This window comes from Bacillus yunxiaonensis, assembly GCF_037104695.1.
GTDB classification, from domain to species: Bacteria; Bacillota; Bacilli; order Bacillales; family Bacillaceae_G; genus Bacillus_A; species Bacillus_A yunxiaonensis.
The window spans coordinates 461,373-576,715 of record NZ_JBAWSV010000001.1 but is presented as its reverse complement, the minus strand read 5'-3'; the positions used below and the strand labels follow the sequence as shown (position 1 = coordinate 576,715).

The window sequence follows — 115,343 nt, the reverse complement described above, 5'->3', positions numbered from 1 at the left end:
TCCTTTACGAATACTTTGGCAATGAAAGGTTTGTCCTTCTTTTTGAAAAGAAATTTGTGCGGAGTAATAAGGTAAACGAAACCATTTCTTCGCTATTGTATATGAAGCCCAATCCTCCACATCAAGGGATATGAAATAAACGCCAGGTTTACCCTCGTATTGAACATATGTCCGTACATTTATTTCTGAAAATTTAGAAACTAGTGATACAGATGGCAATCCGCGGGGATATATTCCATCCATAACGAATACAACTACCCCTAACCAAGCGTATCCATCAAAGGTGTCAATTTTTAAGGAAGGAGGAATATGTGGTCGTAGTGCTTCAATAGGAATAGGCCAATGAACAAACAATAAATTATTCCAGGTTTGCCGCATAATCCATTTTTTTGAATGTAATGGCCAAGGGCGGTGATTAATTTTATTCATTAAATTCATAAAATGATCTCCTTTATTTTTTATATGTATCTAGTTTAAGTTGAAAGAATGAAACAGGTCACTTTTTTACCGTGCATTAACGAGCAGTAAGACTACAATTCAAGATTCTAAAAAAATTAAGAAGATAGATGGGATAACTCCCGGCATGCAATCGATTAGTTGAATTTTATCCAGCAATAACGGGCAGAAAAACCTCCACTGATGGAAGTTTCACTCTATCTGTGTGGCTAGTTTTAGATTTTGACGAATATGATTTTGTACATGCCTAAAGCGAGTTTTACAATTTTCATTTCTTCCACCATCAATAAAAATAAGAGCAGCTTTAGCTTTTATACCAATTTCAATATCTTCTTCTAATTTATTCTCCAGTGAAGATTTTAATACAAATGGATACTCCAAATATTAGCCATTTTTAAACGCTCAACTCAGTTAATTAAATTAGCAAATCTATCAATCTCCAAAAAAGCACAGACATTTCTTCTATTTTGAACTTGATTTCACTATTGCAATAGCTTTTATCCGATGAAGAATCGATTTTATACAATAACATAAATTTCTTTTTACAGGAAATAATGATAGTTATGAACTATTTAATTTACTAGTGGAGAAATAAATATGTCGAACCTTTTATATTATTTAGCTTTTTCAATGATTACGATGCTATTTTTCCTTTGTTTATTCATGCTTGTTGGTTGGCGTTGGTTAATGAAACGGATGGTGAAACAAATGGGGAAAATCATTTTAACCGACAGCTATCAAGAAAATCTTATCGAGATGATACCGGGCTTTCGGCATATGGGCATTCAAAATGTACTTGAAAATAGCTTGCGCGCAGAAACAGGCGATGTTCTTCATCGTCCACTCGGCTCTTCAAAAAGCTGGCCGCATTTTGATCCGATTACATTTATTCCTGCACAGACAACACCGTTTCCAGTTGATGGTGAAGAAGACGTAGATGTTAACGTAAGAATTGGACCAAAAGCAAAAAAACCAATGGAAATTAAAATTCCGCTTATGATTAGCGGGATGGCCTACGGGATAGCACTCAATGAAGGAGTGAGGATTGCTTTGGCGGAAGCCGCTAAAAACACAGGAACAGCAATTAATTCCGGTGAAGGTGGAATCTTACCTGAAGAATTAGATATGGCAGGAAAGTATATTTTACAATTTTCAAAAACATCATGGTCAAAGGAAAAAGACGTTATTAAGCGTGCTAACATGATTGAAATTAAGTTTGGACAAGGTGCATTAATGGGGATGGGGGCGAAAATTTCACCAAATAATTTAACAGGGCGCGCTCGTGAAGTGATGGGACTTAAAGAAAATGAGGATGCAGTGATTTTTGAACATTTTTTTGAAAATCAAACTCTAGAGGATATTAAAGGACTTATTGAGGAACTTAGGGACATGTCAGGCGGTGTTCCAATTGGTGTGAAAATTGGCGCAGCTGGAAAAATTGAAGAAGACATCGATCGTTTAATTGACATAGGTGTTGATTTTATTACAATTGACGGCGGACAAGCAGCCACATTCGGTGCACCGCCCATTTTATCCGATGACTTTGGAATACCAACATTGCATGCGGTTGTCCGAGCTGCAAATCATTTAGAAAAAAGAAATATGAAAGGAGAAGTTAGTTTAATTGCATCAGGAGGACTTTTTACACCTGGCCACTTTTTAAAAGTGCTTGCACTTGGTGCCGATGCGGTTTATTTGGGGTCTGTCATGTTATTTACTGTCGCACATAGCCAAGTATTGCAATCACTTCCATTTGAACCGCCTACACAAGTTGTTTGGAATAAAGGGAAATTCAGAGATCAATTTAAGATCGAAGAAGGGGTAAAAACAGCGGAGAAATTCTTAATATCAAGTACAGAAGAAATGAAAATGGGATTAAGGGCGATGGGGAAACGCTCTTTAAAAGAGTTGTCAAAAAAAGATTTAGTATCCTATGATTACTTGACTGCGCAAATGATTGGAATTCCTTTTTCATTTAAGTCTTGGGAAGAAAAACAAAAAGAGAAATAGGCGAATATTTATGTGAGAAGCTTTTAGTTAATTTATGAAAAGCAGGGGAAGAATCACATATACCATGAAATATTGGAAATAATAAAGTGAAATTGGGTACTCTTCATCTCCCATCTATCTTCTTCGCTTTTCTCTGAATCTTAAGGTGGGGGATCTTACCGCCCACGAATAGCGGGATAAACTGAAAAATAGTAATTCTTTATGGATGAATATCCTCTCAACACTGAAAACGTTCACTATTCACTATAATGTTTGTTTTTACGTTAGGGAATGATGTTAGATTGTTGTGAAACTAAGCAAGATGCTTTGATTCCTTCTGAAATTAGTACCGTACTAGATTGCAGTTTAATTAGAATGTACACTAAGCTTTTTAAGAGAAAGAGTGATGAGAATGAGAGAGCAGAAATCAAAGATTGGGCAAATAAAAAAAACAACCAATACATATGAAGATAAGCAGGAAGTTAGGTCTTTTCAAGACTCAACAGAACCTTTTACAGGCGATTTCACTTTGGATTTAGAACTTGTAAAGAAAGAAATTAGTTATAACTCAGATGTGCACTTTCGGGAGTTTAACATTGGGCGTACAGGTATTCAGGCGGCAATCTTTTTTGTGGAAGGGCTGTCGGATAAAGAGCTTATCGACACACATATTCTGAAATCATTGATGCTTGATTTTAATGCAGAATACAAACGTGATTCATCTTATATGGAAGGTACAGTTTCAAAAGAGTTTATTAAAAATCAAATTCTTTCCATTAGTGAAGTAAAAGAAGTTCATCATATAAAAGATTTGATGTCAAAAGTGTTGACGGGTTCAACAGCACTTTTGATTGATGGATCATCAGATGTGTTAATTCTTGATACAACGAAAGGGAGAGCGCGGAATGTCGAAGAGCCGGTATCAGAGGTATCGGTCAGAGGTCCACGGGTAGGTTTCACAGAAGTTTTAAGCGATAATACCGCTCTTTTACGACGCCATGGTGAAAATGAAGGCTTATCATTAATAAAATTTCAAGTAGGAAAGCGGGCAAAAAAAGAACTAGCTGTTGCTTATATGAAAGAAATTGCTAACTCGGAATTAGTAGAAGAAGTTAAGAAGAAAATTCAGAAAATTGATATTGATAATGTACTGGAATCAGGCTATGTAGAGCAGCTCATCGAAGATAATTATTTCAGTCCTTTTGCACAAGCACAGAGTACGGAGCGCCCTGATCGCGTCATCGCCGCACTAATGGAAGGTCGGGTTGCAATTTTATTAGACGGGACACCTTTTGTTTTAATCGTTCCAGTTACATTTAGTATGATGATGCAATCGCCTGAAGATTATTATGAACGTTGGATTCCCGGCACGCTCATCCGCCTATTACGTTTTGGAGCAGCTATCATTTGTCTTTTTACACCAGCCTTGTATATTTCTTTTATCTCGTTTCACCCTGGGTTGATTCCGACCAAGCTAGCCGTTTCCATTATAGGAGGACGAGAAGGTGTTCCGTTTCCTGCAATTATAGAAGCACTGCTTATGGAAGTAGCTATCGAAATTTTACGGGAAGCTGGACTGCGTTTGCCAAAACCAATCGGCTCGGCGATGGGGATTGTTGGCGGATTAATCATTGGACAGGCTGCGGTAGAAGCAGGGATTGTTAGTCCAATGATGGTAATCGTAGTAGCTGCAACTGCCATTTCCTCATTTGCTCTCACACCTTATAGTACAGCGGTTCCACTGCGCATTCTTCGTTTTGTAGGCATGTTTTGTGCTGCCGTGTTTGGATTGTACGGGGTCATTCTGTTTTTCCTCTTCTTATGCAGTCATTTGGTGAAACTAAAGAGTTTTGGCGTACCTTATGTCAGTCCGGCTGTTCCTTATCGATTAAGTGATTGGAAAGACTTTTTGGTTCGCATGCCATTTCAAATGATGAAACGTCGTCCGAAGATGCTAAATCCGAAAGACTCCATACGAAAAGGATAGCTTACTTTGAAAAGGAAGTGACCAGTGATGATTACTAAACCTAAAGATCGAATTAAGACGTCGCAAGCAGCTGTTATTCTTATTAATTATGTACTTGCAGCAGGTATTCTCACCTTGCCTAGAACAGCTGGGGACAAAGTGAAGACACCAGATGTTTGGATAACTGTTATTTTAGGCGGAGTGATTGCGATGGTTGCAGGATTGATTATGGTTAAATTAAGCCAACAGTTTCCCGAAAAAACATTTTATCAATACAGCCAAGATATTGTAGGAAAATGGGTCGGCGGGTTATTGAGTCTATTTATAATAGGTTACTTTTTTACACTTTCCTCATTTGAAGTTAGAGTGCTAGAAGAAGTAACGAGTTTTTTTTTACTGGAAGGCACCCCTGGCTGGGTTATTATCATGACATTTATGTGGGTCAGTCTTTATTTGATGTTAGGTGGCATAAACCCGATGGCTCGTCTGTTTGAAATTATATTCCCCATTACGGTCTTTCTTTTTTTGCTGACTGCCTTCATGAGTATTGGGATATTTGAGATAGATAATCTTCGTCCGGTATTAGGATTAGGGATTATGCCAGTGCTAAAAGGGATAAAGACAACAAGTCTCGCATATTCAGGATTTGAAATTATGTTGCTCCTTTTGGCGTTCATGCAAGAGCCAAATAAGGCCGCAAAGGTTGTTCTAGTCGGGACTCTCGTTCCCATGATTTTTTATGTCATTACAGTTGTGATGGTTATCGGGGCGTTTTCCGTCGATGGAGTGATAACGAGAACATGGCCAACGTTTGATCTTATGCGAAGTTTTGAAATTCCTGGCTTAATATTTGAACGTTTTGAATCTTTATTACTTGTAATATGGATTATGCAAATTTTTTCAACCTATACAATCTGCTACTATGCTGCTGCTTTAGGGCTGGCGCAACTCTTTAAAAAGAACATTCATTCGTTTATGTATGGGTTACTTCCGTTTGTTTACATCATTTCCATAACTCCCAAAAATACCAATGATGTATTTAAATTGGGGGATATGATTGGTAATACTGCTTTGTTATTATTCGGTATATTGCCATTACTTCTTCTCATAATCTTCAGATGGAGGAAGAGAAAGAATGAAACAAAGTCTTAATTATGTACGGTTCCTCTTGATTTTACCCCTAATTTTTTTACTTTTGTCTCTTACAGGATGCTGGAGCAGCCATGAAATTGAAGGGTTGGGTTTCGAGGTAGGGTTGGCATTTGATAAAGGAAAGGAGTCAACTGTTGAGAAAAAATTCCAAAAACAAGGCGGAGGGTATGCGAAGAAGAATATTATAACATCGACCTATCAATTTGTTGAACCGCAATCATCAAGTGGAGGAGGGAAGGGCGGAGGATCACAACAAAAAGCTTACAAGAATGTTTCTGAAACCGGAGATTCTCTCCACCAAATGATTCGTGAAGTTTCATTAAGAAGAGATCGTCCTATCATTTTTCACCACACGAAAGTAATAGTTATTAGCGCTGATCTCGCGCGCACGTTTAGTTTGAAAAAGTTACTTGATGTTTATCTTCGTGATAATGAGATTCGACCAAGCTGCCTCATGTTAATTAGCAAGGGGCGAGCTAGCAAGACGCTAGAAACAGATGAACCAGGAGAAATTCCGGCGTTTCGTTTATTTGGAATCGCAGATAATCAATATAGAACATCAAGGATTTTACCTCCTGTGCCTCTCGCTAAATTACCAGGCAAGATGCAATCAGACTCCAGTTTTCTCTTGCAAAATGTGCTTTCGTCAGATGGGGAAGTAAAATTTTCGGGAGCTGCTGTAATTAAAGGAAAGACAAAAAAGTTGCGCGGCTTTTTGAGTGAAAAGGAATTGGAAGGCTTAACATGGATATCTGGGAAGGGGAAAGGCGGTTTGGTGAAAGGCGTTGATAAAAAGACAGGACAGCTTATCATGTATGAGGTCGCGTCTATGAAAAGTAAGATTACCCCTCACGTTAAAGGAAACAAAATCTCTTTTGATGTAAAGATGGAATCAGAGGGACGAATATCCGAAAAATGGGTCGTTTCGGGGAATCCTTTAAAAAATGAGTTTCTAAAAAGAGCAGAGAAAGCCGCTGAGCAAGAAGTAGATCGATTAGTGAAGCATACATTAGAAAAAATTCAAAAGGAATATCAGGTCGACGTTGCTGGATTCGGAAACAGATTAAGAATTGAGTATCCTAAAACATGGGAAAAAGTCAAAAAGGATTGGGATAAAACATTTAGTGAGGTTCCAATCAAATACAGCGTAAAATTAACTATTACGGGTTATGGCGCGAAAGGGTCTTAAGAGTGAGATTACTTGCTCAATAGTTTTTTATCTATTCATGTTAAATGGAGCAAACCTTTGCAAAAAATCAATTTAAATCAGCATTAGTAAACATTAGGATTCACAACCTTTTTTGAAGATTATTTTACATTAAAAAAAGAAAAGAACAGTGAGTTTAAACATCACTGTTCTAACTTTTTATAAATCTGGCTTTAGCGTTAGTGTTACACAGACTCTTTATACACTAACAATTTATCAACGTTGACAATTGTCTTCCCATTTACAGCGGCATGTCCTTTTCCAAGAACGAATCCACGTTTATTTCGAATAACTTCATAATATAGGTCTAATCGATCACCGGGCCCAGCGGATCCCAAAAATGCTACTCCTTCTAGTGATGAGAGAAATCCTAACCCAGCAGTATTTTCCACGCTGACAAATGCTCCGAGTTGTGCAATTGCTTCAACAATTAACATGTTTGGCATTGTCGTTTGTGATTCTGTAATAAACCATTCATTGTAACTTACATTTTTATATCCTTTTACCGACTTGCCGGATTCCATTTCAATGATATGATCAACCATTAAAAAAGGATATCGGTGCGGCAGTACACTTTTAATGTTAACTTTGTTCATGCGTTACCTCCTGATTATATTATTCAAATTAAGAGAGGAGAACTGTAACAGCTATGGTATGTATTTTTTTATTCCTTTTATGAAAAATACCCCCCTGCTTCGAAAAAAAGAGCAGGAGAAAGGTAATTAATTTCTTACTAAATCGGCTGCACTCTCACTAGAAAAAATACCACTATTTTTAATGTTGTTAACTACTTGTTTTAACTTCTCTTCATTTTGAACAAGGGCAATGCGAACAAAGCCTTCGCCATGCGGGCCAAACGCATGACCAGGTGTGACAACGACATTGGCACGATCAATTAATGCGTATGCAAATTCTAAAGAAGTCCATCCTTTTGGAATTTCTGCCCATATGAACATACTTCCAGCTGGTTTTTCAACATGCCAGCCTGCTTCAGCTAGTCCATCAATGAATGTATCTCTTCGTTTTTGATATATCGCCCGGTTTGCTGCGCAATATGAAGCACCTTTTCGCAAAGCAACAGTTGCGGCTTTTTGAATAGGAAGAAAGACACCGTAATCTATGTTTGATTTAAATTGTTTAAGCGTTTCTACAATCTCTTTATTTCCAATCATATAGCCAATACGACTACCAGCTAAGCTATAACTTTTAGATAGAGAGTTGATTTCGACACCAACATCTTTTGAACCCGGAACGGATAGGAAGCTAATAGGCTTTTGTCCGTCATAATAAAATTCAGAGTAAGCAAAGTCATGAACAACGATAATATTATATTCTTTTGCAAAAGCAATTACATCAGTAAAAAATGATTCTGTCGCCATTGCCGGTACAGGATTACCTGGAAAGTTTAATATCATCATTTTTGCTTTTTCGGCAACTTCTTTTGGAATCGCATGTAAATCAGGAAGAAAAGCATTTTCTTTTTTTAATGGCATAAAATATGGAGTTGCACCTGCCATTGCAAGTCCTGTTGCATATGCCGTATAACCTGGGTCTGGAACAAGGATAATATCATCTGGATTAGCAAAGGCCATCGGTAAATGAACAAGTCCATCTTGTGATCCCATTAATAATAATACTTCGTTATCAGCATTTAAAGTGACATGGTGATTAATCTCATAATATTCTGTCACAGCATTGTGAAATTCTTGTGTACCTGTCAATGTATATCCATAATTCTTTTTTTCGTTTGTTGCACTCATTAGTGTTTCTCTCACAATATCAGCTGGAGGCATATCTGGATTTCCAATACTTAAATCAATAATTTCATGACCTTCTGCAATTTTCTCTTTTTTATAGACTGCTAATTCACTAAAAATTGAAGATTGAAATGCTTTCATTCTTGTTGCTAGCGTGTACTTCATGAAGAACCCCTCCTAAAAATACTACTGTTGTCATTAAATTTTGTTCTTAGTATTCATATTCTTTTATTTTTCTGAAAACACACATATTTATATTTTAACATTTTTTTACGAAAACACAAAACTAGCAATGAAAACGAAATTTCATTTACTGTATTATGTTTATAAATATTAATAAAAAATAATATAAACCCTCTAAAATTTACACTAGAATATAGATTCCTTATTCATATAAATACTTCAAAAAGGCAGCTCACTTCAAAGAATTCATTACATACATCTATTACAATTTTCTTCACAACATTTATGACTCCCAATAACTAATTTTCATAAATCAGGTAACAATAGAAAATAGATATTGATAAAAGGAGAAATAAAGATGAAGCAAATTCCTATTGGTGTATCAAATCGCCATATTCATGTGACGAAGGAAGCGTTAGAAAAGCTTTTTGGAGAAGGGCATGAGTTAACAGTAGCAAAAGAACTTTCTCAGCCAGGAGAATTCGCTGCAGCAGAAACCGTTACAATTAAGACCGAGAAATCAGAAATTGCGAAAGTACGAATTCTTGGGCCAGTTCGCAAATTTACACAAGTTGAGATTTCAAAGACAGATGCACGCAAACTTGGAATTGATGCACCCATTCGTTCATCGGGAAACATTGATGGAACACCTGGTATTACAGTAATCGGTCCGAACGGTGAAATTCAAATTGATAAAGGGGTAATTGTTGCTGAGCGCCATATTCATATGACATCAAAAGATGCAGAACATTTTCAAGTAAGAGATGGTCAATATGTGAATATTAAAGTAGGTGGTGACCGAGCGCTAATTTTTCATCAAGTATTAATTCGTGTGAAAGATTCATTTGCATTAGATATGCATATTGATACGGATGAAGCAAACAGTGGAAATATCAAAACGGGTGACTTTGGTGAACTGCTTTCATAATAATGAAAGCCATCTCTAATTTGAGATGGCTTCTACATATTTGTTGTCTGAGAAGTACTTTTACTCGGTTGTTTTTGCTGTGATAATGAAACAAAAATAATAAGTAGCGAAATGACACCAAAAATAAGTACCATATATTGCAATCCGATTGTATCTAAGAAGAAACCCGTTCCGAGTAAGACAATTTGGAACATTACACGCTCAAACATATTACGGAATGAGAATATACGCCCATGGTAGCTTTTATCAATTTTTGTTTGGAAAATCGTTGACATAACAGGAAAGAAGCAGCCAACACTAAATCCAAACATACCGAAAGATACAAGTGTCATCCATTTTATATTACTAAAAAAGAGAGATAAGTGAGAGAAAGCAATACAAAATGAAAAGATATACAGTAACTTATACGATGAAACGTGTTCTGATAAACGTTTAATTACAAATGCACCGAGCATAAACGATAAACCTTCAATTGTATAAATAAAACCTTTAATTGTTGTATCATGCTGCATTTCACTAAGATTAATAACCATTAAGTTAAAGCCGCCGATAAATAAAAGTGGGATAATGCTTAAAATTAAAGCACGAAATGCAATAGGGACTTCTTTTAAAATGTGAAACACTTCCATAAAACTTGTATTTTGTGATTTCTTTTTATTCGTTATATTTGTTTTCGTATCTTCAAAGTTTAATAATAAAGTAGAAAAGAATAATAGTGCGTATGCAGCCATTGAAAAAGCATACATATATTTTAAACTCATTACAACAAGAAGGACTCCGCCCAGCGAGGTACCAACAATACGAGCGATTGTTCCAATGTTCATATGAATTCCATTCATTTGTAATAATTCATGTTCTTGAACAATAAGCGGGATAACAGATTGTAGTGCAGGGAAATAAAAAGCTGCAGAAATTTGAATAGCGATCATAAATAAAATCATAAATAAAATACTCTCGTAATGAATAGCAAAAAACATAAAAATAACACTTAATACACGGCCAAAACCTGCATAGAGAAGTACTTTTTTCTTAGAATATTGGTCAATAAATCTTCCTGCCATCGGACCAACAAGGACTCCGGCTAATAATCCAATAAACATAATAACTGATTTCATAAAATCAGATGGAACATGCTTTTGCATGAATTCTAGGTTACCTAAAATTCCAAGCCATAAACCTACTCCGGCAATGAATTCACCAGTGAGAACAATCCATACGTTTTTATTGCGCCACATAGAATAACCTCGCAGTCTTTAATTGTAGTAAAAATCTTATATAAAGCCTCCTTTTTATTTCATTTACAGTCTTATTTTTTGAGTCAGAGTATATATTAAGGGTTTAAAAGAAGAATTTCAATTTTTTTGATTTAAAAGTTATTTTCATTGCTAATAGAAAGATTGAAATAGGTTAATTAACCATTAATATATATAATTAACAGGAAAATCAGGACATGAAATCGTATATCGATTATGACGAATGTATATATAGGAGGACTAGATATGATAAATAAATTACGTATAATGACGACAGCTTATTTATTTAACGAAGATGAAATATTGCTTATGCAGCGATCGATGGATAAAAAACTTGCTCCAGGTATGTGGTCTGGTATTGGCGGACATGTTGAAGCGAACGAACATGAAAATATAAAAACATCTTGTTTAAGGGAAATACAAGAAGAAACAGGGTTAACAGCAGAACATATTTTATCATTCAAGTTAAGATATATCATTTTACGACAGAAAGACAATGAGTTGCGTCAACAGTATATTTATTTTGGACAAACGACTACAAAACATGTAGGTGAAACGAGGGAAGGAAAGTTACATTGGATCCCGAGGCAATGTATATTTAATCGTGAAATGACAGAAAGTAATCGTTTTACATTGCAACACTATTTAGAAAATCATTCTACTCAACATGTTTGGGTGGGGGTTATGGGTGAACGTGATTCAAAAGCGATAATCAGCTGGATGCAGATGCGTGATTGGGAAGAGCCTGTCCTTGCCCAGTAACAATTAAATGAATGATGCTTCGTTTATTCAATTATGATTTCAAATAGTTGATTTTATATTTTTCCGCTATAAAAATTAGTTTCAGTAGAACTTTAATAGCTGTTCATATAACTTGATGAAGGAAAAGGCGATTTAAGGGGCTGATATAGATGAATAATGAAAAGTTAGTTGTGAACCACTTTGGTCAAAATGCTGCGAAATATGTAACGAGTCAAATTCATGCAAAGGGAAAAGATTTACAATTTCTCATTGGAAACATTCGAAACAATAAAAATGATCGCCTTCTTGATATTGCGACCGGTGGAGGACACGTTGTAAATGCATTAGCTTCTTTATTTCAAGATGTCGTTGCATTTGATTTGACGGAGAACATGTTAGAAAAAGCGGAACAATTTATTCGTTCAAATGGACATACAAATGTTTCATTTGTACAAGGGAACGCAGAGAAATTACCATTTCCAAATGAATCATTTGATACAATTACATGCCGCATCGCTGCGCATCATTTTTCGAATGTTAATCAGTTTGTTACAGAAGTACATCGAACGCTAGAAAAAGATGGTCTATTTCTTCTTATTGATAATGTCGCTCCGGAAATTGAAGAGTACGATGCTTTTTATAACTTTTTAGAGAAGAAGCGTGATCCAAGTCACCATCGTGCTTATAAAAAAACAGAATGGATATCGTTATTAGAAAGAAATGGTTTACAGGTGCAATCATATACCACTTTTGATAAAGAATTTAAGTTTGAGTGGTGGTGTGATATGATGAGTGTTCCTAAAAATGAAAGGGCTGAATTAACACAATATATGATAAATGCTCCTAAAGACATACAAGAATGGTTTCATATCACGATAGAAAAAAATGAAGTACAGTCTTTTTATACTGAAATGACTTTGTTTGTTGCTAAAAAATCATCTACTCTAAAACGATAATTCATACTTGCGATATTTATAGTAGTCGATATACTTGGTAGAGTGGAATATATAAGCAAGGAGCAAAAACAATGATTCGTGTACGTATTGAAGGAACAGAAGCTGAGGTTATGCAATTTTTAAAAGATATGCCGGAGGTACCGGGATATGAAAAAACGCATTCTCGTGAACCAAGGAAAGGAAATAACCCAAAATATACAAATAGTAAAAGTGTTTTAGCATATTTAACATATAAGCAAAAAGAACAAACAAAATAATAAATTACAAAATAACCAAGCCTATGTAGGGTTGGTTATTTTATTTTGCAAAAGAAAGAAAAACGATACTTATAACTTATTAACTTGATGAATAGCCGATGAGAACCTAAATGCAACATGATCATGTGTAGATATGACGAACACAGAATGGATAAAAGACATATATTATTTTGAAAAGAAAACAACTTCTATTTGGAATAGGTAAAGGATGTTTATCATGCCTGAAATGAGTTACCAAGGGTTAACAGGTGAAGTAATTACAAGATATGATCGAGAATATGAAGAAGCTAGACAAGAGTGGAATCAAGCAAATCAAAAATTCCCTTTAGTTATTGTATATTGTTATACAAAATGGGATGTGAGTAATGCGATTATTTGGGCAAGAAAAAATTGCATAGAAATCCGGATTCGATCAGGTGGACATCATTATGAAGGATATTCTATTGGGAATCGTGTTCTTGTTATTGATATAAGTAGATTGAATCGCATGCAATTGAATGAGAATAAGCATACGTTAAAAGTGCAAGGCGGAGTAAAGAATAAGCAAGTCTATGATTTTATTTCTGCGAAAGGGTATCCATTTCCTGGGGGGACTTGTCCGACTGTAGGGGTAAGTGGGTACACATTAGGAGGCGGATGGGGATATTCGAGCAGATACCTTGGACTTGGATGTGATAGTTTACTAGAATTGGAATTAATAGATTATACAGGGAGATTGATTATTGCAAACGAAAAGTCTCATAAAGATTTATTTTGGGCATGCTGCGGAGCTGGTGGCGGGAACTTTGGTGTTGTTGTATCCATGACATTTAAACTCCCAGCAAAAGTAGATAAAGTGACTTTAGTTGAAATATATTGGCCAGATGCTTTATTAGAAACACACAGAGAATTTCTGAATAAATGGCAAGAGTGGACAATTAATTTAGATAACAGAATGACGCTTGGTGCCAGTATATATAATTCAGAAACTGAGGAAAGAGCGATTTATGGTGGAGGAATATTTTATGGTAAGCCAGAAGAAGCAGAAGAAATTTTACAAATGTTAATCAACATAGATGGCGTAAGAATGAGTTTAGAATATATAACATTTTTTGAAGCTATTACAAAGGCACAATCATCTTATCCAGAATCAGAGATGTTTAAATCTACAGGAAGATTTGTGTATCAGGAGTATGATGAACAAGAAATCAATGCTATTGTTGACCTCATTCAAGAGAGAGCAGCAGGAAGTATTTTTGCAGCAGTAAGTCTATATGCATTTGGTGGAAAAGTAAAAGAGGTGCCTAAAGAAGCAACAGCATTTTATTATCGAGATGCCGAGTATATAATGGGGATTCAAACTATATGGGAGGATGCAAAATTTGCAAAAGATAATACTAAATGGATGGAACAGAGTTTTAAATATATAGAATCAATAACAGAAGGATCATTTGTGAATTTCCCTTATAGTGGTTTGGAAAATTATGAAGAAGCTTACTATGGCAAAAATGCAAAGAAATTACGAAAAGTGAAAGAGAAATATGATCCGCTAAATGTATTCTCGTTTCCGCAAGGAGTAATGTAAAGAATGTACACAAATCAATATCTTAATTTTATAAACCCATGAATAAGTCGCCATTTCCATTTAAAAGAAATAGCGACTTTTGCTTTGAATAAATTAGATAAGATGTATGTAATCTAAAATATTTTTTCCAATTAAAAAAAGAGTAACAATAATAAATAATATTCTTATGATATTTCTTTTTTGCCTCCAGTTGCTAAGTTAAGAGTTTTACATATCCAGAAAATGAAAAAATTTACAGTAATCGTGAGAGAAAATCTTTTTTTATACGTTATATAAAGTGTAAAAGCTTTTATAAAAACATAAGGAGAGTTGTTGCATGAAGTCTAATGATACGAATTTTATTCGGCGATTACAGCGACAAAAAGAAGACGCACTCGAATTTATAGTCGATACGTATTTGCCATTAATAAAAGGGATCACTTATAAAATCCTTGCCCCGCTTGAAAATAAAGGTGTCATAGAAGAATGTGTAAATGATATTTTTCTGTCCATATGGAACAATTCAAAAAAGTTCCATGGAGATCAAGCGGATTTTAAGAAATGGATTTGTGCCATCGCTAAGTTTAAAGCAATTGATTATTATAGAAAAAGTGTTACAAATGTAGAACTTCCTCAAAATTACATGGATTTGAATGCAGAAAAATCAGTAGAAGATGAATTAATTTTAATAGAAAATCGAAATGAACTTATAAAGTTAATTAATCAGTTGGAGCCTGTTGATCGAGAGATTTTTATTATGAAGTTTCTTCTAGGTTTGAAGACGGAAGATATAGCAGAAAAATTTGGTTTAACTAGAGCGGCTATAGATAATCGGATTTATCGAGGTAAAAAGAAGCTACATAGAAATGCTACAAATCTTAACTTTGGAGGTAGTGTAGTATGAAGGATATTTATGAGTTATTAAATGATATAAATATAGATGAAACAGAATTTGAGGAAATGGAAGTAAATGAATTTGAAAAGGCGAAAGTGAAACGTGCTTTAAAACAATCCATACATGAGAAGGAAAATACAAAAAGTTGGAAAATGAAAATCGCTGCAGCTACAGTTATTGTTGGTTTATCAGCTACAACTTTCGGATTAGCGTTTCCTACTTATGCAGGGAGTTTACCTATAATAGGTGATGTTTTTCGATTTTTAGATAATGGGAGAACAGGTCTATATGATCGTTATAAAGAGTTTTCTACTGAAATGAATATGACAAAAGAAAATAAAGGCATTAAAGTTACTATCAATGATGCGATTTTTGATGGGAAAACAGTATCATTAACATATTCTATAGAAAGTGAGAAAGATTTAGGTGATGATCCTATTTTATTGGATAGTTTAGACATAATGGGGACAGATGGGATGACAGGCAGCGCTCGAATTTCAAAAGTTGCTGAAAAGAAGTATGTAGGCTTGGTAACAGCTACTCATCATAATGAAAGCAAAAAAGATTCTATAAATGTAAGATGGAATGTAGAAAGTATAACAATTCCAAATCAGAAGAAAGAGATAAAAGGAAACTGGAATTTTGCTTTTACTTTAAAAGCAATAAATAGTAAGGAAAAATCGATTATTGGTAGTGTAGAAAAAGATGGTGTACAAGTAAATATGGAGAAATTAGCAATAACACCGATGTCATTCATTGTTTACTACAACCAAGAGGTTTCTAAGGACGTTAGAAAAAAATGGGATGATGTGGATGTGGAGTTAGAAATTAAAGATAACTTAGGAAATCGATATTCGGGTGAAGGAAACGGGGGAAAAGGTACAGATCCATTTAATATAAGCTGGAGTAAAACTTTCCAAAAGCTTGATAAAAGTGCAACAAAACTAATCATAACTCCTCATGTTAACTTACGAATCCATACTCCTAATAATCACGGCGGAGTAGAAATGACAGGAGGAAAAGAAAAGAAAATTCAAGTACCAGAAAAATCTGGAGGAGAGAAGAATTTTGTTTTAGAAGATATTGTTATTGATTTAACGGAATGAAAATTTTATATACATATTTTCATGCATAGTTCCATAATAATGTAGTAAAACTAATGAATGATAAGTAATTTCGTATTTGTATCATATATAACTATGTTTAGTTATAAGGAGGAAATAACGTTATGTCATTCATATGGTCATTAATTGTTGGCGGCATTTTAGGGTGGTTTGCTGGCTTACTTATTGGAAAAGATATTCCTGGTGGTATTATTGGTAATATAATCGCCGGCATCATCGGCTCTTGGATTGGTACAGCTATATTTGGAAAATTCGGGCCAGTTATTGGTGGCTTTTACATTGTACCAGCTTTAATTGGTGCTCTTATACTTATCTTTATCGCTAGCTTTTTGCTCCGCTTGATGAAAAAATAAAACAAAAGGATTGTCTACTTTCGTAGGCAGTCCTTTTTTGTTAATCCCGCATTAGCCCCATCTCAAGATTCAGAGAAAAGCGAAGAAGATAGCGAGATAATTGCTGGCATGCGCCCGATTGGTTCAACTAACCATAAGTAGGAAAACCGTCTACTTATGGAAGTTTCACTTTATTTTGTGTTATGTTAATAAATCTGTTATGCTAGGAACATACCATTTGGAGGTGTCAACATGAAAAAATTTACAGTTAATTTTCATCAAGAAGACAATGCAAAAACAACGACTGTTTATAAGTTAAATGAAGATGACTTTAATAAAGCAACAGAAGGCGGAACTCGTCATCTGTTTGATTTAGATACAAATGTTGGCTTTTTTGTATTCTTTGATGCAGAAGATACAGAAGGTAATGAGCAGTATTTAATGCTTCAATATGAAGGTGATCAAGAGGAACCTATCGCTTGCTACGGTTTCGATTTAAAGCTATTTTATCAATTTGTAGCACTATATTTAAATGATCTTGAATTCCAAGGTGAAACAGATGAAGAAGAGGAAGAATATGGTCCAATTCATCACTTAGCTCACTTGCTGTACCATATTGTTGAAGATGGAAAAGAGATTGAAGCTTAATTACATAAGAAAGGCTGTTCCTTATGCGGACAGCCTTTTTGTTTTGTCTTGTTTAAGAATATAATTTATAAAGAAATATTGGCTGATGCCCCCAATAATAAGAAATACGGCGCAAATATTAAATAAGAAACTCCCGCTAAAATGTTGTAATAATAACGCTCCAGCCGCCGGACCAAGCATTCGTGAAACATCCCAATGCGTACCGTAAATAGAGAAATAAATTCCTCGCATATGTTCCGGTGCTAATTCTGAAACAAAACGCAACAGATGATTTAACGCTATACTTTCTCCAATTGTTAAAATTAGTAATGTGAAAAATAGTAACCATAATGTATTGGAGTAGCCATAACCAATCGCTGCAATCGTATAGCAAATATAAGAAATAACAATAATTTTTTGCATAGAAAATTTCTCCGCCCATTTTACGACTCCTACTTGCAAAACGATTTCCATAATTCCTTTACATGTAGCCATAAAGGTAAAAACAAACATAAAATTAGTAAATAATTCCTTTTCAGCATAAAGACGATAGTTCGTTTCCATTTGTGCGTAGAAAAAACTAATAGGCAGCATAAAAACCATAAGTCCAAACACGCAATAATGTTGTGAGAGAAAATGCTTCCATTTCGTAGGTGTAGTTTTTTGTTCATCATGTTGTAGAAGTGGAGCAGTCTCTGGGAGCTGTGTCCATACAAGAACAGAATAGAGAAATAAAGCAGCGGCTTCTAAAATAAAAAGAATGGTCGGATCATCTTTGTAGAATAGATAACCAATCGCTGGACCAATGATCGCTCCGACGGCTCCAACTGTTTGAATGAGAGCAAATACTTCAGCTTGCTTTTCTTTCTCTGTTACATCAGCAATTTGTGCTCGTTGCGCAGGAATATAAAGAGAACGTCCAAGACCATTCATAATGTAGAAGAGAGCGAATGGTATAACAGATTCCGCGAAAATAAAACCAGTCATAGCACATGCCTGTAAGAGTAATCCAATTAAAATAATTACTTTTCTGCCAAAGCGATCTGTAATACTACCACCAAAAAGTGTAAATAGAATTTCACTAAGCGGTTGTAATCCAAAAAGCAACATGGTAAACAAGGCGTTTCCGTTTAAGGCTTTGTTCACATATATGATAAAAATAAGTGCGAGCATTGCTCCTGTTATACTCGTTAGCAGTTCTCCAACTAACCGAATCCATATAGGTTTGCTATAACGTTTTGTCAATATCATCATTTCATTCTCTCCTTTCTATATGGAAATTTTATAATGGAAAGGAAAGAGGAAAAAGAGTAGAATGAAGCAAAGAAATTTTTCATCTTTTAGGGGGATATGTATGGTAATTTTGGATCATTACATACAGCTTTGGCTTCAGTATGCAAAGGGGAAAGAACTTGGTGAAAAGATAGAAATATCGCTGCAAGACATCTCGAAAACATTATATTGTACTGATCGAAATAGCAAATTCACAATAAAAAAACTAGAAGAAATACAATGGATTAGTTGGTTACCAGGACGGGGAAGAGGAAATCGATCTAAAATCGCTTTTTTACAAGATCCCGCATTGCTTATTTATGAAAAAGGAAAAGAACTTGTAAAACAAGGTGAAATTAAAAGCGGAAAAACCTTTATTCAAACATATGAAGAGTATTTCCCGTGCATATTAGAACAATTTCAAACATGGATTGACACACTTTTTGGATATCATATTGAACAGTCACCTAAAGGAAGAATCGATGTTTTACGATTAAACATGCGCATAAGCCCAATTATATGTCTTGATCCTATGTATGTTACGCTTCGATCTGAATGTCATATTGTTAAGCATGTCTGTGATACACTCGTTCATTACAATGAAATGACAAATGAAATAGAACCACGTCTCGCTTTTTATTGGGAATACAATCATACACATAAAATATGGACATTTTATCTTCGAAAAGGCGTTTATTTTCATAATCAAAAACCGTTTACTGCAAATGATGTCAAGTATACGTTCAAACGTTTTTTAAGTACAAAAGACAATCCTTATCGCTGGATGCTACAAGATATTGAAAAAATACATATTGTAGATGAATATACAATTGAAATACATTTACAAACAGAAAATGAATTATTTTTACATATTTTAGGCGGGGAACATTGTTCTATTATTCCTGAATCACAGGAGAAGGAGAATGAGCAATACATATTAAATGGAACAGGTCCATTCAAACTTGTTAAAAATGATGATGCATTACTTATTTTAGAAGTAAATCCATTGTATTTTCGCGAGCGCCCATTTCTTGATCGTATTGAACTTTGGTATTCCCAAGATATAAGTAGTTATAGCGGTTATGAAGTATTATTAGGTTCTTTACACCATGATAGAAAGGGCGTTCAAAAAGAAACGTCTCAATTAGAAGCGAACGTAACATACATTACACTCAATACAAAAAAGCAAGGTCCAATGCAAAATGTAACCTTTCGGCAAGCTTTAAAACAAATCATCAACGGCATGCAAATATTAAACGATTTAAAAGGTGAACGTGGAGAAGTAGCAACGAATCTGTTATTAGGAAAAACAATTGAAATAAAGAAAGAAAGTTCAATTAAAGAGCTATTAGAAATAAGTGGGTATAGAGGAGAAACATTATATTTATATACCTTCCAAGATCAAGATCATGTTGAGGATTCACATTGGGTTCAAAGGGAATGTGCCAAGTATGGAATTAAGATAGAACTATCTTTTTTAGATGTACATGAACTTCTTACACTTCGAACAATACAAGAAGCTGATCTGATTCATGATAGTGCTACAATAAGTGAACACGCTGAATTAAGTTATCTATATTTACTGCTAACGACAAATAGTTTTCTCCATCAGCATAGCTCTTTCAATTTAAATGAGAAGTTGAAACATGTATTTAAGGAACAAAATCGGAGTGTGCGTATGCAATTGTTAGGGGAAACGGAAGAAGAGCTGCTAGAGTGTATTCATATAATTCCTTTGTATCGAAATTATATGACGATACATACACATGAGGGCATACAAAATGTAGCAATTAACTCCCAGGGCTGGATTAATTTTTATCATATATGGTTTAAATATTTACATAACGTAACAAGGTAGTGAAACAAAGTGCTCATAACCCATCATTTCTTCGAGCGTCATACGATGAAATGATGGGTTTTTAGATAGATTAGATAAAACTGTACTAAGCATAGCGCTGATTTTTATTCTATTTTTCATAAAGATGGAATAATGCGCCTTTACAGCGTAACAATGTTATGTTACATTGAATAAAAAGAAGGGAGAGCAAAACTTTGAATCAGGACTTAATTTCGAAAAAAGATTTGTTAGATCTTACGGGAATCTCTTATGGTCAGCTTTATAGGTGGAAAAGAAAAAATTTAATACCAGAAGATTGGTTTGTGCGAAAATCAACATTTACTGGCCAAGAGACATTTTTTCCTAAAGAAAAAATTTTAGATAGAATCGAAAAAATTCAGACGATGAAAGAGAATTTGTCTCTTGATGATTTAGCAAACATGTTTTCACCCAATGTGACTGAGATTAGTTTAAGTAAGGAAGGGATTATACAACGCGGGATTGCTTCAGAGCCAGTTGTACGTTTTTTTATAGAGCAACATCAAGAAATAGCTGAATTTCGTTTTTCAAAAATTCTTTTCGTTTATATTTTAGAAAAAATTCTTCAGTCTGGAGAGGTTAGCCTTGAAGAAGGAAAAATGGTGTTACATGTGTTAAATGAACACTATGAAACGATGAAAAATAAAAATGGCGAACTTATTTTTATTCGAAAATTAGGTGTTTCAACATGTTTCTTATTTTCGAGCGTAGAGGATATTTATTTTGATCAGGGTACTAAAATTGTGATTCGTTTATCTTTAATGAATTGTACAGAAGAATTAAAAACGAAGTTGTTATGATGGAGGGATAGTAGTGAAAACAAATGATTTATTAATTAATGGCTATGGAACAGCGAACGGAGGGCAGTTTCGTAACGTCCAATTAAACGGAAGAGGAATTGTAAATGGGGATTTAGAATGCATTGATTTTGAATGTAATGGCGCTGGTCATATAAATGGAGATTTGAAGGCTGAAAAAATAAAAATAAGTGGTTCAGGAAAGATAAATGGAAAAATAGATGCTCAACATATGAGTATTGAAGGAAGCGGTAGTATATATGAGGACGCAACTGTAAAGAAAATGAAAATTTCAGGTAAAGGGACAGTTGCTGGAAATATATCAGGCGAGGATATAAACATTCGTGGTAAAGCTATTATTGATGGTAATTGTGAGGTAGATACATTCACATCAGAAGGACAATTCATCGTGGGTGGATTATTGAGTGCAGATGAAATTCAAATTGATATTCATGGAGAATGTAAGGCAAAAGAAATAGGCGGTCAAACGATTAACATAAGATATAAGAAATCAGGCTTAAATTGGCTTTTCAAAACAATGTTTTCTCCTCGCTTGGAAGCAGAGCTTATAGAGGGCGATAACATCAACATTGAACATACAAACACTCATACCATTCGAGGTAACAATGTTACGATTGGACCAGATTGTGAAATAAATCTTGTTGAATACACTGGAGTTTGTAATATCGATAAAAATGCCAAAGTAAATGAAAGCAGAAAAATTTAAATTTTTAATAGGAAGAGGATGATTACATGAAAGAACAATATAATCTCAGTTTAAATGGCTCAGGTAATTCGTCAGGTGGTGTCTACAATAACGTCAAGATTCGCGGAGAAGGAACAATTTTAGATGATATTGATTGTGATGTTTTTAAAACGTATGGAACGAGTGAGATTCAAGGGAATATAAAGACACGCCAAGTAACTGTGTTTGGTGAAACAAAAGTTCGTAAAGATTTGCATTCAGAAAATGTAAAAGTTTACGGTACTCTTGAAGTTGGCGGTATGGCAGCTGTTACACGCACAAAAGTGAGAGGAACGTTTGATATTGGTGAGAATTTTACAGGTGAAGAAATTGATGTAGCCGGTGGAATGAATGTGAAAGGAAACTTAGAGGCAGAGAATTTTAATCTAAATGGGGCCTGTACGATTATAGGGATGCTAAATGCTGGAAAAATTAATATTGTTCTAAGATACGAGCACAGCAATGTAGAAGAAATAGGAGGCGAGAAGATTACAGTTCGAAAAAAATCATCTTTCTTTCCTTTCTCAAAACATGGAGGATTTCTTAAAACTCGTGTAATTGAAGGTGATGAAATTTATCTTGAATACACAAAAGCTGATGTTGTTCGAGGTAACAATGTTACGATTGGTCCAGGATGTGAAATTAGTGTAGTAGAATATCATGAAAGTTATAAAAATGCAGCTCAATCACTTGTGAAAGAATATAAACAAATATAATCATATAGAGGAAGGACTATAATATGGTCGCTAAAGGTAGTAAGCTTGGTTTTGTCGTTGCTGGTTTGTTATTTAGTATATTAATGGCTTCGATGGATAATACAATCGTTGTAACAGCGATGGGAACAATTGTTGGTGATCTGGGCGGACTTGAAAATTTCGTTTGGGTCGTCTCTGCTTACATGGTAGCAGAGATGGCAGGTATGCCAATATTCGGTAAATTATCTGATATGTATGGACGGAAACGTTTTTTTATTTTTGGTTTAATAGTATTTATGGTAGGGTCGGCATTGTGTGGTACAGCTGACAGCATTGTACAATTAGGAATTTATCGTGCGATTCAAGGGATTGGCGGTGGAGCTCTCGTACCGATCGCCTTTACAATTATTTTTGACATTTTCCCTCCAGAAAAACGTGGGAAAATGGGTGGATTGTTTGGAGCTGTATTTGGATTATCTAGTATTTTCGGACCACTATTAGGAGCATATATCACAGATTATATTAGCTGGCACTGGGTATTCTATATTAATTTACCACTTGGTATTTTATCTCTCATTCTTATTGTATTGTTTTATAAAGAATCACCGGTTCATCAAAAACAAAAAATTGATTGGCTTGGAGCAATTACTCTTATTGGGGCAGTTGTATGCTTAATGTTTGCTCTAGAGCTTGGTGGACAAAAATATGATTGGGATTCTCATTTTATTTTAAGTTTATTTGCAGGCTTTACTATTTTAAGTATCGTATTTTTGTATGTAGAAACAAAAGTAGATGAACCAATTATTTCCTTTAATATGTTCAAAAATAGACTTTTTGCAGGTAGTACAATCGTTGCACTATTATACGGAGCAGCTTTCATGTCCGCTACGGTGTATATTCCCATCTTTATTCAAGGAGTGTACGGAGGAACTGCTACAAATTCTGGATTATTATTATTACCAATGATGTTTGGATCAGTAGTGACAGCACAGGTTGGGGGATTTTTAACTTCAAAGATGAGCTATCGCAATATTATGATTATATCTGCAGTTATTATGATAAGTGGACTTATACTATTAAGTAGTTTAACCCCTGAGACGAGTCGTGTATTGTTAACTATTTATATGATAATAATCGGTTTTGGAGTCGGTTTTTCATTTTCTGTTTTAAGTATGGCAGCTATTCATAATTTTGGAATGAATCAACGTGGATCAGCCACATCAACAAGTAACTTTATTCGTTCATTAGGCATGACATTGGGGGTTACAATTTTGGGGATGATTCAAAGAAACGATTTTCAAAATCAATTAGAAAAAGCTTTTTCTAATGTAGAAGGAATACTGAAGAATGGTTCCTTTCATGATTCAAGGGCAATTTTATCAGAAGCTGCACGTACTCAAATTCCAAAGCCAATATTAGATAAGGTCATTGATGCACTATCCTCCTCAATTGTTCATACATTCATGTGGGCATTAGTTCCAGCTGGTTTAGCATTTCTATTTATATTCTTAATGGGAAATGAGAAGATGGTCATTCGTAATACAAAGAAGGAAGTAAAGAATGTAAGTGCAAATTAACGAAAAAAGACTCTCTTCATAAATAATATGAAGAGAGTCTTTTTATTTTAATGACTTACAACTAACAAACTGAAATTATTCTTCGATAATTTCGTATTCTTCATCTGCAAGTAATAAGATCTGCAGTTTTTTACCTTTGTTATGTACTTCAATTACATCGTACGTGCCTAAGTTTTTAATTTTACTTGTTGAAGCATTTACCATACCTTCAACAGAGTCGATTAAAATATCTTCTTCAATGTAGGATTCAGGCAAAGACATATCTTCAGTTTCTAATACACATGCATATAAATTTTGTAAATCAGTAGCTGTTGGGTTTAATTCCTCAACATCAATTATATTCTTTACTGCATCTACATGTTCTTCTTTTGGTTGATATACTTTAATTTTAGACATATTTTATTCTCCTTTATTTCTTAATCTAAGAGGCTATATATTATTATAACGGTTTTCATGAAAAACATGAAATAGTAATTATGGCTATAAATGAAAAAACATTTTTTTATTTACCCCGCACTAACGGGCAGTAAGACTCTCACCTCAAGATTCAGAGGAAAGCAAAGAAGATAGGTGGGTGATAACTGCCCGTAAGAGCCCGATTGGTTCAACTAACCATCAGGTGGGGATGAAGAACCCCCCCACTGATGGAAGTTTTACTTTATATTAGAAAAAATTCATTGCTGTTTTTCTTTATGAATACAATATAACAGAAATGTTTTATATAAGATTTTTCGCTTTCTTAATCCATGCAATGCATATATAATTTAAATGGGACTAATCGTATTTTTGTATATTTATAAAAGAATTGAGGTTTAACGAATAATGACAATAAAAATCATTACAGATAGTGCGGCAGATTTATCAAAAGAATTACTACAAACTTATGATATAGAGATGATTCCGCTTCGTGTATATGATGAGCAAGAGAATGAATTTCTTGATGGGGTAACGTTAGATCCTATCGACTTACTTCGAAATATGAGAGAAGGGAAAGTATATAAAACATCATTACCTTCTTTAGAAACAATCCAAGAAGTATTCACTACATACGCAAAACACGATGTAACATGCATTTATTTAGCTTTTTCTTCTGAACTTTCTGGTACGTATCAATCTTCTGTTCTTGTAGGAGAAGAAGTAAAAGAAACGTATCCTAATTTTTCATTAGACATTATTGATACAAAATGTGCGTCAACCGGCCAAGGACTTGTAGTATTAGAGGCTGCAAAGATGGCAAAAGATGGAGCAACAAAGGAAGAAATTTTAAACCGTATTGCTTTCATGACGAAACATATGGAACACATATTTACTGTTGCAGACTTACAATATTTAGTTCGCGGTGGACGAGTAAGCAAAGTGGCAGGATTTATAGGTGGCTTGTTAAATATTAAGCCTATTTTAAATGTAGAAGATGGAAAACTTATTCCACTTGAAAAGATACGTGGCCGGAAGAAAGTATTTCAGCGTATAGTAGATATTATGGAAACAAGAGGGAAAGATCTTAAAAATCAAACAATTGGAATTTCACACGGTGATGATTTAGAAAGTGTAAACATACTAACAGAAATGATTACTGAAAAATTTGGATGTAAAGTGTTTGTAGTAAATTCGATTGGTGCAGCTGTTGGAGCTCATGCTGGTCCGGGAACATTAGCTATATTTTTCTTAAATGAAGTGTAAAAAGAAAATGTCTCTTAAAATAAGAGGCATTTTTATTTTTATTTCGAAAACCATTATTACCAAATGCTTACATGTTTATTTTAAAACTTGTAAACTATTATATGAGAATGAAAAAATATCGAAAAAAATTTTAATAGAGCATACTGCGATGTTTTTATTTATCCGGCACTAATGGACAGTAAGCCCCCGACTGATGGAAGTTGCACTTTATTTTTAATCTTCCACAAATATTTGCGCAGGCACAAATAAACGAGCCAATAATAAAATCTACATTAAAACGCTGCTTAGGAAATCAACTTATTAAAGAAATGAACACATTCAAGAAAAAGGGAACATAATTAGAATTAATGATTGTGAATATGAAGTTTCATTTGATTTACAAATAAAAGAGTAGAATTTCATTAAAATAGATAGTATCTACTATAAAGAATTTTCACGACAAAACATTGAATTTATTATATAATTTTAACATAATAAATATTGATATAATGGCGTTTAAATTTCATTTTAAGGGTGTATGTTCATGAAAAATGTTGATTTTATTCTCGAAAGTGATGAGGCATTAAAACCATCAGAACGACTCATTTTATTACTATTAGAAAAACATAGAATATTATATACAAATGATTTACTTGTTTTATCAAATCTATCATATAAAACATTAGTAGATTCTTTAACAACACTTGTTATGAAAACTTATATAATCAAGGAGAGTGGAAAAGGGCGTAAGCAAAATAGATATAGTTTAATATAAAATGATTATTGTAAACTACAAAACAGGAAGAGCTCAAAAAATGCACTTCCTGTTTTGTAGTTAAAACTCATCCTCATGAATTAAATTCCCTGCATCATGGTCTTTCATTAATCGCTGCTTCAAATAATTTTCTTTCGTTGTTCGATCATCTTTATGACCAACAGTTGCTGCAATAATATGCGGTGGTAATTGCTTATAATCATATAAATATTGAACATAAAAATGTCGAAAGAAATGAGGGGTTATTTTTTCATTTTTTGTAAATGATAAATTAGTTTCTTTTATGATTTTGGTGATATATTGAGATAAATAATTTTCTTTATATGCTGTATGATTTTTTGTTTGAAAAATGGTGCCACCATGATTAATACCTAACTCAGTTGGCAAACGGCGGCGGATTCGAAAAGCAATTATCCGTTCAAATACCGCTTTGTTAATTGGTACAATTCGTTCAGAATCACCTTTCGTATTTACATATAAATAATAACGATCACGCAATGTATCATACTCTAAATCTTCCCACTTCGCATGTGCAACCTCCGCAATACGTAGTCCAGTTGTTGCTAATATTGAAAGCAGAGCATAATTGATAGGATTATTTTTATAATATGACAGTAATTGCTTTACTTCTTCATAAGATAATTCTCTTCTTGGTTTATGTTTTTTCGTTATTGTTGTACTCAGTATGTCAATGTATATAGGCTCTTTAATAAATTCAATTTCATATAACCATTTTAAAAAGGACCGAGTAATTCGTAGTTTTCGACTTATCGTTGCTGGTTTATAGGCTTCGTTAGATTGATAAGAAATTGCGTCTTCAGCAAGCCACTTTTGATAATTACGAATATGTCGTTTTCTTAAATTCATCCACACTTTACCTTCAATGAAATTCTCCACATCCATTTGTAAAAATTCTATATGTTCTCGAATAAAAAAATAAAACTGTGATAAATCTCTAGAATAGAGAAGACGAGATGTGTCTTTTACTCGTTTGTTTTTATCAAAATGTGTTTGTCGATTCAAATAATAATATAAAATTTCTTCATCAGAAAATCCCTCATATGAATATGTATGTCCACGCTCGTTTTTCTCTTTTCGATCTTCAGCTTGTTTTAAAAAATCTTCATTCCATATTGCAATAGTATTTGCGAATTTTTCTTTACTATTTTTACTGCGTAATAACGAATTATGATTATAAATTGGTAATAAATTAAATTTCATATTATATCAAATCCTTATTTATTTTGCATATAGTATTAATTTAAAAAAATAAAGTGTATATATAACTTATTTTAAAGTGCATTTCTATAAAATACAATATTAATTCTCAAGTATAGAAAATCACACATTTTCTATGATTTAAAATTGATTTGTGAATTTTATATATTATGAGTCGAATTGAAAAAATAGAAAAGTTAATTTTAAAAAGAAAAGAACTTACGTGTGTTTATAATATAATTATAGTTTCGTATTTATATGTGATATAATAAATTTACATTATGTTATGTTTTTCTTTTAAATTCTATTTTGATATAAATTCTATTTAGTTTTATATAGAAAGGATTTATTTACATGTACGATCATAAATACGAACAATATATGGATACAAATGAGGTAAAAGAATATTTAAGCATTACAAGTTTTACATTTAAAAAATTAATGAAAGAAAATAAATTAACTCCAATTAATAAGGATACATGGCGATTAGATGGAAGTTTTTTGTTTCGAAGAGAAGAGGTTACTGTATTACAATCGCAGTTACATACAGAAGGAATCACATTAAACCAAGCAAGTAAACAATTTCATGTTAGTATGTATCAATTATGTAAATGGATTGAAGAAGGGGAATTATCCTATACAATTCAAATACATCGGAATAAAGAAACAAAATTTGTGCAAGAAGAAGAGATAAAACAATTAGCTGAAAGATTAGATGACGTAAATGCTCTTTATACATATTCTAGAAAATATAATGTTGTTTTATTTCAAAAATTTATACAAGGAAATACAATCTCTCGTATTACATCTATTCCTAAAAGGGGAGACATTATAGTTACAGATGAATTTGGAAATGATATGAAATTGCAACAGGCAAAAGAAGCTGGCTTTTTGCCTGCATATCAATTATCAGACAAACCGAGGAGCCACCATCAAAAATTTGTGAAGTTTCGTTTTTTGAAAACAAACAACTTACGCAGTGATATTTTTCAGCGAATTGATTTCTTATTACAATATGTATCACCACGAAATCTTCGAATTTCAGAAGAACACAATTTCTGGATTGTTGAAATTCGTCAATCACTCATTCAAGTTCCTATGCAATTTCAGCAAGAGTGGGTCGATTCTCTTATGCCATATATAATAGAAGGAAAAATAGCAAAACGTCCAAATAATAGTATTTACTTAGACAGCAATAGTGTTACCAAAAGCATAGTATTATCTTCATCTGAGTATCAGTCTATCTCAAACATTGTAAATGAAGAAAAAATTTCAATAGAGGAGTTTATTACTTCGGCAATTCGAGAAAAATTAGATCGGCATACAATGAAATATTAAAAGACTTATCATATAGATATGTCTTTTAATATACAAAAATATCCAAACCCTCTAAAAAACGACCTTTCAGATTCCTTTTTTAGAGGGTTTTATATAAGTTATAATGGTATTATACCTATAATATTTAAAACTCAATATAAAGATTGACAGGAGCCTTAAATTCATTTGGATATATTTAGGCCTTGTTTTCCTGCGTTTAGTTTACATAATAATTTTATGTGTTAGAATTTTGAGTAAGAAACAAAGGGTGTCTTTCCATAATTTCGTGATATTGTTTAATTTCATTTGTAATTCTTTGTCTTCCTTTTTCACTTGTGTGCCAAGTATCGCGATTAATTTGTCGCAGATCTTGCAGTGGAAGAACATCTAATATTTTATCTTCCGCAGCATATAGTGAAGCAAGTAATAAAAATCTTCGGCAGAAAAAACTTTTTCCAGCGAGTAATACATTCGTTACTTTTTGATTATTAATCATGTTAAACGCACTTTTTATTACACCTTCTACATTAGAAAAATCTCCTGTAATCGGTTGGATTTTCTCATGAGGAACACCTAATTGAATTAATATTTCACTATGATATTCAAATTCATTCGCTTGTAGAAACGTATTAAAAATAGAAGGAATGAAAATGTATTTTACAACTTCTTGAGAGCAATGTTTTGCAACGAGTTCGTTTAATTCTGGGAAATGACCGGGATGATACAGCATAATATCTGTTTCTGTAAACAAGTGCTTGCGGTCTATAAAAACTAAATCACTAATTGTAGAAAAATAGTTCATTACGATAAATTCCTCCTTAACATAGATAAAACCCTTTAGAAATTCGATATAGATTGACTAAAATCCTGTATGAGAGCTCGATAAAAATAATAAATCGCTGTTGTTACAGATCTTTGCGGTGAGAGAGTAAATAACATTTTTTTATAAACATTGATAATGAAAACATTATGTTATTATTCTGTCAACTCATCTAATATGGATGGTGTAGATGCTCATAGTTAGGGGGAAAACAATGAATATTCAAATTGTATTATTTGATGGCTTTGACGAATTAGATGCTATAGGACCATATGAGATATTAAAACGTGCGAATGAGTTCGGAGCAAATTTCGATGTGAAAATGGTTACATTAAATTTGAATACGGTGACTGGGTTTTATGGCTTAACAGTTGAAGTGAATGATTTTCTTAGTGAAGACAATTGTCCAGATATTTTAATCGTACCTGGTGGCGGATGGAACCATCGAGGGGAGAAGGGAGCACGAATAGAAGCGGATAAAGGTATATTACCTGAATTTATCGCTAAATTTTATAAGCAGGGGGCTATTATCGCTGGTGTCTGTACGGGCGGAATGTTAATGGCTGTTTCAGGAATTACAGCAGGACGGAAAACCACTATGCACCATCTTGCTAAAAACGAAATGGAATCATACGGTTGTGAAGTGTTAAGTGCTAAAATTGTTGATGATCATGATATTATTACAGCAAGAGGAGTAACTTCCGGCATCGATTTAGCTCTATGGATTATTGAACGTTTTGTAAGCCCTGAAGTAGCTTATTCAGTTGAAGAAAGACTAGAGTATGAAAAAAGTGGTACGATATGGAGAAGAATCTAATTTTAATTAGCTAAAGAAAGAAATGAGTATTTGGAGGAAATAGGTACTTTATTATAAAGTACCTATTTTTTATTTATCCCATTATTCGTGGGCTAAAAGAATGAAAGAAAACAAAAAAAGATACCTCTAGTAATGAAAATATCGCTTTATCCCGCATTAACAGGCAGTAATACTCCCCCCTCAAAATTCGGTGACAGCAAAGAAGTTAGGTGGGAGATAAATTGTCCGTAAAAGCCCGATTGGTTCAACTAATAGTCAGTGGGGATGAAGAAACCCCCACTGACTAAAGTTTCACTTTATTTACCTAAAAACAAATGATATAATTTCAATAAAAGTGTAATATTACACTTTTATTGAAAGGAGAGGATCAATTGAAAAAAGGTAGAATAATAATTTCTTTAACCATATACATTACCTTACTAACTGTATCAGTACATACGTATAAGCAACAACTAACTCATCCTGTTATAACAGATTCAGGACGATTACTTCCGGCAAAGGTTAAACGAATAGAGAGTGTTGGCGATGAAAAAAAACTGCAACAATTGGTTCGAGATGCAAATACTTCAAATGAAAAACTCTCTATTGCAGGGATGCAGCATACTCAAGGCGGCCATACATATTATCCGAATGGTACTGTTTTAGATATGAAAAATTATAATAAAATATTGGAGTTCAATCCGAAACAAAAAAGAATAAGAGTGCAAAGCGGTGCAACGTGGAATGACATTCAAAAAATTATTAATCCATACGGCCTTGCCATTCAAGTTATGCAGTCACAAAACATCTTCACTATTGGTGGTTCTTTAAGTGCAAATGTGCACGGAAGGGATATTCGGCATGATGCACTTATAGATACAGTTGATTCATTTCGTTTGTTAATGGCAGACGGCACAATTAAAAATGTAAGTAGAAATGAAAATTCAGAACTATTCTCTCTAGTGATTGGGGGGTATGGTTTATTTGGAGTCATCTTAGATGTAACGCTGAAGTTAACGGAAGATGAACTGTATCAAATACGAACGAAAATGTTAGAGTATGATCAATATGCTTCCTATTTCAAGGAACATGTTGAAGGTGATCAAGGGGTACGTATGCATTTAGCTCGTATTTCTGTCGCGCCAGATTCATTTTTACGTGAGATGTATGTGACAAATTATGTTTTCGTTACGAATCAAGAAAAGCGAGAGCGGTACAGTACTTTAAAAGAAGAAACAAATGTTGCCCTGCCAAAGTTTTTTCTTGGATTATCTAGGTACAGTGACTGGGGAAAAACGATGTTTTGGAATACCCAAAAAAAATATTTTGAACGTACGAATGGATCTTATGAAACTCGTAATAATGTAATGCGATCAGATAGTGCATTCATGGAATATGAAAATCCTAATTATACAGAAATTTTACAAGAGTACTTTATTCCTATTGATCACTTTTCTGCGTATATAGATGACTTGCGAAAGGTATTAGAACAGGAAGAACTAAATCTTCTTAATATTACTGTTCGATATGTGAAAAAAAACGATAGCGCGGTTTTGTCATATGCGAAAGAGGATATGTTTGCTCTTGTACTGCTTATCAATCAAGGACGCTCTAAAGAAGACATACAAAAGACGAAAAAAGTGATACAGAAAATAGTAAACGTTACTTTACAACATAATGGAAGCTATTATTTGCCATATTATCCTTATACAGAAAAACAGCAATTACAAGATGCCTACTTACGTATAAATGAATTCTTTCAAAAAAAAAGGGAGTATGACCCGCAAGAACGGTTTGTTAATTTATTTTATAAGGAGTATGGTCAATGACATATACAAGATTTGTAGTTTCACAAAGTCTCATTATGATGGCAGGAAGTATGGTATTTCCTTTCTATGTATTACTACTTAGAAATGTAGGAAACAGTTTTTCACAATTTGGCTGGGCATATGGTTTATTTACGTTAACATCAGCGCTTGTTTACCCTCTGATCGGTAGAATCTCCGATCGATTTGGTGATAGAAAGCTCTTAATCATATATTCTTGGTCAATGGCCGTTTTGATGCTATGTTTTCCAATTGCTACAGAAGTCTGGCATGTTTATATTTTACAAATTATGATGGGGTGTTTGGGAGCTATTCAGAAAAATGCAGAAAAAACATCGCTTGCACGAAAGGTAGAACGTCAAGAGGCTGGTTATGAAATCGGAAAATATCACGTATGGACATCCTTAGGAGCAGGAATCGCTATTATTCTAACAGGATATTTAGTTGATTTTTTAACCATTGGAACTATTTTTTATGTCGCTTCAATTTTATATATGATAAGCGGTATCATAATTTGGCGAACAAATAATCAAACCACACATAACCACTAACATTTGTTTTCGGTTATATGTGGCTTGATAAAAGTTTAATTCAAATTTAAATGTTGTAAAAACAAAGTAGCTGATAAGTAGCGCTTCGCTAATCTTTGTACATAAGCAGTATGGACAGATAATGTTGCAATTACAATTGCATTTCGAATTGCTTCGCGTTGTTCTTTGTTTATATGTTCAATTTTAGCTGCTAATTGATCAGCTTTTTCTTTAATGATTTGTTCAATAGTATGAATCGTATTCGTTGCATTGAATTGAGCCAAACCTTGTTGATTCAGTTCTTCAAATAGAGAAGAGTAAAAAACATATAATTGAACAGGATTAATTAAATCATCAGTGCGATCTGCAGGATCATTCACAATCAGTTTTAACAACTTTCGAATGGATTCAAAATCGAGTGCTGTTTTTAAATCTTCTACAATAAATAATAAGGCAGCTTGGTCAATTGAATATTTTTTTCCTTTTTGCGGGGAACCAATCATTTCTTTTATATCACGTTTCACCCAATTTTGCAGTGCCGTAATAGAAAAGTTAGTATTTTCAATTTGATTCCCAAGAGCTACAATTTCATTTAAAGAGAGTCCAATATCCGTTTCTTCAACTTTAATAAGCTTCTCAAAAATAGGTGCTAGTGCTGTTGTAATAAGGGCTGTAAAACTTTGACCGCTCTCAATATCTTCTTTATGTGACTTTGCCCAGGCCTCTTGTAAAATTGCAAGAGGTTTTTTTGTATTCCATCCTCTAAGAGACAGGAGGAGCATTGCCATTTCGTTTCGTGTGAGATGAAATGTTTCCATCTTTTCACCTCCGATAATATAAAAGTTCTTATGAACTTATATTATGTATTGTTTTATATAAAGTCAATTGTATTCGCATGATTTTTTCTGCGGTCGAAGAATTTAGTAATTATAAGAAATAACTCTTGATTATTCTTTTAAAAGTTCATATAATAAGTTCATAAGAACCTTTCGATTAACTTTAAGATTTAACTATCTTTTTCATATTTTAAGAGAAGGATAGATATTATTACTTATAGTAGAAGGAGAATGAATATTATATGTTAAAAAAAATCGTTACAATATTAACTGCATTTATGTTTGTCTTCGCAGCTAGTAGTTTCATTTCAGTGGATAGCGCTTATGCAAAAACCTACAAATCTGGTAAAAAATCTTATACTCCAAGTTCAGGCCAAACACAAAAATCAACAGTGGATTTAAAGAAAAAAGATTCTAATGTAAATGCAAATAAAACGACAGATTCAAAAACAAAAGCAACAAATACAGCACCAAAAAGTAATAAAGGAAGCTTTATGAAAGGTCTTTTACTTGGTGGTATTGGTGGTTTATTAATGGGTAGCTTATTTGCTAACATGGGAGCTCTTGGTTCTGTATTAGCATTTATGGTTAATATGTTCGTAATGGCTGGTATTGTAATGTTAGCGGTTCGCGCATTCAAATACTTTAAAAATCAACGTAAGAAACAGGTGGAAGAAGCAGCATGGAAACGATAAAAATTCCCGAACAAGAGTTGATTAATGCACTCTGTGTATATATTGCACAAAAACGTCAAGTTGCTCCAGAACAAGTTCTTGTGGAACTGATGTATGATGACGATTATGGTTTCTCAGCTGAAGTAGAAGTAAATGGTCGTCAGCAAATTTTAATTCAGGCAAATTTAATCGAGGCACTTCGCCTATGGCTTGATATGGAATATCATATTAATCCATTCGCAGCAAGATTACAGCTTGAATTACATGATGAAGAAGGTATTATCGCCTTGGCGAATTTAAATAATTCATATGAGTAATATAAAAAATAGCTGTTGAGATGTAACGATTCTCAGCAGCTATTTTTTATGCTTATAAGAAAAGATATGCATTATAAAATGATAATAATTTAGGATACCATTACTTTTCTCGTACATACTAAGTCGTAGTACATATTAAAAAATGGAGGGAATATAATGGATTTTCAGCAACAAGGTTCAACATCTCAATCATTACAACATTATAAAGAAGGATTAGGAAAGTTTACGCAGCAAATTCCAGAAATTGCTGAAACTTACAACGCTTTTACACAAGCTTGCTTCCAAGAAGGAACCTTAACAAAACGAGAAAAACAGTTAATCGCATTAGGCATTAGTTTAGCTATGCAAGATGAATATTGTACAATTTATCATACGAAAGGTTGTATTGATCAAGGATGCTCTGATAAGGAAGTGCTAGAAGCGTGCGGTGTCGCAGCAGCATTTGCTGGCGGTGCTGCAATGAGCCAAGCTGTTACACTTGTGCAGGAATGCATGGAAGAATTGCACCGACCGAAGCATTGAAAGATAAAAAGCTCCTTCAGAACGAAGGAGTTTTTTGCTCATTGCTTAAAACGAATCGAAGGAACATATTAATCATGGTGCATTATTGTCATCTAACGACTGAACGAAAGTTTCTACTACTTTATTAAAACGGTCTGCTTCTTCTAAAAAAGGGCAGTGACAGCTCTCTTTAAAAACTATCAGCTGAGAGTTTTTAATATGTTTGTGTAAGTGTTCACCTGCTGCAACAGGAATAAGTTTTTCTTCTCTCCCGAAACAAAGGAGAGTCGGAGTGGTAATTTGGCCTAAATAGTCTCGATAGTCCACAACAGATTGGTCAAATAATACAGCACTTGCAATAGACTCTGGAATAGTTGTCACTTCTTTTAACATCCAATCAAAATCTTCTTCAGAAAGAGGGTTTTTGAACATTAATGGTATAAATCCTTTTAAAAAACCAACTCGATCTATTTGAATTTCTCGCATTATATGAATAAGATCAGAGAAATCGAATGCTCCAATTGAAAAATCAGGCCATTTAAAGTCTGAAGCTAGTTCATCTACGATAACAGAAGCTTTCACATTACTTTCTCCAAATTGTTTCAAATATTCCCAAACAACAAATGCTCCCATAGACCAGCCAACTAATACAACGTTCTCAAGACATAATTTTTCTATAAAAGCATGTAAATCAAGAGCATAGTTTGCGATGGTATGCCCGGATTGAATGTGAGAAGAACGGCCATGACTTCGCAAGTCCAGTGAAATCGCGCGGTAGTTTTCACTAAAATATGGAAGTTGTTTATGAAAAAAGCGACTGCTCATCCAAACACCATGTACGAATATAATCGGAGTGCCTTTGCCTTGATCTTCATAATATATATTCACGTCATTATCAAGTTTTATATAGGGCATGTACATAAACCTCCTTTTCACAGATAAAATAAGTTTATATATTCGAAAATATGCTTTATTTCAGTTATATATTCAGAGCTTCTTGTGATAATCCAATATCATTTTTAGTATATGAATGGAATGATTTTACATATTGTCACAAAAATCTTTAATTTACATGTAAATTAAAAAGAAAGCTCGATTATTTATAAAAAAATTCGCCTAAAATATTGTCATATTCTGTCCTTTAAGATATCCTTTTGTAGAGAGGTGAAATCATGGAAAAAGTACTTATTTTCGGGCATAAAAACCCAGATACAGATGCAATTTGTTCTGCAATTGCTTATGCAGAGCTGAAAAAAGAATTAGGAATGAATGCTGAACCTGTACGTTTAGGTGAAATCAGCGGTGAAACTCAATTTGCGTTAGATCATTTTAAAGTGGAAGGACCGCGTTTTGTTGAGACTGTAGCAAACGAAGTGGACAACGTTATTTTAGTTGACCATAACGAGCGTCAACAAAGTGCTAATGATATCGAATCTGTTCGTGTATTAGAAGTAATCGACCATCATCGTATTGCTAACTTTGAAACAAGCGATCCTTTATACTACCGTTGCGAGCCAGTTGGTTGTACAGCTACAATTTTAAATAAAATGTACAAAGAAAACGGCGTTGCAATTCGTAAGGAAGTTGCAGGATTAATGTTATCTGCAATCATTTCAGATTCTTTATTATTTAAATCTCCAACTTGCACAGATCAAGACGTAGCAGCAGCACGTGAACTAGCAGAAATCGCTGGTGTAGATGCAGAAAGCTATGGCTTAGAAATGTTAAAAGCGGGTGCAGATTTAAGTGGTAAAACAATGGAGCAATTAATTTCCCTTGATGCAAAAGAATTCCAAATGGGAGATGCAAAAGTTGAAATCGCACAAGTAAACGCTGTTGATACAAACGATGTTCTTGTACACCAAGCAGAATTAGAAAAAGTAATCTCTGCAGTAGTAGAAGAGAAAGGTTTAGACCTATTCTTATTCGTTGTTACTGACATCTTAACAAATGATTCTGTTGGCCTTGCAATTGGTAAAGCAGCACAAGTTGTTGAGAAAGCATATAACGTAACATTAGAAAACAACACAGCTACTTTAAAAGGTGTTGTTTCACGTAAAAAACAAATCGTTCCTGTTTTAACAGAAACATTCCAAACTCTATAAGAGAAGCTTTGGACGAAAAGGAAAGAACAAGCTGATATACAGTCTGCTTGTTCTTTTTTGTTTTTAGTAAGTATAAAATTTCGGATATTAAGGCCTGTTACTTTCATGTTTCATATAGGAAAGATGAAAATTGGGTAGGGAGAAAAGAAAAGCCTGATATTTTTAGCTGTGAATGAAAAATGATATGATTTTATCATATCTGGCGAGTAGACCCCCATCTCAAGCGCGAAACGGTAGGTGGGAGTAGTTCAATACTAATTACTATGTCATATTTTAAAAGTAATAATGAAAAAATGAAGCAGATTATATAGGATTGAAAGAGAAAAGAGGTAAGAAAATAAAGATGAGAAGATTATGCATCATTCCGTGTGGGAAAAAGAAGATTTGGGATAAGTACCCTGATGAGGGGCCGACAGAAGCAAGAGAAGCGTACATTAGTCCATTCGGAAAAACGTGCCAAGCGTATGCTTCTCAATTTTTTACACACTGGGTTATTTTATCCGCAAAGCATGGATTTTTACTGCCAACCGATATAGTAAAAGAAAACTATGATCTTGCTTTTAATTCGAAAAGTAGTGAGATTATTAATATAGAACAACTAAAAAAACAGATGATGGATAAGAACTTGCTAGACTTTGATGAAATTGTTCTGCTTGCAGGTAAGAAGCATAAAAAAGTAGTGACAAAGTTATATCCAGAAGAGATCATTTCTTATCCATTAGAAGGCTGTAAAGGGATTGGATATATGTTGCAGAGACTGAAGAAGGCAGTTGAAAATCATAACGAGATTCAGTAAAAGGTTAATTACCCACCACTTAAACGCTAACGCATTTTGGGAGTGGGAGCTTATAAACAGCCCTAGTTGTTTAGCCTTGGTCTTTCGTGGACTCCATTCGTAGGTTGCATACCCAAGAATATGAGGAAGAGTAATAATTAGTTATTTTAAAATAAAGGGGCATTAGGGATTCCCCCTTTATTTTAAAAAGAATTTTCATTAAGGTCATACTAAATGTTAGTTATAGTTTACTACTTGCTGCATAAGGTTTCTTATCTCTTTAACTGGTGGTTTTTTGTCGTATATATCAATATGTGAAAAATAATAATTTAAATTTCTAACAAGACCTTTTCCGATTTTTTCCTTTAGGAAAGGGAATACTTGTCCAGTGTAGTCTTCGAGAGATTTACAATAGTATTTTTCATCCAAATAAATGCTATATTTACATGTTAGCTCTACTAGTGGGTTACCTTCAGAATCATATACATCTTTAAATTCAATAATGTCTATTAGTGCAAATCTATCATTAAGATAAACTTTTTTCTTCTTTTCAGGCTTATTAGAAAGAATAAAAGCGATACCTATTGCGTTAATCAATATGTTGCCTCCTATAAATATAAAGTGAAACTTTAATCAGCCCTCATTACGGGCAGCACATCTCCCAACTAATTTCTTTGCCTTTGCTTAATTTTGAGGTGGGGATTTTACTGCCTATTAATACAGTATAAAAAAAGATACTAATAAAATATATCGATATATGTTAAATGTAAAGGGATAAGGTGGATTTAGAAAAGAAAATATTATATACATGTAATTTGTTTTCAAAAATTATGGTTATTACGTAGATAACAATGGAATTAATCATATCAAATAGCGAATGCTAATTTTGATATTAGTCATTTTTTTATTAATATTATTGCTAAAAATGGTTTTCTCTAGCTTTACATGAGTTGTTAATAATTATTCGTAAGCATGCGAAGTGTTAGAGAGAAGTAGAGAGTACAATGACTTTTGACTAATGGTATAATACTAATAGATGAAAGACTAAGAAAAGCAGGTGAATCTTTTTTGTTTACAAAAGCACAAGAACTTTTAGCTTCCTATTTTGGCTACTCGTCATTCCGTAGAGGGCAGGATGAAACAATTAAAAATATATTGGATGGAAAAGATACCGTTTGTATTATGCCAACAGGCGGCGGAAAATCTTTATGTTATCAAATTCCAGCACTCGTATTAGAGGGAACAACATTAGTTATTTCTCCGCTTATTTCACTGATGAAAGATCAGGTTGATACTTTAACACAAAATGGAATTCCTGCTACATATATTAATAGCTCTATTTCAATTACTGAAGCAAATCAACGGATTCAGCTGGCGAAACAAGGGCATTATAAATTGTTATATATTGCGCCGGAGCGTCTTGATTCTATTGATTTTATTGATCAACTGATTGATATGAGAATCCCGTTAATTGCAATTGATGAAGCTCACTGTATTTCACAGTGGGGGCATGATTTTCGTCCGAGTTATTTACACATTCATCGAGTACTTGATTATCTTCCAGTACAGCCAATCGTACTTGCATTGACTGCAACAGCAACGCCGCAAGTGCGACAAGATATTTGCAGTACTTTAGGAATAGCAGAACATAATACGATTATGACGACCTTTGAACGAGAAAATTTATCGTTTTCCGTTGTAAAAGGACAAGACCGTGATGACTTTTTGTCAGGATATATTCGTCAAAATAAAAAAGAAGCGGGTATTATTTATGCAGCGACACGTAAAGTTGTCGATCAACTTTATGAAAAACTAAATAAAGAAGACGTTTCTGTAGCACGTTATCATGCTGGTATGAATGATAACGATCGTAATGAACAGCAAGAACGTTTTTTACGAGATGAAGTAAATGTAATGATTGCAACATCTGCATTTGGAATGGGAATTGATAAATCTAATATTCGATACGTGATTCATTATCAACTTCCGAAAAACATGGAAAGTTACTATCAAGAAGCTGGACGTGCTGGACGTGATGGCTTAGATAGTGAATGTATCCTACTTTATTCTCCGCAAGATGTGCAAGTCCAGCGATATTTAATTGACCAGTCAACAGGCGCTTCTCGATTTTCTAATGAACTAGAGAAACTGCAACATATGACAGACTACTGCCATACAGAAAATTGTTTGCAATCATTTATTTTACAATATTTTGGCGAAGAACCAAAACAAGATTGCGGTCGCTGCGGCAATTGTACTGACGATCGAAATAGTGTTGATGTTACAAAAGAAGCACAAATGGTACTATCATGTATGATTCGAACAAATCAGCGTTTCGGTAAGCAAATGATTGCGCAAGTATTAACTGGATCAAAAAATAAAAAGGTAATCGAATTTAGTTTCCATACGTTACCGACGTATGGATTGTTATCAAACAGAAGCATGAAAGACGTTAGTGAATTTATTGAGTTTTTGATATCAGAGGAACTCATTGCAGTTGAGCATGGGACGTATCCGACATTAAAAGTAACAACAAAAGGGAAAGATGTTCTACTTGGTAACCAGCTTATTTTCCAAAAAGAACGAGTAGAAACAAAACAAATTGTGAAAGATCATCCACTATTCGAAGAGTTACGTCATGTGCGTAAAGAAATTGCACAAGGAGAAGGAGTACCACCGTTTGTTATTTTCTCTGATCAAACATTGCAAGATATGTGTGCAAAATTACCAAAAACTACTGGAGAAATGCTGCAAGTAAAAGGTATAGGTGAGCATAAACTTGAGAAATACGGTAATATATTTTTACAAGTTATCACAAATTTCCTCGAACAGCATCCTGATATAGATGCGATGATTACGACAGAAGTTATAACAGAACGAAAGCAATCGAAAAAGGCAATGAAAAATTCTCATCATGTTACATATGAAATGTATAAACAGAGAGATACACTTTCTCATATCGCTGAAGTACGCGAATTGTCCATGCAAACTGTAGAAAATCATTTAATTCGTTGTTTTGAAGAAGGAATGGAAGTGGATTGGCCAAGCTTTGTTCCGAAAGAATATGAATCTATGATTGCATCCGCAGTAGAGCAAGCTGAAGATGGATTAAAAGCTATTAAAGAACAGCTTCCTGATAATATTAGTTATTTTATGATTCGTGCTTATTTACAAATGAACAAATAACAGAGTGATAGTGAGGGATGAGAATATGCATTATGTTTTTGTATATGGAACGCTGCGAAAAAATGAAGCAAACGCTCATTTTTTACAAGATTCCATATGTATTGCAAACGAATCTTGGACATACGGTTCATTATTTGATACGAATGAAGGGTATCCAGCGATGATCTGTTCAAAGGATAAGAAAGTATATGGGGAAGTATATAAAGTAACAGATACTGTATTAAGAGATTTGGATAAATTAGAAGAATATACAGGGGGCTCTGAACAAGATCTATACAACCGAATTACACAAGCTATCTATATAAACGAAAAGATATTAGAAGCTTATGTATATATAGCACAGAAGCAAGATATGCTGCATCATCCCATTGTAGAAGGTGATTGGGTATCTTATCGTAAATTATTATATAAGGATAGGTAAAGGATAGATAATGGAAGGAGAGGGAGAACCCTCTCCTTTTTTCATAAATATATACAGAAATATAGAGAAACCATGCCGATGATTTAATCAGAACAACTAAAAAAACAAGTGCCTTCACCAGAATGGATTAAACAGTTAGTGTAGTTATTTTATGATTCGTGCTTATATACAAATGAACAAATGATAATTTGTATGAAGTCATTCCGCTTTACATGATATGAATGATTCGTATAGAATATAATCGATCTTTATTTCATGCCACTTCTGATTTGTCGAGATTTTTAATACGTTAATGAATAAAAGGGATTTGAAAGGGGCGTAAGGTATGAATAAACTAATATTTAAACAATTTGCGATGACAAGAGGTTATTTTATTAAAAACGTAGAATCACTTTCGAAGGAAATAACAAATGTACAGCCAGATGGTTTTAACAATACGATCCAATGGCATATTGGCCATGTATTAACGGTTACTGAACAGTTTATGCTCGGTTTTCCACATAAAACGACGCATCTTCCTGCGAATTATATCGAATTATTTGGAAACGGTACAAAGCCGGCTGATTGGAAGGGAGATGTACCTACCGTAGATAAACTCATTGTAGAGTTAAAAGATCAATTAGTTCGTCTTCAACAAATTCCTGCTGAACAGTTAAATGAAACGCTGGAAAAACCATTTATGGGACTTGGAACCTTTGGAGAATTAGCCGGCCTTTCATTAATGCATGAAGCAAATCACTTAGGACAAATTCAAGCGATGAAGCGCATTATTGAACATAAAGGAGTAAAGAATTAGTAAACTCCCAAAAAATAATTTAGTGATTTTCAAAAGGAGCTATTCTTAGAAAGATAGCTCCTTTTGATTTTGCAAAAGCACTTATATGATTCTTTTCGATTTAATTTTCGGGAAAATCGATAAATAGAACTAGCATAAGAATTAATTTTTGATTAATTTTAAAAGACACGTTTTATTTATTGATTTAGACAATTTTTTAATTAAATTTTGTGTTAAACCAAAAATATCGTGAGAAGAAGGAGTTGAATGACTATGATTCAAGCGAAACAACTCAATTTTATTGTTGAAATCATGAAAAATTTTAAACATCCGTGGTTTATTGCAGGAGGGTGGGCTATTGATTTAGGAATAGGAGTAGTAACGAGAACACATGAAGACATAGATATTTGTATTTTTAGAGAACATGCTGAAGAAATTTTTACATATTTCTCTGATTGGGACATTTATGTAGCAATTCCAGGAGAGGGACGAGTCATTCCATGTTTAAATTTAGAAGATGTAGTTCCTCCTAGATATGGTTTACATCTATACAAAGAACAAAATTTCATCGAGATATTATTAACAGATAGAGAAAATGAAAAGATTTTATTTCGAAAAAATAAAAATATATGGATGGATTATAAACACTTTGTTCATGAAGACGTACTCGGACGTAAGTTTGTAGCTCCAGAATGGCAACTGCTATTTAAAGCAAAAGAAGGAAGGATAAAAGATGAACAAGATTTCAAAGCATATATACCATATATGAATAAACAACAAAAGTTATGGTTAACGAGTGCCCTAAAAGAACAATTTCCTTCGTCAGCGTGGCTTAAACAGTTAATATAGATTTCCCTTAGAAAATTCCCTCTAAACACTTGACTTACAGGCTTCATTTTTAATAGAATTAATATTCGACTGAAAATTTCAACGAATAGGAGGGAATTACGGACATGAACGAAATATATGAACAAGAGCTAGAGAAATTAAATAATACGCTTTCGCAAATTAATCAGCAATTGCATAAGCTAGAGAATACTCCAGTTTATTACGGAGAAAATTTTACAGAACAAGTGCTTGAAACTATGCGAGAATCTAATCGCCAAAAACTTCGAATCGCTAGTCAGGAACCTTATTTTGGGCGTTTAGATTTTCAAGAAGAAGGAGAGCTACAGCAAAAACCTGTCTATATTGGTAAAGTTGGTGCTTCTGATGAAGAAACACAGCAACCAATCGTTGTTGATTGGCGAGCACCTGTTGCAAGTATGTTTTATTCATTTACTGGAGGAGAGGATATAGCTTTTTATGATTCTCCAGAAGGAATCGTTGAAGGAATTGTTCATTTAAAACGGAACATTGCTATTCGAAAGCAAACATTAGAACGAGTTGTAGATACATATGTAAGAGGAAGTGATGATTTATCACTTGCGGATGACTTTCTTCTCTATCGCTTAGGGGAAAATAAAGATAACAAGTTAAAAGATATCGTTTCAACGATTCAATCAGAACAAAACGAAATTATTCGTGCGGAAAAAAATGTCCCTCTCATTATTCAAGGTGTTGCAGGTAGTGGGAAAACAACGATTGCCTTGCATCGTCTTGCTTTTCTAATTTATCAATATCGCGAGCAGCTTCGTGCTGAGAAAATGATAGTTTTTGCACCTAACAGTATATTCCTTGATTATATATCTAGCGTATTACCAGAGCTTGGTGTTGGTGATATTCATCAAACTACGTTTCAAGATTGGGCATTACATACTTTAGAAAATGGTGTTTCTGTACAGAGTACTGATAAACAATTACAACAAGCATTCTCTATTCAAAAGGACAAAGATGAGATAGCGGCTGGTAAATTAAAAGGATCCATGGACTTTCAAGCGTTTATCAATCAGAGTCTGTCCGATTACGAAAAAAGTATCGTGCTAACGAGAAATTTTGAGCCTTGGGACTATTCAGTATTACAAGGAGAGGTAATTCAGCAGTGGTTTGAAACAGAATATAAACACTATCCGTTAGGAAAGCGAAGAGAACGGATTGTTGCTCGTATGAAACGCTGGATTGAGATGGAGCTCAAGATGATCTCAGACCCAAATAAAAAGAAGCAACTAAAAAAACAAGCAACGCAAAGACTTAATAGCTATTTAAAGTTTTGGCCGAAGATGAATGCACTATCCTTTTACAGTATGTTAATGAAACAAGAAGATATTTTAAGTGTGTTGCCAGCTGAGCTTGTACAAGAAACAGCAAAAAATTGCCGAAAAAAAGAGGTTACTCTAGAAGATTTAGCACCGCTTATCTATATTCATCACTATTTAGAGGGAATAAAACCTGAGCAAAAATTTCATCATGTTGTGATTGATGAAGCGCAAGATTTTTCCCCGTTTCAACTTTTCATCTTAAAAGAAATAACACTTGGAAACTCCTTTACTATTTTAGGTGATTTATCACAAGCTATTCATGAATATCAAGGTATTCACGATTGGCAACAGTTTCAAGAAGTATTTAATCAAAATGCCCAGTATTACGAATTGACGAGAAGTTACCGCTCAACAAAGGAAATTATTCACTTTGCAAATGAAGTCATTCAAAATGCCAATATTCCAGTAGGGCTTGCCAATCCTGTTTTTCGCAGCGGTGAAAGTGTAAAAATTATCTCGACAAATGATCAATTTCAATCTGTTTTATCTACTGTAAAGACCATGCAAGAACAACATGTAAAAACGATTGCTATCATTGGGCGAACTGAGGAAGAGTGCCGTGAGATATACGGAAAACTCACAGAAGCTGGTATTTCTACAAATATAATAGAAGCCAATCAAAGTAAATATGAAGGCGGTATTTCAGTCGTTCCTGTTTATTTAGCAAAAGGATTAGAATTCGACGCAGTACTACTTATCGATGTAGATGCAACTCATTATAAACAAACAAAACAAGATGCTAAATTGCTGTATGTGGGATGTACTCGATCGCTACATGACTTGTGGGTCTTTTATTCAGGAGCATGTTCCCCTTTAATTCAACAGATTCCAAAGGATTTGTATGAAGAAAGGATAGATGTTCAATCAAACTAGAACAGAAATTAAAAAGATGTAGCCCGAAAAAGTACTTTATACTAGTACCTTTAGGGCTACATCTATTTGTTCTGAGATATTAATTTTTTCACACCATTACTTTTACCAATAACAACTATATGAGCCATGTTAATGAATAATCCTGTCTCAACCACACCTGTTAATGTTTTCAAAAATTGATGTGTTTCAATTGGATTTGCTATGAACTCTGGGAAAGCACAATCTACAATGAAATTTCCATTGTCTGTTATGTAAGGTTTATTATTTTGAAGACGTAAAGTAGTTGTACAGCCTACTAATGTGCAGATTCTCTGTGCTGTATGCTCTGCTGCAAAAGGAACAACTTCAACAGGCAACGGAAATTGCCCTAAATGGGACACTAATTTAGATTCATCTGCTACAATAATAAGCTGTTTTGATGCAGTTGCGACTAACTTTTCGCGAAGAAGTGCACCGCCGCCGCCTTTTGTTAATTGTAAATCATCACTTATTTCATCTGCTCCATCGATAGTCAAATCAAGTTCATCTACTTCAGATAAAGACACTAAAGGAATTTGTAACTCTTTCGCAAGTTGTTCTGTTTGTTTAGAAGTAGGTACACCGCGAATTGATAGACCTTCTCTTACAAGTTCTCCTAATTTTTGTATTGTCCAATATACAGTCGAACCCGTACCAAGTCCAATTGTCATACCTTCTTTTATGAAATCAACAGCGTATTCACCAGCTAAGCGCTTTGTATCCAACATAGTACCTCCTTATCGTACAATTATTCAGTTGGCCTTGGTCCCGCATCCATTCCGGAAGTCTCCACTGTTAAGACAGGGCGTACTGTCATATCTGCATTTACATACACTTGGCACGATAAACGCAAGTAATCTTCTACACCTTTTTCAGCAAATGCATGTTTTTCAACCTTGTTAGGTTCACAAAAATCACCATCTAATATTTCCACTCGGCAAGTTGTACATTTTGCTTTTCCACCACAGCGGTGAAGGATATTTACACCGTTATCTTCTAGCGCTAATACTAATTTTGTTCCCTCTTCCACTTCAAAAGTTCCTGTTCCTGGAACGGTTATTTTTGGCATTTTATCTCCTCCTTATATAAAATATGAATAACATAATTATCACCTTGCCATGTATAAGATAAACATAAAACTATACAACGTTCCATTAGTGAAAAAATGATTGTAAAAAATTCATAAGTGCCGTAACTTTTTTCTTTGTTAAATCGTTTATTAAGTAAGCGCGCTTAAAAGGAGTGATCACTTTGAATACGAAAAGAAAGCTGATTTCACAATCCGATTCGGATGTTCAACAATTAAATAAATCTGTTATTGTTAAACATTATGCAGAACTAAAGCGTTATTGTACATTTTTAACACAAAGCACATGGGACGGTGAAGATCTCGCACAAGAAACGATATGTAAAGTATTGAAGAAATATACGAATGAGGAAGGGAATCAAAGTATTTGTTTAACGTTGTTATACAAAGTGGCTCGTAATCAATGGCTGGATCAAATGCGAACAAAAACTTGTGAAAGAGAAAATACTCAAGAAGCTTCTTATGAACCGCATGCAAACGTTGCTGAATTGTATGCTTTAATTGATACAATGTTATCTTGTTTAAATGAAATGCAAACTGTCATTTTTTTATTAAAGGATGTGTTTGAATATAGCTTGGCTGATATCGCGGCCATTACTTCTATGTCAGAAGGGGCCGTAAAAGCTTCATTATTTCGAACACGGAATAAATTGAAAACGATAAAAGAAGAGGAACGCTTTGTACCTTCAAAAGACATGGAAGAAGAAACTGAAATACTTGTAAAAGCAATTCAGCAACAAACACCTGAATTATTGGTAAAACTTGTACCAACGCTACATTTTTCACGAATTTCACTACAACAACCATTACTTTTATTACACCAAAAATCTTCTTACAACTGTTTCTCATGTGCTGCTTAAACTAAAATGGTGGAGGGATTTTTTATGAATACGATTCCTTATGTAATAGAGCAAACAAAACTTGGAGAACGTTCGTATGATATTTATTCAAGATTATTAAAGGATAGAATCATTATGATTGGTCAAGAAATTAATGAACAAGTCGCCAGCAGTGTTGTTGCGCAGTTGTTATTTCTCGCAGCAGAAGATGCAGAGAAAGACATATCCATTTATATAAACAGTCCTGGCGGTTCTACCTCTGCAGGTTTTGCGATTTTAGATACGATGAATTATATTAAACCGGATGTACAAACCATTTGTATTGGCTTAGCGGCTTCGTTCGGAGCATTATTGCTGCTGGCAGGGGCAGAAGGGAAACGGTTCGCTTTACCAAATAGCGAAATTATGATTCATCAACCACTCGGCGGAACGCAAGGGCAAGCAACCGAAATTGAAATTTCTGCAAGACGAATTTTGAAGTTGAAAGAACATATCAATCAAATCATTGCCGATAAAACTGGGCAGCCTATTGAAAAGGTAGCAAATGATACGGAACGGGATTATTTTATGAGCGCCGAAGAGGCAAAAACATATGGTATTGTAGACGGAATCATCGGTTAATACTGCAAAGAGGTTGTTGGAACATTATCGTTCAATAACCTCTTTTTTGAATTGAATTTTCTCAATTAATGGAATAAAATGAAAATATTATATATTCTTCAATATTGATATATAAAATACATATTATTTAAGGGGATTGTAATGCAAAGGAAAAGATTAAGAGATTTAGATATTAATATCGGAAAATTGAAACCAGGAACATTCAACGCAATTACCGATGTAGAAGGTGTAATCGTCGGTCACAAAACAATTATACACACAGATGTTTGTTCAGGACTTACAGTTATTTTACCTAACAACGGAAATCTAGCTGGGTCGCATTTTCCAGCAGGATTCTTTTCTTTTAATGGAACTGGTGAATTCACTGGAAGTCATTGGATTGATGAAACAGGTACTTTAGTAACTCCTATTATTTTTACTGGCAGTCATTTACTTGGATTAGCTCACCATTTTCTTTCACGTGCTACTAGAAGAATCGAAAATTTAGAACCTTTTTCAAATGGAATAGTGGCAGAGACGTGGGATGGTTGGTTAAGTGATTTAGAAAAAACCTTTATGACATATGAAGATTTAGAAGAAGCGATTATCCATGCCAAATCTGGAGTAGTTGAAGAAGGAAATGTTGGTGGTGGCACAGGAATGATCTGTTTTGAATTTAAAGGCGGAATCGGTACCGCTTCCCGAATTGTTGAGTGTGAATCCGGTACTTATACAGTTGGTGCTCTTGTACAAACCAATTTTGGTAGAAGAGAAGATCTTATTATTAATAACAAACCTGTTGGAAGTATATTAAATGAAACGGAAGTACCACTGCCATGGAGTACTCCGGAAAACGCAGGCTCTCTTCTCGTTACAGTCGCAACAGATGCTCCGTTATTGCCTTCACAATGTGAAAGAATATCAAAAAGAGCATCGCTAGCAATGGCTAGGTTAGGGGGTATTGGGGAAGAAGGAAGCGGCGATTTTTTCCTGACTTTTTCAACTGGGAATTGTTATTCTTACGATAATGAAAAAGCTTATCCTGTCGATATGTTTCCATCAGAACAGTTAGATTTTATTTTTGAAGCGGCAATTGAATCTGTTCAAGAAGCAATTATTAATTCTATATGTATGGCAGAAAGTATAACAGGACAAAAACAAAGACAAGTACATGCATTGCCGTTAGATAAATTAGTAGAAATTTTAAAATAACAAATAAACAATAGGAGGATTATGTATGTTATCTCATAATCAAAACTGCTTTATTTGTATGAAACATGAAGGAAGTATATCGGTACCAGGCGGTGTCATTTACGAAGATGACTTTGTCTATGTTGGACATGTTTATTGGGAGGAAGAGGAAACATATTTAGGTTATCTGATGATTGATATAAAAAGACACACACCAGGATTGGCGGAATTAAGCGAAAAAGAAGCACAAGCATTCGGGCTCATCGTTAGCAGAGTGAGTCGTGCTTTAAAAGAATGCGAAGGTGCGGAACATATTTATGCATTTGTATCTGGAAATGGTGTACCACATATGCATATGCATCTTATCCCACGTTATCCGAATACTCCGCAAGAATTTTGGTCTCCAACAAAAGTTGCAACTTGGCCAGGGGCACCTCTAGGGAGAGAAAAAGAAATCGAACAATTATGTGAAAGGATTAAAATGTATTTGGTGAATGAATATGAATATAATGGATAAATCGCAACAGTTTTCGTGGGTAGGGAATGAAGAGATGTGCATTGATCAAGTAAAAATTGATCAATGCAGCAATGTAATAATCGGGAGATATGGCGGAAACAAAACTGCTGGTGCTAAAAAGAACGAAGACGGAGTATTAGTATGGGCACATGAAGATTGGGAACTCGCTATGATCTTAGATGCTCATTATAGTGCGGAAAGTGCAACATTATTAGTACAAACACTTCAAAATGAGTTTTCTAATTTAAAAGCCTTGTTAGATGAACCGATAGAGACAGTATTTAAATCAGTAGAAACTCATATATTATCTGTTTTTCACTCTGAATCATTTAAACAATCTTGTCAGCGTGTTAAAGGAGAAACGGCTTGCTTAATTTGTGTACGAAAAGCAAACTATCTCTGGTGGCTATCAATCGGGGACTGTTTAGTGTATCTTTTTCATGATGAATTACATAAATTAGGCCAGTACACCCTTAACCAACGAAATTTCTATGAATGGATTGGCTTCATCAATACATTTTCGTTACCAGTTCCTTGTTATTCATCTGGAGTTCGAGAGTTACGTACAGGACATAATCGTATTGTAATGGTAACAGATGGTGTATTAGAATGCGAGGAACAATATTATGAAAATCCATTTAACTTATATAATGATCTCTATGCAGACAAAGAGAATACTAAGCTAACTGATCAAATCGAAAAAGTACTACAGCATGTACATCAGCAGCATGGAAAAGACAGTGCGACCATTATTAGTTGGGATTATACGACTTCTTTACCAGCTACCTATCCGAGCGATCAAATATTTCAAAAATAGAGCTTAATACATATGAATAAGGAGATTAACATGGATCTAGAAATAGTTTTCGAAGAATTTCCAGTTTTAGAATCTCAAAATTTAATATTAAAGAAAATTGAAGATGCTCATTTACAGGACGTATATGTAATCTATAGTAACGATAAAGTTTTTGAATACTGTGGAATTATACCAAAACATAATATGAAGACGGTAAGTAAGATGATTCAACACTTTGAGAGAGACTATAATAAACAAAGTAGAATTAAATGGGGGATTTTCCACAAGAACGAAAGTGATACATTAGTTGGAATCATTGAAGCGATGGATTTTAATCGGAAGGTAAGTATGGTCACAATCGGGTACTTTTTAGCTGAAGAATACTGGGGGAAAGGCATTGCATCTGAAGCGGTTCATGCACTCGTAAAATTTTTATTTGAGGACGTTCATATAAATAGAATTCAAGCAGAAGTTATTCCTGAAAATGACATATCAAAGAAAGTACTTTTAAAGAATGGATTTATAAAAGAAGGATTATTAAGACAGGCTACTTTATGGTCTGGGAAAGGAATCGTTGATTTAGAAATATATAGTATTCTTAAAGGAGAATATAAAAGAAGGCAAGCATAAATTTATGCTTGCCTTCTTTTCTTCCTAACATATGGTTTGTATCTATCGTTATCAAGTTAATGAAAAAACAATCATCATTTATTCTTAATGTTCGTAATAAAATAATGATAGTAGCTTTGTTAAAATATTTTTAAACAGCCTTATTAGTAGATTAGAAAATTGATTATCTAATATGTATCTCCAGAATCTATCCGTCTTTAATAAAAGGACATTTATGTTAATGGGAGGGAGAGGAATGCGCCATAATGATCGGAAAAGGAAATGGAACGACTTTTCCAAGACAATTCCGCACTCTCTTTTAGATGTGAAAAGTGAATTAAAGAAAAAAAGTGAAAAAAAGCAAGTTACCGTTAAAACATGGAAGTTAACAGAAGAAGAAACAATGCTAATTCATCAAATTAAAGAGCAAACAAGACAACACAACAAAAATAATGTGACGCGAACGCATGCTTATTTTCGCTTTTACCTCCGATATCCTGAAATACACTGGGCACTGCTCGGACATATGGTATCACGTAATGGTGGTTGGAATATGACAGATTTAAAAGGTGAGTTATATACAAGATTATTATCAGAAAAAGATCAATTTACCTTCTATTCTTTTTTAGAAAGAGGAAACTGGTTAATCTTCCAGGATGTGTATCCACAATTTTTGTTATACGAACAAAGTGTGAAAAAATCTAAAAGACTGTTTTACCTTCTACCTTTTCTCCATGTATCAACGTTTATGGAAACGATATGGAATCATTTTTGGAGCACAGGTGACCACTATACATTAGCCATTGCTACCGTTATTAATGAACAAAGTTATTTAGAAAAAAGGATTGTTCAAAATCCCTATTTTAAAAAGACCGCACTAAGTAGTATCGGATTCAAACTTTATGATTTTTTTCGCTTTAATCATATTCTTTTTCCATTCTATAAAGATGAGACCAAACAAAAAACATTACTATTTGGCGATACGATGAAACATTTCACCTCCCTACATGAGCGGATTTTACTCGGAAAACGATTATACTCACTATTGTTCCGACGTGAGAACGTTTTACAAAGAGTAGTAAATTGGGCTCATGATCATCCACATACTGGTTCACGAAAAGACTACTGGCCACATTTATTTTATGATGTAAACGAATCATTCTCTCGTGAATTTTATGAGCGTCGAATAAAGAACTGCCAATTAAGAAAAGGTGCAAATCGTTTATATAGCCCGCGATTAATATACGCATGGAAAGATCTTAATCACGAAGAAGCGGAAAGTGAAGACTGGTTTGAAGACTGGCGCATCATGGACTATTTAATCGATAAGGGAGAAAGTGCAGATGGAAAGATTTATAATGAATACTGCAAAACGCTTGAAAAAATTGAACTTGCCATACTGGTCAAAAAAAATGTCCTACTCCGAGAAGAAGAAGGGGAGGAGTAACTCTCAAGCTGTTGTAGCTACTATCATTTTCTCTTGTTTGATTGGAACATATTTAGATTTACTGTTTGTCAGTAAACAAATGTATGACTTTCCAGTAAGACCGTTCCCGCATATATTTACAATTAATGTAGCGTTTACATTATTAATATTACCAATCTTTACTTTGTTCTTTTTACGGATTGCAAGAATGTTACCTTCATTTTTAAAAATCCTATTTATCACTTTGATTGGACTTTGTATGAGCATTTCCGAACGATTTGCGGAGAAGTTAGGATGGTTCACTCATAGCGAAGCGTGGCATCATTCTTATTCTTTTTTCGGATATACAATCTTCATGATTCTTATATGGAAGTTTTATCGTTGGTTTCAATAACAGGAAATTGAGTTAAAAAGATCTAAAAAATAAACAAAAAGATCGTTCGAGGTCCTGTATTGGAATTTAAATAGGATTTACAAAAAAACGATCTGTTCAATGAAGGAAATGAATGATGTTATTAAGTTAACGAGTGCTAATTGAGCAACCATATGTATTTCCAATAACGTGCGTTATGTTGATTTTACATGTATCAAGGATACAAAAAAAACGCTGACTTTTTATCATCAGCGTTTTTTTCATATTAGAGGTTTTTGAATTAAAGTAGCAAATTCTATTTCATGGACATGTCCATCGTCTAATGTAGTAGTTCCTTTAACATAGTGTACATGTTTTCCATCGGCAACAGGGATGGCAGGGCCTGTTTCTATTGCGACTTTATGATGATGATTAAAAAAGTCAGTATTAACCATTATTATATGTACATGACTATCTCCTTTTGGAATTACTTCACTTGTAAATCCAGCAAAACGATGATTATGCCTATCGTTTCCTTCTTCTGCCATTTTAGTACTAGCAACAAATTCATGCACATGTGTCTGAACCGTCGATGGTGATTTTCCTGCAGATACTATAGCTGCTTCTGTTAAGTTCTCTTTATTAGTTTTTGTGCTAGGTATATTTTCCGTACTAGATGTATTTTCTGTTTTCTGTTTTCCTCTACCTGTAAATTCTCTATTCATAAAGATAATGCCTCCCTTTATATAGGATTATGGTACATTTTATTATAATTAGTAAGAATATATGTTAAGAAAAATTGACTACCGATGACATTTACAAGGAATTTTGTCGTGTAACGGTATTATGAATCATAGCAAAAGAAAAGGAATAAAATACAGTGTGAAAATCTGTTGTTTTTATAAAATTTGTTTTATTATGAATAAGGGCACCAAAAAATAGAAAGAGGTGTCAAAATGTACGGAATAATAAATTATGAGGTATTTTTAATTACAGGAATTCTTTTAAATTTAATTCCTGGTGCAGACACAATGTATATAGTGGGAAGAAGTATTTCACAAGGCAGAAAAGCAGGTGTTTATTCTGTTTTTGGTATTATTACTGGCTCGCTCGTTCATACATTGTTAGTTGCTTTTGGATTATCAATTATACTTACAAAATCTATTATACTATTTAATGCTATTAAAATTATTGGTGTTATCTATCTAGTCTATTTAGGGATTAGAATGATTGTTGATAAGACGAATGTAAATTTTCAAGCTAACGTATCCAGCAAACTAAACATTAGAAAAATATATATACAAGGACTTTTGACAAGTCTTACGAATCCAAAAGTTGCTTTATTTTTCATTGCCTTTCTCCCGCAATTTATAAATACAAAAGCTTCTAGTCCTATCTCTTTTATTATTTTAGGACTTACGTTTACCATTACTGGATTATTGTGGTGTTTATTTATTGCTTATTTTTCTTCCTATGTTACAAAAAAACTAAGAGGAAACGAAAAGATAGGAATGGTTCTAAATAAAATAACAGGGATGATTTTTATTGGTATGGGGCTGAAGCTACTTCAAGCAAAAGCTCCTCAATAAGCCTAATTTATATAGAAATGCCCCCTTGTAGGAAGTTTAAATGGATAAAAAAAGCCTCTTTAATTGAATCTTAAAGAGGCTTTTTCTTTGAAGGTATTGTATCTAAAACATCAATTATACTACTTTCTTAAGTATAATAAGTCACACATCTTATACATAATTATCATGTTTTATAACTCAACTCGCTCTACAAGATTTTGAATTTGTTCTTTTGGAGCATTTATACAAATGCCTCCGTGATAGCAAATGACCGATTCGATATCAAAATTTAAATATTTCTGCAGAGAAGCAAGCGCTGTATTCATGTCTAAAGTTGTTCTCTGAACAGGTCCTTGTAAAGAGCCATCCACACATATCATAGCATCACCGGCAACAAGGGTTTTGCTTTTCTTTAAATAAAGACTAACATGCCCTGGAGTATGTCCAGGTGTATAAATTACTTGTATGCCTCCGCAATAAGGAAGCAATTGTCCATCTTCTAGAGAATGATCTACTTTCGATTCAGGTGGATTCTTATATAAAAATTGCATTTCTTTAGGAAGAGATGCCCATTCTTCTTTATTCATATTTTCAGGATTTGTTTTAATAAGCGGGAATATTCCCTCGATATATGGCTTATCAAGTTCATGTGCATACACATCGATTTGATTAGTAGCCGCTTGTAGTATTTCAGGAAGGCTTCCTATATGATCTAAATCTTGGTGTGTTACAATGACAGCTTTTAATTTTTCAAAAGGAACCCCAGCATCATTCATAGCAGTACGAATTTGATCTAACTGTCCAGGCATACCGGTATCGATCAAAATAGCTGTTTCATCGTCCCAGATAAGTGTGGGATGCAAAATGAAATCTTGTATTTTTAATTCAAGCATTGCTACTCCATTTGAAATCTTCATGGATTAAATCCTCCTTAATAGGGGTGTTTGGATTGTAGTTGATTACTACATAAGTTAATTTATCACGCCTTTTAAAAGGAAGTCAACTCAAAATATTTTATTATAACACAAATCAATATTTTTGTCAATATAATTTATTTATTATTAGATTCAAGTAAATAGAGAGGAGGATTTCCATACCGTATATAGAATATGAAAAGGTATTTTCAGACAAGGAGATGTTCACATGGATCTTATTTCAAATATTCAAGGGATTGTTTTAGACTTAGATGGTACTTTACTAAATTCAAAAAAAGAAGTATCTAAACGAAATATACAAGCTATACTCAAATGTTATAGACAAGGAATGACTGTTATTTTTGCAACAGCAAGACCCCCGCGTTCAGTAAAAGCTTTTCTTCCTCAAGAGCTCCAAGAGATAGGAGCAATTGTGTATTACAACGGTGCTTTAATCATTGACAACACATCTGAGTACAGGCAACATTATCCGATCGAATCGACTGTTACAAATGAAATTATTGAATATGTGATTGCTCATCATTCAGATGCTTGTCTTTCCATCGAATCTGAAGATACATGGTATAGCAACAAGACATTAGATTATAGTAAAGCAATGAATGCAGTTGTAAATCCAATTGTAGTTTCGTTAGATGATTTGAAAATAATAAAGGCTTCAAAATTATTAATCACGCAATATCCGTATTATGAGAAATTACACAAACAATTTGAGCATAAAGTAAGCACTGTATGTACCGATTCAGGAACTTTAATTCAAATTATGGCCAAAGATGTTTCTAAGAAACAAGCTATAATGGATCTTTGTGTTCAAAATCATATTCTGATGCACAACATAATGGCATTTGGTGATGATTGGAATGATTTAGATCTTTTCCATGCGTGCGGTTTTCCAATCGCTATGGAAAATGCAATACATGAGCTAAAAGAAATGGCGTATTTCGTTACCAAATCTAATAATGAAGATGGGGTAGCGGAAGTGTTAGAGAAGTTAATTTGTACCGTTAATAACAGTTAAAGATGTATGATTACCACTTGTTACGTAAAAAAGACAGCCCACAAGCTGTCTTTTTTGAAATTATTTAAAACGGCTTAAAACAAGGGATTCCCACCATTTCCACGGCAGTAGATTCTTTAATAAAATCATTAACTTTACACCTTTTCCAATTGGATAACGTAAAGTTGAATGCTGCGATTCAGCAATAGCTACTATTTTCTCAGCAACATCTTTCGGATTTCCTAAAGTCTCATTGCCGTTATGAATATGTTGTTCAATTTTCTTCATATATTCTTTGTAAGGGGACTCAGATCCTGAAGTGGCTTCCGCAAGTTTTTGTCCGATTTCCCAAATATTTGTGTTATATGATCCCGGCTCAATTAATGAAACTTCGATCCCAAACGGTTTTACTTCTAGACGAAGAGATTCACTCCAACCTTCAAGTGCATATTTAGAAGAAACATAAGGAGAGAGACCAGGGAAACCAATTTTCCCGCTAATACTACTAACATTAATAATTTTCCCTCGTTTTTGTCTTCTCATAATTGGAAGAACAGCCTTTGTTACTGCGATAGCTCCAAACACGTTTGTCTCAAATTGTTTACGGTATTCTTCAATTGGAATTTCCTCTACAAAACCACCGCTTGCATAGCCCGCATTGTTAATAAGAATATCTACCCGTCCAATATTGTTTATAAAAGCTGTAAATCTACCAATAGACTCTTTAGAGGTTACATCTAACTGATGAATTTTTATATTTTGTTCTATATGCAACGATGTAGCCTGTTTAATTAATTCTGTTTGTTTTTCAATATTTCGCATCGTAGCAATGACAAGATAGCCTTTTTTAGCAAATTCTAATGATGCAAGAAGCCCAAATCCGCTTGATGAACCTGTAATAATCGCGATTTTTTCTGTCATTTGTTTCTCACTTTCTATCGAAATTCAGTTTGATTTCATCATATCGAAAGGAGGGAGGGGAATTCAATAGATTATTTAAATAGACATATTTATATCCTCACATTAAAAAGTAGATTTTTAGGGAATTTCCTTTTTATATGTCAGAATATGCGCTTGCCAGGGAAATACTACTAAAATATTTGTATTCCCTAAAATAACCTAAACTGTACGGACAAATTAATTTTTATGAATAAAGTCCACCCATATACATTTCCGTTAATGTATGTACAATATCTTCAAGAGAAAAATCTCGTTCATTTCGAACGATTTCCCATAAAAACATTTCATTTGCAAAGAACCAACTTCTTGCTACTAAAAAACAATTTAAATCCTTCCGTGCTAAACCACTTTTTTGCGAATACGTAATATCTTGAACAATTCGTTCAATAAATCGTTCTCGAATAGCACTCCATCTGTACCGAACTTCGTCAGAAGCACCAATCGCTTCTTCAACAACTTGTAATAGTTGTCTTTCTATTTCCGCCATTTGTAAAAACGCATGTACTTGCTGCTGAATCATACTACGAGCTTCTTGTTTCGTTACTGGTTGAAAATTTCGTTCTGCAATCGTATAAAATTGGTTCATCACATCGTCCATTAATACAATAAGTAAATCATCTTTATTTTTAAAGTATACGTAAGCTGTCCCATATCCCGTTTCTGCTTTTTTTATAATCTGGGAAATTGTTGTTTTTTGAAAACCCTGTTCTATAAAGACTTCACGACCAGCTAATAATAGTTTCTTTTTTGTTTCAAGTGAACGCTGTTTTCTAGCTGAGAAAACATCTTTGCTCATATATACCACACCTTTGTACTGAAATATCAGAAAATTTAACTTAATTCTAGGTGAAACATTTATATAATGTCAACTGACATTATGTCATTGACGCCATGTCAGTTTTGGTGATATATTTTTACTAATTAGAATTGAAAGAAAATTAAAGAGAAGGTGATAGAATGTATTCAAAACCATTTGAACCATCTTACGAGTATGCTAGTCAATGTGACCTTTATGATGAACTTGCATCGTTTCAACATGAGTTTTATAAAAAAGAAGGAACAATTTATTTAGATGGAAACTCACTTGGACTTTTATCAAAACGAGCTGAACAGTCTTTATTAACATTGCTAGATTCATGGAAACAATTCGGCATTGATGGTTGGACAGAAGGACAATATCCATGGTATTTCTTATCCGAGCAATTAGGAGAATTAAGCGCACCCCTTATTGGCGCTTCACCTGAAGAAGTGATTGTAACCGGTTCCACGACAACAAACTTACATCAAGTTGTCGCTACGTTCTATGAACCAAAGGAAGGAAAAACAAAAATCCTTGCCGATGAATTAACATTTCCATCCGATATTTATGCATTACAAAGCCAAATTCGTTTAAAAGGACTAGATCCTGCCGAACATCTCGTTCAAGTGAAAAGCAGAGATGGAAGAATGTTAAATGAAGAAGATATTATTGCTGCAATGACAGAAGATATTGCGCTCATTGTACTTCCGGCCGTGTTATATAGAAGCGGGCAAATTTTAGATATGAAGCTTCTTACGAAAGAAGCACATGAACGTGGTATTCATATTGGCTTTGATCTTTGTCATTCCATCGGTTCTATTCCGCATCACTTTCAAGAATGGGATGTCGATTTTGCAGTTTGGTGTAATTATAAATATTTAAATGCCGGTCCAGGTGGAGTTGGTGGCCTGTACGTGAATAAAAAGCATTTCAATCGTTTACCAGGATTAGCAGGCTGGTTTAGTTCTCGAAAAGATAAACAGTTTGATATGGAGCACGAACTTACGCCAGCTGAGCATGCCGGTGCATATCAAATTGGCACACCGCATGTGTTAAGTGTTGCACCGCTTATTGGTTCTTTAGAGATTTTTAAAGAAGCGGGCATAAAGCGATTACGACAAAAATCCCTTCATATTACACGCTATATGATAAACCTAATACAACATGAATTAACAGATATGGGTTTTACACTCGGTAATCCGTTAGAAGATGAAAAAAGAGGCGGACATATTTATTTAGAACATAAAGAAGCAGCACGTATTTGTAAAGCACTAAAAGCAAATGGAATTATTCCTGATTTCCGTGCACCAAATGGTATTCGTTTAGCCCCTGTCGCTTTATACAACACGTATGAGGAAGTATGGAATGCCGTACAAATTTTGAAGAAGATTATGGTGGAAGAGCAGTATAAACAATTTGAAAATAAACGAGAGGTTGTGGCATAAGGATGAAAGAAAACAAGTGGATTGATATTTCTCAACCTCTAAACAATGATATTGCCACTTGGCCGGGCGATACGCCTTTTTCCTATGAAGTGTCATGGACAAAAGAACAGAGCGGATCTGTTAATGTTGGGAAAATTTCAATGAGTATTCACACTGGTACACATATTGATGCACCGTTTCACTTTGATAATGATGGTAAAAAAGTAAGTGATCTTGACGTTAACATCTACATTGGCCCAGCTCGAATTATTGATGTAACGGGTTATGAAAGCATAGGAGCAGAAGAATTAAAAATGCATGATTTAGAAGGGGTTAGTAGATTATTATTGCGGACCTCATCAAAAACAAATCCACACGTATTTCCTGAAACAATTCCGTATTTACGTGCTGATCTTGCGCCCTATCTTCATGAAAAAGGTGTACGCTTAATCGGTGTAGATGTTCCATCTGTTGATCCGCTTGATGATAAAGAGCTAGCAGCACACCATGAATTATTTAAACACGGCATTCACATTTTAGAAAATGTTGTTCTAGAACATGTACAAGATGGAGACTACGAACTTATCGCCCTGCCGCTTTCGTTAACAGATGCAGACGGTAGCCCGGTTCGTGCTGTTATAAAACCATTATAAAAAGAGCCACTGCATAGAGAGGATGTCCACATATGAGAGAAAATGAAAAAGTAATTATGGAAAAAGGAATTCATACAGATTTTCGTAATAACATGACATACGGGGAGTATTTACAATTAGATAGTTTACTATCAAGCCAAAAACGACTCTCTGATCATCATGACGAAATGTTATTCATTGTGATTCATCAAGCGAGCGAGCTTTGGATGAAATTAATTTTACATGAAATAGAAGCAGCTATTGAATCAATCAAAAATGAAAATCTTGCACCTGCTTTTAAGATGCTTGCACGTGTTTCGAAAATTCAATCGCAAATTATTCAATCATGGGATATTCTTGCCACACTCACACCAGCTGAATATATTGAATTTCGTGATTCACTCGGTCAAGCATCTGGATTTCAATCTTATCAATATCGAATGATTGAATTTGCGCTTGGTTATAAAACGCCACATGTTCTGAAAATCTATGAAAAAGATGCAGAATTGCATGCTCGTCTACATAAGGCACTTCATACGCCGAGTTTATATGACGTTGCAATTCAAACTCTTGCGAAAGAAGGATTTCCAATCAATCCAAATCTGCTTCAGCGCGATATTACACAACCGTATGAAGCAGATGCAACAGTAGAAGCGGCGTGGTTAGAGGTATACTCAGATGTGAAGAAATATTGGGACTTATATCAACTGGCTGAAAAGCTCATCGATATCGAAGATTGGCTGCAGCAGTGGCGTTTCCGTCATATGAAAACTGTAGAACGTATTATCGGACATAAAATGGGAACTGGCGGTTCTTCAGGCGTTTCTTATTTAAAACGTGTACTGGACCAATCATTTTTCCCAGAGCTTTGGGCTATTCGAACAAAACTATAAACGATTAAACAATAAGCATAAGAGCTTTCTCTATGAAAAAGCTCTTATGCTTATTTGCATATTTTTAAATTGGAATTATGAATTATATTATTCTTATACGAAACAAAGAAGGTGAAAAAATTATGTTTAGTAAACAAGATGTCTTTCAAAAGACACTCATATCATTTTCTGCAATAGGGATATCTTTTGGAATCCTTTCATCAAATGTTGAAGCAGCTCCCAATCCATCTGCTTATTTAGCAACACTTCAATTTGATGGAACAGATTGGATGGATACAGGAGAAAAAAATTTCCCTCACGCATTTCGTTTCCAGTCTTATGATAACGATATTGAACATAATAAAGAAAATGAAATTCGTTTCAAAATTGGAAATGCTGTAACAGGGATAGGATCAACAGGGTTAACAAATCGTGGTCCCAATAATCAACAACCAGCTGTCTATTTTCATATTGCTAAAAGAGGAGAATATGAAATATATGAATATTGGCTTTATTATGCTGACAATGATTGGATTAACAACCATGAACACGATTGGGAAAAGTATTTTGTTTACTTAAAAAATGGTGTTCCAACTCATCTGCTTATATCGAGTCACAATGGTTATAAAATAAGGACATGGGCAGAAGTCCCAAAAGATGATGGGCATCCTTTAATTGGTGTTGATGGAGGAGCTCATGCAATGAAATGGGATAAAGAAGATGGAGTGCAAATTCGTTATAATGGAGATATCACAAAACACAACGGACGTCTTGATGAAGGGGATCAAACGAATCAACCATGGATTCTCTATAGCAATGATCCAATTGATGGTGTAACAAAATATTTAGCTGCTCCTGATACATTTTATTACGGCGATCCGGCTTATCTCCTATACTCAGATGAATATAGTGATCCTCGCCAAGCACCTTGGAAACGCGAAGAATGGGATAATCCGCCACTTCCTTAAACAAAACGCTCATATGAATACATATAAAAAGAGTAGAAAAAATCTACTCTTTTTTGTTTCTCATTTTAAATTCCGTTATAATAGTCAAATTAGCAATAAGTAGTAATGGAGGAGTTTCTATTGAACTTACCAGAATTAGAACTTGCATTTAAGAAGAGAAAAGTAAATGCTTTTCTCGTTTATCAAAAAGGTGAAATCGTTACAGAATATTATAAAACAGAGAAATGTGCACAAAATGTATATAAAATTAATTCGATAACAAAAAGTATTATCTCTATTTTAATTGGCATTGCAATTGAAAAAGGCTATATCCATAGTATACATACACCCATTGTAGAGTGGATTCCAAATATACCAAAAGAAAAACAAGATCTGACTATATATCATTTATTAACGATGACAACGGGTGAGGAATGGCAGGAATTTGGAAATGGTGTTGTTTTCCCAAATGATTTTGTTGAGTCCGATCATTGGATAGACTATATTTTAAAGAAGCCCCTGATGAATCAGCCCGGAACAAAAATGAATTATAATTCAGGTTCTTCACATCTGTTAAGTTATATTGTACAAAAAACAACTAACATGACGACGGAACAATTTGCAAAGATACATCTATTGGATCCTTTACATATTACCGACTATGAATGGCAACAAGATCCACAGGGAATTTTTGTCGGCGGCTTTGGCATGAAAATGAAAGCAGAAGACATGCTGAAAATCGGCTTGTTATGTCTACAAAATGGATATTGGAACGGACAGCAACTTGTATCTTCAAGCTGGATTAGGCAATCCCATCAAGAAAGATATACAACATACGAACATATTGGGGCATACGGTTATCATTGGTGGGTATTAGATCCAAACAACTTCAACATACCATACCATACATATTTTGCGATGGGATATGGTGGACAATATATTATCATTGTTCCTCAATTAGAGTTAGTCGTAGTCATAAGTAGTCAAATGCCAAAGCGGGGCTTGGTGCCGCTTAAACTGTTTATAAAACATTTACAAGAAATGCACTAAAAAGGACAGGTATTTCCCGGCCTTTTTAGTACTCTACTTTTGGGCAGTGAGAGCTTTCCAACAGTGGGGGATGAAGAACCTCCTACTGATGGAAGTTTCACTTCATACGAATCGTATTGTAAAACAACAAATCTACTCCTTCTATCTAACGTTTGTTCTTCTGTTACAGTATTTTGTTTTCTCTTATCTCGGTGTTTCTTTAAAATAAATGTTTAAAAATTTTTCTGTTTTTGTTTCAAATTCTACATCAACAAATACCCCGAACTCTCTTCCGTTTTCTCGTAACCATAACTTAAATTTCTCTACTGATATATTTACTGTTTTAGGACGTCTACCAATATGAAGATAATCGATAATATCAGCCTGTGGATATTTTTCTTTCGTCTTTTGCACCGCAAGCTTTCCCCATTTTGCATATGGAGGCTGCGCATGACTGATGGAGAAAGGTCTGTATATAAATAAAGCTATTGTAATAATTCCAACACATATAAATAAACGGGTATATAAATGTTTCATACTAAGCTCCTTTCTCCTGTACTAACGGGCAGTAAGACTCCCGCTGATGGAAGTTTCACTTTATAGCATTTTCCATAGTGTTTACACTTAAGCAAATTCATATGAATCTGCCTTTTTTTGTCTTCCTTACATAAAATCGCATCATTTACAAAAAATAACCTTGAAATCATCGTCATTTTCAAGGAGGTTGAACTATGCGTCGTAAAGCTTTCTTCAAAGTACCGCTTTTACTCGTTACATTAGCGACTGCTTTGCTAGTAAGTAATATCCATGAGAAGGAAGTAGGGGCTTTTTCCAATCAAATCATTCAAAGAGGAGCTTCTGGAGAAGATGTAACCGAACTACAATCAAGGCTCAAATATATTGGATTTTACAACGGAAAAGTAGATGGTGTCTTTGGTTGGGGTACATATTGGGCACTTCGGAATTTCCAACAAAAGTTCGGATTACCGGTTGACGGACTTGCAGGCCCATCTACTAAACAAAAACTAGTTAAAGCTACAAAATATGAAAAACAATCCAATAATACCGCAAATAAGCAAAATAACAAACCGGCGCCAAATAAAGGTACAAATGTTCCAAATGGATATTCGCAAAACGACATTAAAATATTAGCAAATGCTGTATACGGGGAATCTCGCGGTGAACCTTATATCGGACAAGTTGCCGTAGCAGCTGTTATTTTAAATCGCGTCAGCAGCCCGTCTTTTCCAAATACAGTGGCAGGTGTGATTTATGAGCCGCGTGCCTTTACCGCTGTTGCGGATGGACAAATCAATTTAACACCAAATGAAACAGCGAAAAAAGCTGTACTTGATGCGATTAACGGATGGGATCCATCTGGAGGCGCGATTTATTACTTTAATCCAGATACAGCAACAAGCAAATGGATTTGGAGTCGTCCGCAAATTAAAAAAATTGGAAGACACATTTTTTGTAACTAGTTAGGAGGTGGATGAGATATGTTTAGAGGTCTCATTATCGTTTTATTAACAATTGGAGTTGTAGGTACAGGATATTGGGGATATAAAGAACATCAAGAGAAAAATGCGGTATTAATTCACGCTGAAAATAACTACCAGCGAGCATTCCATGATTTAGCATATCAAGTCGATATATTACACGATAAAATCGGGACAACATTAGCAATGAATTCACGAACATCATTATCACCTGCATTAGCTGACGTGTGGCGCATCACATCTCAGGCACACTCTGATATTGGCCAGTTGCCACTTACATTGCTTCCGTTTAATAAAACAGAAGAATTTCTATCGAGTATTGGAGACTTTAGTTACCGTACAGCTATACGTGATTTAGATAAAGAACCATTAAACGATCAAGAATATAATACACTCCAGCAGCTATATAATAATGCTGCAAATATTCAAGATGAACTGCGCAAAGTACAGCATCTTGCACTAAAAAACAACTTACGTTGGATGGATGTTGAATTAGCTCTTGCCTCTAATAATAATCCAGCTGACAACACAATCATCGATGGCTTTAAAACAGTGGAAAAAAACAGTCAATCTTACTCCCAAAGCCATTTTGGACCAACGTTTACAAGTTTGGAAAAAGAGAAAAAAAGCGAGACGCACATATCTGGTCCAAAAATTTCGGAAGACCAAGCAATAAATATTGCAAAATCTTTCCTTAGTTTAAAGGGATCCGAAAACATTTCTGTTGAAAAAAGTAGCAAGGGAGCAAAAGAAAAATTTTATAGCATTACTGTAAAGGATCCAAAGACAAATAGTGAAACGAATATGGACATTACTGAACAAGGCGGCTTTCCAATTTGGGTCATGAACAATCGGGAAATTAAAGAACAAAAAATTAGCTTAAAGGATGCAGGAGATAAGGGACTTTCCTTTTTAAAGCAAAATAAATTCAAAAACATGGAGTTATATGAAAGTTCGCAATACGATTCTGTCGGTGTTTTCACATTTGTAACGAATCGGGACAACGTGCGTATATATCCAGAATCCATTCAAATGAAAATTGCGCTCGATGACGGTTCGATTGTCGGTTTTTCGGCAAAAGACTATTTAGCTTCTCGTAAAGACTTAAAATTCCCAAAACCAACACTATCGGTTTCGGATGCACGGAAGAAAATCAATCCCAATTTAAAAGTTATGGAAGAGCGTGAAGCAGTCGTTGTAAATGACTTGCATAAAGAGGTACTATGTTATGAATTTTTAGGGACACTTGGCAAAGACACATATCAAATCTTTATTAATGCCAATAATGGCATGGAAGAAAAAGTGAAAAAATTACAAAGTGTAGAACAAGTTTTTGATTAATGAATAGGAGTGACACCTTTGAGAAAATTCTTTTATTTTTGTATCTGTTTGCTTCTATTAGCAAGCTGCAGTACAAAAAAGAACGATAATGCAGCGAGTCCAAGTCCAACTTCGAATGCTAAATTAATTAGAACAAAAAGCGAAACAAATCAAGACGTTACATATAAATCAAATGAAAAAGTAGCGGATCACTTGGCAAGACTAGCATCGAGCGTACCGGGTGTAAACGATGCGACGGCAATTGTACTTGGAAAATACGCTGTAGTCGGAATTGATGTCAACGCAAAACTAGACCGTTCTAGAGTAGAGACAATTAAATATTCAGTAGCGGAAAGCTTAAAACATGACCCACTCGGAGCAAATGCAGTCGTTGTAGCAGATATCGATACGTATCAGCGCTTAAAAGACATGGGCAAACGAATAAAAGAAGGAAAAGCTGGTGAAGGCATTCTTGATGAACTCGCAGCAATTGTTGGTCGTGTAATGCCGCAAGTTCCAAATGATGTATTTGAAAAAAAACAGATCAATCCAACAAAAGAAAATGATCAACAATTAAACAGAAGTGAACAAAATGAACTAAAACAAGAACAAGTTGATCAATCCAATCAAAATTTAAAACGATAAAAAGTAATCCCCGTGTTATATAGCACGGGGATTACTTCTCGAGAATAAAAACTGAATATTTTATTTATTACTGAAAATGTTGTATGATTTTGCATGAAAGAAAACATATGTTTTTGTAAATGGAGGAATATAGGTCATGCAAATGAATAAATCTATTCAACTCGTTCCATATACGGAAAAATTTAAAGAATCATTACAAACGTTTACTTTGCCTGAAGAACAAGTGCAATTTACATCTCATCCAATGGAACTTTTAGACAAAACAGAGCAGGATACAACTCGAAATCCTATCGTTATTTTGGCTGACGACAAACCAGTCGGTATTTTTGCTTTGCAATCCGGTAATCGTGTACAAGAATATACAAACAAGGAAAATTCTTTGTTGCTTGTTTCGTTTTCAATCAACTACGCAGAACAAGGAAAAGGATACGCAAAACAAGCGTTATATCAGCTACCGAATTATGTAGATTCATATTTTCCGAACATAGAAGAAATTGTGTTAGCGGTCAATGAAAGAAATATTCCTGCGCAAAAATTATATGTAACAGTCGGATTTGAAGATAGAGGACATCGTAGAATGGGATCAATTGGACCACAACTAGTTTTATACTTATCATTGGAAAAGAATACTTCAGAAGATACAAAATAAATTAACTATATTATAATAATAAGGGGATTATGCATTTGATGTGAGAGTGTATATCCTCTTTATTTATTAAGTTTAATAAACTATTGAAAGCATTTACGGAGGATACTATGCAGATAAAATTAATACTTGCCGGCTATGGCACCGTTGGAAAAGAATTTGTAAAACTCATTCATGAAAAATCATCCTTTATTCAAAAAGAATTCGGTTTAGAGTTAATCCTTGTTGGTATTATTGGACGTGATTTCAAATTATATCATCCAGAAGGGCTTTGTATCGATACTTTACTTAAACTAGGCGGGGGATCAGAAGCTTTACACAAATATATAGAACAACATTCCGTTCGTAACGAAAAAATGAACGGTCATGTTTTCGTTGAATCTACACCAACCAATCTTGAAAACGGCAATCCAGGAAAGCAGTATATTTTACAGGCCATTGAAAACGGAATGGATATTGTTTCTATTTCAAAAGGAGCGCTTGTTACATCATGGAAAGAAATAAGTGAAGCAGGTCGGGCCGCAAATGTTCGCATCCGTTATAGCGGCGCAACAGCAGCGGCACTTCCTACACTAGATATAGGTCAATTCAGCTTAGCAGGATGCAAGATTGAACGTATTGAAGGCGTTTTAAACGGTACAACAAATTATATTTTAACGAAAATGCATGAAGACAACACTTCATATGCTGAAGCGTTGCAACAAGCACAGCAAAAAGGAATTGCTGAAACAAATCCTTCATTAGATGTAAGCGGAATGGATAGTGCTTGTAAGTTATTGCTGCTATCGAACAGTTTACTGCATACAGAATATACACTTGAAGATATAAGCATTGAAGGGATAGAAAATCTATCAAAACAAGATATACGAAAAGCAAAAGAACAAGGAAAACAATTCAAATTACTAGCTAGAGCATATACAGGCGATGCCGGAGAAGTGCGGCTTGAAGTACAACCATATGCAGTAGATTCAAGCCACTCACTAGCAAGTGTTATAGGAACTGAAAAAGGAATTACCTTTTACACGGATACAATGGGGGCAGTTTCTTCCATCGGCGGTGCATCCAATCCAAGGGGAGCAGCAGCAGCAGCTTTAAAAGACGTAATCAATCTATATCGAAAAAATATTTTATAATCTGATATACAATTATGTACAAATCCTGCCTATTTGGAAGAAGGGGATTTGTCATTTTCTAATATAAAAATAGTAATCTATTGTCAATTATCATTGAGTTTTTTTGTTTACTTTTTGGTATGAATAGGATTAAGATATTTTTTAAACACGTTATTGTTTAACTAATTGTACATATACAAAACAGAAAAATACCATTATGATATAGAAGCTAGAAAGAAAGCTGAAAGGGATTGAGAATTGTGAAAAAACTTGATGTACTGTTAATGGTGCTCAGTGTCCTGTTCCCAGTTGCAGGTATAATGAAACAAATGCCTCTACAATTATCATTATTTATGGGAGGATTATTGTTTTTAACTAGTTTTGGAAGTTATTATGCAAAAAAAATGCATTCACGAATATTTAGTTGGATAGCTTATACAGCATTTATCACACTCTTACTGACCATTTGGAATCAATTCGTAACAACCAGCTCTTTAGTAGCGAATGCCAAAATTGCTGCATGTATTGCTGTAATCCCGTTTTTATTCCGATTCCGTACGTATGCAATTACATTAGGATTACTCGCATTATGGGGCACTATGTTGTGGGATATAAAACAAGTACAATCATTAGCCGTTCTAGGACGGATGATGAACTTACTCACAACAGAACGATTGTATTTAGTCATTTTAGTGGCAGGTTTCTTACTTGGTGGATTACTTGCAAACGCACTACATCGTGATAACAGTAGTAACAGACAAGAAAAATCAAGCGCATTTAAACAAAAAAAGAAGCGAATGAGACCTACATTTAAAATTCGCATTCCAAGTTTGCCAAGAATTAAATTTAAAATGTTTAAGTTCGGTAAAAAATCTTCCAAACAAAGAGAAACTCGTCCGTATGAACGAAACTATGAAGAGAGAACACCAACTTATCATACAACACAAACAGAACAACATAGCAATACTGGAACGATACAAGGACAAACGAGAATGGAACGAAGAAAAAATCGTTATAATGCATAAAAAATATGTTTGTACAACTATAAAAACCCGTAATCCTCCGCATATATTCAGTGGGGGATGCGGGTTTTTCACTGTATAAAAACCATATTAAACATCGAAATTTTTTATGAAGACAAAATATATAATTCACGATCTTATAGTAAAATATATAAAAAATACATTAATAACAGGGAGGACATCATGCAAGAAAAATATGTACTCTCCTTTTTGCAACCGCAGTTTCCAAAACTAGCGGATATTGCATATAGCATAGAAAAGTGCGTCTATAATGATCCGCATGGAGCAATCGTTAAAGCTTGTTTATTTGGAGAAGCCGTTGCAAAAGAGATATGGGATAAAGAAAATTTAGAAAGTGTATATGAGGTAGAGCATGTAGAACGCATATATAAGCTATTTCGTGAAGGAATTATAGATGAACAGTTCCGTGATTATTTTAGTTTCATTCATAAAATTAGTAATAAAATTACTCATAATGTGTATTACGGTAGTATCGTAGAATCCATGCAAATCTTTCGTGTTGTCTTTAAAATCGCAGTTTGGTTTATGGAGTTATATGGTGATATCAGCTTCCAAGCTCCGGGCTATTGCAATCCGGAGATGCCACAAAAAACATCTGAGATTAATAACGATGAATTAACAGAACTAGTAAGTAAAACAGTGGAAGAAACAATTGGAAAATCCATTCAAACAACGATACAAGAAGTATTCGCACAAATGATGCAACAACAAGAGATAATCAATGTCGCTGTCAAGAAACAAGAAGAAACACTAATTGCTATTTGCAATGAAGAGAAAATAGAAGAAACACTAATTGCTATTTGCAATGAAGAGAAAATAGAAGAAACACCAACTGTTATTTCTAATGAAGAGAAAATAGAAGAAACGCCAATTGTTATTTCTAATGAAGAGAAAATAGAAGAAACGCCAATTGTTATTTCTAATGAAGAAAAAATAGAACAAGTACCTGACACAACTTTTGATCTAGTTGCATATCTCCAAAAATACAATGTAGATGTAATTGACAGACGTGAATTTGGAAGTACATTGTGGGCGCTTGGCGACTGGGAGTTAAATGAAATTTTATTCCCATTAAAAGAAAAGAACATATTCTTTCGCTTTGTGGCAAGAGGCAATCGGATGACAAAAAATAAACCAGCTTGGTTTTTATTTGGTTCGCACTTAACAAATGGAATATCAAAAACAACAACGAATAAAACAATCGAAGCAACATCAAAACAAGATGCACAGCAAGAACAGGAAAAAACCGCGCAGTTTGATCTTTTGACTTATTTGAAATCACAAAATGTCAAAATGATAGATAAACGTAATCGAGGCGGAACATTATGGGTTATCGGTGGCTTGGAGCTTAGCAAAATTTTATTTCCACTACAAGAACATAAAGTCTATTTTCGTTATATGGCGAAAGGTAATCGCACGACAAAAAATAAACCAGCTTGGTTTTTAATGAGAAAAAATGGAGAAAAACGTACATCTACTATTCTTTAAACAATTGCTCCATTTATCTCCATTGAATTTCCGGTTATCTATATCATATGGAATTTCCGCAATAAACCTACTTTAAAGTAGGAAGGAATAGATAGTATATTTGTTTTATATACTTTCAAGCGGTAATGGTGACCTAAGTAAGAAAATTTTTCTCCGTTCACAAATTCTTTTTTTGATAGAATCTTCAATTTTATTAATTTCGCGTAGTTTTTTTACAATTCCTAATGCTTTTCTTTTTAATATAGGAGGTAGTTGCTCGTCAGTAATTCCTTCAGTGGCTAATACTTGTACACTCCATTCGATTGCTATGTATACTAGATATTGTATTCTATTGTTTTACCGTATTGGATTACCAGTATGATTAGCTAATCTTCCTTTTTAAGCATGAAGATAGTGTATAATTAATAAGAGAAACAATCGAATATATTTTGTGTATGTTAACTCAGTTATATAATGTGTTCTTTGCTTAGAGCTTCTGCCAATTACATACCTAATAAAAATACACACATAAAGGGGAAATTATGCTCAAACATTTACAGAAAACACTCGAACATTTAACTGAAGACGAAGCAAAGGAAGTGCTCTTCAATATACTCACACAACTTCACTCACTAGAAATACATTTTAATAAGGAAGCATTTACCTCCCTTACAAATACACCGAGAGAATTAATTCAACAACACATACTAAAGACTGATATTACGAAAAGTAAGCATGTCCATATCGCTTTTGATGATTCAGCAGCAGGTTCTTTAAAATACGCTCTAAAAGAAGCCAACACTCAAGAAGAGCATGTTTTGTTATTTTCTGATGCTTTTTCTGTTGGCCCTCTTTTTCACTTAGATCAAGAGGCAGGGCAACTGGCGCGAAAGCAATGGATCCCCACCTTACCACTGGACTTTTGCCCGTCACGCGCTTGAAGATGGGACTTCTTTCGGAAATACGTTAAATAAAACAGCTGATACACGATTTGAGGAGAGTAACAATGGTATATTTACGACAATTGGTATATTTTAGTTATCAACAAGCTCTTTCCTGCATTTTTCCTGTACTAATCTTTTTAACACTTGCTCTTTCGAAGTTTATCCATATTCCTGGTCTATACCGTTATGATTTTATCTTACTCGTTTGTCTTCTCATCCAATATGGAATGTATGAAACAGGGCTAGAAACAAAAGAGGCGATCCGTCTTGAAGAAAAGAAGAGTAATAGCCTTTTTTACATGTATTGTAATAGTTGCTTTCGGAATAGTGATTGCCGTATTCAATAAAATGAATTATGAAAACGATTTAGATTGTAGAGCTAATGCTGTTCAAATAAAAGCTGTTGCGGTAAACCATAAGAATCAACCTGTATCTAATGTAAAAGTTTATGAAAATTCAATCGCTAATCAGGAGCGTACTGTTACAAATTCACAAGGGGAGTTTCAATTTTACTCCGGTGTTTGCGGTAAGATTACTTTAATATTTGTTACTCCAGATGGAAATACATACACAAAAAAATATGATAGGGAGGATGTACCTAACATAGTAAAGTTAGAGTCGTAATTTATATAGATCAACAAGCAAGAGGTGTACAACTGAACATCTCTTTTTTTTGTTTCAACATAAAAAGTAATATTTAGTCGTAATTTTCTCAACTTTTATAAAATTCAATACGTTATAATGTTCATTAGGTGCTACGGTCACCAAATATTTCTAAAGGTGGAGGTTGGAAGTATGTCTTCAAACAATGAAATGAATCGCAACATATTGCCTGAGATACAATTAACTTCATCAAAATTTAAATATGAAGCATATGACATTTACAAAGAGTTACGTGCATCTCATCCTGTCTATCCGGTATATCCTAAAAATTGGCTTATTACAAGATATGAAGATGCAGTGAGTCTTTTGAAAGATGCACGATTACTGAAAAATGCTGAAAATGTATTTAGTAAAGAAGAATTTGAAGCCTCTTTTACACTAGAAAATGGAGAATTTTTGAGAAAACAGATGCTAAACTCTGATCCACCTGACCATAGTCGCTTAAGATCCCTTGTTCAAAAAGCTTTTACTCCGCAGATGATTTTACAACTGAAAGATAGTATCCAATCCATTGCTGATACTTTACTAGATAAAGTAGAACACCAGCACACTATAAACCTTGTAAACGATTATGCTTTCCCGCTGCCAATTATTGTGATAAGCGAGATGCTTGGTATCCCTCAAGAAGATCGAGATAAATTTAGAATATGGTCACATGCAGTCATTGATTCTCCAGAGACGCCAGAAGCTATTCTTGAAGTCGATAAAAAACTAGGTGAATTCGTTCACTATCTACAATATTTAATAGATAAAAAACGAGAAAATCCTTCAGACGATTTAATAAGTGCATTAATACAAGTAGAAAGCGAAGGAACAAAATTAAGTGCACCAGAATTAAGTTCGATGATTATGCTGCTTATCGTTGCTGGACACGAAACAACTGTCAATTTAATTACAAACATGACGTTAGCGTTACTTGAGCATCCTGATCAGTTGCAACTTCTGCGACAAAATCCTGATTTAATTGATTCGGCAATCGAAGAATCATTACGCTTTTACAGCCCTGTTGAATTAACGACTATGCGCTGGGCAGCGGAATCATTTACATTACATGATCAAAACATTCAGCCAAAAGATGCGATTATCATTTCATTAGCCTCTGCCAATCGCGATGAAAAGATATTTCCAAACGCAGATGTTTTTGATATTACAAGAAAAAATAACCGTCATCTTTCTTTTGGACATGGCATTCATTTCTGCCTTGGTGCGCCGCTCGCACGTTTAGAAGCAAAAATTGCAATTCCTACCTTATTACATCGAATGCCTAATCTTAAAATAAAAGGAAGAAGGGAGGACGTAAAGTGGAGTGGTAATTATTTAATGAGATCATTAGAGGAATTACCATTATCTTTCTAACCGAATATACATGAAATAGTATGACACTCCTTTAGGCTGTTAATACTAAACAAAAAGGAGGTGTCATACTATGGCTCAAGATGTTCTTTGTGAAGTAAATAACTGCAAGTACTGGGGTAATGGGAATAAGTGCAATGCAGAGGCTATTTATGTAGTAAGTCATACAGGTAAACAAGCATCTGATAGTAAAGAAACAGATTGTAAAACATTTATACCAGAAGTTTAATTTTCTAAGGGTAACCAAGATGTAGGTTACCCTTTTATTATTTATATTATTGATAATAAATATCATTTCCATTCATAGTTTTATACATTTTTTTATTTCAAGAAAGAATATTCCTACATTGAAGTAAAATAGCTTGTTTCTTGTATATATTGTTTCATTCAACTTTGTAAAACAAATAAATAACGGATTTCATATCTTTAAATGAATCTCATTTTAACAAAGCAGACATGGATTATTTTCTGATAGCCAAGAGAAATATCCTTTCTAACGATTTTTAAATTATAAATATGTATTTAGCACATATTCATAATTTTATTACAAAAACCATTTAATCCTTGACATGAAATGCGTTTCATAAATTATAACTAAGATGTTGTTAAATACACTTATATATGAGAACGATATCAATCGTTATATAGAAATGAAAGCAGGGAATAAAATGAAACTCATTGCAATTGATTTAGACGGAACTCTTCTTACATCAAAGAAGATAATTAGTGAAGAAAATGCTGCCGCTATTAAGGAATGTCAGGAAAAATGCCATGTTGTAGCTATTTGTACAGGGCGCTCTATAATAGATGTTCAAAAACTTTTGCAAGAAGCAAATTTAAACTGTCCTATCATTGCAGAAAACGGTGCAATTTTGTATTCAAATAACAAAATGTTACAACGATATCCAATCGCAACTGAACATGCGAAAGAAATTGTTGATTACCTAGAAGAAAGAAATATGTTTTATCAATTGTACACAGATCAAGGTGTATACGTTCCGGAATATGGCGAAGAAAGGGTTCAATTTGAGATGGATTTTATAATGGAATCTGATTCACTTGCTGATAAAGAAGAACTAAAGCATATAGCAGCTTTATATTTACAGCATACTGAAATCGAAAAAATTGGAAGTTGCAAACCACTATTTTCAAAGCAAATTCATATTCATAAAATACTACCATTCTCGTATCAGAAGGACAATTTAATGTTATTGAAAGATCAATTCATCAATAATAAGGAATTATCAATTACCGCATCTTACTGGCACAATCTTGAAATCAATCATATTCACGCCCAAAAAGGAAATGGCTTATATACGTTAGCGAATCATCTTGGTATATTAAGAGAAAATACTGTTGCAATTGGTGATGGTTTAAACGATATGTCTATGATGGAGAAAGCCAACATATCTATCGCAATGGGAAATGCGGTGGAAGAAATCCAGGAAATTTGTCGTTACAAAACACTTTCAAATGATGACCACGGTGTTGCTTATGCCCTTCGCCGCTATGTCTTAAATAATATAAATAGTTAATGATGAAAAAGAGAACAACTTTTGTTGGAATTTGTTCTCTTTTTTTTGTTTTTATCCACTTTCCTCCTCAATTCTATTGAAAAACAAAAAATTTCTAAATAACTTTTCTTTTTCTATATACCTTGATGAATATAATTCGTATAATAAAAAAGCTAAATAAATTAAAAATTAGACATAATTAAAAAATTAATATAAATACATTTAAATTACATTTATAGAGTTAGAGGTGGGAGTATATGTACCGGCTTACGGAACTTATTAATATTGAGGAAATACAAACAATAGCAGAACAATTTTATCTTTTAACACATATTTCACATCGGCTTCTTGATTGTAATGGAGAGGTATTATTTCATTACGGTACACAATCCATCGATTTAAATTTACATACAAAAATTCATGTCCCGATTATAATTAATGAACAAGCTATTGGTGACTTCATCATTTTTGCTCCCCAAAATCTTGTTGAGTCTTGCACAATATATTTCAAATCTCTTGCAGCGTTAATGACTAGTAAATTGCATCAACTTAAGGGAAATCTATCAATACCTGCTGATAATCTGTATACCATTTTACAAAGCATGCCGGTTTTAGTTAATGCATGTGATGAAGAAGGTGTTTTCGTTGTATGGAATAGAGAATGCGAACTAGTAACTGGTTATAGCGCAGCTGAAATTGTTAAAAATCCTCATGCACTAGAATTACTCTATCCCGATGAAGAATACCGAAATCAACAGCTACATGAATTCTCTGTGGTGGGTAAAAACTTCCGGGGTTGGGAAATGGTGCTTACTTGTAAAAACGGTGATAAAAAAACGATTGTGTGGTCAAATCTATCAGAAGAGTTCCCGGTCCCTGGATTTAGCCATTGGGCAATTGGCATTGATATTACGCATCGAAAAAAGGTAGAAGAGGAACTCATAGAAAAATCCTCAGAGTTAGAATTAATCTTTAAAGCACTTCCAGATTTATGTTTTTTAACCAATTTTGATGGAACAATCGTTGATTATAAAGCGGGCTGTCCATCAAAGTTTTATGTACCTGTCGAACAATTTATGGGGAAAAAATTTCAAGATGTTTTACCTTCAGATATCGCCCGAGAGCTGCATGAAGCAATTGCAGAAATACAACAGAAAAATTCTATGGAAATTGTAGAGTATTCCTTACCAATGCATGATAGTACTTATTTTTTTGAAGCAAGATGTTTGCCACTTTTAGCAGATAAAGTTATGGTTATAGTTCGTGATATTACAGAGAAGCAAAAGACGGCGGAATTATTAAATAAATCAGATACATTAGCTGCGGTTGGTCAACTTGCTGCAGGAGTTGCGCATGAGGTACGAAACCCTCTAACTGTCATTAAAGGATTTATACAATTATTACAAACTCGAGATAGACGTGATATAGAATATTTTCAACTCATGATTTCTGAAATTGAGCGAATTGAATCTATCATTCATGAATTTTTATCGATCGCTAAACCGGAGATAAATTCTTTCGAAAGGAAGAACCTTTGTTTCGTATTAGAAAATGTTGTGTCATTAATTAACACGAAGGCAATTATGACAAATATTCACATTGAATGCCAAACATATCCTGACTTCTTGTATATTGATTGCTGCGAAAATCAATTAAAGCAAGTATTTATCAATATTTTACAAAATTCTATTGAAGCAATGCCAAATGGAGGGGAAATCATAATTACTGCTAAAAAAATGAACGACAATGAGGTAGTGATTTGTATTTCAGATGAAGGAATAGGTATTCCAGAAGAAAGAATTATAAAACTCGGAGAACCTTTTTATAGTACGAAAGAAAAAGGGACAGGCCTTGGTCTAATGATTAGTTATAAAATTATTGAAAGTCATCAAGGAAGGATTCATATAACAAGTAAAGTGGGAATAGGGACCTCGGTGGAAATTTATTTACCAATTTCTCAATCTGTTTAATAGAAGAGATGTTTTGTAATTTTAAGTGAATAGCTATTTAAGAGTAAAAGAATCTATTTATCGGTAAATTCTTTTACTCTCATTTTATTAAACTAATCTCCAATATACACCTCAAAGGCATATTTTTCTCGCCCCTGTTCCAAAATAGTACTTCCATCCAACAATTCTGCTTACTGTAAAAGTTGATGTAAAAAGATTAATTTAAACCTTCTATCCATAATCTATGTATAATTTAACACTTATGAATAGATTATGATCCTTTAATGAACAATTATACACTTTCTCATCTAATTTTAATCTTTCTTTCACGGTCTTTTCTTTTTTTATGGTTAAAATATAAATCAACCATTACTTTACATAAGTGCAGGGAGAAGGGGATGGAAATGTCAAAAAGTCTATTCAATCAAATTTTTCATTTATCTATAAAAATTATAGGGTCTTGTATTATTGCATTTAGTGTTACAATATTAGTGTTGAATTTCATGGTAGGAGATCAAATCGTATTAAAAGGTCTGAATAAAAATCTTGGTTCTCTGGCAGAATACGGAGCGATTGCAGCAGGTTCTTTATGGTTATTTCGTAATATTTGGTTATATTTGCATAAAAGGAAAATAACGGTTGCAAAATACACAAAAGAACTTTATATGTTATTAAAGAAATACCATATGTTCATCGGATATGCAGTTTTTTCAGTTGCTACTTGTCATGGGATATATTTTTTAATGGTAGGTAGCCGTCATATGATTCGGATTTATAGTGGAATTTTCACTTTGATAGGATTAGTTCTTGTTGTGATAGCAGGGATTCTATTACACAAACTAAAAGATAAGAAAAAATATATAAAGTATCGAAAAGCTCACCAAATTGTTGCCATTATATTTGGAATTGGATTACTTATTCACCTTTACGTATAGGAGTGATAGTATTGCAACGAATTTTAATTATAGAAGATGAAGAAAGTTTAGCAGAATTTTTAGAGTTAGAACTAAAATATGAAGGATATGCAGTAGATGTTGTGTATGATGGACGAAAAGGATTAGAAACTGCTCTTAACCATAATTATGACATTATTCTTCTTGATTTAATGCTTCCTGGTCTGAACGGAATAGAAGTATGTCGCCGATTACGTGCAACAAAAGAGACACCTATTATTATGCTAACAGCTCGTGATAGTATTATGGATCGTGTAACTGGATTAGATAGCGGCGCAGATGATTATTTACCAAAGCCTTTTGCCATTGAAGAATTATTAGCAAGAATGCGTGTAATCTTAAGACGGAATCAAAAAGAAGAACATAAAAATAAACTCCTTTTAAGATTTAAAGATTTAGAACTCGACGTAGAATCTCGAACGTTGCACAAAATAGAAGAGATCATTGAATTAACAAATAAAGAATTTGAGTTACTTATGATGTTTATGAAAAATATTAATCGTGTGTTGACGAGAGATATGCTTTTGGAGCAAGTATGGGGATACAATGCAGTGGTGGAGACGAATATAGTAGACGTATATGTTCGTTATCTACGTAATAAATTGAATAGCCAAGACAAAGAAACTTATATTCAAACTGTCAGAGGCGTAGGGTATGTGATGCGATGATGAAGCAATTAAAAAAACACATCCGAAATCTTCCCGTAAAATGGAAATTAACACTATGGTCAAGTGCATTATTATTTATCTTGTTCTTTTTATACAATATTTTACAGTATGTTATCATTGACCATTGGACGCTAAATTATGAAAAAAAACAAATTGATAGGCAAGTAAAAGAAATAGCAGCCTATTTCAATAACGAGAATACAAATCACACAGCAAATACGATTGAAAATAGCAAAGAGTTTCTTGCAAGTATAAATGATAAAAATCAAATGATTCGAATTTTGGATGCAAAAGGAAAAGTACTTGTCACTGTTTCCCGCGACTTTAATCCGAACTGGGTTGTTCCAATGAATGTTGATCAATCAGAAACCTCTATGACAAGGCATCTTGAAGATAATGTACTTGTGCAGCGTATGCCTATTACAACACGTACATTTACTGGCACAATTGAAGTTGGGCAAAATTTCGAAGCTTTCGATCATTTAATGAAGCTGATTTTTCTCGTTATGGTAGCTGCTGGTATTGGCGGATTATTACTTAGCTTTTTAGGCGGTACAATTCTTGCAAAGCAACTTTTATTAAGTGTTCAAGCTATTACAGATACGATGAATAAAATAAAGACAAATGGTTTAAAAGAAAGAGTGCCGATTCACGAAAATAACGATGAATTTGCCAAGCTTGGATTACTTTTTAATGAGCTGATGGACAATTTAGAAATTTCCTTCATGCAACAAAAACAATTTGTTGAAGATGCATCCCATGAATTACGCACACCACTTGCGATTATACAAGGGCATCTCTCTATGTTAAATCGTTGGGGAAAAGACGATCCTGATGTCTTGCAAAAATCTCTGAATTCGAGTTTAAAAGAAGTGGATCGTCTCAACAAGCTTGTATCAGAGTTATTAGAATTATCTCGAGCAGAATCTGAACAAATATATCCTGTTGCAGCCGAGCCTGTACATGTAAATGCAGTAATAGAACAAGTCACACAAAATTTCGAATTGTTACATGCTGACTTTCAATTCGATAGACAGTTACATGCGAATCATGCTTATGTTTCTATTCCTTCTTCTTATCTCGAACAAATTTTAGTCATCGTACTAGATAATGCTATAAAATATACAAAAGAACATGAAAAATACATTTGTTTGAAAAGTGAGATAGAAGAAGATGAAATTAAGATTACCATTATAGATCATGGAGTAGGCATACCTGAATCTGATCTACCATATGTACTCAATCGCTTTTATCGAGTTGATAAAGCAAGAAGTCGGAAACAAGGTGGAAATGGATTAGGGCTTTCCATTGCCAAGCGCCTTACAGAAAAATACAATGGACGTATCATGATAGACAGTAAAGAACACGTAGGAACAAAGGTTACTTTATCGTTTTATTGTGTAAAAAATATATAACAAAAGCGGAAGATATCTTATATATCTTCCGCTTTTGTTATGAGAGACTAGCATAGAAATTTTTAAGATACAGAAGAAAAATGAGAAAAAGATGAGAAAAAATTAAAGAGTATTTCATATAGCTAGTGTATAATGTGTAAATCAACAATAATTGATAACATGTTTAATTAAGTAAGGAGAAACTGATATGAATTACACAATATTTCACTGGATCAATAGTTGGGCAGGGGCGTCTACTTTTCTAGATAAAGGAATGATATTCATTACAAAGAGCGCACCCTTTGTTGCAATTATTTTCCTGCTTTCTTTATGGTTTAGCAACAAACAAAAAGAAACCGCTATTCGTAAGCAATATACAGCTTTGTATACGGTTCTTTCTCTTGGTATAGCATTACTTGTAAATGCTGTGATTCACTTAGTATATTATCATCCACGACCATTTATCACGTACCATGTACACCAATTAGTACCACACGCTAATGATTCTTCGTTTGTAAGTGATCATGCTGTACTTGTATTTTCTATCGCATTTACAATGCTTTTACGTGGAGAAGCTTGGAAAAATGTCGCTTTACTTTGGGCTATACTAGTTGGTATTTCACGTATATATGTTGGTGTCCATTACCCAGCAGATATTATAGGGGGAGCCGTTTTAACTTTCGTAACAAGCGCTTTAGTTATTAAATATACAAATAAAATAGAACCTTTAGCACGTCTAATGTTCCAAGTTTACGCTAAAATAACAAAACGAATTCCGTTATTATCTAAGTACAATCACACAATGTAACGATCTGACAATTGATTTTATTTGAAATCGGAGCTTAACATATTTCTGAAATTCATCCCCATCTTCAAACGCGTAACGGGCAGTAGCTCAGCGGTAAGGTAGGGATGAATTTTTATTAGGCACATCCTAACTCACTTGTAAGAACAAGCAATTGTTATTGTGGTGGATACATTCCATATCTGATATATTTACCCATTTATAAGATTTAGATGAGTTTTGTATATATTGTCCGTTGATATCTTGTATGTACATCATTTCCCTTGTAAATCCTTCCACAAATCCTGCTTATCCAAATCCATTCATCTTATCACCTAAATAGATTCCATTTACATGTAGTGTATTTTTCTTGTTTCTGTTTGCATTTGTATTTGACATACAGTGTATGCTATTTGGAAAAAGTTTAGTATACAGATAAATGGTCATACTAGTAATAATATACATCAATTTAAAGGATGGTATTATGATTTATATCTATACTGACTATGGCGGAACACATACAACTTCACTAGCAGCAGCGTACCATTTGAATAAGCTGCCGACTGATCGAAAACTTACGAAAGATGAAATATTAAATGTTGATTATTTCAATAAATTAAAAACCTCTGATATGGGGAAAATCATTTTTCATGGACGAGATGAAAATGGAGATCCTGTTTATACGGTTGGCCACGGTGCATCTAAAGTTGTCGTTCCAGCTTTAAAAAATTTAAGTGTGCTATTACAAGATAAATATCAAAACCATGAAAAAATTGTATTCTCTAATACATCACCAACTGTTCCAATTGCTATGACATTTGGTGGTTTATTTTCAAGAAGATTAAAAATCGATTTTATTGGTGTACCATTATTAGTTTTCGGCGCAAAACAAGCCTGTAATAATATTATTAGGCTTGTAGAATATACGAAACAAGCCGGAAGACTAACAAATGATGATGTTGTAGTATTAGAAAATGAAAACTTTAAATAGTTTATAACAAAAAGGATGGCTAACAATATATTAGCCATCCTTTTTGTTATAATATCTCAACTTTTTTTCGAATCACAATCTTGTCAATGTCCTCTTCTTCATCACCAACATATAAACCACGTTCTTTCAAATACATCTCAAAATACAAATCAGCTTCAGCACGCTCATCGTATGGCTTCACAGATAAAACAAATCCCATTTTATTTTGTTCTTCCAATTCAACCGTAGAAATATAGGCGGGGATTTTATTACGTAAAAATAACTCTTTAACTGGAATAATCATGTCTTTCATTAACTTTGATAAAAGACTCATTTCAAATTCAAAATTAAAGCGATCAATGCTAGATAAATCTGCAAAAACAACTCCAATAAAACCAGTATTAAAAATTTCTTGGTAATCTATCTCTTCTATCTTTCCGTTGTAAAAATTCTTTTCAATTAAGTAATTTTTAAAATAAGCAACGCCTTCAGACTCTTTAAAAGGTTTCGTAGAAAGAACGAAACCAATTTTCTTTTGTTTATGTAAATACACGCATGATAAATAAGCGGCAACATTATGTTCAGCAAAAAGAGAACTGGTTGCTTGTACAAGACCATCTAATACATGATGTGCAATATGTAGTCGTTTACGGGAAAAATAATATGATTTTTTTTGTAATTCCAATGTATCGATAAACACAGAGCCAATAAAGCCTGTATTTGAAATGGTAGGAGTATGCTTTTTTCTTCCTCTGCGTTTATTTTGAGCCAATGTAATCCATCCTTCCTAATACCCATCCGATAGGGGAGAGGGAGTATAAAACGAACATTTGTTCTTATATTAATATTGTACTATTTACTGGTTAAAAAGTAAATGTTTTATCTTTAAAAATAAAGTGAAACTTCCATCAGTGGAGGGGTTTTCCCCACTGATGGAAAACTCTCACTAATCGGGCGCATGCCAGCAGTTATCCCCACCTATCTTGAATCTTGAGATGGGGGTCTTACTGCCCTCGAATAGCGGGATAAATAAAAAGATGCCTCAAAAAGGCATCTAAATGAAGAAAAGGGGTGAGAAATCACCCCTTTTGAATTAAATATATTTATATTAAGAAATAGATACGATTTCTTCTGCATCTTCAACGTCTAAATGACAATCCATTGTACGTACATCTTGATCTTCATGGCTTCCAAAATAAATAGTAATTTTCATATGTATCGCTCCTTTATTTTAGGAATACCTAAAATAATCATTTATTGATTTCTATTATATACCACTTTACATATTCGTACAATCTTCTCAATATTAAAAAACAGTTTATTTAATATTGAGAAGATTGCTATAATAAAGTTATCTATATTGAAGGAGGAATTAACATGCAAAAAACACTAAAAACATTTTCAAATGAAGGAAGAGGAGTGAATATCAACTAACACAAGATAACACTCCTACTTCCGAAAATCATCATAAAAAATGAATAGTGGAAAGTAGGAGAACAATTGAAGAAACGAACAATCGCGTCACATAACATTGGAATTTTATTTTGGGTGCAATTTTTTGGGACGATTAGTTTTTTACAGCCGGTAATGACACTTTTTTATATGGAAAGGGGCTTAACAGCAGCAAATATATTTGTTGTACTCATGTGTTGGAGTGGAGCCGTACTTGTTGGAGAATTACCAACAGGTATTTTTGCTGATCGATTCGGTGCAAAGTTGTCATTTTTAACAGGCTCTATCATAAAAACGTTTAGTATTTCTATTTTATTATTTGCAGATAATCTATGGCTATTTTGTCTATATAGTTTATTGAACGGTTTTTCGGTTACATTTTTCTCTGGCGCAGATGAAGCGTTAATTTATGAGTCATTAAAGGAAACGAATGAACACCATTTAATGGACAAAGCAATGGGGAAAATCCAATCCGCAGGCTTTATTTCAATGTTAATCGCAGTAATCTTCGGTTCGTATTTCGCTAAAGATTTACGCGAAGAACAATTTACAATTTTAATTGTACTCGGAATATTATTTCATCTGATAGAACTTGTTTTATTATTTTTTATTAAAAGCCCAAAGAAACTATCATCTTACCGGGAAGAATCTTTTTCACAAGTAATCGAAGGAATAAAGGTGATTCGTAAAGCACCACAATTACTCGTTATGTTTTTAAACGTCTCTCTTGTATTCATACCGGCAAGTGCAGTATATGATACATTTAACCAACCATTATTCACAAACGCAGGCCTTCCTGTATTTGCAATTGGTATTATGTATGCTTTAGCTGCCATCCTTGGGTACTTTTCTTCAATATCAATCGGATGGCTTACTAGCAAATTCTCACGTATAGTTTTAATGAATGTAACAGGTGGTTTAGCTGTTTTAGGGCTGCTTTTATCAACGTTTTATGGAAATACACTATGGGTCGTATTAGGGGCGTTCTTTATTTTACGGTTTGTACGTGCCATTCGATATCCGATTTATTCACAGCTTAGTAATGACATTATACCGTCTCATGTACGAGCAACAACGATTTCGTTACTGTCTATACTAGATTCGATATTAGATCTTGCTATTTTCGGAACACTATCATTCTTAGCTGTTAATGCATTACCATTTGTATTTGCTGGTTGTGCATGTATTGCATGTATCGGAACGTTTTTACCGATTAAAAGTGTTAAAAAGGATATTACAGTACATCATTCAATGAATCGAAATATAGAGTAAAAAAGCACCCCAAAAGTGTACCGTACGCTTTTGGGGTGTATACAATATTAAAATGTATGATTGGAAGTAGCTTGAAATGATTTTATATCTCGGGGGTAAACACAATGCTATATATACAAAAGGCGAACCAAGATGATTTACAATGGATTAATTTTCAATATAAAAAGGTTAATTTTGCACCATCATATTTAGATAATGAAAAGATTGGAATTGCGTATTATAATGGTCAAAAAGCCGGCTTAGGAAGATTAGTAAAAGTTGATGAAAACAACTTTGAAATGGGTGGGATATACACGTTAGAAGACTATAGAGGAAAGAAAATAGCTGATAGTATCGTTGCATTTCTTATTCAAGAAGCTCGGAAACTTCAAATTCAAGATGTATATTGCATTCCATATGAACATTTAAAACCTTTTTATAGTAAACATGGATTTAAAGAAGTAGTAGATTTAGCTGCGGTTCCTAAACAGATTATAGATAAATATAATTGGTGCTTAAAGCAATATGATATAAAAACATTGTTAATGAAATTATAGACTTGAGAACACACATAAGCTGTGTTTTTTTTGTTTTTCGAAAAAGTACGGACAAGGAAAACAAATTTATTCCTTTATAATCTCCCTCTAATACTCCAAACGACTTGCTGTATACTTGTTTCTCGATACTGCTATATTTATATTCCTTATTTTATTTCGGAAAATTGTTATATTCACACTCTTAGAATTATTTTTATATAACCCCAAATTAGGCATTTGAACAAGTTACAATACCTAATTGTAGGTCATATTTTGTTGGTGAGTGCATTCACAATAATCTATCGCCTTACTTATTGCGGGACGTATTTTCATTATGGCCCGTTAAAAAATACATGGGGGTTATGAAATGAATAATTTTCAACAAGAACTACAAACGTTAAATCTGAATGATTATCATACTGGTAATGTCATGTACTGGGATAGCCTAGCTCCTTCTCCATACTATATTGATGATGATTATACTCGTCGTTGCGGCGGATGTGGTCGTTGCGGAGGGTTCGGTCGTTGCGGAGGGTTCGGTCGTTGCGGAGGGTTTGGTCGTTGCGGATTCGGATGCTTTGGATGCTTTGGATGCATTGGATTTGGATGTGGCGGATGTGGTGGTTGCGGTGGATGTGGTGGTTGCGGCGGCGGATTCTGCGTGGACGGAGTATGCTTTGTTTAATTCCTATTTTTTAATTGAAACTTCAAATTCAAAATGTATATTGCATTCCATATGAACATTTAAAACCTTTTTATAGTAAACATGGATTTAAAGAAGGAGTAGATTTAGCTGTGGTTCCTAAACAGATTATAGATAAATATAATTGGTGCTTAAAGCAATATGATATAAAAACATTGTTAATGAAATTATAGAATTGAGAACACACATAAGCTGTGTTTTTTTTTGTTTTTCGAAAAAGTACGGACAAGGAAAACAAATTTATTCCTTCATAATCTCTCTCTAATATTCCAAACGATGTGCTGTATACTTGTTTCTTGATATTGATATAATTATATTCCTTATTTCATTTCGGAAAATTTTTATATTCACACTCTTAGAATTATTTTTACATAACCCCAAATTAGGCATTTGAACAAGTTACAATACCTAATTATAGGTCATACTTTGTTGAAGAGTGCATTCAAAAAAACTATTGTCCTATCTATTACAGGACGTATTTTTATTATGGCTTGCTAATTATTTACATGGGGGTTATGAAATGAATAATTTTCAACATGAATTACAAGCGTTAAATCTGAATAATTATCAAACTGGAAATGTCGTATACTGGGATAGCCAAATTCCTTATTCATACTATGTTGATGGGGACTATACTCGTCGTTGCGGCGGATGTGGCCGTTGCGGAGGATTCGGTCGTTGCGGAGGATTTGGATGCTTTGGATGCGGTGGTTGCGGTGGTTGCTTCGGATGCTCGTTGTTCTGGTTTATTTAATATTGATTTGTTAACGGAAATTTTACTTCAAGAAAAGTGTTGCTACATGATTTTTGTTGCAGAAACACTTTTCTTGAACTGTTCCTCACTTTTCCATTTGACATAAGAAAAAATAGGATACATAAAATTGTTATGACGGAAGTTATCACGTTTATTCAAGAACAATGAACAGAGAAGGAGGAGTACAATGACAAATTTAAACGCTTCTACACGTTTAAAAATGAAAAGAGATACTTTTTTTCTCTCTGATCCAAAAGGAGAAGTGTATTTTAGAAATAATGCCAGTTCATTCCGAATGGAAGGCAAGTCTATCAACCAATGGATTGAAAAACTGATACCGATGTTCAATGGAGAATACACATTAGGAAATTTGACAGATGGCTTATCTGAACCATATCGAAAGCGAGTATTTGAAATAGCAGAAATACTGTACCAAAATGAATTTGCAACAGATATAAGTCAAGATCATCCACACCAATTACCAGAAAACATTCTCCAAAAATATGCATCTCAGATTGAATTTTTAGATAACTTCGGCGTTTCAGGTGCATATCGTTTTCAATCTTATCGCCAAACGAAAGTATTAGTTGTTGGCTCTGGTTCTTTTTTTGTTTCTCTTATTTCCGCATTACTTGAATCTGGATTACCGAAATTTCATATGATGATTACTGACCCAGCATCAACCAATCAAAGACGAATAAAAGAATTAATAGAACATGCCCAAAAAACAGACCCTGAGGTGAGGGTCGAAGAAATTTTTCCACAAAAAGAAAAAGTAAATATTTTAAAAAGGGCTTTGCAACCATTTCATACAATTTTGTATGTAACACAAGAAGAAGACATAGAGAAATTAAAAATTCTTCATTCCATTTGTAAAGAAGAAAAAAAGACTTTCATCCCCGCCATATATATGCAAGGAGTCGGATTAGCCGGGCCACTCGTACACCCAGAAAGTGATGCTTGCTGGGAATCAGCTTGGCGACGTATGCACAAGTCCGCATTTTCTAAAACTTCTCATGAACACACTTTTTCTTCTACAACAGAAGCAATGTTAGCAAATGTAGTTGTATTTGAACTATTTAAAAATGTTACAGATGTAACGAATCCCACCCAAACGAATCAACTTTTTCTGCTAAATTCCGAAACGTTAGAAGGAAACTGGCATTCCTTTTTACCTCATCCTTTAGTAACTGAGCAAATGGAAATCGAATGGGTTCGAGATTTCCATACAAGAATCAATCAGAACGCAAATAAAAATGAATTGAATGAAACTACTCTGGACTTGAATTATCTTGTATCAAAAGAAGTAGGGATTTTTCATATTTGGGAAGCAGGAGACTTGAAACAGCTGCCATTGGCTCAATGTCGCATTCAAACAGTTGATCCGCTGTCAGAAGGGCCTGCTGAATTATTACCAGATATGATTTGTACAGGTTTAACACATATGGAAGCAAGGTACGAAGCTGGATTAGCCGGAGTAGAGACTTATATGTCACAAATGGCTAGCTTACTTGTTTCAAAACTTTCCGAACATCCGCAAATAAGAACTATGACAGATTCACAGAAGGTTGTAGGAATTGGAACCGGAAAAACAATTCCAGAATGTGTTTTACGAGGATTACAAAAGTGTTTGAATGAAGAATTTCATAAAAGACAAATGAGCCAAAATATTGCTATTTCTCGGGTAGAATTAGACGCAATAGAAGATGAGCGCTGCCGCTTTTATTTGCAAGCACTTACCACTCTGCAAGGAACACCTACAATCGCTTTTGGAGAACCCATTTTCGATTTTCCTGTTATATGGGTCGGCACGAATAATCGTTGGTACGGAAGTGTAGGATTCGATATAACTATAGCACTGCGAAATGCATTACAGCAGGCACTTATAGAAGCACAAAATTGTGATGATTGTCTTACATCACAAGCATTAGAGTCTTCATCAGTTTTATTACCAGATAAAACGCCATTACATTTCGTTATTTCTTCTTACGAAGACAAGACACAATTAGAAATATTACAATCTGCTGAACAGATACTAAAACAGAACGGAAAACGGCTCTGTGTATTTGAAATAACGCTAGAAGCAGTCTGGAAGGAGGAGTTGGCAGGGATATTTGGAGTATTATTGGGAGAGGAGGAATCCCAATGAGCACCTCCATTTTAATTATTGGAGAGGGACTATTGGCAAATCACGTATATGAAGAATTATCTGTCCAATATGAAATCAATCAACACACTGACTTTGATCTAAAAATACCCGCAACAACTGATTTAGTTCTCCTATTACACGATACTTGGAATCCTTCTTTTCATATAGAAGCAGAAAGTATACTTCAATCAACGAATATTCCTTGGCTGCGAGCCTTCGTTTCATTCGGAGAAGGAATAATCGGTCCGTTAGTTCGTCCCGGCACACCAGGATGTTCCCAATGCGCAGATATACGCCGTACTTTCGCAGGAAATGATTCTAAAGAGATGTGGAAGATATTGCAGAGTCTAACAACAAAAAAGGAAATGCCCCGAGACACATGGGCATCAAGGAATGGATTATTACAGATGACGCATATTTTGTTAGAAGAAGTGCGGTGCATTTTACAAGATGATCATGCACGATCAGAAGGTCACATGTTTTTCGTTAATTTACAAACATTGAAAAGCTCATATCATTTTTTTCTACCTCATCCTTTATGCTCAAATTGTAGTCAAGTGCCTAATGATTCATCAAATTTAGCCGAGATTTCATTGCAATCAAGCCCGAAGATTAACATAAATGATTATCGCTGTCGTTCAATCTCTGAACTGAGTAAAGTATTAGCCAAGGATTATTTAGATTATGAAACTGGGTTTTTAAATGCTAAAATGTATAACCTTACACCTCCATTTGCCGAGGTAACTGTAAATCTTCCGTTTCTCCTTGGAAATGAAGTAACAGCTGGCCGTACCCATTCATATGCAACTAGCGAATTAACTGCTATTTTAGAAGGATTAGAACGATATTGCGGTCTAGAACCTCGGGGGAAACGTACAGTTATTCAGGACACATTCCGCAATTTAGCTCATCAAGCACTTAATCCCCTTGAAGTGGGTGTACATGCAAAGGAACAATATATGCAACCTAATTTTCCATTTAAACCGTTTCATCCAGATCGTCCAATGAATTGGGTATGGGGTTATTCGTTTTTGCAAGAACGTCCAATTTTAGTTCCAGAACTACTTGCTTATTATAGTTTAGGCGGTAGAGATGGTTTTGTTTATGAGACTTCTAATGGTTGTGCATTGGGTGGCAGTTTAGAGGAAGCGATTTTTTATGGCATTTTGGAAATAATTGAGCGCGATTCATTTTTGTTAACTTGGTATGCTCAGCTTCCTCTCCCGCGTCTGGATCTTTCTTCTGTCCATGATCAAGAGTTGCAGTTGATGATAGAACGCGTGCGTGCAGTAGGGGGATATGATATACATTTGTTTAACTCGACCATGGAGCACGGAATTCCAAGTGTCTGGGCACTGGCAAAAAATAGAAAGGAGAAGGGAATAAACATTAACTGCGCAGCTGGAGCTCATTTAGATCCGGTACGGGCAACGAAAAGTGCAATTTATGAATTAGCTGGCATGATGTTAACGCTTGATAATGAATTTGAGGCGAATCGTAAGAAATATGTACAGATGTTCCATAATCCTTCCCTGGTGAAGCAAATGCCTGACCATCCTATGGTATGCGGGTTGCCAGAAGCGGAAGAACGATTTCAGTTTTTGCTAGATAAGAATTGTCCGTTACAAACATTTACTGAGGCATTCAAACAGAAAACAAGACATGCGGATTTGACAGATGATTTAAGAGAAATGCTTCAGATGTTGCACCAGTTAAACTTCGATGTCATTGTAGTAGATCAGACAACACCAGAAATAATGCGAAATGGATTACATTGTGTGAAAGTACTCATTCCAGGAATGTTGCCAATGACATTTGGGCACCATCTTACACGCTTAACAGGTTTAGAAAGAGTATTACGGGTACCAATGGAACTTGGGTATACGAAGCAAGCGCTAACGTTTGAACAACTCAATCCACATCCACATCCGTTTGCGTAAGTGATGATTAGGAGGGAGAAGGATGGGTTTAGAGACATTTTTGAACAATTTACATTTTAATACCGACGAATCAACATCTTCGACTTGGGAGGTGGATTGGGAAGACGGTCCACTTTCATATAAGCTTTATCGGGACTTACCAGGAATTCCGTTATCTTCAGAAGTAACACTGACTCTTGAAAATCTCGAAGTATCAACAGAACCAAATCTTCGCGAAATCGGTCATTTTCTCTGGTACGTATTTGGGATTACGCAATTCTGTCAGTCAACCTTACCAACACCAGAAATAAATTTTATGCAGTCGTACCGGAGATTTGTTCCCTCGGGCGGAGGCTTATATCCAAATGAATTGTATATATATTTAAAGACAGAAAATGTGCCTGTTGGGATTTATCACTATGATGTAGCACACCACCGCTTAGTGTTAGTAAGAGAAGGTCATTTTGATTCCTATGTAACACGGGCTCTTGGAAATAGTTGTGACATATCCACTTGTTTTGGTGTTGTTTTTGTATCGACAATGTTTTGGAAAAACTTCTTTAAATACCATAACTTTTCTTATCGTCTGCAAGGATTGGATGCAGGCGTGTTAATCGGACAATTGCTGGAAGTGGAAAAAAAATTTGGATTCACATCCAGCGTGCATTTTCAATTTCTAGACCGGGCCATCAATCATTTACTTGGGTTATCCGAAAAAGAGGAGAGTGCGTATGCAGTAATCCCTCTATCGATAAATTTTGAAACCCAACAGTTTAATAATGAAGATGATGCTACGAATATAGAAGTCTCTGCTACTCAATTATGCGAAGAATTACCAGTTATTCATCATAATCACTATGTCCGATCACGAAAGATTGCGGAGTATCCGATGGTGATTCAAATGAATGAAGCATCTATGCTTGAATCTACGCAATTGTTTCAAAAAATCAAGAGTGAAACGAATAAAATGCGTGATGGTCAAGCGTTAGTTCTTCCACGTACAAAGCGAATGTCTTACGACTTAGCATCGGCGTGCCAAAATCGATTTTCACCGGACATGGATTTTACTTTTAGGAAAATGAGTCAAGAACAATTGACTCAGTTATTATATGAAGCAACTGCTTCCTTTGCCTATCAAAACGATTTGGGTGAAACGTACGAAGCACGCATGACTCGAGTCTCATTGTATGTATGTGTATTTGGCGTTGAAGGTATCCCAAACGGCGTTTATCATTATGACAGTAATGCTCATGCATTACGACAAATACAGCTTGGAGATTATCGACTTTTACTGCAAAGCGGATTGACATTCCACAATGTGAATCTATTCCAAGTGCCGCTTTGTCTACATGTAGTAGGGGATAAAAATCATCTCAAAACAGCACTTGGATATAGAGGATATCGCATTCAACAGATGGAAGCAGGCATCCTTGTACAAAAATTATTGTTAGCAGCCTCTGCCCTTGGGCTAGGAGGACACCCGCTTCTTGGGTTCGATGTTAACGTGTGTGATGAAATTTATAAGTTAAGTTCAGAAGAAAAAACGAGCCTAATCCAGATACCGATTGGTTTCCATCGTCAACGTCCTTGGTTGAAAGGGAGTTTACATTGTTAAATTGTTGCAAATTAAAAATAGCCTAGTTTATCCCGCCTTAACAGGCAGTAATACTCCCACCTCAAAATTTGACAAAAACATTGTCCAGCTCTAGCGGCTAGAATCTCCGGTCGTTTCGCCCCCCCTCGGACGAGGCAAAACGCGCCTCTCTGCCTTAGGCGCCGGCACCCTGCGATTCTGAGCGAGCCGCTTCCGCTTTTGGAGATAAACTACCCGTAAAATCCCGATTGGTGAGAGCTAATAATCAGTGGGGGATGAAGAAAATCTCCACTGATTAAAATTTCACTTTATAAGGAATCTCAGATCGCTTGCATTCAATTGAATGCAAGTTTTTTAATGTAATAAACACTCTATATGGGGGATAGCACCACATGCACATCAAGCCAAACTAAGATTATATAAGATTAATTTTAGTTGAAGCGGAGGTTAAATAAGCTCCATGATTGTGTGGCATAGAACAATTGTATACGATGCCTAAAATGTCAAAGACCATTGGCGTGACCATGATTTACCATTGACATTCCTCATAACTTTTTTAAGTTTCACATAATGTACAAAATTTAACTATTTGCACTATGGTAATATTAGTTATGTAATGATATTATTTTAAAACGTAACGGAGATGATAAAATATGACGACCTGGTTTATAGTTTCGTTGATTATTTTTGGTTTGATTAAAATAATAGTGACATCTATTCCAACCTCTGCTGTAGACTCATTTGTCAGCAAATTTGAATTGCATCCAACGCTTAATGACGCGAGTGTCACTGTAACGATCAACGGAAAACGCTTACAAGATGGAGAGAAAATTGAAGTTATTAATCATTTTAACGAAGCGTTATTTTTAGAGAAATATTACTTTCCTCCACAGAGCAGTGGGACTCCAGTAATAATTGATACTAAGAGGGGAAAAAAGGATGTTAGGTTTTCTGTATACAGCTATGACGATCACGTTGATGTGTTCAGACAATACAAGAAGAAAGTAGTCGCGTACAGCCTGCGTTCCGATGGCCTTCAAAAAAATTCTATGTTAGTAACGGGAGATGTAGTTTAAAAAGACCGTCAATGAGACGGTCTTTTTTTTAATTCCTTATAAATACTGATAAGTTAATTTTCTGCATTTTTACCAATCGTAAATGAATTGAATGATAGAAGAATTAGTTTTCATAGTTTGCAAGAAAAATTCACAATGGACCGTTCCAGTACTTTCATCCTTTTGCGGTATAACTTTCTTTAAATAAAAAAGCCTCAAAAACAGCAGTTTTTGAGGCTTTTGTTTCTTTAAATTAGAGGAATAAAATTTTTGTTTAAAAAATCTATTTTTATTAGCAGTATTTCTATAATGTTTAGGATAAGTGTTTAGCATCCTTTGTTACTTCTATTTTACTGTGAGCGTACTTTTTATGAAGCCACTCATAAATAATTGGAATGATAATAAAACTGTTAATTGTTGATGTAACCATTCCTCCTATAACCACGATACCTAATGTTTGAGAAATAACCGTATCCGCATTATGAGAAAATGCAAGTGGTAACAATGTTAGGATTGTTGCTGCTGCTGTCATTAAGATTGGTCTAATCCTTGAAAGGCTACCATTCAAAACAGCCTCTTTAATAGGCATTCCTTCTTTTCGGTTTCGTTCGATTTTGTCGATTAATACAATTCCGTTCGTTACCACGATTCCCGTCAACATAAGTACCCCAATTAAGGCTGCTAAGTTCCACTCCCCGCCAAATAGCACTAGTGCAACTACTACACCACTTAAGGCAAGAGGGATGCTGAGTAGTACAGCTAATGGAGCTCTCCAACCTTTAAATACTGATGAGATAATTAGTAACACTAACAAAATGGAGAACGCTATAGCAACAGACATATCAAAAATCATTTGTTTAACTTGTTCTGATATACCACCTATAGAATAACTTACACCATTCGGAAGCTTCATGTTTTGCAGTGTTTGATCCACTTGGTTTGAAACTTTGCTAATGTCATTTGAAGTAATTTGAGCTGTAACGGTAGAAAATGGTTGGCCATCTCGTTCACTGATTGTAGACGGAGATGCATCTTTTGTAATCGTTGCTAGCTGGTCAAATCTTACACTATTTCCGTCTTTCGTTTGGAACGTTTCAGCTCCTAATGAAGCCATTATATCACTTGCCGAAGCATTTATCTGAACCTTTGAATCCTGTCCAGAAGCAATTTGATCTAGATATACGTCTACTGGAAGGTTCTTGTGATCAATGGTAATCGTTGCATCCTTCGCCTGTGCCATATATCTGTTTACTACTTTTAGTATATCGGCAACATTCACACCTTGCTGTTCAATAGCTGAACGATTTAAAGTTACTTTATATTTTGGTAATCCATTCGTTAAATCTACTTTTCCATCTACGCTTAATCCAGGTATTTTTGCTAACTCTGTTCTTACCTTTTGAGCCGTTTGATCGAGTGTAACTTGGTCTGCACCAGTGAGCAATAGTTTCATTTGTGAATCATCACCGGAGATATTTTGACTAGTTACGGTATAGGCTACTTTATCGGAAAGATGTGGCAATTGAGATTGTAAATTTCGAATAACAGAATCTGCATCCTTATCATTTTTCAATGCAACAGAGAGATTCGCGACATTTGGACTTTGAATAAATCCTCCTCCTTGGTCGAACACATCATCACTTTGAGGAGTCATAGTGGAACCAAAGCTAGACGAATACGATTTCACCTTTGGATTTTCTTTTAAAGTTTGTTCCACTTTTTGAACTTCTGCATCTACCTCTGGTAACGTACTTCCTTTTGGTAATTCTACCTTAACGGCAATTTGACCAGATTTAGCACTTGGCAAAAAGTTAATAGGAAGGAAGGCAGCATAAATGGATGCGAACACAAAGATAATAACAGACCCAAATACCATTGTTTTTTTATGTTTTAAAGCAGATTGTAAAACCGGCTTCATCATTGGCTCTATGCTTACTGATTTTTTATTGGATGGAGCACCTTTCCAACCCATGAATGCTAAAGCTGGGATGACGAACATCGCAACAAAGAATGAAGTAATAAGCGCAATGACTACTGACCAGGCAAATCCACTGTAAGATGCACTGATCATACCTCCTACCATGGTGATCGGTATATATACTGCAATAGTTGTTAAAGTGGATGCGAGAATCGCAGGTAACATGTCCGTTACCGCAGATCCCAGTAATGAGAGTAAAGATTTCTCTTTTGATTCTTCTCTTTTACGGTACATGTTATCCAAAATAACAATCGAATCATCCACAATTCGTCCCATCGCTACAATCAAACCGGAAACTGTTAAAATATTTAACGTGATACCCATAGATTTTAATATCGCAGTTGTTGCCAATAGGGAAATCGGCAATGAGATTGCGATAAGCAAAGTGGATCGAACATTACGGAAAAAGAAAAATACACAGATCATGGAGAATAAACAGCCGAGTAATCCTTCTCGAACTAATCCGAATAAGGAACTGTTTAACTCCTGTTCGCGATCCAATAAGACTTGCATTGAAACGTCACCATTTTTAACCGAATCAAGATGTTGTACTCGGTTTTTTACCTGATCTGCTACGTCTGTAATATTAGCAGAAGGAGTTTTAATGACGTTTAGCACTACGCTAGCTTGACCATTTGTTCTAGACACGGTCTTCACATCATTTAAGGAATGAGAGATATCTGCAATCGCTGATAAAGGTACAGTTTTTCCTTCTGCATTTTTAACAGGTACATTTTTAATTTGTTGTTCATCTAGTGTTAACCCATCAAAGCTTACTGGAATGGATAATTGATTATTTTGCATTGTTCCTTTTGGTAAACTTGGAAGAGATGTAGCTAAAGATTTATTTACATCATCTAGCGTTAGTCCGTTTTTTGTTAAATCCTTCATGCGTACGTTTAATACAAATCCATCCTTTGCTCCGCCAAAGACGCTCACATCTGAAACACCTGGTACGGATTTGAGTTGTTTTACAATGTCTTGTTGTACGTTTGAGCGCAGTTCTTGTTCATTAAACTTAGAGCTTGTTAAGCTATACGTTAAAACAGGAAATGAACTTGTAGTGACTCTCGTCACAGTTGGTTTCGCTGTAACAGTAGGCGGTAACTGTGCATTTGCCAACGCTTTGTTTACTTCGTCTTCTGCTTTCTTCATGTCAAAATTCATAGGAAAATACAAACTCATAAACAAACCGCCATCATATGAGGTTGTTTCTACGTTCGTTAATCCGTCTGCAGTTTGTGCAGCACTCGCAAGTGGGTCTGTAATCTCTTTCTTGATTTGATCTGCTTGCTCCGCAGGAACACGCATACTTACTGTAAGAGTATTATTATTAATTCCTGGTAAGTAGTCGCGCTGCATTTGGAAAGCAGAAATGCCTCCCCAAGCCAATATAATGAGAGCACAAACAATCATTAATATGCCTCGTTGCATCGATCCCTCAACAATCTTTTTCATTCTCTTACCTCCTCGTTTCATTCATGTAAATAGAATCAATCACAAGTGACCAAAATAGAAAATATAACATTGCTCTAGTAATCAGAGGATCTATTACAGCCTATTTTTCTCATTTTTCTTAGTTAAGGCCTTTATAGCTATACTTAGCTAAAAAGGGGATATGTTCCGTTAATCTCTTATAAATGTAGAATACGACTTGTACTAACGGCTCCAATTTTTTGGAGAACTGCATAACCAATATGCTTGTCCCATATGAAACAAGGGCGCCGCCAATCACATCTGCAGGATAATGGACTCCGACAAATACGCGGGAAATGCCAACGATGATAGCCCATACCAATACGGGATACTTCCACGAATCGTTTCGTAGCAACAGCGTACATGCTATAGAAAATACTAATACCGAATGATCACTTACAAATGAAGAGTCAGAAGGATGCGGTATTAATTGATGAACATGATGTGCCACGAATGGACGTGGATGATAATAGACAAGGTGAAGGATTGCGTTTATGGACAATCCAAGTAAGCAAGAAAAGACAATGTATATAGCTGTATATTGCTTCTCTGCTCTTTTTTCTTTGTTTGCAGTAAACCATAGAAATAACATAAATGCGATTACGACATAAGGGACGCTATTAGTGATGAATATCATACCTCTATCTAGAAAAGAGGAGCGGCCGGCTAAATCGTTAATCCATTGAAATATTTCATAGTTCATATTGTTCAGCTCCTTATTTATAGGTTTTGGTGTCTTATGTAGGAAGATAAACGCAAGCTCACCAAAAACGTGTATTCTGAGTGTATCGTTGGAAGCTGAACATCCTATGAAAATTACATTAAAAATGGATTAAAAATGAAAAAGAACCGTGAGTTTAGTGCTATAGTAGTTTATAAATGAAAATAATAACAAAAAAAGAATGAGGCTCGGAGGAATGACATGGAACATTTTATTTCAATATTTCAGCATCACAGTTACATTATTTTATTCTCTGTTATTGCACTTGAACTGCTTGCGATTCCGATTTCGGCTGAATTCTTTATGAGTTATGCCGGATACTTTGTGTTTCAAGGGAAAATGGATTACACTTTGGCCATTCTGACAGCTATTGCGGCAGGAGGAGTCGGAATTACAGCTACATACTGGATCGGAAGGCTAGGAGGTTATAAACTGATAAAGAAATACGGGCGGTATATTCACCTTGGTCCTAAGAACTACAAAAAAACAGCCGCCTGGATGGAACGATCAGGCAGTAAGTTGTTGTTATTTGCTTATTTCATTCCTGGGGTTCGACACTTTACAGGATACGTATCCGGCATTTCTAGGATGCCGTATCGAACTTTTGTTGTTCCAGCATATATAGGGGCGAGTTTATGGGGATTTTCCTTTATTACACTAGGTAAAATATTAGGACCGCGCTGGCAGGACTTTCATAAATTGGCCGGTCGATATTTCATCTACATTATTCTTGTACTTGCTATCGTTATAGCAGGGTTACTAATTTACAAATTTTACAAAAATCAAATCAAAAACTTTTTCGTACGACTGCTTAATCGGCTTATTTCTTATTTTCGAACAATCCGAGCAACGGAAGTGTTTCTTATCAGTCTTACACTAGTCTTATTAGGAATGATAACCTTAATGCTCGGGCTTGCAGAAGATTATTTATATAATGAGTTTACTCAATTCAATGAGGTTACTATATATATTGTTCATTCGATACTTCAAACAGATTGGACAAGTATTATGAAAGGATTCCTATCGTTGCAGTCAGCTATCGCATATAGTGTTCTAATTATTATTACGATTTTAGCCATTTGGAGAAAAGGAAGGAATAGATGGCTTGAATATCTTTTACTCGTTATTACTCTACTTGGAGCACCTTTGTATCATGGTGCTGTTTTACACGGGCTGTCATATTTTCATTTTGTTGGAAAAGAAGCAGCGACTCATTTTTCTGCTTTCCCGGATGAAAAAGCAACGATCACCATCATCGTGTATGGCACCTGCTTATTTCTAATAGTACGCCACCTGAAGAATAAGTATATACAATTTATTGTCCCTCTTCTGGGTATCTTACTTTTACTATGTATAGCAATTGCAAACATTGCGTTTTCTCATATACTCCCAAGCGATATCGTGGGTGGATATGTATATGGCGGGGTGTGGATGTTCTTGAATTTCTTACTGTTTGAGATGCTGCGCCTTATAGTAAATAAACAAATTTAATGTCCCGTGCATACAAAACGTTTTCATGGGTAATATGTCAGACAATGAATGTAGAAAGAAGAGGAGATTATGAACAAACGTATTTTAGTTGTAGAGGATGAAGTACAAATAGCAAGAGTACTACAGTTAGAACTGGAGTATGAAGGATACGAAGTATTGGTAAAACATGATGGAAAATCAGGATTAGAAGTAGCTTTACAAGCAAATTTAGATCTAATCTTGCTTGATGTAATGTTACCAGAATTGAGTGGTATAGAAGTGTTACGACGATTAAGAAAGGCTGGTATCTATGTTCCAGTAATCCTTTTAACGGCCCGAAATACAACATTAGATAAAGTCATGGGCTTAGATCAAGGGGCAAATGATTATGTTACAAAACCGTTTGAAATGGAAGAACTTCTTGCGCGGGTACGTTCAAGCATTCGTTCGAACACTATGATTATAGATGGTGTCTCGTTGAATAAACAAACTTCTCTTTTATCCATTGCTGATTTATCGATAAATATGGATACGAGAGGAGTGACAAGAAACGGGAAATCCATTTCACTAACTCCTAAAGAGTATGATTTATTAGTATATCTACTTACGAATAAAAACAAGATAGTAACACGTGAAGGTATTCTTACACACGTATGGGGATATGAATACGAAGGCGAAACGAACGTAATCGATGTGTATATTCGACATCTTAGAAAGAAGATAGACGAGGAGTTTTCTTCTCCGTTAATTCATACAATCCGAGGAATAGGGTATTCCATAAGGGAGAAATAAGATGAAGATCACAACAAAAATTAATTTATTAACGACAGCTTGGCTACTTTGTATATTACTAATTATAAACGTTGTTGTATTTTTTTCTTTTATGAAAACAACTGTAAATATGGAAGAAGAAGTGCTGTTTCAAAAAGCGCATGATATTATACAAGAGCTTCATAAACAAAATACAACGACGCTAACAGAAGATACATTAAAATCATATTTAGTTACCCATTCTTTTATTCGGATTATAACCCCCGATTCTCATGTGATAAGCCAAGTCACAGATGATGAGCATTTAACTGATATAGAAGGGAAATTCTCTAAAAAATCCGAGTCACAACTATACAAAATTCGAGAGGAGCAAATCTTGATTACCCGTGTCCCTATAACTTCGCATAATCATGTTGTGGGTACCTTGGAAATTGGCGAGCGATTAACCGGACTGGAAACGAGAAAAGACATTTTATTATCTATTCTTGTTGCTTGTTCTGCTATTGCTACTATATTGTCTCTTCTTGGGGGAAGATGGTTGTCAAATATTATTATGCGACCTATTTCCAATATGATTAAAACGATGGAAGATATTGAACAAAGCGGTGTTCCAAAAACAATCGCTATTCATAAACAAACAAAGGATGAGCTTGAAAAATTGGCTACAGCTTTTAATCTTATGATAAAGAGGCTACAAGAAAACTCTGAAAAACAAAAACAATTTATTTCGGATGCCTCTCATGAACTAAAGACCCCTCTTACAGTCATTAGAAGTTATGCCAATTTAGTAAGAAGACGAGGTATCAAAAATGAAGAAATGACAATAGAAGCGATTGAGGCAATCCACTCAGAAGCAACTCGAATGCAAAGAATGACGGAATCATTACTGGATTTAGCAGCGTCAGAAAAAGAAACTGTTTTAGAAATAAAATCATCTGATTTAGTATCACTATGTCATAGCATTCTACAGCAATTCAAAGATGTTTATCGAAGAGAAATTACACTCCATTACGATCAAGCACCTATCATGGTTAAAATGGATGAGTTAAAGATCAAACAAGTTATCATCATATTGCTCGATAACGCTATCAAATATAGTTCTGACAAAATTGAAATTTTCCTAGAGAAGAATGAAGATTATGCTGTTATACGAGTAAGCGATTATGGTATCGGTATACCTAAGGAAGAAATAGAGTATATTTTTGAACGATTTTACCGGGTAGATAAAGCAAGGAGTCGAGAGACAGGAGGAACGGGATTAGGGCTAGCTATCGCAAAAAATATTATGAAACAGCATAAGGGAGAAATCAAGATACGAAGCGAGGAAGGAAAAGGAACCGATGTGGACTTGCTTTTACCCATTTCCTATATGAATGGATAAAGTAGTGAGACGAAAAATAAAAGTGAGGATAGATTTTGGGAATCTAAATCATCGTTTTATTCGGTTTTCTTGATTTCTATACTTTTTATATTTGGCCATTTCTCGGATGCGTCTCTAGTTTTTCAATACCGATTGTGATGTTGTCTAACTGTTTTGGTCAACGTCCTGTCCTCATTTCTAGATTTTGCGATCATTTAGATACAGTTTGTTTCATACGGACTTTACTACACCTTTACAGAAGGACGACAAAAAGTTTATTATATCCGAGGGACAGAGAAGTATAGTGATAGGTACCTTTAATGCTATAACGGATTTTCTGGAAAATATTTGAATATATAGTTGTTTGAAGTCAACATGATTAGTATGATTGCTGTAATCGCTGCATTATTGATGACAGGCATGTGTATTTAAGGAGGATTATTTTTACGAAATGAAATTGAAATTACAACTAACTCGCGCATTTTTTATTAGTCTCTTATGTGCTAGTGCATTTGGATTCATTGCGCTGCTTATAAGTGATAAGAGAATTGCTGGATTTGACAATACCATCATTTCTTTTATTCAAGGACTGGAATCTCCAACACTTACAAGTATCATGAAATTCTTTACTTTTATCGGGTCGGGATTGCCCGTTGTTTTTATTACGTTAGCTATAATCCTTTTTTTATATAAGGTTTTGCACCATCGAAGAGAATTGATTTTATTCGTATGGGTTGTTATTGGGTCAGCACTTCTAAATTGGATATTAAAGATGATATTTCACCGTGCTAGACCAACTATTCATCGCATTGTTGAAGCTAATGGATTCAGTTTTCCTAGTGGTCATTCGATGGCAGCATTTAGTTTGTACGGGATCGTCACTTTTTTGCTATGGCGACATGTGAAAAGTTCATTTGGCCGTATTATTTTAATTTTTATTGGCGCAACAATGATTATTGCTATTGGCGTAAGTCGTATATACTTAGGAGTTCATTATCCAAGTGATGTACTTGGAGGTTACTTAGCTAGCGGATCCTGGATTGCTGCTTCCATCTGGACTTATCAGTTATATGAAGAAAGACGTTATAGGGCAAAACAAGACTAACATTAAAGTCGTTAAAGATTTAACCAAAAGCTTCTTTGTTTTTTTAGAATTTTGATGACGGGATAAAACAATTAGATAATAAAAACCAGTACCTAATTTCATTTACCGTATTTTTACAATTAATAAAAAAACAAGAGAATAAATATGTGGATTAACTCCTAATCATTCAAATAGAGTAGAAAAGAGTAGTATAGGACATAATTACATTTGAAAAGACGTTAAGGAGATGATTCAAATGGAAAAACAACCTAACTTTAATAAAAAAACAAACATTAGAAAATTAAATACCGAGGAAAACGCTATTTACAGCGATCCAAAAGATGCAAGTAATATGCAACCAGTACCACAGCCGAAAGATTATGATGAAATAGAATATTAATCAATTAGCAAAAAGAAACCGAAACGATATTGTTTCGGTTTCTTTTTCATTTTACTATTCACTATAAGTCACTGAGAAAAAGAAGGAGAGTGTATATATTTCAGCTAGAGAAATGGAGTGAAACAAAATAAAAGATTTCATAGCTTACAAACAAAAAGAATGCTATTCTCTTTGTAGAGTATTTGAAATAATTTCCTTTTGTTTTTTATTTCTTTTGATTTTAGAGAAATGTAGCTAAATCTCTTCAAAACAAACGAAGAATTCTAAAATGGAGGCATAGGACTATGATTCAGTATAAAGATAATCACATAACCATCTTTCAAAGCGCTCTTTATCAAACAAACTCAGTTATTATAGAAACTGATAAATTGGTATTAGTTATAGATCCTACTTGGTTACCTAATGAAGTAAATACAATTCAGAACTATGTTTATAAAAATAAAAAACATAAAGACGTTTACTTACTTTTTACACATTCCGATTTTGATCATATTTTAGGTTACGGTGCATTTTCTCACGTCAAAGTAATTGCAAGTCAGAAATTAAAAGATAACCCCGACAAGCAATCAATTATCAATAGTATTAAAGATTTTGATGATTCCTATTATTTAACAAGAGAATATGAAATTAAGTTTCCAAATGTAGATATTTCAATTAGCAAAGAATATGAGGAATTAGAAATAGGAGACATAAAATTTTATTTTTATCAGGCTCCAGGCCATACTGAAGATGGCATTATTACAGTTATCGAACCATTTGGTATCGTAATAGCTGGAGACTACTTATCTAATGTAGAGTTTCCATATATTTATCATAGCAGTGACGACTATTTAACAACTTTAAAAAAATTTGAATCTATAATAAAGGAATATGATATTAATATTTTAATACCAGGACATGGAGAATTTACAAATGATAACACAGAGATGAAAAAGAGAATATCCGAGTCGATTGATTATATTTTACAAGTGAAACAGTTACTACTAGAAGACAAGCAAGAAGAAACATACGACCTCATAAAAAAATATAATTATCCAAAAGCAATGAAAAAATTTCATGATTATAATCTTACCTTGTTCAAAAAAGAGTTAGCATTATAAAGTCATTTCTTCTTTTGTCTCAAGCCATACAAAAAACACCCAAGAGTGATAAAAGGTGTTACTCTGTCTGTGCACTATCCTACAGAAAAACGAGTGAAAATCTAATAAATACTTGTATCATGTTTGACGATTAGACAGCTTAATTGAAAAAAGTGAAATTCGTTAAACTATCCTTACACGTGATGTGGCAGTCCCAAAATAATCATATTAGGTGACTGCTTTTCTGGTACTACTTCTAATTAGATGGGGGAAGAGAAAGAAAGACTAATGAACCAATGAGTTCAACTGAAATGCTAAAATCATCCTCAATTGTAATTTCTACACATGCAACTAACGGTAACGTAATGATGATTACGTTACCATCAATTGTAACCCCTGGTGAACATGTATTGTAGTCACTGATAGCAAGCTCTATGTCTGTATCTGGAACAATTAAAATTTCTAAACATATATTCATGCATTGCTCGAATGAATAAGCTATTGTAGACCTCTCCTTTCCAAATAACCCATACTTCATATGTAGATAGACACATAAAGTAGCGTTTATAAAAACAAGAATGAATAAAAAAGCGCTAGATATGATGCTTTTTGAAGGAAATTCTCTTACCATTCTATTTAAAGGTATGTCCTCTTGACTGGACAGGTTATCTATTTATAAAAAATAATGTGCGTAGTAAGAAAAAGCGTAAAAAAACACTATATAGGCTACTCTCTTTAAAATGAAGGACAACACCAATTCCTCCTAGCTGATTTGCTGTTCAGAAGTTACTTAGTTCGTAAGGATAGGGACAGGGAAAAAATCATCTTTACATAGGTAATTTATTGGAGGTTTTATCATCTCTGATGTGGAATAGAATCTTATCCATACATTACTAATTTTTTAGGGGGAATTGTAATGAATTTTAAGTTAGCCTCTGTAACACTAGCTACAGCTTTAGCATTCGGCGCTCTAGCAGGAAACAATGTGTCAGCACAAACAAAAACAACAACCAGCTCAGCTCAAACAGAAAAGAATTACTTGATTGCCTTTAAGAAAGATTTACCAAGCAATTATGAATCAATTATTTCGAATGCAGGTGGACAAGTTCTCCGCGCCATTCCTGCCATCGGTGCTTTAGAAGTAAAATCAAGCAACAATTCTTTTTTGGATAATTTGAAAGGAGTTTCTTCTATCCAAGCTGCGAATAAAGAGATTGTTCATACTTTAGATAAAGAAGAAATAAGTCCAGCAGCAGCAGACGGAAAGCCAGTAACCGATATCCCGCAGCCGGAAAATATAGACAGCTATTGGAAATATCAATGGGATATAAAAAATATAACGAATGACGGCGCATCCTATAAGATTAATGGAGGAACAGGAAAAGGAGCAACAGTCGGTGTAATTGACAGCGGTATTGATGCGAATCATCCTGATTTAATAAAAAACTATCGTGGCGGTCAGAACTTTGTACCAGCTGGTGTGGATGAAACTGAAACAGGTAATTCTGCTGATGTGAAGGATCGCGGGGGACATGGAACTCACGTAGCAGGCTCAATTGCTGCAAATGGTAAGTTAAAAGGGGTTGGACCGGATCTTAAAATTAAGGCATATCGCGTTTTTCCTGAATCCGGAAGTGCGCCAACAGCTTGGATTGTAGATGCTATTGTTGCGGCTGCAAATGATAAAGTAGACGTTATTAATATGTCTATTGGCGGATTTGATAGCTTGAAATACTATTCAAATGGACAAAAATATAGCGATATTGCTGATGTTCTTCTTTGGAAGCGTGCAATTGAGTATGCCGTACAAAAAAATGTAACAGTCGTGGCTGCAGCCGGAAACGAATCATTGAATATGAGTGATAAGAAAATGGTAACAGATTACTTAAATAAGGAATACGGCTCAGCTGACCTTATTTTCAAAGGGCCATCTGTTGAAACTCCTGGTCAAATTCCGGGTGTAGTCACTGTATCTTCTTCTAATCAATGGTCAACTGATAAAATTGCATTCTACTCTAATTATGGAAACAGTTTTATTGATGTAGCGGCACCAGGCGGTGATAACGGCCCTACATACGCTGAGACGGGAGATTTAAACCAGCGTGATTTCCATTATCGTGCATTAAGTACATGGCCGACATATTTGGCTCCATATTTCACTTCAAATCTGCATAGCTACGCTTTACTTCATGGGACATCAATGGCTTCGCCAAAAGTAGCGGGAATTGCAGGGGTTATTAAAGCAGCTCATCCAACATATTCTCCTGCACAAGTAGCAAACTTAATTAAACAAACATCAAAAGATTACGGTAAACCAGGACACGATGCTTTATTTGGAGATGGTGAGGCAAATATTTATAACGCGTTATTAAATAACAAAAAATAACAAAACATCTTGAGAGTTTTTAGTGTATTCATAAACTTCTCATGTAATGTTACTCCTTTAAAAAGTGCGTTTATTATATGTTAAAAGTCCAGTTGTAATCTTAATCAGGTTACAACTGGACTTTTTATGTCAGAATGAGTTTATTCATGTAATTCATCATTAATCAACGTAAATCCACATTTCATGAATTACTATACCTCATCCATCCACTCTCAGATCGTTCCGCTTTATACTTACCGTAAGACAGAAGCTTCATCGCTGAACGGCTGGCTGCGTGAAAAACTAAGTTCAACTTCCAAGCTTCTTCCATTTCACTAGGATAAGCCGTGGATTCGTAAACATAATAAGCTGCCATAATGCAAGGGGTTACTTGTTCCGTTTCAAATTCATAAGTATTTGCATCATCGACAACTAAATCAATGAGACATCGGTTTCCATCTTGAACTTCTTTCTGGAGTAGCTTCTTTACTGGACCCGGTACTAATTCTAATATCTCATCCCTCATGGTAGTCATTTTTTTGGTCTTTCAGCACGAAGTACAGCATCATTTGTTGGAGTGTTAGGTACATAATTCCCATGACTGTCGATGCTGTGTGCTTCCTTATCGTATTGTCCATTGGCAGTACGTTTCTTTGTTGTGAAAGGGTCTTGATTGTGTCCCATGATTGTCACCTCCAATAAGAATAGTATGTGCTAACAAGTATGTATTTTGCCTAAAAGAAAGTTCACAAAAAGTGGAAACAAGAGTTGTGAATCTCATCAATTCATAGTGTATTTACCTAGAAAGAAAGGAACAATTTAAGTTTGTATCAAATTGTTCCTTTCGTACAAAATAGATACAAACTTAAAAAAAGGAGGATTATTTATGACGAACCGAAATGATAACCGAGAACGTAAAAATAAATATCCTAATAATTTAAAAAACGATACTGAATTCTCCAAAGATGTAAATATTAGAAGCGAAGTAACGAAAAAAGATTTAAATAAATAATGTTTTGAACTATTAGATATTGAAAAGCTTGGATTCAATTAGATCCAAGCTTTTTCATATAACAAAAATCCAGTCATACTTCTTTAAAAAAGAGCGAATTTCATTTACCGTATTTTGGTAAAAATGAAAAAACAATTAAAAACATAAAGAAAAAGAATACACAACCCATTAAGACATAGTAAGAAGGATTACAAGTGATTCTAAATAAACAAAATATGCATTAAAAAATTATAGGATGGAACTATATTTCATGAAGGATGTATACATCATTATTGAATATAAAAAAGAGGGAGAGTTGCACCATGAAACTAACACCAGAGCAGCGTATTCAATTGCATGGATTTAATAATCTTACAAAATCATTAAGTTTTAATATGTATGATATTTGCTACACAAAAACAAGAGAAGAACGAGAAGCTTATATAGAATACATAGATGAACAATATAACGCAGATAGATTAACAAAAATTTTAAAAAACGTATCTGACATTATAGGTGCACACGTATTAAATGTAGCCAAACAAGACTATGTTCCACAAGGAGCTAGTGTAACAATTTTAGTTTCAGAAGGCCCAATTGTAGAAGTTCCAACTGAGTCATTTAACGAATCACCTGGTCCTCTTCCTGGATCGGTCGTCATGCAGTTAGATAAGAGCCATATCACGGTTCATACGTATCCCGAATATCATCCTGATGAAGGAATCAGTACTTTTAGAGCAGATATTGATGTGTCTACATGCGGAGAAATCTCGCCTCTTAAAGCATTAAATTATTTAATTCATTCATTTGATACGGATATTATGACCATTGATTATCGAGTTCGTGGATTTACAAGAGATATAACAGGTAACAAGTTATTTATTGACCACGAAATAAACTCCATCCAAAATTACATCCCAGATAATGTAAAAAAATTGTATGATATGATTGATGTTAACGTATATCAAGAACATATTTTTCATACGAAATGCAAACTAAAAAAATTTAACCTAAACAACTATTTGTTTGGATATACACAGGAAACATTATCTATAAACGAACAAGAGGAAATTACAAAGAAATTAAAATTGGAAATGGATGAAATATTTTATGGGAAAAATATGAATCATGGCTCAATTGAAGAAGATTCAAGCGAATAATACCAAAAGCAGAATTTCTTTTAGAAACTTCAGTTACTAAAGAAAATCAAAAAAATAATACGTACGCAAAAAATCAGGAAACAATCTCCTGTTTTTTTTGCTGTTTAAGTATAGCATTTAAAGAAAGGTGTTTTTCATTTTTTGTCGAAATTGAAATTTGGTATATATCCAATAAGGAAAGGGATAAAAAATGAAAAAATACGAGCAAATAATTTTATGGGTAGAACATATAAAAGAACGAAACCATAGCTCCGCAGCAGCACTTTTTATTATGAAAGACAATAAAGTTGTATTGGAGCACTATAGCGGAACTCATTCTAATATAAAAAATAGTCCTCCTATTACAGCAACTTCACAATTTAATGTTGCTTCTGCAAGAAAAAGTTATTTAGGGCTCGCGATTGCCTACGCACTTTATGAGGGGAAAATTAGAAGTCTTGACGATTATGCTGTAGATTACTTTGAAGAATATGATAAAATTTTACTTGGTAAGACAACTTTAAGACATTTAGTAACACATTCTCACGGTTTACATATAAGTGAGAACGGAATCATGTATCGAGAGTTTGAACCAGGAGAAGAATGGGCTTATAGAGGCGTTAACATCGAAATGATGACACATCTAATTTATAAATTATATAATAAGAGTTTTCCAAAATTGCTGAGCGAACGAGTTTTTATACCTTCAGAGTTTAAAGAAACAGCCTGGCAAACAGAAGATCATGAAGATTTAGTAAAAGTAGTTATAAATCCAAATGAAGAAGCTGTATGTAAGATAGGGCTATCAGATGATGGAACAGAAACGAATCTTTTTGTCTCTGCTAGAGAATTTGCTTATTGGGGAAACCTTCACCTAAATAAAGGATATATGAATGGAAAACAAATCGTACCGAAAGAAGTCATTGAATTGGCAACACAAATACAAAGTCCTCATTATAAAAATAAAGATTTACCGCAAAACGGATTATTTTGGTATGTTCAACGTACACCAGCACTGCAAAGTGAAATAGGCGAAAGAGTTCCAGAAGGATCTTATCAAATATTAGGTGTGACAGGGCCGACAATTTTAGTAATTCCTGAATATAATGTCGTTGTCGCAAAGATGTATAACAAAAGATATAACTACGGAGGAGAGAATTACCTTTACTACTTACGAGAATTCAGCAATATAGTTGCCGATACATTTGCTCACTAAATGGTCATACAAACTGTTACTATAGGGGGCACCATATCAAAAAAAAGAAAATTGTACGTTTGGACACAATTTTTAACCAGTCCCCTGTACGTAAAGGAACCGGTTTATCAATTTAATACTTTTTTATAGGTTTTTTGTCTCGTAATGGCCATAATTTAATTAACTCCATTTAATTTTTCCATAATAAAGATGACATAATTCTAAACCTTAAAGGGAAAATTTTATTAATGAAAAGCTTTATGCAGTAAATTTTATAAAAAAGGTGATCGAATGGAATTGTCTAACGAAAGCAAAACTTATCATGCTGGAGATATTGTCTATGTTTTTTATCGTAATCCCCACACTCAGGATGTAGCAAATGTACAAGCCGCAGCTGTTGTAAATAACCCTAATACTCCTAATGAATTAGCATTGTTTCTTTATGAAACTTATTATCCACTTTCACATGAAATGGCTGTTTATTCTACAGAAGAAGAGGCAAACCAAGCTTACAACTACTATTATGGGGATGCTTCAGAAGGGATGCTAGAATGAATAATCCATTCATGCCTAAACTTGTATACTTTGAACCCAAAGCACTGGATTATCCATTAGGGAGAGAGCTTCATGAAAAATTTGCAAAGACGGATGTTGAAATTCGGCATACTACTTCTCATAATCAAGTGAGAGATCTCCCAGGAGAAAACGATTTTCAAAAGTATCGGGTAGCAAAATCTACTCTTGTCGTGGGCGTTAGAAAAACACTAAAATTTGATACCTCAAAGCCTTCAGCAGAGTATGCTATTCCGTTCGCAACAGGCTGTATGGGCCATTGTCATTATTGCTATTTACAAACAACAATGGGAAGTAAGCCATATATCCGTACCTATGTAAATGTCGACGAAATTCTAGAAGCTGCTGACAAATATATAGAGGCACGTGCACCTGAACTGACAAGGTTTGAAGCCTCCTGTACATCCGATATTGTGGGAATTGATCATTTGACTCATACCCTCAAACGCGCAATTGAGCATTTTGGAGAATCCGAGCATGGAAAATTGAGGTTTGTTACAAAATTTCATCATGTAGATCATTTACTTGATGCAAAGCATAATGGAAAAACAAGATTTCGGTTTAGTGTAAACGCTGATTATGTTATTAAAAATTTTGAGCCAGGAACTTCTCCACTAGCTAAAAGGATTGAGGCAGCTGGAAAAGTAGCAAGAGCAGGATATCCCCTCGGATTCATTGTTGCTCCTATTTATCTTCATGAAGGTTGGAAAGATGGATACTATCAGATGTTTGAGCGTCTTGATGCTGAATTACCCCCTGATGCACGTGATGATATCACGTTTGAATTTATTCAACATCGTTTTACAAAACCTGCTAAGAGAGTGATTGAAAAAAATTATCCAATGACAAAATTGGAATTAGATGAAGAGAAAAGAAGATATAAATGGGGAAAATACGGAATTGGAAAATACATTTATCAAAAAGAAGAAGAAGAAGATATAAAGAATTATCTTTATTCTTATATGGAGAAGTTCTTTCCCAATGCAAAATTAGAATATTTCACATAGAAGAATACCAAGTCTGTTACAACAATATATAGGTGTTAGAAATAAACACTAGTTTATAACACCACATTAAATGTACCTCAATTTAACTCCGTCGATTACTTACAAGAGGTTAAAGCAATTTTTTATATAAAAGGGTGATTTCCAAAAGTTAGTGAAACTAACTTTTGGGACAATCCCTTTTTTGTAAATTTACAAATATCGTTAATGTCTATATTTCAAACTAAGAGAAACTGCATCTATAATGCTGTCCTTTTTGTTGAAGGATATAAAAGTGATGATGTTTTTATATAAATTTTCAGATTAAAGATGAAATTCATTTGTTTGTTAAAGAATATATGTTAGGTATATCTAGTTAGTTATATTAGTACGAAATAACCTTTAATAAAATTATAAACCGAATTTTTAAAGACACAGTATATATTTGAATTAGTTTGGAAATAAAAATGAGGATGTAATTATTTTATATAGGGTGGTGTAATAATAATGGATTTACAGACAGGGAAATTATATTGGAACACAACTTTTCCCAATCCACCTTCTTATCCTTGTTTAGAAAAAGATATAATTTGTGATGTTTTAATAATAGGTGCTGGCAGCTCAGGGGCTCAATCAGCATACTATTTATGTGATTCGGATTTAAGTGTGGTTGTAGTTGATAAACGGAAGGTTGGACATGGCAGTAACCTAACCAATACAGCGCTCATACAATATTTGGGTGATAAAATGTTTTTTGAGCTTGTTAATACATTTGGGGAAGAGTATACAGTAAAACATATGAAATTATGTGAAGAAGCAATTAATGATATTGAATTTGCAAATCAAAAATTACCTTTTGATTCTGATTTTATGCGACGTGATAGTTTATATTTTGCAAGCTATGAAGAGGATATTAGGAAATTAGAAAAAGAGCTTTATTACTTACAAAAGCATGGTTTTAAAGCAGATTGGTTATCAGAAAAACAAATTGGACAGAAATATCCATTTAAAAAACGTGCTGCCCTTTATACATATGAAGATGGTGAAATAAATCCCTATAAATTTACACATGGTTTATTAAAGCAAGCTTCTAATCAAGGAGTACAGATTTATGAAGATACTGAGATTGTTGGGAAAAAATTAGAAAAAGACTTCGCTACTTTTTATACCAAAAGTGGTAATTCCGTTACTGCCAAGAAAGTAATCGTAGCTGCAGGTTATGAAGGATTAGAATTTAAAAAAGAAAAGAATGCTACGCTAATTAGCTCGTATGCAATTGTCACTACCCCTGTTGAAGATTTTTCATCTTGGCATAAACGCACTCTCATATGGGAAACCGCTAGACCATATATATACATGCGAACTACAGCAGATAATCGAATTATTATAGGTGGTCTAGATGAAGATACAAACATTGCTGAAGAGAGAGATTCAAAATTAATCCATAATAAAGAAAAGCTATTACATGAATTCAATAAGCTCTTTCCTAATATTACAGTTAAACCTGAATTTTATTTAAGTGCCTTTTATGGTGGTACTCATGATGGTTTACCTATAATCGGAATGTATGAAGAATTTCCTAATTGTTATTTTATCTATGCGTATGGTGATAATGGGTTAGTTTATAGTATGGTACTTTCTAAAATTATCCGAGATGTAATTATAAAAGGTTCTAGTCCTAATTTAAATTTATACTTGCAGTCTAGACCGAAATTAAATAAATAGTAGCTCCACATATTTTCCACATAGCAGGAAAATACTAATACATGATTTAATACTTTAATTTCAAAGTATTAAATCATAATTACTAACTGCGATACTGGGAGGACGTTACTATGAATATTCGTGAAGGATTAATTCCAACTACACTAGGTACAGCAGTTACAGCCGCGGGTTATGCTCTTAAGCAAACTCGTGGGTCAAATAAGATGATTGCAAATACAGTATTTGGATTTGGTTTAGCTCACGTTGTTTTAGGTGTAATTGATCTTGTAGAACATCGTCGTTAGAAGATAGGGCAAGCATCTTTTGATGCTTGCCTTTTTAATATTGAAAGTGTTTATTAACTTTTAATTTTGTTTATTTTATTAAAGTAATCTAAAAATTAGCTACATATGTATACAAAAAGGATTTTGTTATCCAGGTTAAAGGAATGGGCTCGTTCCTTTCAAAGGTTACCGACTGCCAAAGAAATATTAAAAAAGCCCAATATACCCGCTTTGTCCACTTTTTATGAAGCGTTAGTCAATTTGAAGTGAATCCAAAATGTAAGGCACTCTTTTTAAAATATATAAAAGAGAGTATTGTAGAAAAAATAATTAAGAAGCAATCATAATTACTTACTTAATCCGTTCCAATAAAAATCAACAATTTGTTGTGCTAAATCTTCTATATCAGGGATAAGGGGCTTTTGATCAACATCTTTGTAGTCTCCAACGTATAGTAAAGCAACAAAGGCGTGAGCACTTAAAAGCGTGTGCCTTTTAGGGATCTCCCCTTCTTGTATCGCTTTATCTATGGTTTGTGCCAATACTTCATACATTTTATCTTCTGCATCTTGCATTTGTTTTAAGTGCTTATCCGACAGGGAAATCTTTGCATCCCTCATAAAGCTTTTTATATCAATGTCCATTGTAGCCGTTAAATGGATTTTTGCAACATCAAGTAAGCGCTCTTTAAGAGGCTTATTTGTTGAAAGAATCGTATACATATTTTCTCTAATTCGAACCATCATTTGAACCATTGCATCAGTAAAAAGATCAGCCTTAGTAGCATAATAATAGTAAACGGTTGCCTTTGTCACATCACATTCTTTAGCAACATCATCCATAGAAACAATTTGATATCCTTTATTTAAAAATAAATTTGTAGCAATGTTTACAATTTTATCTTTTGTAGATATAGTATTTTTATTTTGACGTGGTCTTCCCAAGGGACGTTGTTTGTGTTCCAATTCTATTCGCTCCTGACTTTTCAAAGTTAAAAGTATTATAGCATATTCATATAATAGTTCTTGATTAATTAACCAACTAGTATATATAATTAATGGAAAGATTTAGTTAGAAAGGGGGATATTTATGAAAAAACATCCTCTATATACTTGGGGACAATTGGTTGGGGGACCAAAAGCAAGGTGGATTACTCTTTTGGTATGGGTCTTATTAACCTTGGTTTTATCATTTACATGGCCAGCAGTTAATACAGTTGAAGATGAGACGGCTCCAAATCTTCCTGAAAACGCTATGTCACAACAAGCTAATCGTTTAATTAAACAGGAGTTTCCTAATGATGCTGGAAACCCCGCGCTTATCGTTTGGCATAGAGACAAGGGTTTAGAAGCGAATGACTTTAAGGCAATTCAAGATACTTACAAACAGCTTAAAAACACACCATTAAAAGGTCAATCCATGTTACCGCCATTTGATACAATACCACAGCAAACATTAGCAAAGAGTGTTTCAGAAGATGGTACGTCTCTAGTAACTCCTGTATTTTTTAACACAACAGCAGGGACAGATATTCTTCAAGAGAATATGAATGAATTGCAGCGTGTTATAAAGGATACTTTGGCAGAGGATCCTTTTAAAAGAAAAATTTCTGATTCTGGTCTGCATGTTCGTCTCTCAGGGCCAGTTGGTATTCAGACTGATGCAGTAAGCTTATTCAGTCAGGCTGATGTAAAATTACTTGTTGCAACAGTGCTACTTGTTTTAGTTTTACTTATTCTTCTGTATCGCTCACCACTTTTAGGAATCTTACCTTTAATTGTAGTTGGGTTTGCTTATGGGGTAATTAGTCCAACTTTAGGATTTTTAGCAGATAAAGGATGGATTACTGCTGATGCACAAGGAATTTCAATTATGACTGTACTTTTATTTGGAGCTGGTACTGATTAT

Annotated in this window: 116 protein-coding genes and 1 pseudogene (2 of these 117 cut by a window edge); 91 read left to right on the top strand and 26 right to left on the bottom strand. The window is 34.2% G+C overall.

Annotated elements, in window-relative coordinates; genetic code table 11:
- Positions 1-438, bottom strand: the 5' portion of a protein-coding gene (locus WAX78_RS02880) for a YqjF family protein (RefSeq protein WP_336480787.1). Its footprint begins 309 nt before the window's first position; the window shows 438 of its 747 coding nt (coding positions 1-438); its start codon is at positions 436-438; the stop codon falls past the left edge of the window.
- A 210-nt stretch (positions 439-648) separates the two neighbouring features.
- Positions 649-837, bottom strand: coding sequence for a hypothetical protein (locus tag WAX78_RS02875; RefSeq protein WP_336480786.1), 189 nt, complete (start codon positions 835-837; stop codon positions 649-651).
- A 216-nt stretch (positions 838-1,053) separates the two neighbouring features.
- Here WAX78_RS02875 and WAX78_RS02870 point away from each other — a divergent pair, with 216 nt between their 5' ends.
- The 4 genes from WAX78_RS02870 (at position 1,054) to WAX78_RS02855 (ending at position 6,752) form a co-directional block, all read left to right on the top strand.
- Entirely contained in the window at positions 1,054-2,466 is a 1,413-nt protein-coding gene (locus WAX78_RS02870; protein WP_336480785.1) for an FMN-binding glutamate synthase family protein, read from the top strand.
- A 385-nt stretch (positions 2,467-2,851) separates the two neighbouring features.
- Entirely contained in the window at positions 2,852-4,432 is a 1,581-nt protein-coding gene (locus tag WAX78_RS02865; RefSeq protein WP_336480784.1) for a spore germination protein, read from the top strand.
- Positions 4,433-4,459: 27 nt separating this feature from the next.
- Positions 4,460-5,563, top strand: coding sequence for a spore germination protein (locus WAX78_RS02860; RefSeq protein ID WP_336480783.1), 1,104 nt, complete (start codon positions 4,460-4,462; stop codon positions 5,561-5,563).
- Positions 5,547-6,752 carry a Ger(x)C family spore germination protein gene (locus tag WAX78_RS02855; protein ID WP_336480782.1) on the top strand — a complete coding sequence of 402 codons (1,206 nt, stop codon included), beginning with the start codon at positions 5,547-5,549 and terminating at the stop codon, positions 6,750-6,752. The genes WAX78_RS02860 and WAX78_RS02855 overlap by 17 nt, the downstream gene beginning before the upstream one ends.
- Positions 6,753-6,955: 203 nt before the next feature.
- Here WAX78_RS02855 and WAX78_RS02850 read toward each other — a convergent pair whose 3' ends face one another.
- Entirely contained in the window at positions 6,956-7,366 is a 411-nt protein-coding gene (locus WAX78_RS02850) for a 3-hydroxyacyl-ACP dehydratase FabZ family protein (RefSeq protein WP_336480781.1), read from the bottom strand.
- 126 nt (positions 7,367-7,492) lie between these two features.
- A complete protein-coding gene (locus WAX78_RS02845; protein ID WP_336480780.1) occupies positions 7,493-8,692 on the bottom strand; it encodes an LL-diaminopimelate aminotransferase in 1,200 nt (399 codons plus the stop codon).
- A 376-nt stretch (positions 8,693-9,068) separates the two neighbouring features.
- Here WAX78_RS02845 and pduL point away from each other — a divergent pair, with 376 nt between their 5' ends.
- The gene (pduL, locus tag WAX78_RS02840) at positions 9,069-9,638 is read left to right on the top strand and encodes a phosphate propanoyltransferase (protein WP_336480779.1); all 570 of its coding nucleotides are present in this window, start codon (positions 9,069-9,071) and stop codon (positions 9,636-9,638) included.
- A gap of 32 nt (positions 9,639-9,670) precedes the next feature.
- Here the strand turns inward: pduL and WAX78_RS02835 are convergent, their stop codons facing one another.
- Positions 9,671-10,873: an MFS transporter gene (locus tag WAX78_RS02835; RefSeq protein ID WP_336480778.1), complete on the bottom strand. Its 1,203-nt coding sequence runs from the start codon at positions 10,871-10,873 to the stop codon at positions 9,671-9,673.
- Between the two features lie 264 nt (positions 10,874-11,137).
- On the opposite strand from WAX78_RS02835, the gene WAX78_RS02830 reads away from it, so the two are divergent.
- The 8 genes from WAX78_RS02830 to WAX78_RS02795 all read left to right on the top strand — a co-directional run bounded on the left by WAX78_RS02830 (position 11,138) and on the right by WAX78_RS02795 (position 17,387).
- Positions 11,138-11,653, top strand: coding sequence for an NUDIX domain-containing protein (locus WAX78_RS02830; RefSeq protein ID WP_336480777.1), 516 nt, complete (start codon positions 11,138-11,140; stop codon positions 11,651-11,653).
- Between the two features lie 149 nt (positions 11,654-11,802).
- On the top strand, positions 11,803-12,588 hold the full coding sequence (locus WAX78_RS02825) for a class I SAM-dependent methyltransferase (protein ID WP_336480776.1): 786 nt from the start codon (positions 11,803-11,805) through the stop codon (positions 12,586-12,588).
- Positions 12,589-12,659: 71 nt separating this feature from the next.
- Positions 12,660-12,845, top strand: coding sequence for a DUF3970 family protein (locus WAX78_RS02820; RefSeq protein ID WP_336480775.1), 186 nt, complete (start codon positions 12,660-12,662; stop codon positions 12,843-12,845).
- Positions 12,846-13,062: 217 nt separating this feature from the next.
- Entirely contained in the window at positions 13,063-14,409 is a 1,347-nt protein-coding gene (locus WAX78_RS02815; protein WP_336480774.1) for an FAD-binding oxidoreductase, read from the top strand.
- Positions 14,410-14,725: 316 nt separating this feature from the next.
- On the top strand, positions 14,726-15,292 hold the full coding sequence (locus WAX78_RS02810; protein ID WP_336480773.1) for a sigma-70 family RNA polymerase sigma factor: 567 nt from the start codon (positions 14,726-14,728) through the stop codon (positions 15,290-15,292).
- On the top strand, positions 15,289-16,389 hold the full coding sequence (locus WAX78_RS02805) for a DUF4179 domain-containing protein (RefSeq protein ID WP_336480772.1): 1,101 nt from the start codon (positions 15,289-15,291) through the stop codon (positions 16,387-16,389). The genes WAX78_RS02810 and WAX78_RS02805 overlap by 4 nt, the downstream gene beginning before the upstream one ends.
- A 122-nt stretch (positions 16,390-16,511) precedes the next feature.
- Entirely contained in the window at positions 16,512-16,760 is a 249-nt protein-coding gene (locus tag WAX78_RS02800; RefSeq protein ID WP_336480771.1) for a GlsB/YeaQ/YmgE family stress response membrane protein, read from the top strand.
- 231 nt (positions 16,761-16,991) lie between these two features.
- On the top strand, positions 16,992-17,387 hold the full coding sequence (locus WAX78_RS02795) for a cytosolic protein (RefSeq protein ID WP_336480770.1): 396 nt from the start codon (positions 16,992-16,994) through the stop codon (positions 17,385-17,387).
- Positions 17,388-17,408: 21 nt separating this feature from the next.
- On the opposite strand, the gene WAX78_RS02790 is transcribed toward WAX78_RS02795, so the two are convergent.
- A complete protein-coding gene (locus WAX78_RS02790; RefSeq protein WP_336480769.1) occupies positions 17,409-18,620 on the bottom strand; it encodes an MDR family MFS transporter in 1,212 nt (403 codons plus the stop codon).
- A 61-nt stretch (positions 18,621-18,681) separates the two neighbouring features.
- Between WAX78_RS02790 and WAX78_RS02785 the strand changes: the two genes are divergently transcribed.
- The 5 genes from WAX78_RS02785 to WAX78_RS02765 all read left to right on the top strand — a co-directional run bounded on the left by WAX78_RS02785 (position 18,682) and on the right by WAX78_RS02765 (position 24,328).
- Positions 18,682-20,496, top strand: a complete 1,815-nt coding sequence (locus WAX78_RS02785; RefSeq protein ID WP_413789149.1) for an SgrR family transcriptional regulator — start codon at positions 18,682-18,684, stop codon at positions 20,494-20,496.
- Positions 20,497-20,690: 194 nt separating this feature from the next.
- Positions 20,691-21,314 (top strand): YhbD family protein, encoded by a 624-nt coding sequence (locus WAX78_RS02780; RefSeq protein ID WP_336480767.1) that lies wholly within the window; start codon positions 20,691-20,693, stop codon positions 21,312-21,314.
- Positions 21,315-21,321: 7 nt separating this feature from the next.
- Positions 21,322-22,038 carry a polymer-forming cytoskeletal protein gene (locus WAX78_RS02775; RefSeq protein WP_336481344.1) on the top strand — a complete coding sequence of 239 codons (717 nt, stop codon included), beginning with the start codon at positions 21,322-21,324 and terminating at the stop codon, positions 22,036-22,038.
- A 26-nt stretch (positions 22,039-22,064) separates the two neighbouring features.
- A complete protein-coding gene (locus WAX78_RS02770) occupies positions 22,065-22,772 on the top strand; it encodes a cytoplasmic protein (protein WP_336480766.1) in 708 nt (235 codons plus the stop codon).
- A gap of 23 nt (positions 22,773-22,795) precedes the next feature.
- On the top strand, positions 22,796-24,328 hold the full coding sequence (locus WAX78_RS02765) for an MDR family MFS transporter (RefSeq protein WP_336480765.1): 1,533 nt from the start codon (positions 22,796-22,798) through the stop codon (positions 24,326-24,328).
- A gap of 75 nt (positions 24,329-24,403) precedes the next feature.
- Here the strand turns inward: WAX78_RS02765 and WAX78_RS02760 are convergent, their stop codons facing one another.
- Positions 24,404-24,724 (bottom strand): hypothetical protein, encoded by a 321-nt coding sequence (locus WAX78_RS02760; protein ID WP_336480764.1) that lies wholly within the window; start codon positions 24,722-24,724, stop codon positions 24,404-24,406.
- Between the two features lie 426 nt (positions 24,725-25,150).
- Here WAX78_RS02760 and WAX78_RS02755 point away from each other — a divergent pair, with 426 nt between their 5' ends.
- Together WAX78_RS02755 and WAX78_RS02750 are read left to right on the top strand one after the other, a co-directional pair.
- Positions 25,151-26,008 carry a DegV family protein gene (locus tag WAX78_RS02755; RefSeq protein ID WP_336480763.1) on the top strand — a complete coding sequence of 286 codons (858 nt, stop codon included), beginning with the start codon at positions 25,151-25,153 and terminating at the stop codon, positions 26,006-26,008.
- 523 nt (positions 26,009-26,531) lie between these two features.
- On the top strand, positions 26,532-26,762 hold the full coding sequence (locus WAX78_RS02750) for a hypothetical protein (protein WP_336480762.1): 231 nt from the start codon (positions 26,532-26,534) through the stop codon (positions 26,760-26,762).
- A 60-nt stretch (positions 26,763-26,822) separates the two neighbouring features.
- On the opposite strand, the gene WAX78_RS02745 is transcribed toward WAX78_RS02750, so the two are convergent.
- Positions 26,823-27,983, bottom strand: a complete 1,161-nt coding sequence (locus WAX78_RS02745; protein WP_336480761.1) for a tyrosine-type recombinase/integrase — start codon at positions 27,981-27,983, stop codon at positions 26,823-26,825.
- Between the two features lie 351 nt (positions 27,984-28,334).
- Here WAX78_RS02745 and WAX78_RS02740 point away from each other — a divergent pair, with 351 nt between their 5' ends.
- The gene (locus WAX78_RS02740; protein ID WP_336480760.1) at positions 28,335-29,318 is read left to right on the top strand and encodes a DNA-binding protein; all 984 of its coding nucleotides are present in this window, start codon (positions 28,335-28,337) and stop codon (positions 29,316-29,318) included.
- A gap of 214 nt (positions 29,319-29,532) precedes the next feature.
- On the opposite strand, the gene WAX78_RS02735 is transcribed toward WAX78_RS02740, so the two are convergent.
- Positions 29,533-30,099: a hypothetical protein gene (locus WAX78_RS02735; protein ID WP_336480759.1), complete on the bottom strand. Its 567-nt coding sequence runs from the start codon at positions 30,097-30,099 to the stop codon at positions 29,533-29,535.
- Between the two features lie 232 nt (positions 30,100-30,331).
- Here WAX78_RS02735 and WAX78_RS02730 point away from each other — a divergent pair, with 232 nt between their 5' ends.
- From WAX78_RS02730 to WAX78_RS02720, 3 genes are all read left to right on the top strand, one after another.
- On the top strand, positions 30,332-30,934 hold the full coding sequence (locus WAX78_RS02730; protein WP_336480758.1) for a DJ-1/PfpI family protein: 603 nt from the start codon (positions 30,332-30,334) through the stop codon (positions 30,932-30,934).
- Between the two features lie 371 nt (positions 30,935-31,305).
- Positions 31,306-32,742, top strand: coding sequence for an FAD-binding oxidoreductase (locus tag WAX78_RS02725; RefSeq protein ID WP_336480757.1), 1,437 nt, complete (start codon positions 31,306-31,308; stop codon positions 32,740-32,742).
- A complete protein-coding gene (locus WAX78_RS02720) occupies positions 32,739-33,290 on the top strand; it encodes an MFS transporter (RefSeq protein ID WP_336480756.1) in 552 nt (183 codons plus the stop codon). Before WAX78_RS02725 ends, WAX78_RS02720 begins: the two co-directional genes overlap by 4 nt.
- 35 nt (positions 33,291-33,325) lie before the next feature.
- Here the strand turns inward: WAX78_RS02720 and WAX78_RS02715 are convergent, their stop codons facing one another.
- Positions 33,326-34,087, bottom strand: a complete 762-nt coding sequence (locus WAX78_RS02715) for a DUF1836 domain-containing protein (RefSeq protein ID WP_336480755.1) — start codon at positions 34,085-34,087, stop codon at positions 33,326-33,328.
- Between the two features lie 260 nt (positions 34,088-34,347).
- On the opposite strand from WAX78_RS02715, the gene WAX78_RS02710 reads away from it, so the two are divergent.
- The 3 genes from WAX78_RS02710 to WAX78_RS02700 all read left to right on the top strand — a co-directional run bounded on the left by WAX78_RS02710 (position 34,348) and on the right by WAX78_RS02700 (position 35,618).
- A complete protein-coding gene (locus tag WAX78_RS02710) occupies positions 34,348-34,800 on the top strand; it encodes a hypothetical protein (protein WP_336480754.1) in 453 nt (150 codons plus the stop codon).
- Entirely contained in the window at positions 34,788-35,096 is a 309-nt protein-coding gene (locus tag WAX78_RS02705; RefSeq protein ID WP_336480753.1) for a YxcD family protein, read from the top strand. The genes WAX78_RS02710 and WAX78_RS02705 overlap by 13 nt, the downstream gene beginning before the upstream one ends.
- Before the next feature lie 156 nt (positions 35,097-35,252).
- Positions 35,253-35,618, top strand: coding sequence for a carboxymuconolactone decarboxylase family protein (locus WAX78_RS02700; RefSeq protein WP_336480752.1), 366 nt, complete (start codon positions 35,253-35,255; stop codon positions 35,616-35,618).
- Positions 35,619-35,690: 72 nt separating this feature from the next.
- On the opposite strand, the gene WAX78_RS02695 is transcribed toward WAX78_RS02700, so the two are convergent.
- Positions 35,691-36,512, bottom strand: coding sequence for an alpha/beta fold hydrolase (locus WAX78_RS02695; RefSeq protein ID WP_336480751.1), 822 nt, complete (start codon positions 36,510-36,512; stop codon positions 35,691-35,693).
- Positions 36,513-36,769: 257 nt separating this feature from the next.
- Between WAX78_RS02695 and ppaC the strand changes: the two genes are divergently transcribed.
- On the top strand, positions 36,770-37,702 hold the full coding sequence (ppaC, locus tag WAX78_RS02690; protein ID WP_336480750.1) for a manganese-dependent inorganic pyrophosphatase: 933 nt from the start codon (positions 36,770-36,772) through the stop codon (positions 37,700-37,702).
- Positions 37,703-38,045: 343 nt separating this feature from the next.
- Positions 38,046-38,498 (top strand): DUF6884 domain-containing protein, encoded by a 453-nt coding sequence (locus WAX78_RS02685; protein ID WP_336480749.1) that lies wholly within the window; start codon positions 38,046-38,048, stop codon positions 38,496-38,498.
- A gap of 216 nt (positions 38,499-38,714) precedes the next feature.
- Here WAX78_RS02685 and WAX78_RS02680 read toward each other — a convergent pair whose 3' ends face one another.
- Positions 38,715-39,074, bottom strand: a complete 360-nt coding sequence (locus tag WAX78_RS02680) for a cytoplasmic protein (RefSeq protein WP_336480748.1) — start codon at positions 39,072-39,074, stop codon at positions 38,715-38,717.
- 471 nt (positions 39,075-39,545) lie between these two features.
- Here WAX78_RS02680 and recQ point away from each other — a divergent pair, with 471 nt between their 5' ends.
- From recQ to WAX78_RS02655, 5 genes are all read left to right on the top strand, one after another.
- Entirely contained in the window at positions 39,546-41,663 is a 2,118-nt protein-coding gene (recQ, locus tag WAX78_RS02675) for a DNA helicase RecQ (RefSeq protein WP_336480747.1), read from the top strand.
- A gap of 25 nt (positions 41,664-41,688) precedes the next feature.
- On the top strand, positions 41,689-42,084 hold the full coding sequence (locus WAX78_RS02670) for a gamma-glutamylcyclotransferase family protein (protein ID WP_336480746.1): 396 nt from the start codon (positions 41,689-41,691) through the stop codon (positions 42,082-42,084).
- 325 nt (positions 42,085-42,409) lie between these two features.
- Positions 42,410-42,880, top strand: a complete 471-nt coding sequence (locus WAX78_RS02665; protein WP_336480745.1) for a DinB family protein — start codon at positions 42,410-42,412, stop codon at positions 42,878-42,880.
- A gap of 246 nt (positions 42,881-43,126) precedes the next feature.
- The gene (locus tag WAX78_RS02660; protein ID WP_336480744.1) at positions 43,127-43,708 is read left to right on the top strand and encodes a nucleotidyltransferase domain-containing protein; all 582 of its coding nucleotides are present in this window, start codon (positions 43,127-43,129) and stop codon (positions 43,706-43,708) included.
- A 104-nt stretch (positions 43,709-43,812) separates the two neighbouring features.
- The gene (locus WAX78_RS02655) at positions 43,813-45,930 is read left to right on the top strand and encodes a HelD family protein (RefSeq protein WP_336480743.1); all 2,118 of its coding nucleotides are present in this window, start codon (positions 43,813-43,815) and stop codon (positions 45,928-45,930) included.
- A 62-nt stretch (positions 45,931-45,992) separates the two neighbouring features.
- Here WAX78_RS02655 and rpiA read toward each other — a convergent pair whose 3' ends face one another.
- Positions 45,993-46,673, bottom strand: a complete 681-nt coding sequence (gene rpiA / locus WAX78_RS02650; protein ID WP_336480742.1) for a ribose 5-phosphate isomerase A — start codon at positions 46,671-46,673, stop codon at positions 45,993-45,995.
- Positions 46,674-46,696: 23 nt separating this feature from the next.
- Positions 46,697-47,017: a 2Fe-2S iron-sulfur cluster-binding protein gene (locus WAX78_RS02645; protein WP_336480741.1), complete on the bottom strand. Its 321-nt coding sequence runs from the start codon at positions 47,015-47,017 to the stop codon at positions 46,697-46,699.
- Positions 47,018-47,199: 182 nt separating this feature from the next.
- Between WAX78_RS02645 and WAX78_RS02640 the strand changes: the two genes are divergently transcribed.
- The 8 genes from WAX78_RS02640 to WAX78_RS02605 all read left to right on the top strand — a co-directional run bounded on the left by WAX78_RS02640 (position 47,200) and on the right by WAX78_RS02605 (position 53,407).
- Positions 47,200-47,895, top strand: coding sequence for an RNA polymerase subunit sigma-70 (locus WAX78_RS02640; RefSeq protein ID WP_336480740.1), 696 nt, complete (start codon positions 47,200-47,202; stop codon positions 47,893-47,895).
- 9 nt (positions 47,896-47,904) lie between these two features.
- Entirely contained in the window at positions 47,905-48,495 is a 591-nt protein-coding gene (gene clpP / locus WAX78_RS02635; protein ID WP_336481343.1) for an ATP-dependent Clp endopeptidase proteolytic subunit ClpP, read from the top strand.
- A 141-nt stretch (positions 48,496-48,636) separates the two neighbouring features.
- Positions 48,637-49,686, top strand: a complete 1,050-nt coding sequence (locus tag WAX78_RS02630; protein WP_336480739.1) for a P1 family peptidase — start codon at positions 48,637-48,639, stop codon at positions 49,684-49,686.
- Between the two features lie 25 nt (positions 49,687-49,711).
- Entirely contained in the window at positions 49,712-50,182 is a 471-nt protein-coding gene (locus WAX78_RS02625; protein WP_336480738.1) for an HIT family protein, read from the top strand.
- Positions 50,160-50,999, top strand: coding sequence for a protein phosphatase 2C domain-containing protein (locus tag WAX78_RS02620; protein ID WP_413789148.1), 840 nt, complete (start codon positions 50,160-50,162; stop codon positions 50,997-50,999). The genes WAX78_RS02625 and WAX78_RS02620 overlap by 23 nt, the downstream gene beginning before the upstream one ends.
- 30 nt (positions 51,000-51,029) lie before the next feature.
- Positions 51,030-51,608 (top strand): GNAT family N-acetyltransferase, encoded by a 579-nt coding sequence (locus WAX78_RS02615; RefSeq protein ID WP_336480736.1) that lies wholly within the window; start codon positions 51,030-51,032, stop codon positions 51,606-51,608.
- 235 nt (positions 51,609-51,843) lie between these two features.
- Positions 51,844-53,034 (top strand): DUF2515 domain-containing protein, encoded by a 1,191-nt coding sequence (locus WAX78_RS02610; RefSeq protein WP_336480735.1) that lies wholly within the window; start codon positions 51,844-51,846, stop codon positions 53,032-53,034.
- Positions 53,000-53,407 (top strand): CBO0543 family protein, encoded by a 408-nt coding sequence (locus WAX78_RS02605; protein ID WP_336480734.1) that lies wholly within the window; start codon positions 53,000-53,002, stop codon positions 53,405-53,407. The genes WAX78_RS02610 and WAX78_RS02605 overlap by 35 nt, the downstream gene beginning before the upstream one ends.
- Before the next feature lie 239 nt (positions 53,408-53,646).
- Here the strand turns inward: WAX78_RS02605 and WAX78_RS02600 are convergent, their stop codons facing one another.
- Positions 53,647-54,090 carry a YmaF family protein gene (locus tag WAX78_RS02600; RefSeq protein ID WP_336480733.1) on the bottom strand — a complete coding sequence of 148 codons (444 nt, stop codon included), beginning with the start codon at positions 54,088-54,090 and terminating at the stop codon, positions 53,647-53,649.
- Between the two features lie 231 nt (positions 54,091-54,321).
- On the opposite strand from WAX78_RS02600, the gene WAX78_RS02595 reads away from it, so the two are divergent.
- On the top strand, positions 54,322-54,954 hold the full coding sequence (locus WAX78_RS02595; RefSeq protein ID WP_336480732.1) for a LysE family translocator: 633 nt from the start codon (positions 54,322-54,324) through the stop codon (positions 54,952-54,954).
- A 170-nt stretch (positions 54,955-55,124) separates the two neighbouring features.
- On the opposite strand, the gene WAX78_RS02590 is transcribed toward WAX78_RS02595, so the two are convergent.
- Complete coding sequence (locus tag WAX78_RS02590) at positions 55,125-55,850, bottom strand: MBL fold metallo-hydrolase (protein ID WP_336480731.1); 726 nt, start codon at positions 55,848-55,850, stop codon at positions 55,125-55,127.
- A 226-nt stretch (positions 55,851-56,076) separates the two neighbouring features.
- Here WAX78_RS02590 and WAX78_RS02585 point away from each other — a divergent pair, with 226 nt between their 5' ends.
- The gene (locus tag WAX78_RS02585) at positions 56,077-56,883 is read left to right on the top strand and encodes an HAD family hydrolase (RefSeq protein ID WP_336480730.1); all 807 of its coding nucleotides are present in this window, start codon (positions 56,077-56,079) and stop codon (positions 56,881-56,883) included.
- Positions 56,884-56,943: 60 nt separating this feature from the next.
- Here the strand turns inward: WAX78_RS02585 and WAX78_RS02580 are convergent, their stop codons facing one another.
- Together WAX78_RS02580 and WAX78_RS02575 are read right to left on the bottom strand one after the other, a co-directional pair.
- On the bottom strand, positions 56,944-57,783 hold the full coding sequence (locus WAX78_RS02580) for an oxidoreductase (RefSeq protein ID WP_336480729.1): 840 nt from the start codon (positions 57,781-57,783) through the stop codon (positions 56,944-56,946).
- A gap of 223 nt (positions 57,784-58,006) precedes the next feature.
- A complete protein-coding gene (locus WAX78_RS02575; RefSeq protein ID WP_336480728.1) occupies positions 58,007-58,618 on the bottom strand; it encodes a TetR/AcrR family transcriptional regulator in 612 nt (203 codons plus the stop codon).
- Positions 58,619-58,779: 161 nt separating this feature from the next.
- On the opposite strand from WAX78_RS02575, the gene kynU reads away from it, so the two are divergent.
- The 5 genes from kynU to WAX78_RS02550 all read left to right on the top strand — a co-directional run bounded on the left by kynU (position 58,780) and on the right by WAX78_RS02550 (position 63,546).
- The gene (kynU, locus tag WAX78_RS02570) at positions 58,780-60,066 is read left to right on the top strand and encodes a kynureninase (RefSeq protein WP_336480727.1); all 1,287 of its coding nucleotides are present in this window, start codon (positions 58,780-58,782) and stop codon (positions 60,064-60,066) included.
- 2 nt (positions 60,067-60,068) lie between these two features.
- Positions 60,069-60,698, top strand: coding sequence for an arylformamidase (gene kynB, locus WAX78_RS02565; protein WP_336480726.1), 630 nt, complete (start codon positions 60,069-60,071; stop codon positions 60,696-60,698).
- 32 nt (positions 60,699-60,730) lie between these two features.
- Positions 60,731-61,570, top strand: a complete 840-nt coding sequence (gene kynA / locus WAX78_RS02560; protein ID WP_336480725.1) for a tryptophan 2,3-dioxygenase — start codon at positions 60,731-60,733, stop codon at positions 61,568-61,570.
- Positions 61,571-61,692: 122 nt separating this feature from the next.
- Positions 61,693-62,517, top strand: a complete 825-nt coding sequence (locus tag WAX78_RS02555) for an NPP1 family protein (RefSeq protein WP_336480724.1) — start codon at positions 61,693-61,695, stop codon at positions 62,515-62,517.
- Between the two features lie 120 nt (positions 62,518-62,637).
- On the top strand, positions 62,638-63,546 hold the full coding sequence (locus WAX78_RS02550) for a serine hydrolase domain-containing protein (protein ID WP_336480723.1): 909 nt from the start codon (positions 62,638-62,640) through the stop codon (positions 63,544-63,546).
- Between the two features lie 183 nt (positions 63,547-63,729).
- On the opposite strand, the gene WAX78_RS02545 is transcribed toward WAX78_RS02550, so the two are convergent.
- Entirely contained in the window at positions 63,730-64,062 is a 333-nt protein-coding gene (locus WAX78_RS02545; RefSeq protein WP_336480722.1) for a YqzG/YhdC family protein, read from the bottom strand.
- 194 nt (positions 64,063-64,256) lie between these two features.
- Between WAX78_RS02545 and sleB the strand changes: the two genes are divergently transcribed.
- The 19 genes and pseudogenes from sleB (at position 64,257) to WAX78_RS02450 (ending at position 82,470) form a co-directional block, all read left to right on the top strand.
- A complete protein-coding gene (sleB, locus tag WAX78_RS02540; protein WP_336480721.1) occupies positions 64,257-65,006 on the top strand; it encodes a spore cortex-lytic enzyme in 750 nt (249 codons plus the stop codon).
- 18 nt (positions 65,007-65,024) lie between these two features.
- A complete protein-coding gene (gene ypeB, locus WAX78_RS02535; RefSeq protein ID WP_336480720.1) occupies positions 65,025-66,365 on the top strand; it encodes a germination protein YpeB in 1,341 nt (446 codons plus the stop codon).
- Positions 66,366-66,383: 18 nt separating this feature from the next.
- The gene (locus WAX78_RS02530) at positions 66,384-66,989 is read left to right on the top strand and encodes a YhcN/YlaJ family sporulation lipoprotein (RefSeq protein ID WP_336480719.1); all 606 of its coding nucleotides are present in this window, start codon (positions 66,384-66,386) and stop codon (positions 66,987-66,989) included.
- Between the two features lie 136 nt (positions 66,990-67,125).
- Positions 67,126-67,638, top strand: coding sequence for a GNAT family N-acetyltransferase (locus tag WAX78_RS02525; protein ID WP_413789147.1), 513 nt, complete (start codon positions 67,126-67,128; stop codon positions 67,636-67,638).
- 107 nt (positions 67,639-67,745) lie between these two features.
- Positions 67,746-68,768 (top strand): homoserine dehydrogenase, encoded by a 1,023-nt coding sequence (locus tag WAX78_RS02520; RefSeq protein WP_336480718.1) that lies wholly within the window; start codon positions 67,746-67,748, stop codon positions 68,766-68,768.
- Positions 68,769-69,007: 239 nt separating this feature from the next.
- Complete coding sequence (locus WAX78_RS02515) at positions 69,008-69,772, top strand: DUF3959 family protein (protein WP_336480717.1); 765 nt, start codon at positions 69,008-69,010, stop codon at positions 69,770-69,772.
- A 180-nt stretch (positions 69,773-69,952) separates the two neighbouring features.
- Positions 69,953-71,278 carry a hypothetical protein gene (locus WAX78_RS02510; protein WP_336480716.1) on the top strand — a complete coding sequence of 442 codons (1,326 nt, stop codon included), beginning with the start codon at positions 69,953-69,955 and terminating at the stop codon, positions 71,276-71,278.
- Positions 71,279-71,799: 521 nt separating this feature from the next.
- Positions 71,800-72,198: a DUF1835 domain-containing protein gene (locus tag WAX78_RS02505; protein ID WP_336480715.1), complete on the top strand. Its 399-nt coding sequence runs from the start codon at positions 71,800-71,802 to the stop codon at positions 72,196-72,198.
- Between the two features lie 65 nt (positions 72,199-72,263).
- Positions 72,264-72,470 (top strand): annotated as a pseudogene (locus tag WAX78_RS02500) (DUF817 family protein); the annotation flags it as partial.
- Positions 72,469-72,825 carry a hypothetical protein gene (locus tag WAX78_RS02495; protein WP_336480714.1) on the top strand — a complete coding sequence of 119 codons (357 nt, stop codon included), beginning with the start codon at positions 72,469-72,471 and terminating at the stop codon, positions 72,823-72,825. The pseudogene WAX78_RS02500 and the gene WAX78_RS02495, both read left to right, overlap by 2 nt.
- Before the next feature lie 171 nt (positions 72,826-72,996).
- Positions 72,997-74,220 (top strand): cytochrome P450 family protein, encoded by a 1,224-nt coding sequence (locus WAX78_RS02490; protein WP_336480713.1) that lies wholly within the window; start codon positions 72,997-72,999, stop codon positions 74,218-74,220.
- Positions 74,221-74,290: 70 nt separating this feature from the next.
- Positions 74,291-74,446 (top strand): DUF1540 domain-containing protein, encoded by a 156-nt coding sequence (locus WAX78_RS02485; RefSeq protein WP_336480712.1) that lies wholly within the window; start codon positions 74,291-74,293, stop codon positions 74,444-74,446.
- A gap of 439 nt (positions 74,447-74,885) precedes the next feature.
- Positions 74,886-75,752: a Cof-type HAD-IIB family hydrolase gene (locus WAX78_RS02480; protein ID WP_336481341.1), complete on the top strand. Its 867-nt coding sequence runs from the start codon at positions 74,886-74,888 to the stop codon at positions 75,750-75,752.
- 236 nt (positions 75,753-75,988) lie between these two features.
- A complete protein-coding gene (locus WAX78_RS02475; protein ID WP_336480711.1) occupies positions 75,989-77,701 on the top strand; it encodes a PAS domain-containing sensor histidine kinase in 1,713 nt (570 codons plus the stop codon).
- A 383-nt stretch (positions 77,702-78,084) separates the two neighbouring features.
- Positions 78,085-78,615: a hypothetical protein gene (locus tag WAX78_RS02470; RefSeq protein ID WP_336480710.1), complete on the top strand. Its 531-nt coding sequence runs from the start codon at positions 78,085-78,087 to the stop codon at positions 78,613-78,615.
- Positions 78,616-78,626: 11 nt separating this feature from the next.
- Positions 78,627-79,301 carry a response regulator transcription factor gene (locus tag WAX78_RS02465; RefSeq protein ID WP_336480709.1) on the top strand — a complete coding sequence of 225 codons (675 nt, stop codon included), beginning with the start codon at positions 78,627-78,629 and terminating at the stop codon, positions 79,299-79,301.
- On the top strand, positions 79,298-80,716 hold the full coding sequence (locus WAX78_RS02460; RefSeq protein ID WP_336480708.1) for a HAMP domain-containing histidine kinase: 1,419 nt from the start codon (positions 79,298-79,300) through the stop codon (positions 80,714-80,716). The genes WAX78_RS02465 and WAX78_RS02460 overlap by 4 nt, the downstream gene beginning before the upstream one ends.
- A 187-nt stretch (positions 80,717-80,903) precedes the next feature.
- Positions 80,904-81,503, top strand: a complete 600-nt coding sequence (locus WAX78_RS02455; protein WP_336480707.1) for an undecaprenyl-diphosphatase — start codon at positions 80,904-80,906, stop codon at positions 81,501-81,503.
- Positions 81,504-81,963: 460 nt separating this feature from the next.
- Positions 81,964-82,470: a DUF3189 family protein gene (locus WAX78_RS02450; RefSeq protein WP_336480706.1), complete on the top strand. Its 507-nt coding sequence runs from the start codon at positions 81,964-81,966 to the stop codon at positions 82,468-82,470.
- Positions 82,471-82,516: 46 nt separating this feature from the next.
- Here WAX78_RS02450 and WAX78_RS02445 read toward each other — a convergent pair whose 3' ends face one another.
- Positions 82,517-83,221, bottom strand: a complete 705-nt coding sequence (locus WAX78_RS02445; RefSeq protein WP_336480705.1) for a hypothetical protein — start codon at positions 83,219-83,221, stop codon at positions 82,517-82,519.
- 728 nt (positions 83,222-83,949) lie between these two features.
- Here WAX78_RS02445 and WAX78_RS02440 point away from each other — a divergent pair.
- From WAX78_RS02440 to WAX78_RS02405, 8 genes are all read left to right on the top strand, one after another.
- Entirely contained in the window at positions 83,950-85,173 is a 1,224-nt protein-coding gene (locus tag WAX78_RS02440; RefSeq protein ID WP_336480704.1) for an MFS transporter, read from the top strand.
- 104 nt (positions 85,174-85,277) lie between these two features.
- On the top strand, positions 85,278-85,709 hold the full coding sequence (locus WAX78_RS02435; RefSeq protein ID WP_336480703.1) for a GNAT family N-acetyltransferase: 432 nt from the start codon (positions 85,278-85,280) through the stop codon (positions 85,707-85,709).
- 346 nt (positions 85,710-86,055) lie between these two features.
- Complete coding sequence (locus WAX78_RS02430; protein WP_336480702.1) at positions 86,056-86,373, top strand: heterocycloanthracin/sonorensin family bacteriocin; 318 nt, start codon at positions 86,056-86,058, stop codon at positions 86,371-86,373.
- Positions 86,374-86,911: 538 nt separating this feature from the next.
- A complete protein-coding gene (locus WAX78_RS02425) occupies positions 86,912-87,145 on the top strand; it encodes a heterocycloanthracin/sonorensin family bacteriocin (protein WP_336480701.1) in 234 nt (77 codons plus the stop codon).
- A 187-nt stretch (positions 87,146-87,332) separates the two neighbouring features.
- Positions 87,333-89,294, top strand: a complete 1,962-nt coding sequence (locus WAX78_RS02420; protein WP_336480700.1) for a putative thiazole-containing bacteriocin maturation protein — start codon at positions 87,333-87,335, stop codon at positions 89,292-89,294.
- Positions 89,291-91,234: a TOMM precursor leader peptide-binding protein gene (locus WAX78_RS02415; RefSeq protein ID WP_336480699.1), complete on the top strand. Its 1,944-nt coding sequence runs from the start codon at positions 89,291-89,293 to the stop codon at positions 91,232-91,234. Before WAX78_RS02420 ends, WAX78_RS02415 begins: the two co-directional genes overlap by 4 nt.
- Before the next feature lie 22 nt (positions 91,235-91,256).
- Positions 91,257-92,828 (top strand): SagB family peptide dehydrogenase, encoded by a 1,572-nt coding sequence (locus tag WAX78_RS02410; protein WP_336480698.1) that lies wholly within the window; start codon positions 91,257-91,259, stop codon positions 92,826-92,828.
- 632 nt (positions 92,829-93,460) lie between these two features.
- Complete coding sequence (locus tag WAX78_RS02405) at positions 93,461-93,883, top strand: YfmQ family protein (RefSeq protein ID WP_336480697.1); 423 nt, start codon at positions 93,461-93,463, stop codon at positions 93,881-93,883.
- 292 nt (positions 93,884-94,175) lie between these two features.
- On the opposite strand, the gene WAX78_RS02400 is transcribed toward WAX78_RS02405, so the two are convergent.
- Positions 94,176-97,298: an efflux RND transporter permease subunit gene (locus tag WAX78_RS02400; protein WP_336480696.1), complete on the bottom strand. Its 3,123-nt coding sequence runs from the start codon at positions 97,296-97,298 to the stop codon at positions 94,176-94,178.
- A 118-nt stretch (positions 97,299-97,416) separates the two neighbouring features.
- Entirely contained in the window at positions 97,417-98,019 is a 603-nt protein-coding gene (locus tag WAX78_RS02395; protein ID WP_336480695.1) for an undecaprenyl-diphosphatase, read from the bottom strand.
- A 219-nt stretch (positions 98,020-98,238) separates the two neighbouring features.
- Between WAX78_RS02395 and WAX78_RS02390 the strand changes: the two genes are divergently transcribed.
- The 6 genes from WAX78_RS02390 to WAX78_RS02365 all read left to right on the top strand — a co-directional run bounded on the left by WAX78_RS02390 (position 98,239) and on the right by WAX78_RS02365 (position 104,222).
- Positions 98,239-99,528 (top strand): VTT domain-containing protein, encoded by a 1,290-nt coding sequence (locus WAX78_RS02390; protein ID WP_336480694.1) that lies wholly within the window; start codon positions 98,239-98,241, stop codon positions 99,526-99,528.
- A gap of 69 nt (positions 99,529-99,597) precedes the next feature.
- Positions 99,598-100,299 carry a response regulator transcription factor gene (locus tag WAX78_RS02385; RefSeq protein WP_336480693.1) on the top strand — a complete coding sequence of 234 codons (702 nt, stop codon included), beginning with the start codon at positions 99,598-99,600 and terminating at the stop codon, positions 100,297-100,299.
- A gap of 1 nt (position 100,300) precedes the next feature.
- Complete coding sequence (locus WAX78_RS02380; protein ID WP_336480692.1) at positions 100,301-101,659, top strand: HAMP domain-containing sensor histidine kinase; 1,359 nt, start codon at positions 100,301-100,303, stop codon at positions 101,657-101,659.
- 430 nt (positions 101,660-102,089) lie between these two features.
- A complete protein-coding gene (locus WAX78_RS02375) occupies positions 102,090-102,743 on the top strand; it encodes a phosphatase PAP2 family protein (protein ID WP_336480691.1) in 654 nt (217 codons plus the stop codon).
- Positions 102,744-102,978: 235 nt separating this feature from the next.
- Positions 102,979-103,122: a hypothetical protein gene (locus WAX78_RS02370; protein WP_336480690.1), complete on the top strand. Its 144-nt coding sequence runs from the start codon at positions 102,979-102,981 to the stop codon at positions 103,120-103,122.
- A 284-nt stretch (positions 103,123-103,406) separates the two neighbouring features.
- Complete coding sequence (locus tag WAX78_RS02365) at positions 103,407-104,222, top strand: MBL fold metallo-hydrolase (protein WP_336480689.1); 816 nt, start codon at positions 103,407-103,409, stop codon at positions 104,220-104,222.
- Between the two features lie 235 nt (positions 104,223-104,457).
- Here WAX78_RS02365 and WAX78_RS02360 read toward each other — a convergent pair whose 3' ends face one another.
- Positions 104,458-104,679, bottom strand: coding sequence for a hypothetical protein (locus WAX78_RS02360; protein ID WP_336480688.1), 222 nt, complete (start codon positions 104,677-104,679; stop codon positions 104,458-104,460).
- A 438-nt stretch (positions 104,680-105,117) separates the two neighbouring features.
- On the opposite strand from WAX78_RS02360, the gene WAX78_RS02355 reads away from it, so the two are divergent.
- Positions 105,118-106,587, top strand: a complete 1,470-nt coding sequence (locus WAX78_RS02355; protein ID WP_336480687.1) for a S8 family serine peptidase — start codon at positions 105,118-105,120, stop codon at positions 106,585-106,587.
- A 181-nt stretch (positions 106,588-106,768) separates the two neighbouring features.
- Here WAX78_RS02355 and WAX78_RS02350 read toward each other — a convergent pair whose 3' ends face one another.
- Both WAX78_RS02350 and WAX78_RS02345 read right to left on the bottom strand, forming a co-directional pair.
- Positions 106,769-107,092 (bottom strand): hypothetical protein, encoded by a 324-nt coding sequence (locus WAX78_RS02350; RefSeq protein ID WP_336481340.1) that lies wholly within the window; start codon positions 107,090-107,092, stop codon positions 106,769-106,771.
- A 5-nt stretch (positions 107,093-107,097) separates the two neighbouring features.
- The gene (locus WAX78_RS02345) at positions 107,098-107,250 is read right to left on the bottom strand and encodes a hypothetical protein (RefSeq protein ID WP_336480686.1); all 153 of its coding nucleotides are present in this window, start codon (positions 107,248-107,250) and stop codon (positions 107,098-107,100) included.
- Between the two features lie 202 nt (positions 107,251-107,452).
- Between WAX78_RS02345 and WAX78_RS02340 the strand changes: the two genes are divergently transcribed.
- The 7 genes from WAX78_RS02340 (at position 107,453) to WAX78_RS02310 (ending at position 113,456) form a co-directional block, all read left to right on the top strand.
- On the top strand, positions 107,453-107,578 hold the full coding sequence (locus WAX78_RS02340) for a hypothetical protein (RefSeq protein WP_255258154.1): 126 nt from the start codon (positions 107,453-107,455) through the stop codon (positions 107,576-107,578).
- Between the two features lie 302 nt (positions 107,579-107,880).
- Entirely contained in the window at positions 107,881-108,717 is an 837-nt protein-coding gene (gene speD, locus WAX78_RS02335) for an adenosylmethionine decarboxylase (RefSeq protein WP_336480685.1), read from the top strand.
- 190 nt (positions 108,718-108,907) lie between these two features.
- On the top strand, positions 108,908-109,912 hold the full coding sequence (locus tag WAX78_RS02330) for a serine hydrolase domain-containing protein (protein ID WP_336480684.1): 1,005 nt from the start codon (positions 108,908-108,910) through the stop codon (positions 109,910-109,912).
- A gap of 270 nt (positions 109,913-110,182) precedes the next feature.
- Positions 110,183-110,446, top strand: coding sequence for a transcriptional regulator SplA domain-containing protein (locus WAX78_RS02325; protein ID WP_253629593.1), 264 nt, complete (start codon positions 110,183-110,185; stop codon positions 110,444-110,446).
- A complete protein-coding gene (splB, locus tag WAX78_RS02320) occupies positions 110,443-111,471 on the top strand; it encodes a spore photoproduct lyase (protein ID WP_336480683.1) in 1,029 nt (342 codons plus the stop codon). The genes WAX78_RS02325 and splB overlap by 4 nt, the downstream gene beginning before the upstream one ends.
- 483 nt (positions 111,472-111,954) lie before the next feature.
- Positions 111,955-113,172, top strand: coding sequence for an NAD(P)/FAD-dependent oxidoreductase (locus tag WAX78_RS02315; RefSeq protein ID WP_336480682.1), 1,218 nt, complete (start codon positions 111,955-111,957; stop codon positions 113,170-113,172).
- A gap of 110 nt (positions 113,173-113,282) precedes the next feature.
- Complete coding sequence (locus WAX78_RS02310) at positions 113,283-113,456, top strand: hypothetical protein (RefSeq protein ID WP_001025956.1); 174 nt, start codon at positions 113,283-113,285, stop codon at positions 113,454-113,456.
- Positions 113,457-113,782: 326 nt separating this feature from the next.
- On the opposite strand, the gene WAX78_RS02305 is transcribed toward WAX78_RS02310, so the two are convergent.
- Positions 113,783-114,400, bottom strand: a complete 618-nt coding sequence (locus WAX78_RS02305; protein WP_336480679.1) for a TetR/AcrR family transcriptional regulator — start codon at positions 114,398-114,400, stop codon at positions 113,783-113,785.
- Between the two features lie 124 nt (positions 114,401-114,524).
- Here WAX78_RS02305 and WAX78_RS02300 point away from each other — a divergent pair, with 124 nt between their 5' ends.
- Positions 114,525-115,343 carry the start of an MMPL family transporter gene (locus tag WAX78_RS02300; RefSeq protein WP_336480678.1) on the top strand. It continues 1,410 nt past the right edge of the window, so 819 of the gene's 2,229 nt are visible here — the first part of the coding sequence; its start codon is at positions 114,525-114,527; its stop codon lies beyond the right edge, outside the window.

Bases quoted from the DNA above. Each gene is read 5' to 3' on its own strand.
- WAX78_RS02850 (WP_336480781.1), bottom strand. From the start codon at position 7,366: ATGAACAAAGTTAACATTAAAAGTGTACTGCCGCACCGATATCCTTTT.
- WAX78_RS02765 (WP_336480765.1), top strand. From the start codon at position 22,796: ATGGTCGCTAAAGGTAGTAAGCTTGGTTTTGTCGTTGCTGGTTTGTTA.
- WAX78_RS02670 (WP_336480746.1), top strand. From the start codon at position 41,689: ATGCATTATGTTTTTGTATATGGAACGCTGCGAAAAAATGAAGCAAAC.
- WAX78_RS02655 (WP_336480743.1), top strand. From the start codon at position 43,813: ATGAACGAAATATATGAACAAGAGCTAGAGAAATTAAATAATACGCTT.
- WAX78_RS02470 (WP_336480710.1), top strand. From the start codon at position 78,085: ATGTCAAAAAGTCTATTCAATCAAATTTTTCATTTATCTATAAAAATT.
- WAX78_RS02345 (WP_336480686.1), bottom strand. From the start codon at position 107,250: ATGGGACACAATCAAGACCCTTTCACAACAAAGAAACGTACTGCCAAT.
- WAX78_RS02325 (WP_253629593.1), top strand. From the start codon at position 110,183: ATGGAATTGTCTAACGAAAGCAAAACTTATCATGCTGGAGATATTGTC.
- WAX78_RS02760 (WP_336480764.1), bottom strand. From the start codon at position 24,724: ATGTCTAAAATTAAAGTATATCAACCAAAAGAAGAACATGTAGATGCA.
- WAX78_RS02815 (WP_336480774.1), top strand. From the start codon at position 13,063: ATGCCTGAAATGAGTTACCAAGGGTTAACAGGTGAAGTAATTACAAGA.
- kynB (WP_336480726.1), top strand. From the start codon at position 60,069: ATGAAAGAAAACAAGTGGATTGATATTTCTCAACCTCTAAACAATGAT.
- WAX78_RS02745 (WP_336480761.1), bottom strand. From the start codon at position 27,983: ATGAAATTTAATTTATTACCAATTTATAATCATAATTCGTTATTACGC.
- WAX78_RS02770 (WP_336480766.1), top strand. From the start codon at position 22,065: ATGAAAGAACAATATAATCTCAGTTTAAATGGCTCAGGTAATTCGTCA.
- WAX78_RS02790 (WP_336480769.1), bottom strand. From the start codon at position 18,620: ATGATGATATTGACAAAACGTTATAGCAAACCTATATGGATTCGGTTA.
- WAX78_RS02785 (WP_413789149.1), top strand. From the start codon at position 18,682: ATGAAGCAAAGAAATTTTTCATCTTTTAGGGGGATATGTATGGTAATT.
- WAX78_RS02835 (WP_336480778.1), bottom strand. From the start codon at position 10,873: ATGTGGCGCAATAAAAACGTATGGATTGTTCTCACTGGTGAATTCATT.
- WAX78_RS02615 (WP_336480736.1), top strand. From the start codon at position 51,030: ATGGATCTAGAAATAGTTTTCGAAGAATTTCCAGTTTTAGAATCTCAA.
- WAX78_RS02605 (WP_336480734.1), top strand. From the start codon at position 53,000: ATGTCCTACTCCGAGAAGAAGAAGGGGAGGAGTAACTCTCAAGCTGTT.
- ypeB (WP_336480720.1), top strand. From the start codon at position 65,025: ATGTTTAGAGGTCTCATTATCGTTTTATTAACAATTGGAGTTGTAGGT.
- WAX78_RS02845 (WP_336480780.1), bottom strand. From the start codon at position 8,692: ATGAAGTACACGCTAGCAACAAGAATGAAAGCATTTCAATCTTCAATT.
- WAX78_RS02590 (WP_336480731.1), bottom strand. From the start codon at position 55,850: ATGAAGATTTCAAATGGAGTAGCAATGCTTGAATTAAAAATACAAGAT.
- WAX78_RS02800 (WP_336480771.1), top strand. From the start codon at position 16,512: ATGTCATTCATATGGTCATTAATTGTTGGCGGCATTTTAGGGTGGTTT.
- kynA (WP_336480725.1), top strand. From the start codon at position 60,731: ATGAGAGAAAATGAAAAAGTAATTATGGAAAAAGGAATTCATACAGAT.
- WAX78_RS02810 (WP_336480773.1), top strand. From the start codon at position 14,726: ATGAAGTCTAATGATACGAATTTTATTCGGCGATTACAGCGACAAAAA.
- WAX78_RS02525 (WP_413789147.1), top strand. From the start codon at position 67,126: ATGCAAATGAATAAATCTATTCAACTCGTTCCATATACGGAAAAATTT.
- WAX78_RS02360 (WP_336480688.1), bottom strand. From the start codon at position 104,679: ATGAATATATGTTTAGAAATTTTAATTGTTCCAGATACAGACATAGAG.
- WAX78_RS02620 (WP_413789148.1), top strand. From the start codon at position 50,160: ATGAATATGAATATAATGGATAAATCGCAACAGTTTTCGTGGGTAGGG.
- WAX78_RS02660 (WP_336480744.1), top strand. From the start codon at position 43,127: ATGACTATGATTCAAGCGAAACAACTCAATTTTATTGTTGAAATCATG.
- WAX78_RS02710 (WP_336480754.1), top strand. From the start codon at position 34,348: ATGTTAAAAAAAATCGTTACAATATTAACTGCATTTATGTTTGTCTTC.
- WAX78_RS02395 (WP_336480695.1), bottom strand. From the start codon at position 98,019: ATGAACTATGAAATATTTCAATGGATTAACGATTTAGCCGGCCGCTCC.
- WAX78_RS02600 (WP_336480733.1), bottom strand. From the start codon at position 54,090: ATGAATAGAGAATTTACAGGTAGAGGAAAACAGAAAACAGAAAATACA.
- WAX78_RS02330 (WP_336480684.1), top strand. From the start codon at position 108,908: ATGAAAAAATACGAGCAAATAATTTTATGGGTAGAACATATAAAAGAA.
- WAX78_RS02425 (WP_336480701.1), top strand. From the start codon at position 86,912: ATGAATAATTTTCAACATGAATTACAAGCGTTAAATCTGAATAATTAT.
- WAX78_RS02805 (WP_336480772.1), top strand. From the start codon at position 15,289: ATGAAGGATATTTATGAGTTATTAAATGATATAAATATAGATGAAACA.
- WAX78_RS02575 (WP_336480728.1), bottom strand. From the start codon at position 58,618: ATGAGCAAAGATGTTTTCTCAGCTAGAAAACAGCGTTCACTTGAAACA.
- WAX78_RS02730 (WP_336480758.1), top strand. From the start codon at position 30,332: ATGAATATTCAAATTGTATTATTTGATGGCTTTGACGAATTAGATGCT.
- WAX78_RS02630 (WP_336480739.1), top strand. From the start codon at position 48,637: ATGCAAAGGAAAAGATTAAGAGATTTAGATATTAATATCGGAAAATTG.
- WAX78_RS02720 (WP_336480756.1), top strand. From the start codon at position 32,739: ATGACATATACAAGATTTGTAGTTTCACAAAGTCTCATTATGATGGCA.
- WAX78_RS02740 (WP_336480760.1), top strand. From the start codon at position 28,335: ATGTACGATCATAAATACGAACAATATATGGATACAAATGAGGTAAAA.
- WAX78_RS02400 (WP_336480696.1), bottom strand. From the start codon at position 97,298: ATGAAAAAGATTGTTGAGGGATCGATGCAACGAGGCATATTAATGATT.
- WAX78_RS02315 (WP_336480682.1), top strand. From the start codon at position 111,955: ATGGATTTACAGACAGGGAAATTATATTGGAACACAACTTTTCCCAAT.
- WAX78_RS02555 (WP_336480724.1), top strand. From the start codon at position 61,693: ATGTTTAGTAAACAAGATGTCTTTCAAAAGACACTCATATCATTTTCT.
- WAX78_RS02825 (WP_336480776.1), top strand. From the start codon at position 11,803: ATGAATAATGAAAAGTTAGTTGTGAACCACTTTGGTCAAAATGCTGCG.
- speD (WP_336480685.1), top strand. From the start codon at position 107,881: ATGAAACTAACACCAGAGCAGCGTATTCAATTGCATGGATTTAATAAT.
- WAX78_RS02705 (WP_336480753.1), top strand. From the start codon at position 34,788: ATGGAAACGATAAAAATTCCCGAACAAGAGTTGATTAATGCACTCTGT.
- WAX78_RS02870 (WP_336480785.1), top strand. From the start codon at position 1,054: ATGTCGAACCTTTTATATTATTTAGCTTTTTCAATGATTACGATGCTA.
- WAX78_RS02610 (WP_336480735.1), top strand. From the start codon at position 51,844: ATGCGCCATAATGATCGGAAAAGGAAATGGAACGACTTTTCCAAGACA.
- WAX78_RS02865 (WP_336480784.1), top strand. From the start codon at position 2,852: ATGAGAATGAGAGAGCAGAAATCAAAGATTGGGCAAATAAAAAAAACA.
- WAX78_RS02830 (WP_336480777.1), top strand. From the start codon at position 11,138: ATGATAAATAAATTACGTATAATGACGACAGCTTATTTATTTAACGAA.
- WAX78_RS02405 (WP_336480697.1), top strand. From the start codon at position 93,461: ATGACGACCTGGTTTATAGTTTCGTTGATTATTTTTGGTTTGATTAAA.
- WAX78_RS02695 (WP_336480751.1), bottom strand. From the start codon at position 36,512: ATGCCCTATATAAAACTTGATAATGACGTGAATATATATTATGAAGAT.
- WAX78_RS02350 (WP_336481340.1), bottom strand. From the start codon at position 107,092: ATGAGGGATGAGATATTAGAATTAGTACCGGGTCCAGTAAAGAAGCTA.
- WAX78_RS02860 (WP_336480783.1), top strand. From the start codon at position 4,460: ATGATTACTAAACCTAAAGATCGAATTAAGACGTCGCAAGCAGCTGTT.
- WAX78_RS02390 (WP_336480694.1), top strand. From the start codon at position 98,239: ATGGAACATTTTATTTCAATATTTCAGCATCACAGTTACATTATTTTA.
- WAX78_RS02645 (WP_336480741.1), bottom strand. From the start codon at position 47,017: ATGCCAAAAATAACCGTTCCAGGAACAGGAACTTTTGAAGTGGAAGAG.
- WAX78_RS02480 (WP_336481341.1), top strand. From the start codon at position 74,886: ATGAAACTCATTGCAATTGATTTAGACGGAACTCTTCTTACATCAAAG.
- WAX78_RS02410 (WP_336480698.1), top strand. From the start codon at position 91,257: ATGGGTTTAGAGACATTTTTGAACAATTTACATTTTAATACCGACGAA.
- WAX78_RS02490 (WP_336480713.1), top strand. From the start codon at position 72,997: ATGTCTTCAAACAATGAAATGAATCGCAACATATTGCCTGAGATACAA.
- splB (WP_336480683.1), top strand. From the start codon at position 110,443: ATGAATAATCCATTCATGCCTAAACTTGTATACTTTGAACCCAAAGCA.
- WAX78_RS02370 (WP_336480690.1), top strand. From the start codon at position 102,979: ATGGAAAAACAACCTAACTTTAATAAAAAAACAAACATTAGAAAATTA.
- WAX78_RS02585 (WP_336480730.1), top strand. From the start codon at position 56,077: ATGGATCTTATTTCAAATATTCAAGGGATTGTTTTAGACTTAGATGGT.
- WAX78_RS02580 (WP_336480729.1), bottom strand. From the start codon at position 57,783: ATGACAGAAAAAATCGCGATTATTACAGGTTCATCAAGCGGATTTGGG.
- WAX78_RS02520 (WP_336480718.1), top strand. From the start codon at position 67,746: ATGCAGATAAAATTAATACTTGCCGGCTATGGCACCGTTGGAAAAGAA.
- WAX78_RS02430 (WP_336480702.1), top strand. From the start codon at position 86,056: ATGAATAATTTTCAACAAGAACTACAAACGTTAAATCTGAATGATTAT.
- WAX78_RS02685 (WP_336480749.1), top strand. From the start codon at position 38,046: ATGAGAAGATTATGCATCATTCCGTGTGGGAAAAAGAAGATTTGGGAT.
- WAX78_RS02595 (WP_336480732.1), top strand. From the start codon at position 54,322: ATGTACGGAATAATAAATTATGAGGTATTTTTAATTACAGGAATTCTT.
- WAX78_RS02475 (WP_336480711.1), top strand. From the start codon at position 75,989: ATGTACCGGCTTACGGAACTTATTAATATTGAGGAAATACAAACAATA.
- WAX78_RS02510 (WP_336480716.1), top strand. From the start codon at position 69,953: ATGCAAGAAAAATATGTACTCTCCTTTTTGCAACCGCAGTTTCCAAAA.
- WAX78_RS02420 (WP_336480700.1), top strand. From the start codon at position 87,333: ATGACAAATTTAAACGCTTCTACACGTTTAAAAATGAAAAGAGATACT.
- WAX78_RS02855 (WP_336480782.1), top strand. From the start codon at position 5,547: ATGAAACAAAGTCTTAATTATGTACGGTTCCTCTTGATTTTACCCCTA.
- WAX78_RS02435 (WP_336480703.1), top strand. From the start codon at position 85,278: ATGCTATATATACAAAAGGCGAACCAAGATGATTTACAATGGATTAAT.
- WAX78_RS02750 (WP_336480762.1), top strand. From the start codon at position 26,532: ATGAAAAATGTTGATTTTATTCTCGAAAGTGATGAGGCATTAAAACCA.
- kynU (WP_336480727.1), top strand. From the start codon at position 58,780: ATGTATTCAAAACCATTTGAACCATCTTACGAGTATGCTAGTCAATGT.
- WAX78_RS02715 (WP_336480755.1), bottom strand. From the start codon at position 34,087: ATGGAAACATTTCATCTCACACGAAACGAAATGGCAATGCTCCTCCTG.
- WAX78_RS02625 (WP_336480738.1), top strand. From the start codon at position 49,712: ATGTTATCTCATAATCAAAACTGCTTTATTTGTATGAAACATGAAGGA.
- WAX78_RS02505 (WP_336480715.1), top strand. From the start codon at position 71,800: ATGCTCAAACATTTACAGAAAACACTCGAACATTTAACTGAAGACGAA.
- WAX78_RS02700 (WP_336480752.1), top strand. From the start codon at position 35,253: ATGGATTTTCAGCAACAAGGTTCAACATCTCAATCATTACAACATTAT.
- WAX78_RS02385 (WP_336480693.1), top strand. From the start codon at position 99,598: ATGAACAAACGTATTTTAGTTGTAGAGGATGAAGTACAAATAGCAAGA.
- WAX78_RS02455 (WP_336480707.1), top strand. From the start codon at position 80,904: ATGAATTACACAATATTTCACTGGATCAATAGTTGGGCAGGGGCGTCT.
- WAX78_RS02310 (WP_001025956.1), top strand. From the start codon at position 113,283: ATGAATATTCGTGAAGGATTAATTCCAACTACACTAGGTACAGCAGTT.
- WAX78_RS02820 (WP_336480775.1), top strand. From the start codon at position 12,660: ATGATTCGTGTACGTATTGAAGGAACAGAAGCTGAGGTTATGCAATTT.
- WAX78_RS02795 (WP_336480770.1), top strand. From the start codon at position 16,992: ATGAAAAAATTTACAGTTAATTTTCATCAAGAAGACAATGCAAAAACA.
- WAX78_RS02755 (WP_336480763.1), top strand. From the start codon at position 25,151: ATGACAATAAAAATCATTACAGATAGTGCGGCAGATTTATCAAAAGAA.
- WAX78_RS02735 (WP_336480759.1), bottom strand. From the start codon at position 30,099: ATGAACTATTTTTCTACAATTAGTGATTTAGTTTTTATAGACCGCAAG.
- WAX78_RS02340 (WP_255258154.1), top strand. From the start codon at position 107,453: ATGACGAACCGAAATGATAACCGAGAACGTAAAAATAAATATCCTAAT.
- WAX78_RS02355 (WP_336480687.1), top strand. From the start codon at position 105,118: ATGAATTTTAAGTTAGCCTCTGTAACACTAGCTACAGCTTTAGCATTC.
- WAX78_RS02450 (WP_336480706.1), top strand. From the start codon at position 81,964: ATGATTTATATCTATACTGACTATGGCGGAACACATACAACTTCACTA.
- WAX78_RS02545 (WP_336480722.1), bottom strand. From the start codon at position 64,062: ATGAAACATTTATATACCCGTTTATTTATATGTGTTGGAATTATTACA.
- WAX78_RS02365 (WP_336480689.1), top strand. From the start codon at position 103,407: ATGATTCAGTATAAAGATAATCACATAACCATCTTTCAAAGCGCTCTT.
- WAX78_RS02415 (WP_336480699.1), top strand. From the start codon at position 89,291: ATGAGCACCTCCATTTTAATTATTGGAGAGGGACTATTGGCAAATCAC.
- sleB (WP_336480721.1), top strand. From the start codon at position 64,257: ATGCGTCGTAAAGCTTTCTTCAAAGTACCGCTTTTACTCGTTACATTA.
- WAX78_RS02485 (WP_336480712.1), top strand. From the start codon at position 74,291: ATGGCTCAAGATGTTCTTTGTGAAGTAAATAACTGCAAGTACTGGGGT.
- WAX78_RS02375 (WP_336480691.1), top strand. From the start codon at position 102,090: ATGAAATTGAAATTACAACTAACTCGCGCATTTTTTATTAGTCTCTTA.
- ppaC (WP_336480750.1), top strand. From the start codon at position 36,770: ATGGAAAAAGTACTTATTTTCGGGCATAAAAACCCAGATACAGATGCA.
- WAX78_RS02460 (WP_336480708.1), top strand. From the start codon at position 79,298: ATGATGAAGCAATTAAAAAAACACATCCGAAATCTTCCCGTAAAATGG.
- WAX78_RS02665 (WP_336480745.1), top strand. From the start codon at position 42,410: ATGAATAAACTAATATTTAAACAATTTGCGATGACAAGAGGTTATTTT.
- pduL (WP_336480779.1), top strand. From the start codon at position 9,069: ATGAAGCAAATTCCTATTGGTGTATCAAATCGCCATATTCATGTGACG.
- WAX78_RS02380 (WP_336480692.1), top strand. From the start codon at position 100,301: ATGAAGATCACAACAAAAATTAATTTATTAACGACAGCTTGGCTACTT.